Source organism: Psychrobacter sp. NG25 (assembly GCF_015234355.1).
Taxonomy (GTDB): domain Bacteria; phylum Pseudomonadota; class Gammaproteobacteria; order Pseudomonadales; family Moraxellaceae; genus Psychrobacter.
In genome coordinates this window covers 57,672-173,014 of the sequence record NZ_JADGMV010000003.1, presented here as the reverse complement: position 1 = coordinate 173,014, position 115,343 = coordinate 57,672, and the positions used below count along the sequence as shown (strand labels likewise).

Below are 115,343 nucleotides of genomic sequence, written 5' to 3'. Positions count from 1 at the left end.
TGCTGCAAGGAGCGTTAATAAAAACGTCATGATCTTTTCTCAGTATGATTTCTTAGCATCTTTTATCAACATCTTTGCTAGGGTCTGCTATAAATCGTCTTTTGACTAAAAGCTTTTTCTGCGATTATACTAATTGCGATTAATCCAACTTTGCCACAAGTTTGTCAGTAAGATGGCGTGCTATCTTATCAATCGTTAATATATCTTCTATGTCAGCTGTTTCGGTCAATGGCGGTACTTGTATGTCATTTAATGCTTGCTCATTGATATCCGCAATATCAGTCAAACGAATTTGTCCATCCAAGAAAGCAGCAACCGCAATTTCGTTCGCAGCATTGAGTACAATAGTCGCTTGCGTACCCGCTTTCATTGCTTGACGTGCCAGACGTAAACAAGCGAATTTTTGCAAGTCTGGCTTGATAAATTCTAATCCGCTGAGCGCATATAAATCCAATGGCTGCGAGCCACTCTCAATCCGGTTAGGATAGCTGAGTGCATGCGCAATAGGCGTTTTCATATCTGGACTGCCTAGCTGTGCTAAGAAGCTACCGTCGCTATATTCTACCATTGAGTGAATGATACTTTGTGGATGAATGACCACATTTATCCTATCTTCAGTCAAATCAAATAAATGACAAGCTTCTATCAACTCCAATCCTTTATTCATCATCGTTGCAGAGTCGACGGATATTTTTTGACCCATTGACCAGTTTGGATGTTTGACTGCCTGAGCCACGCTTGCCTGTTGCATCTGCTCAAATGACTGCTGCAAAAATGGCCCACCAGAGGCGGTCAACCATAACTTACGCACGCCATGTTCTGACTGATGGATTTGGGTATTGTCTTGCTGAATAGCGAGTGGTAAGCACTGAAAAATAGCATTGTGTTCTGAATCAAGCGGTAGCAAAGTGGCATTGTGCATTTTGACAGCGTTAATCATCACCTGCCCTGCCATCACCAGCGCTTCTTTGTTAGCAAGTAAAATACGCTTGCCTGCACGAGCGGCTGCTAAAGTAGAAGGCAGGCCTGCAGCACCCACAATCGCGGCGACCACGGTATCAGTTTGCGAGTCAACGGCAATATCTATCAGCCCTTGTTCGCCGCCCACGACATCGATGTCCAGACCTGCTGCACTAAGACGCTGAGCAAAATCATCAACGGCTGCTGTCGGTACACTGACACGTTTCGGTAAAAACTGTTTGCAAAGTTCGAACAACTTGTCTAAACGGTGGTAGCCAGACAAAGCATAGACCGTGTACTGTGGTTGTGCTGCTAAGATTGCTAACGTACTATCGCCAATCGAACCTGTTGCGCCTAGTACGGCGATGCGTTGCGTCATAACCATTGATGCCTATGAAGGATACTGTGAGAAATAAAAATAAATAAACGCTCTGGTTTTTGACCACTCTGACGTTGATGCCTTATACGACGATCAAGCCAAACTGTTGTATCGCCCAAAAACCAAGTGCAAATATTGGTGTGGCAGACAATAGCGAATCGATACGATCCAGTATGCCACCATGACCCGGAAGAATCGTTCCTGAGTCTTTGACATCAGCACGGCGTTTGAGCATCGACTCAAATAAATCACCAAGTACCGATGCTAAGATCGTTATCGCTGATAATGCCACAAATGCGACTAACGGCACACCAGTCAATTGTAGTTTAAAGACACTAATCCCAATAACCACTAGCAGGCCTGTGATCAAACCGCCAGCCAGCCCTTCCATGCTCTTATTAGGAGAGACATTCGGTGCCATTTTGCGACGACCGAGCTTGCGACCGACAAAATAAGCGCCACTGTCTGCACACCAGACCAACAAGAATACATAGAGCAACCACCATGCCGACAGTTGCCACAGATAAAACATAGACGTAATCGATGCAGTCAATATAACAGCACCCATCAACGCCAGTTTTTTTCCGTACCAATTGGTCTGCGTTGGAAATACTCTGACCCAAGATAGCGCCATCAACCATATAGCGAGTGACGCCACCCACCAAAACAGCCAAGTCACTTTAAGCATGAGTGAGACTAACGTCAGCACCAAGACTAATAGCACAAATACAACTGGTTGACGCCATTTGGGCATCAGCTTAGTCCATTCATGAGCCGCAATAATAACGCCAATAGCTAACAGCGGTGCAAATAAAACAGGGGTTTGGCTCGCAAACATTGCAATACCAACGATAATAACGAGAACAATTGCCGTCTTAATTCGTTGCCACATACTTATTGAGCCTTATAATAATGAATAGCGCATGATCAAAAAGTGCATTATAACAGCTAATCTACAATAGCCCGCTAATAGCAATTAACACTCCTTGAAGCGGTTTATTATTTCATAAACAACCAATATTAACTACTCATACAATAACGGCTTTGCAAAATACTAAGTAAATGCTTAAAACGGTGACTGTTTTAGCGACTGTCTTGCTCTATTACTATCTGCTCACTGGTTTTACCAAAACGGCGTTGACGTTGAGCAAACTCTGTTACCATCGTCGCCAACTCATCTGCTGCAAAATTCGGCCATAATGTTTGGGTGAAGAATAACTCGGCGTAGGCTGATTGCCACAATACGAAATTGGATATTCGGTACTCACCGCCCGTACGTACTAACATGTCTACGGCTGGTTCGTCTGCTAACTGAACATACTCACCGAGCACCTCTTTATTGATATCATCAGCACGTAACTGTCCTGACTCTACTTGCTGCGCCAACTGTTTTGCAGCATTCGCAATATCCCACTGTCCACCATAACTGATAGCGATAACCAGTGTCATGGCTTCAAAGTCTGCCGTTTTTGCTTCAGCATCTGCCATCAATGCTTGTAAGTCAGCACTCAGTTGACTGCGATCGCCAATGAAACGTAAGCGTATACGGTACTCATACATGCGTGGTATTTGCTCATGAATGGTCGAGGCCAACAGTTGCATCAGCAGTGCCACTTCACTAGGCGGACGTTGCCAGTTCTCACTAGAAAAGGCAAATACCGTCAACACCTCGATACCAGCATCCACACAATACTCAACGATGGGATCTAGCGCGTCTTTGCCAGCGACATGCCCTTGGCCTTTTCCTAAATCATTGGCTTTGCCATAGCGATTGTTACCATCCATAATTATAGCGATATGACGAGGAAGAATAGTAGGAGCCAAAACGGCTGAAGTGGACATAGGCGAGCTTGCTTATTGTTGAGGTAAGATAATGATAACGTGTACGAGGGCGATTAAAAAGCATCAGACAAATAATTCATAAATTTATCATAATGCAGTCATCAGGCGCTTAGCACTCACGCAATAATAAGCAGCCAATAGCGTTGGCACATTGGCTGCTTAATAGGGAGGAATAACTGAATCAATCTGTGCCATAAGTGACAGAGGAGTCAGTATTTAGACGTCCATCAAATCGCTTTCTTTTTTGGTCAGACTTTTATCGATGGTTTCGATATATTTGTCTGTGATTTTTTGGATATCATCACTGGCGCGGCGCTCGTCATCTTCTGATATTTCTTTTTCTTTTGCTAAGTCTTTAATATCATTCATCATGTCGCGGCGAATATTACGGATAGAGACTCGGCTGTTCTCAGCTTCCCCACGCGCAAGCTTTTGCATATCGCGACGTGTTTCTTCCGTCAATGCTGGCATCGGTACACGAATCACATCAGCAGTCATTGGGTTTAGACCCAAATCTGCTTCACGAATGGCTTTATCAATCGCTTGTACCATAGTACGGTCAAACGGCTGAACAAGCAGTGTACGTGAGTCTTCAACGTTTACACTCGCCACTTGATTGAGGGCGGTATCAGCACCGTAGTAGCTGACCATCACACCTGACAACATACCTGGGTGGGCACGGCCTGTACGAACTTTACTGAAAGTATTCTGCAGCGCTTCCAACGTTTTTTGCATGCGTGCTTCGCCGTCTTGCTTAATCTCTTTAATCATCATGTGTCCTTATTTATCGCTACCGACAAATCATTCATTGTTGTGAGTTATATCAGTAGTCGCTATTAATCATTAGTATTGATTATCAGCGACTGACGTAACTTTAATTATTTACGTTGTGATATTAATGTGGGGCTCATCAAAGCAGATTAGTGATAAACACGTGTGCCTTCATTTTCACCCATAATGACATTTAATAACGCGTTAGGCTTGGTCATATCAAAAACTTGTAGCGGTACGTTATGCTCACGGCACAAGGCAATAGCAGTTAAATCCATGACACCAAGCTTTTGCTCTAACACTTCGTCAAACGTTAAACCGTCGTATTTGACCGCATCAGCATGTAGGCTTGGGTCTTTGTCATAAACGCCATCGACTTTGGTCGCTTTTAAAATCAAGCCCGCTTCGATTTCGATACCACGCAAGCAAGCAGCCGTATCAGTGGTAAAGAATGGATTGCCTGTACCCGCCACAAAGATGCAGACATCGCCATTTTTCAGATAACGAATCGCGTTACGACTGCTATAGCTTTCGGTCACTTCGCCAATAGGAAGTGCTGACATCAGGCGCGTTTTAATGTTACGGCGCTCAAGGGCATCACGCATTGCCAAACCATTCATAACTGTCGCTAGCATACCCATTTGATCACCCGTAACGCGGCCAACCAATCCTTCTTTTTGTAATTGGGCACCGCGATATAAGTTACCACCGCCGACCACGATACCAACTTGGACACCAAGTCCACGCAAATGGGCAATAGATAAGCTCATTTTATCAAGCACTTCGGTATCAATACCCATGTCTTTGCCACCAGCTAAGGCTTCGCCAGAGAGTTTTAGCAAAATACGAGAGTAACGCGGGTTTTTGTCAGACATGAGATCACCTTGTTATCATTAAATTATAATTAAAGTTATCGGTAAAATACAAATGGAGTTTGCCTTTGGTATGGACGATACCGACATACTTGATGATAAGCATGCCAAAAGGCTAAATTGCGCTAATTGTAGCAAAAACTGCCCTTTGTGGGGCAATTTTCACTTGTCTATCGTGTTAGGATTTTAACCTTTATAGCTGCCAAACAAGTCATATTCGCTAGCATCGTCAATAGTGACGGTTAAGAACTGCCCGACTTTGACTTGTGCAGTGATGTCGTCAACGTAGACGTGACCATCAATTTCAGGTGCATCCGCATAGCTACGGCAAATCGCAATACCTTCTTCACTATCAATCTCATCGACCAATACCATCAAGGTTTTGCCGATTTTTTCTTGTAGTTTTTGCGCTGAAATATCTTGTTGTAGCGTCATTAGACGCTCGTAACGAGATTTTTTAACGTCTTCAGGTACGTGATCTGGCAAATCATTGGCCACGGCACCTTCAACTTCTGAATAGGTAAATGCGCCAACGCGATCAAGGCGCGCTTCAACCAACCAATCAAGCAAGCATTGGAAATCTTCTTCTGTCTCACCAGGGAAACCAACAACGAAGGTTGAGCGAATAACGATATCAGGGCAAATCTCACGCCATGCTTTGATACGTGCCAAAGTGTTTTCGCTATGTGCTGGACGTTTCATCGCTTTTAGGATGCGATGACTGGCATGCTGGAAAGGAATGTCCAAATAAGGCAAGAGTTTCTTTTCGCCCATTAATTCAACGACTTTGTCTACATGTGGATACGGGTAGACATAATGCAAGCGTACCCAAATACCCAAGTCATTCAGTGCTTTGCATAAGTCGTAGAACTTCGACTTCAGCGGCATACCATTCCAAAAACTGGTCCTATACTTTAGATCCAGTCCATAAGCGGAAGTGTCTTGCGAGATAATTAATAATTCTTTCACGCCAGCATTTTTCAGCGCTAGTGCTTCATTCATGACGTTATCAATTGGACGTGAGTCCAAGTCGCCACGTAAGCTTGGAATAATGCAGAAAGTACAACGATGGTTACAACCTTCAGATATTTTTAGATAGGCATAATGACTTGGGGTCAATTTGATACCCGCCTCATTGATCAAATCTATTTTAGGATCGTAGTTTGCATCCTTACTGCGATTTGGCTTGGGCACGTGCTGGGCAACTGCCGTAATAACTTCGTCATAGGCATGAGCACCCGTCACTGCGAGTACCGCTGGGTGCATTGCACGAATTTTATCCGCTTCCTTACCCAAACAACCCGTCACGATGACCTTGCCGTTTTTGCTAATGGCTTCACCGATTGCATCAAGCGACTCTTGTACCGCTGATTCAATAAAACCGCAAGTATTGACCACGACCAAATCCGCACCTTCATAGTCGCTGGCTACTTGATAACCATCACGGCTCAACTCGGTGATGATACGCTCGCTATCCACCAAAGCTTTTGGACAACCTAACGATACAAAACCAATTTTTGGCGCTGCACTAACTGGCATCGTAGCAGTCGCATTGGCAGTCATTACATCACTGCTTTGGGCTACACTACGGTTTTGGTTATGATTGGCTTTATGATGGTAAGGTTGTTTAGTATCTGTTTGACTAACATCTGCCTGACTATCTTGCGCTATATTTGGCTTGGCAGGATTAAAAATAGTGGCAGTGTCTTTTGGAGCGCTAGAAGCTGACGGTGAGGCAGTAATAGTCGGATTGACCGACTCGGTAGAAGTTTTGGGCATGGCTAACCTTGCTAGAGATAAAGTGGCTATGCGCATTGTACGTTTTTTTTGCAAAAATCGCCAGTTTTGCCGCTCTATAGTGTTGATTTATGGTTAAATATTATATTGAGTATTTTTTTGTAGGCGCCGACCCATGACAACCCATTTGACAACCGCAAAATCGACACCTGATTTGGCATTCATCTCACAGCATTTGTTCACAGCCATCTTGTGGGTCAATGAAGATCTTTGTATCACTTGGCTAAACGCTCAAGCCGAACAACTACTGGCTATCAGTAGTGGCAGACTGCTCAAGCAACCTATATTGTCATTACTCGCACCCGAAGAGTTAAAACCCAAAGACAGCACTACCATCAATAGTGACGAAGTCTATGAGCAAAACTGCTCTTTAGCTGAAAGGTTTGAGCTCGCAAGACAATATCAGCAACCATTCATTGATCATGACCACATCATAAATACGCAACTGAATGGTAATTTATCGTTTTCAGTCGATTATAGCGTGACGCCGCTCATCTACGAGCAGAAGACGTATTTTATCATCGAAATGTGGGGCAAAGATCGCCAAAGTCGCATATCAGAAGAGCAACGTCAGCAGCAGCAATATGGTGTGGCACGTCATATGCTACGCTCAGTCGCCCATGAGATAAAAAACCCGCTGGCTGGCATTCGCGGTGCTGCACAACTATTACAACGAAAATTTATCAAATTCAGCGATGACGCTACTCTTAACAGAGAGCCTTCGACTTCTATAAGCAGCAAAAACTCTGGTTCGAATCACAATGACGAACTACAAAAGACCACCGAAAAACTACGTGGCTATACCGATATCATTATTTCAGAGACGGATCGCTTAACCCATTTGGTAGGACAGTTCCTCGGATCTAATCAGCTGCCAAACTGGCAAACTCTGAACATCCATGAACCACTAGAGCATGTACTGTCATTAGTCATCAACCAGTACCCGCAATTGACGCTACAGCGAGATTATGATTTATCGTTGCCTGAGCTATGCGCTGATAAAGACCAATTAATTCAAGTATTTTTAAACCTGATTAATAATGCTTGTGAGTCCATGACTGAGTTCGAACAGACGCTGCAACAGCAAGAGCTATCGGAAGCCAAAAAGTTGCAATCTACCGATTCAGAGACTGACAGTGATGGCCATATAAATTACCAGCCAACCCTACATATCCAAACGCGGGTCGCCTTTCAGCATACCATTATTGGACACCAGCACAAACAAGTCTTACAAGTAAACATTACCGATAATGGATCAGGGATTGATCCAGAATTGATTGGACAAATATTTTTCCCAATGGTAACCAGCCGTGCTGCAGGGACTGGTCTAGGATTATCTATTGTGCAAGATATCATCAGCCATCATCGTGGTATGATTGATGTCAGCTCCACACAGGTACAAGGCCAGCAGCAGACACGCTTTACACTTTACCTGCCATTTCACTAACCAATGATTGCAGTGTAAACAATAGGTATTACTAAAAATGATTAAATCACAAATACGATATTACAATCCTGAACTAACTCATTGCTCATTAGGCCTAATACATGACTGAATATAGCGAAAAACACAAACCTAAAAGCGATAATCAAACGGTAGCCGAGCCACTGCCAAGTGAACCAAGCATAAAAGTAACAGTCAATAATAATCCCAATGTTGACCCAGCAACGTTATGGCTGATCGATGATGATGCCGCATTAAGAATGGTGTTAGCAGATACTTTTGAGGATGCAGGGCTTACGGTTATTAGCTTTACCCAAGCGCAAGCAGCATGGGGACGCCTTAATGATATCTTGCAAGAAACTGAGTCGGTCACGCAGTTACCCGATGTGATATTGACTGATATTCGTATGCCGATGATGGATGGGCTGTCCTTTAGCGACTGGGTACATCAGCACTTTCCTAAGCTGCCTATTGTCATCATGACTGCTCACTCTGACCTCACCTCTGCTATCAATAGTTATCAAACAGGTGCATTTGAATATCTACCCAAACCATTCGATCTAGATGATGCCGTTGCCACAATCTATAAAGCGATTAACTACCAACCTAATTTGGTGATCGAGAGTAAGGCAACTAAATCTAATACATCTGAAGCGAAAGTAACGGCTGATATAACAGCGAATATTAAGACAAAGTCTGACAATAAACCCAAACCTATTAATCAGGCTAATACGGTCAGCAAAGTCAGTAAAAACCCCAAACTTAAAGCTGATGTCAAAGTAGACACTAGCGCGAATGACAATCCTAGTGGCATTATTGGTCAATCACAAGCCATGCAAACAGTATTTCGTGCTATTGGCAGATTGGCACACTCACCTATTACTGTTTTAATCACAGGTGAATCAGGGACAGGAAAAGAATTGGTCGCCAGTGCCTTACATCAGAATTCTCCGCGTCACCAGCAGCCTTTTATTGCACTCAATATGGCAGCCATTCCGCACGATCTAATTGAGTCTGAGTTATTCGGTCATGCAAAAGGCGCCTTCACTGGTGCGACGACAACACGACCAGGACGTTTCGAGCAGGCTGATGGCGGAACCTTATTCTTAGACGAAATCGGTGACATGCCGTTTAGTACTCAAACACGACTGCTACGTGTGCTCGCCAATGGCGAGTTTTATCGTGTAGGTGGTCAGCAACCCATCAAAGTAAATGTGCGCATCATTGCTGCTACTCACCAAAATTTAGAAGAGCTGGTTAAGCAAGGTAAATTCCGCGAGGATTTATTTTATCGCCTTAACGTGATTCGTCTACCGCTACCCCCGCTACGGACACGACGCGAAGACATCCCTGCACTAGCAACTTACTTTATGAAGCGTGCTGCCGAACAAATGGATACTGCACCCAAGCAGCTACATCCGATGGCCGTGCAGATCATGCAGTCTTTTGAGTGGCGCGGTAATGTGCGTCAGCTTGAAAACGTCTGCCTCTGGTTGACCGTGATGGCGACTGGTGACACGGTCATGGCGGAGGACTTGCCACCTGAGCTGCTCGAAAACATCCCTTCTAATCTAGAGCCACATCTAGAACAAGACTTGTATAGTGAAGATACGAATAGCCAAAACCATATTCCACAAAGTCAGCTGACCTCTAACACGACAAGTTGGCAGCAAGCACTGGCTGTTTGGGCCACACAGTCTTTGCAAACCGGAGAAACGGATATTTTGCAGACAGCCACACCTGAGTTTGAGCGTGTTCTACTGACAGCTGCACTTAACCATAGCGGTGGCAAAAAGATAGCTGCTGCCAACTTACTCGGTTGGGGACGCAATACATTGACCCGTAAATTGCAGCAATTAGATATCACAGCATCAGAAGTGCAAAGAAATCTTGAATAAAGACGTAAAAAACCCAATAAAAAATAATATTAATATCAATTACTTATAATATTTAGACAAAAAAAACGTTAATTAATTAAAAATAATTGCAAATAGGGGTTGCCAAACTATTCAAACTCTATATAATAGCCAACCACTGAGACGCACTACCGAATCAGTTAACTGTCTATATTGTGTTTGAGTTTAAACACTAATAATGATAGAGTAACGGAAAATGGGGCTGTGGCGGAATTGGTAGACGCACCAGATTTAGGTTCTGGCGCCGCAAGGTGTGAGAGTTCGAGTCTCTCCAGCCCCACCATTTTCGGATAGTACATCTTAGACCAAATATCAAAACCTGCTTTTAGCAGGTTTTTTTACGTCTGGAATTTGTATAAAAAACCCCCGCTAATTAGCGGGAATCATATCAAAGGTATAGTACTGACTCACTGGCGATATACAACGATTATAGATTTGGATTGACGATGATTTTTACTGCTGATTCATTGTTATGAATCAGTGTCTCAAAGCCTTTGGATATCAGATCATCTAAAGCGATGCGCTGAGTAATAAATGGCTCAAGATTGACCAAACCATCTTCAACCAGTTGGATTGTATCTTTATGATTGTTCACGTAGCCAATCGTGCCACGTACATCAAGCTCTTTCATCACCACACTATGTACGTTTACAGTAGCTGGATGGCTCCAAATAGAAACAATCACGACCACACCAGTCGGTTTACTCAGCTCAACCAACGAATCCAATACCTTATTCACACTAGTACATTCAAAGGCCACATCCACACCGCGATTATCAGTGATGCTCATAACTTCTTTTTTTAAATCAACTTCTGTAGGGTCTAATATATAATCAGCAACCCCGCTTTCTTTGGCTTTCTCTTTACGCTTAGCACTTAGCTCCGTCAGAACTACAGTGATACCTTTGGCTTTTAGCACCGCAGATAATAATAGACCAATAGGGCCACCGCCACCAACCAATGCCACATCACCTGCTTTAGCACCACTACGCATATACGCGTGATAGCCAACAGCTAACGGCTCAATCAAAGCAGCTTGATCTAATGGAATATTATTGGCGATAGGATGTACCCAGCGGCGTTTCACAGCAATTTTTTCAGACAAACCACCACCACGGCCACCCAAACCAATAAAGTTCATATCTTTTGATAAGTGATAATCGTCACCAAGGCCTGTTGGTACATCATCAGAGATAATATATGGTTCGACCACTACATGTTGACCGACTTCAATATCATCAATACCCTCACCAACGGCATACACAACCCCTGAGAACTCATGCCCCATCGTAATTGGTGCCGACTCGCCTGAAATAGGATGAGGATGACCACAAGGCGGAATAAAGATAGGACCTTCCATAAACTCATGCAAATCAGTACCACAAATACCACACCATGCCACATCAATACCAACTGTGCCTGGTTCTACTGTAGGCTCTGGAATATCTTCAATACGAATATCACCTTTATCGTAAAAACGTGCTGCTTTCATATAAAACTCCTTTGTTTATAATCAACATACTCTTAATTGGTATAGTCAATTCTAAACAAAATAGATGCATTTTATATGACACGCGACCGAGTTAAGTTTCTATTTCAGGCTGTGCCTATGCAGACAGAAGTGACAAAAAACTCACTCCAATCTTGCTAACTACTTTTTGTATTGAACTGACTATATAATTAAAAAAACAGGCTAACAATGAGAGTTAATGAAAAACCTATACTTCATTATCCGACTCTGGAAAACCTTCAAAGCATCAAGACTGTTAAGTATTGTTAAATACTGTTAAAAAATAAAATATACTATCCGGCATAATATTTGAGGCAGTTAATACATCCATCATACTCTGACATTGCATCTTTACACGCTTCACCAATACTCCATTGATAATGATTATATTTTGATGGCAACTTTAGAATCGGATATTTGCAATATAGAACCCCAATCATGCATCACAAGCGTAATATTCTTTAATACAAGATTTTAAATAAGGGTTTCTTAATAAAAGCTTTTAAGTATAGATATTGGTCACCAAAACCAGTAGAAGAACTTGCTGTCTGAATATGATTATGCACTTACTATAGTGCATAACTAGGGTGTGCCCTCATTTCGGAAATGGAGAGGAAAATTAGATAAATTGCAGTCAAACGAGAAAAATAGTTTAGATAATATCGAGATATTGACTAGCTGTTTGGCAAAATTTAGCCATTTTTAGCCCAGTTGGATAACTATCGCTTGAATTGAAAATATACTCTAATGAACAGAAGGATTTTTCTCACTGTCATTGAATAATGCACTACGTTGATTTTTGCGGAGGGTTTCACGTTGAATTATATTTTTTGCATCAACTTTTTCTAAAGGTAATCTTGTTTCACGAGAAAGATCGCCATCCGCTATTAAAGACAAATAACGAGAACAACAAACTCTTAAAAAAGAGGTAAAATTGCCAATATCATGATCAGCATCGAGAGATTCAAGGTATAGCTTAGTGATCAACTGATTAACCGTCATTTGATCCCGAAATGACAACTCTTCTAATATATCCCAAAAAAACACTTCTAAACGAATTGAGGTGACAACTCCTTGAATGCGAAGTGATTTGGTTTTAGAGCTCCACAAGCTATCGTCAGCACTAATAAAAAGTTGGCACATGTATATATCCTCTCTCGATACTGGGGTCTATTGAACATTCAACAGACCCGAATTAATGCTTATAGCAAAGCAACAAACTGCTTTAGCATAGCTGGGTGGGCAGGCCATGCAGGTGCCGTTACCAGTTGGCCATCTGTAATAGCGCCATCCATAGGTAACTTGACATACTCAGCGCCAGCCATTTCTATTTCTGGCTGACACGCAGGATAAGCAGATACTTTTTTCCCCTTCAATACGCCAGCAGCCGTCAGCATTTGTGGACCATGGCAAACCGACGCAATCGGTTTATCCGTATTTGCGAAATGCTGAATCATTGCAATGACCTTAGCATTCAAACGCAGGTATTCTGGCGCACGTCCACCTGGTAAATACAGAGCATCGTAATCTGCGACATTGATATCGGCAAAAGATGCATTAAGGACAAAATTATGACCGCGTTTTTCGGTATAAGTTTGGTCACCTTCAAAGTCGTGTATTGAGGTAGCGATGCTATCACCTGCCACTTTATCTGGGCAGACCGCATCAACCTCATGTCCCATCGCTAGAAGCGCTTGGAACGGAACCATGTTTTCATAGTCTTCAACAAAATCACCGGTAATGATAAGTACTTTAGCCATGATATTCTCACTGTATTGTAATGAAATACGGGAACTCAAATTAGTTTATAGCGACTTCGCTTAAAATGAGCCTGAATATCCATTCAAACATAAAAAACAATGACTAGGTAATATGTGCATACTACAAGCAATCACTTTTTGAAAATTAAATAATAAACTTAGCTGTTGTCTAATAACCTTAAATCTATCAACACCTTATCCAAATCCTGATACCGTCCCTCTACCCACTTCGCCAATGCCTTATCGACAATACATTGATAGTGACTATATTCTAATGGCAACTCTGGAATCGGCTGTTGGCAATGCTGAATCGCCCACGCTTTCAATTTGTCATTACTGTGAGCACTTACCTGAAACGGTCGCCTGCCTGTTAGTATTTCAACCATCATTACGCCAAACGCGTAGATATCACTTTGCACAGTGGCACCCTGACTTTGCCAGCACTCAGGTGCGAGATACGCAGGTGTACCAGCAGGGCTTCCTTCTTTTAGCTCGTTAAACCGCTCTGCCAACGCAAAATCAGTCAATAATAAATTAGGCATTATACTGCTGCCACCTGCATTACTTAGCAATGCATCATCGAAAGAAGAATCTAACAAAATATTGCTAGGTTTAATATCATTGTGTAGCCAGCCAGCCTGATGCACATTGGCTATTAAACAGGCAGACTGCATGATGAAATGATGTTTTTGTAGTGCTGTCAATGAATGCTGATTTCGCTCACTCAACTGTACTGCCAAGCTACCATTAAAGTAATAAGGCATGACTAATATTACCAGCTGTTGAGACGACTCTAGTATCTGAACGTTTACACAATGATGAGCCAATAGTGGTGGTGCGATAGCATTATCTTTGACTATCAATGAAGCATTTACAGTAGCTAAAACGTCCGCTTCGTGAGTTAAATCAGGAGAGGTATGATAAGCGTCAGCACTCAACTGCCATTTAATCATGACCTGACCAAACTGTGGATGTTGGGCGCGTGTTAGACCTTGGTAGGACGTATTTTCAATATTTTGCGTTTTGATATCTTGTGTGTTGATACTTTTCTCATGATTTTGCTGAGCAATACGCTGGTGTACTATCTCACTAAAATGTTGTGCGACTAATTCTTGCGTAATAATGGGCAATAGTTTCTGAAATTGTCTTTGCAACGCTTGTATAGTAAATAAATTACTGGCACTATTTCCCATGGTATTGTTTCTCATAATATGGTGAGATCACCGCCTTCTCGTTCGTATCATTTCCAAAAATAATAATAGCGCGAATAATTTTTACCAGTACTACGCTCAGTAGGCGCCAAAAGTTTAGCCACGTTAATGATATTTTTGGGTATGGTATTAAAGACAACCTTAAATACTCGAGCCACTATGTCACAATCAACCATCACAACTACGCCTTCTAATCAGCCTACTTATGCCCTACCTCAGCCGTTATTGGACTTACTCAGTCAGTACTTACAAGAGCAGGTTACGCCGACGATTGAAATCGATCCGAACCAACTTGCTTATCGCTGGGTTGGTGGACGCACTGGCAATTTAGAGCCTTTATCAGTCAACTTGTTTTTGAGCTTAGATGACTTGCATGGTATCGATACGCAAAAGTCTAAACTGGTACAAAACACCCGTCAGTTTATTAAAGGTTATCCTGCCAATCACGTATTAATGTCGGGGACACGCGGTGCCGGTAAATCATCATTGATTCGCGCCTTGCTACAAGCCCATCATAGTGAAGGCTTGCGTATTATTGAAGTTGCTCGCGATGATCTGCAAATATTAGATAAGATTCGCGCTGCCATTAACGCCCTACCAGCAGATTCTAATTGCCGCTACATCGTATACTGTGATGATCTCGCATTTGATGGTCAAGATGAAAGCTATCGTACACTAAAGAGCGTGCTTGATGGCTCGCTAGACTCTGAGCAAGACAAACTATTGGTCTATGCCACCAGTAATCGCCGTCGCCTGCTACCGCAAATGATGAAAGATAATGTCAATATTTATAATGGACAGACGGATGAAGTCAATCCTTATGAAGCCATTGATGAGACCGTGTCATTGTCAGATAGATTCGGTTTATCACTCACTTTCCACCCCATGGATCAGCAGACTTACCTGCATATCGTTCAGCATTATCTGAATTTAGAACAGCAGAAAATCTCAGCTGATATGGATAGTGATGCTAAGAATGCTTTGGAAAGTCAGACCATGCCTGACAAGATCAAAAAGGATGCGCTACGTTGGGCCTCTGAACGTGGTGGTCGCTCAGGACGGGTTGCTTACCAGTTCAGTAGATACTGGAGCGGTATAACGCAATTGGAAATTGCAGACGGTAAGCGCTAAGTCATATTTAACGCTAAATTATATCTAAGCTCAGCCATATCTAATCACTGCGTGCAGAGCCTATATACTGCACGCGGTTTTTCTTTTGACAGCCCTCTTGATTGCTTACCAATTCAACTGCGCCATCGACCATATATTGGTCAAAATCTGCCGCCAGCCATAGATTGCCTCTGTAAACGCTCTCAGCATCTAAACGAATAGATGCCATGTTTGGCGTCTTGCTATTAGGATTATCAAAACCCTGATAGCGAGCACTAAAGTGCGTCAATATTAGATTATTTACGCCACTTTTTTCCACAAAATTCGCCACCAATTGCGCACTACTATGCATCGGATCAAACTCTGGATTTTTAGCTTGAATCTTAGTCAACACCTCATGCGTATACGTTGCTTCATGCACTAATAAATCCGTATCAACCAACGCAGCCGTGAGACACGCTGGCGTATCGTTATCGCCAGCCACCACTACTCGTGTTCGTGATAGGTCATCATTGACATAATCATCTGCACACAACTGCTGACCATCTTCAGTGATGACATCTTCCCCTTGCTGCAATTTACCCCACAGTGCGCTGGCGGGAATGCCTTCTGCCAGCAGTTTATCAGTATTAAGCGTGCGATGATGGATGGTCTGCGTGATACCAAATGCATGAGATGCGACCCGATGTGATAGCGGCGTAATATCAATATCAAGCTGATGTTGGTCACTCAAGCGGATGTTCACCTTGTTTGTATCACTTTGCTCAGACAGTATCTCTTCAATCGCTATAAAATTAACAGTAAACGGTAGATATAGCTCAGTGGTTATCATATAAGCCTCAAGCAGAGTAGCAATTGCTTGTGGCGCGATAATCGTCAGTGTCTCACGGCGTCCTGACATCGCTGCACTTGCCAATAGACCTGGTAGGCCATAGCAATGATCGCCATGCACATGGGTGATACAGATGGCGGCTAGTTGATGCAAAGAGAGCTTGGTATGTAACAGTTGCTGCTGTGTACCTTCACCGCAATCTATCAATAACCATGGACGTGACTTCTTGTTCTGATTATTGTGATTGGCAGCTCGTGACTGATTATTTGGCTGAGTACCATGCGTATTCAAACATTCAATCGCCAGTGCGGTTACATTACGCTGTTTGGTCGGCACACCGGCAGAGGTACCCAAAAAAGTCAACCTCAACATAGATTACCTCCCTTACACATGATATTTATCTGCTATGACAATTGGCACATCATAGTTTTTTGCGCTTCAACCATCTGCCCACCATTGGCCGTACACTCATTGACCATATTGGACTCATAAGATTTCCAACCACCATAAAAGCTCGCTGCGCATAGTATTACAACCAAAATTTTCTGCGACCAAGATTTGATAGAGACTTGCTGGCTATTAATAGCGGCTCTATCAATTTGTGATACAGCAGCGATATCTGTATTTGAAGCATTTGATTTATTCAGATCTGTCATTTTTTATCCTAAAAAAGGTTTTGTCTATGATAAACAAAACCTTTTATTTTACTATTAAATGAGTTATTTCTCACTGTTCAAATGTGTTTCGTCTAAAACTGCAAACGACCACCCTTTTGTTCTGCACGTTTAAAAGCATCACGCTCTTCACAACGTTTCAGCCAGTTCAAAATATTGGCATATTTGCGACTGTCCAAACCTGCACCTGCATTAGCTCCAACAAGCGCAAGGTGCATTTGAATATCAGCCGCACTAAAGTCACTACCTGCAAACCAATGGTTGTCTTGCAAGCGCTGCTCGATCATATACAGCACTTTTTCTAGACCACTGCTGATCATGTTTTTTTCGACTTGACCCTGGATTTTTTTACTGATGGGTTTGATCAGCATTGGGGACTGTTGAACCACTTTGGTGAATACCAAGCGCATTACCAGCAGTGGCATCAACGATGCTTCTGCAAAATGCAGCCAAAAGGTATATGCTTCCCATGCGTCTTCATTGTCATCGGTAGGTTTAAACTGCTGCTCCTTATCATAATGCTTGAGCAGATACTCAATGATAAATCCTGACTCAATCAGCGCGCGATCGTTCACTTCTAGTATTGGCACGTTGCCAAGTGGGTGCACTTTTTTCAGACTTTCTGGCGCGCGATACGCTTTATTACGTTCGTAGCTCGTCAAGTTATAGTCGACGTTTAACTCTTCTAACAGCCATAAAATACGAAACGAGCGTGAGTTTGCTAAATGATGAAGATGCAACATAAACCATCCTAATTATAGTGTGAATGAGCAATAATATTTTATATAGGGTGTGCTGCATTTATCTAAATATGGCAGCACTGCTCTTGATAATAGCGTAATTACCTCATCTTTAACACAGAAACCGCACTGCGTTGTACCAAAAGATACGGCCCGCTAAGCCAGATTCAACCTACGCCCACTAGCAATGTTTACCTTAAATGCAATGCTTCGATTTTGCGTGTCATCTTATCTATTTTTTGCTGATACTTTTTAATTTTGCGAAACCGATGCGCTGCTAATACACCTTTAATACGGCGATTTTTCAGACGACGGCGCGGAGGGAAGCTACCCACTTGTGGCTCATTGTAGCCATGTAGTCGGTCATCACGTTTGCGTGCCATATAACCAAGTGCACTATCCGCAATCATGATAAGCAATGCGATGAAAATCATGCTATACATCAGCATCGAGCCTTCTTCGACGTTATGATCCAAAATAGCGATGGAAAACACAAACAAGAATATCGGCTCAAGGTAGCATAAAGTACCAAACAACGAGACTGGTAATTTCTGGCTCGCTATCATCGTCAACGACATCGCAGCCGTACTGATGATGCCTAATAATGGCAACAGATACCACAGTTTATGGTTGGTTATCGCTACTTCAAAGCCGCCATTCATATACAGTGCTATTACCACGACAGGTAATAGCAACACAAGATCGGAGATAAGACCTGTGATGGGTGGCACTGCCAAATAGCGACGCAGTAGATAATATGGTGGATAGCCTAGACAAACAAATAAAGTCGCCCAAGAGATAGCGCCGTATTGGAAGATATCATAAGCAATACCAAAGCCTGCGCATACGATGGCAACCCACTGAAGTAGGCTCATGTCTTCATTATAGAAAAACCGACCAACCACAATCATAATCATTGGATATAAGAAGTAGCCTAACGTCACTTCTAGCCCTAGCCCATTGACGGGTGCCCACATGAATATCCAGATTTGCGCGCCCAAAATAGGTGTGGGTAATATAAATAAAAACCACTCTTTCGCGTTTTTTAATGTTTTTAGATAATCAAAAATATGCTGCCACTGCTTTAGTACAGTAACCAGCAGCACTAGACTAAAAAACATCGTCAGCACGCGCCACGACGCAACCTGCGTACCTGATAATGGTTGCAGTAGTAAGCCAAATAAGAACAGCAGTGAATACAAAAAATTTGCAGCCACAGCAGTGATTGTACCCTGCGAGGTTTGGTTAGTAGTCATCATGGCAGCGGCCTTTAACAATTGGTGCACATCCTTGGCAATTTTTAAAAAAAACAAAAGCCTCAGACGAGAACGTCTGAGGCTTTTGCAAATAAGGTCGTCGCGCAATCTAAGATAAACGCTTTGAATGTATGGTGCTTACATCATGGCGGGCATTATGTCAAAGTCAAAACAGATAAGCAATGCCAGTGTTCATCTACTGGCTTAACTTCTGCAATGAGTAAATTAGATACACCTAAGTAGTTATTTTATATCAAGTTGTGCTATTTTTTGTTTTATTCTCACCAGCTTTTTTTGATAGCGGCGTTTCTTGCGAAAACGATGGGCTTTGAGCACACCATCGATACGCTGATTGATAAAATGACGACGTGGCGGAAACCCACCTATCTGTGGCTCATTGTAGCCATGCAAATGATCGTCACGACGACGAACCATATAGCCTGTGACACTATCAGCCATCATGACCAGTAGCGCAAGTGTAATCATGCCGTACATAAAGAGAGAGCCACCTTCCTCGAGGCTTTGGCTAAGAACTGTGATAGACAGTACAAATAACAGCATGGGCTCTATATAGCTTAACGCCCCAAATAGTGACACAGGCAACTTACTACTAGCAATCATTGTCAGCGACATAGCTAGCGCACTAAAGGCACCCAGTAATGGCAATAGATACCAAAACTTTATATCCTGTATTGCCACACTAAAACCACCACTAAAATATAACATGGTGAGTACCACTGGCGTCAGCAGTGTCAAATCAAACAGTAGCCCTGTCACTGGTGGCACAGACAGTGTACGCCGCAGTAGATAGTATGGCGGATAACCCAAGCACACAAACAGCGTCACCCAAGATATCGACCCATATTGGAATATATCATAGCCAATACCCATCGCGGCAAATAGTGCTGCCGCCCACTGTAATACGCTCATATACTCATGATAAAAAAATCGTCCCAGTACTATCATCACTAGCGGCAATAGGAAGTAACCCAAAGTCACATCCAAACCAAAGCCGTTCACTGGTGCCCACATAAACAGCCAAATCTGTCCACCCAAAATCGGTGCGGGTAGTATAAATATGAGCCATTCTTTCAATGTCTTTAGTGTCTTTATATAGTCAAACACATGCTGCCACTGCTTGGTAAAACTGACTAGTAGCATCAGACTCAACAGCATCATCAACACACGCCATGACGCGACTTGTGTACCAGTTAACGGCAGCATAAAAAGCCCGAACAAAAACATCATCGCGAATAAAAAGCTCGACGATATCGATGCAAGGGTACCTTGAAAGGTTTGATTGGTCGTAAGCATAACAACAGCCTTAAAAATATAACTTTATGGGCGTAATTTATAAAAAATTATAGAAGCTGAGGTTTATATAACTTAAGAGCCAACAGCAGATCTCAAAATTAATAAACCTCAGAAAAACAAAAAAGCCTCCGACGATAACGTCAGAGGCTTTTCTAGAACAATCATATAAGACTAGATCAAAAAGCTAACTACTGAGACACTTACTCGCCGTCTAATTCATCACTATTTGCAATATCAATAACGTCACTGACGTCGGTCGGCACTGCGTTACCAGTCGCCGCATCGATGTCTATCTGCTCTTGACCTTCTACTTCAAATGTACCGTCTTCTCTCATAGCATCGACGAGTTCATCGTCGCTTTCTTCGTGCTCAACACGCGCCATGGCAACCAGTTTTTCATCTTTTGATAGACGAATCAGCGTGACACCTTGCGTATTACGACCAGAACTGGCCACATGCTGAACTGGCGTACGAACTAACGTGCCTTTGTCTGAGATTAGAATGATGTCGTCTTCAGGATCAACCTTAGTGGCACGAACCAGCGCACCATTACGCTCACTGGTCTTAATAGCGATAACACCGCCACCACCACGATTTTGCGTATTGAACTCATCAATCAAGGTACGTTTACCGAAGCCGTTTTCACAAGCAATTAAGATTTCGCGTACATCGTCTTCAATAACGACCAGTGACTTGATAAATTCTTCAGCAGACAGACGCATACCACGGACGCCTTTCGCAGTACGGCCCATCGCACGAGCATCGTTTTCATCAAAACGAATGGCTTTACCACTTGAAGCAAATAGCATCACTTCTTGGCTACCATTAGTAATACGAGCGCTGACCAGCTTATCGCCTTCTTCTAACCCAACTGCAATGAGACCGTTCGAGCGAATATTGGCAAACTGCTTGAGCTCAACACGTTTCACTGTACCATTAGCTGTTGCAAAGAATACAAAAGGCGCCTCTGCTTGGTTACTGCCCTCTAATGAGTCATCATCGCTATCTATTAAGATGTCTGCGTCTGATATTTCGCCTGTTACTGATACGTCTTCTACAATTTTTGGAATCGGCAATATCGTTGTAACGGTTTCATCACCATTTAAGCCGATTAGATTGACCAATGGACGGCCACGTGCACCGCGGCTAGCAATTGGCACTTCAAAGCCACGTAAGCTAAAGACACGCCCACTATCCGTGAAGCACAATACCGTCGCATGCGTTGAGGTTACAATCAGATGATCAATCACATCATCTTCTTTCATTGCCGTTGCAGACTTACCTTTACCGCCACGTTTTTGCGCGACATAATCGTCAATCGGCTGCGTTTTTGCATAACCAGTACGTGATACTGTCATCACGACCGTCTGTTCAGGAATGAGGTCTTCACGGTTAAAGTCCATACGTGAATCGATGATATCGGTACGACGCTCATCACCAAAGTTATCACGAATCTCAATCATCTCATTAGAAATAATGGCCATTAACTTATCAAAGTCGCCAAGAATAGACTCTAAATGCGCGATTTCACGCAATAGATCCTGATATTCTTCTGTCAATTTGTCTTGCTCAAGACCCGTCAGACGATGCAACTGCATATCTAAAATGGCATTGACCTGCTCAAGGGACAAGCGATAACGTTCTTCACTTTCGATCAGACCAAATGGCGCTTTAGGATCTTCGCCTTCGATAAACTCAGGACGTACAGACTGACTACCAGCAGCGGTAAGCATCGCAACGACGCTGCCTGAGCCCCACGTATTATTTAACAAGCTTTCACGTGCTAAGCCGCGGTTTGCAGAAGCTTTAATCGTCGCAATAATTTCGTCGATATTGGCTAGTGCGACCGTTAGGCCTTCAAGCAGATGACCACGAACGCGCGCTTTGTTCAATTCATAAATCGTACGACGTGTCACTACTTCTTGACGATGGCGGACGAAAGCAGCAATCAGCTGGCGCAAGGTCAATAGTTTTGGCTGGCCATTATCAAGCGCCACCATATTGATACTAAAGCTAGACTCAAGTGGTGTTTGTAAGAACAAGTTATTAACAATAACTTCAGCAGTCTCACCACGACGCAAGTCAATAGCGATACGCATACCGTCTTTATCAGACTCATCACGAATTTCGCTAATGCCTTCGATTTTTTTATCACGAACCAATTCTGCGATACGTTCAATCAACTTGGCTTTATTGGTTTGATAAGGTACTTCTGTGAACACAATGCGCTCGCGATCACGGTTAACACCAGCATTGCTCATCGGTTCGATATGATAACGGCCGCGGATGTGCAAACGGCCTTTACCAGTGCGATAAGCATCTAAGATACCGGCACGGCCATAGATGATACCGCCCGTAGGAAAATCAGGACCTGAGATATGTGACATCAGCTCTTCAGCTGAAACTTGTGGGTTTTCGGCATATGCCAAACACGCATTAATCACTTCGGTCAAGTTATGCGGCGCCATGTTGGTCGCCATACCGACAGCAATACCGGTTGCACCATTGACTAATAGGTTAGGAATACGCGCTGGCATGACGCTTGGCATGCGCTCAGAGCCGTCGTAGTTGTCTTCCCAATCGACGGTGTCTTTGTCCAAATCAGCAAGCATTTGGTGGGTCAGTTTGGTCATACGTACTTCGGTATAACGCATGGCTGCCGGAGGATCATCATCGATCGAGCCAAAGTTACCTTGACCATCAACCATCGGGTAACGCAAGCTAAAATCCTGCGCCATACGGACAATCGCATCATATACCGCGCTGTCACCATGCGGATGGTACTTACCGATGACATCACCGACCACACGTGCTGACTTCTTGTATGGCTTATTGTAGTCATTAGATAGCACATGCATGGCATACATCACGCGGCGATGGACAGGCTTGAACCCATCACGTACATCAGGTAGCGCACGCGAGACAATCACGCTCATCGCATAATCCAGATAGGACTGCTTCAGTTCATCTACAATGCCAATAGGACTGACCGACTCGCTCATATACACTCCTTCACTCATATCCACGCTATTAATTTTGCAGGCTTTATAGATAGCGTATCGACCTCATTAAGTATCGGTAACAACCAATAAATACAACAGGCATAGCAACACTATAAAGCGTGAAAAATACTGGGAAAATGATGATATTTTTGATAGTAAAATAAAGAAGCTATTTTAGCACAAATTTGCCGATTTAGGGGGTTCTGACTGCCATTAAAATCAAGCAAAACAGCCTATTAACCGCAATATTTGAAGCAATCAGTAGCCTCTGAAAATATATTACTAACAGGGACGTTTTGATTGGCTGATTTTGCTGTTTTTAGCCCACTTAGCCTATTCAAATGACTATCGAGTAAATTGAATACATGCCCTAGACAAAAAAAAATTAAACGCTACACTAACTTATCTTTTACATCACTTAAATAACGACTTAACAGGCTACTCTTATTATGGATATCATTCTTGCGATTGTTTGGATTTTAGTAATGGTGCTATATAGCTTTTCGAGCGATTATGTTTCTAAATTTCCTAACCATAACAATCGTGCTGTACCTTATGTCCGTTGGGGCGCACTTTTAGTCGCAATGGCTCTATCAGCATACTTGGCAAAAGCCTATCGAGAAAACCTACAAGGCAATGGTATGTGGGTGTTTGTTATCGTGGTATTTGTCATTATTATTTTATCGAAAATCATTTTTAAATGGGTCATTAACAGACGTTTGAAACGCTAGATTGAACTGAATACTTTTCTTATAGTCAAAGAAATCTAAAACAGCTACAAGGCAGCCGACCGCAGATTGTACATATAGTACCTCTAGGGAGGGTAACACCGTAGCGGTTTAGTAGTTCGCTGACTATACTCTAAACCTCTTAATTATTGATCTAAATACCTTATGCCAACTAAACCTCAAGACAGCCAACCTGACTCAAACCACTCCATACCAATAGAGGTCGATCGAGCAGATCGTAGCTTTGATGCTATTGCAGATCATTTTGAAAAGAAAGTGTACGGTGGTTTAAAAGGTGACATACGACTGGCAGTACTGCGCCGTGACATCTTTGAGTATTGCACACAAATGAGCAAAGATCTGAATCGACCGCTACGTATCTTAGATGTGGGTGCAGGATTGGCTCAGATTTCGATAGAACTTGCTGCTCAAGGTCACACGCTGGTTATCAATGATATCTCTGAGAATATGCTAGAAAAAGCAAAAGCAAGCGCGGAAAAGAGTGATCAAGTTTTAGATATCACATGGCATGTTTGCCCGTATCAAGATCTGGTAGGAAAGCTGCCTCAGGCAGGAACAGAAAAATTTGATTTGATACTCTGTCATGCGCTACTTGAATGGTTGGCAGAGCCATCTGCTGTCATGAGCTTTTTTGATCAGCAGCTAACAGATAATGGTGCGCTATCACTGTGCTTTTACAACCCAGCGAGCTTTGATTATCGAAACCTAATTATGGGAAATTTTAATTTACTTGATAATCCCGAATACAAAGCTGATAACAAAAAAAGCCTAACGCCTAACTATCCTGTCGCCAAAGAAGAAGTAGAGTCTTGGCTAGCCATACATCATTATAAAACGGTGCGCACCAGCGGTCTGCGCGTGTTTCATGACTATGCACCGCTCAAACGTGGGGGGCATAACGACCCAGAAGCAGTCATTCGGATGGAACTACGCTATTCGCAATTAGAGCCGTACAAGTGGTTGGGACGCTATTTGCACATACTAGCCACTCGTTAAATTAGTACGTAACCACTCATCTATCTGAGCTTTCTTACTTGTTTCTTAAGAGATAAGTATAAAAAATCGGGTCTTTTGAGCAGTGTCTGCTAACCACTACTGTGTCTCTTCTGACCTATCGTACTCTGACCACGTAGTCGCATTGATGTTCTTTTCATCAAACACGACTATATGCTCAAGCATAGGTAAAATGCCGATACGTGTACCAATGCCATGGTTGTGATGACTGGCAACTAGAGACAGTACAGTCTGCCCATCGTCGAGTTGTAAGCGATATAGATAGTTAGCACCGCGAAACACACGTCCGATAACCAATGCCGTCTGCTTACTATCATCGTCATGAATGATATCGTCAGGGCGTACCAATACTTTAATCAATGTACCATTTGGATAATCATACTCACAGTACTGCGATTGACCCGACTCATCATGAACTTCCATACGGCGATAAATATTACCCAATGCTGTCTCAACATGACCTTCTTTGATGATGCCATCTATCATCGCGCCCTCGCCGACGAACTCAGCAACGAAAGGACTGACTGGCTCATGATAGAGCTCGCTCGGCGTCGCCCACTGCACCAACTTACCTGCTTGCATTACCCCAACTTTATCCGCTAATGCAAAGGCTTCATTTTGATCATGAGTGACAAGAATAGCCGTGGTATTGGTGCGTTTTAGAATATCACGGACATTCATTGCCAATGATTCGCGTAGTACAACATCCAAATTCGAAAACGGCTCATCAAGTAGCAATAGTTTGGGCTTCGGCGCTAATGCACGGGCTAAGGCTACTCGCTGCTGCTGTCCACCTGAAAGCTCATTTGGGCGTTTATCCGCGTGCTCGGTCAACTCAACAAGGCTTAGCATTTCAGCCACTCGTGCTTTTTTGTCAGCGGCAGACCATTTGTTGAGACCAAAAGCGATGTTCTTTGCCACGCTAAGGTGACCGAATAATGCATAGTCCTGAAACACCATCCCCATGCCACGCTTGGCAGGCGCTACTGCATAGGACTTACGATCGGTGATATCTGTTAAACACTGATTACTCAGATGAATATTACCGCCGCGACTTTGCTCTAGCCCTGCAATGGCGCGTAATGCGGTGGTCTTGCCGCAACCGCTGTAACCCAAAAAGCAACCAATCTCGCCTTGCTGTAGTACTAGCGACAGTCCATTAACGATAATCGTATCGTCATAACCGACGATTAAATCTTGCACACTAAAATAAGGGCTGGTACTAGTACTTGCTTCAGTATCCATTGATTGAGAGCCTGATGAGCCTTTGATTGAATCAGTGTGCATAGACGGTACCAGTTAGCGATTAGTAAATAAAATCCATAGATAAAGCAGTAGAACGATAGAGAGGGCGCGACAAAAGACTATAATATTTGAGGTGAATGTTAACACCACTTTTAGCTTTGTTTGTCGCTTTGACGCAATAGTATCCAGACAGGCAACAGACCAACCAGCACAATCAATAAGCTTGGCAACGCGGCTCGTCCCCACATGCCTTCACTGGTCATCTCAAATACCCGTACTGCCAATGTATCCCAACCTTGACGTCTGGTCATTAGCGTAATCGGCATCTCTTTCATCACTTCGACAAAACCCATCAATAACGCAGTCAGTACACCAGGACTGAGTACTGGTAACATCACATGTCGCCATCGTTGATAAGCGCTATCACTCAGTAATTTAGCAGCCGCCTCTTGATTGACGGTCAGCCGTTGTAATTGACGATCGACGGGTTGGAAACTAACGGTCATAAAGCGCGTTGATAGTGCCAATAGCATAACAATAACACTGCCTGATAGTACTTGCTGTGACGTAATGCCAAAGGCAATCATTTGATTGTCTAGCCATGCAATTGGAATAAATATTCCGACAGCCAATACCGTACCGGGTACCACATAACCCAAATTGGCCAAAGTGGTCATTAGCTTGGTTGACCTATCAGGATATTGACGTTTTATCCACGCAATAATAATGGCCAAAAAGCCGATGAAAATCGTGGTCATACTTGCAATCATAAGGCTATTGGTCACAAAACCAATATAACGTGCATCAAAATCTTGCCTAAAGTTTAATGCGGTCCAATAGATAAGCTGAAGAAACGGTATGAAAAAAGCCACTGAAAACACGACCGTACACAGTAATGTCATGGCCCATTTAGCTGATTTACTAACTTCAAAACGCTGGCTACTGCCTTGAGTGATAGACTGACCGCGCTTTGCCTGCCAATACTGCTCAAACAAGACAACGATAAATATCATGCCGATTAATAATGCCGCCAATTGTGCCGCGGTCGTTAGACTGAAGAAGCCAAACCAAGCTTTGTAAATAGCCGTTGTAAATGTATCAACATTAAAGACAGATACTGCGCCAAAGTCTGCAAGTGTCTCCATGCTGGCCAATAATAGACCACCAATAATCCACGGTAGTGCTTGCGGTAATGCCAAACGAAAAAATACGCGGCCACGGCTTAAGCCTAGCATCTGCCCCGCCTCTATCGCCCGCCTGCCCTGCGATAAAAACGCTTGGCGTGCCAACAGATAAACGTAGGGATAAAATGCTAGGGATAATACCAAACCTGCACCCCAGACATTGCGTACCGAAGGAATTGCAGTGCCGATACCCATATCACGTAGACCTGTCTGTAACGGCCCACTAAAATCTACAATACCGAGGGTAACAAACGCCAATACATAGGCAGGTATCGCAAGCGGCAACATCAACGCCCACGAAAAAAACCGCTGCCCAGGGAATCGGTACATGCTCGTCACCCAAGCAAGCGCGGTGCCAACCGTTCCAGAAATAGCCACTACCATTAACAATAAAATCGCGGTGTTTTTTAGGACTTGCGGTAGTACATACTCCGCCATGTGACCCCAAATATCCGCGACAGGCTGTGTCCACGACAGCAGTACGATTAAAATTGGCACAAGCATAAACAACGAAATCAGTCCTAAGACTGATTTTGAGAGGATACGTTTACGGAGGGTATGGTCTTGGCTGACAATCTGATGCTTATCAATAATAGTATTATCAATTACCGTGTCATTGACTGTATCATTCTGACGTACAGACGCGCCTGGCATTGTGCTCATAAATTATTACCGTGTCATACGCATAGAGACCTTACATCATACCAACCTCAAAAACACGATGAGCCGTATCAAACTTAGCCAGCTAGCTTATTCTCGTTTTTAAGATTGGTATTATTGGTCATGACGCCTATTTATAACCTGCTTTGTCCATCAACTGGATGGCTTGGGTTTGTAATTCACCAAACTTCTGCACGCTGATGTCATCTTTGTTGAATGGGCCCCATGATCTGAGTAGGTCTGACTCATCAATACCTTCTTTGACTGGGAACTCTTTATCTGAACTGGCATACAGGCCTTGCGCCTCATCAGATGACAACCACTCTATTAGTTTAAGCGTACCGTCTGGATTATCAGATCCAGCTACCACACCAGCGCCTGAGATGTTCACATGCGTACCAGTCGTGTCTTGGTTTGCCCAAAATATACTGACAGGGAAGTCTGGTCTTTCATCTAGCAGACGACCGTAATAGTAACTATTGGCAACACCCACTTCACACTGACCAGCGGCGATGGCTTCTAGCATAGCAACGTCATCACTGAATACATCGGTAGCTAAGTTATCAACCCAACCACGAACGATTTCTTCTGTTTTTTCTTCGCCCAAATGCTCCATCATACTAGCCACAAGCGATTGGTTGTATACCTTCTTAGATGTACGCAAGCATAATTTGCCTTTCCATTTTGGATCGGCTAAATCTGCATAAGTAGATAACTGGTCGGCACTGACTTTGCTTGGGTCATAAAAGATAGTACGGGCGCGTAATGACAAACCCGTCCACTGACCTTTTGGATCGCGATATTTTGCAGGGACATTTGCCTCTAGCACAGACGATGATACTGGCTGTAATAGGCCCTGCTCTGCCGCTTGCCATAAGTTACCAGCATCCACTGTCAACAGCATATCGGCTGGCGTGTTCTGACCTTCCGCTTTTAGACGCGCCATCAGCGGGCCTGTACTGTCCGTCACCAACTCAACCTTCACACCTGTTTGTTCGGTATAACGATCTAGCAATGGCTTAATTAACTGCTCATTACGTGAAGAATAAATAGTAATCGTTTGCTCATCTGAACCGGTAGCACCATCGTTAGCAGCTTGTTCTTCAGTACCCGCTTCTCCAGTCTCTTCTGTCGTAGATGAATTGCTACAGCCTGCCAATCCCAACATCATGCCAAATACGGCAACAGGCAAGATAAGCTTGGTAGAAGTTAGGTTAGCGCTAATGGCACTTAATAACATGGTTTTCCCCATAATAATGCTAAAAAAGATAAGACAGCAACGGTATAGAATGGCAATAAAACCCTAACTATTACGAGGGGCAATACTGCGACAGACGAACACGATATACTAATCGAAATGAGAGTAATTATCAATCCATTTATTTCATTCAAAGATAGGCTAACTTTTTGAATCAGCAATTATTATTGAAATACCTGTTTATCAACTTTGACGGCCAAATGACTCAAAGAACTTTTGCGTATTTTCAGGTATTTTCGATATAGTTAAAGAGGTCTGAAATGGGTATAAGGCAGCCGACTGAAGATTATACAAGTAGTGCATTTAAGGAAGGTAACTAGTTCATCTAAGCAAGGTAATGCCATAGACGTTTAGTCGTTTTCTGACTATTCTACTGTAGCAGCCACTGTCCTAAGACAGCATTCACAGCGGCTTCGGTACGTAAGATGCGTGGGCCTATATTTACGGCTGTGCAACCTTGTCGGGTAAGTAGCTCTATCTCGTAATCTATCCAGCCACCTTCAGCACCGATACAGGCCAAACTTGGGAGCGTTAGTATTTGCTGTGGTGATTGCTGTAGTAAGTACTGTGCAAATGACAATTCACTATACGGATGCGCGACGATAGCACGATTGGTAATTAGACTTGCCAGCTCATCTTCGACAAATGGCTTAAAGCGCTTTACTAGCCTGATACGAGGCGCAGTCGTATCAACACCTTGTTGCAGTCCTTCTAATACAAACTCATCGAGCCGCTCAAGCATCGGGCTTTGCCAATAGCTTTTTTGCGTGCGATAACTATTGATAAGGACAATATCACGTACACCCAATGCGGTCATGTCCATTATCAAGCGTCGCAATACTTTGGGGCGTGGCAGCGCTAATACGACCGTAAGATTTAACTTAGGCGGCGGTACAATACTAAGCTGAATATCACACAACTGAATACTGTCGGCGTTGATACTTTTTATGATGGCAGTGCCTAAATGACCTTCTAACTGGCCAATTTTGAGCGTGTCACCGACTTTTGCACCCAGTACTTTATTGACATGGCTGATTTGCGATGACTCATTGATTACTGCTGAGTCGTTCGAGAAGTTCGTAGCGGGCAATAATATACAGTTCATAGCAGCTCTTGATTTGAGTATTGCTCAATCACGTCTTCAATCATGGTGAATTGACGCACCAATACGGCCTGCTTCTGCACAGTCAATTGCGCGCCTGCTTGTCCTGCCTGCTTTGCGACATCGAGATGACTCAACCAAGATAATAACTGCTGATAAATAAGCGCCACATCATTGTTTTTACCTGCCTTAGGTAAAGTGGTTGTACTCGCCATATCTAGGGAAACTGGACGATAAAACGTATTACTTGGTTGATACAATGCCCCAACTTCTGACAATCTATCAACCACCGTTTGGCAAGACTGAGTATGGCATCCCATCAGTACAGGCGTTGCGATACTTGCTGGCTCAACGGGATTATGCCCGCCTACATCGACCAAAGAACCACCAACTAATGCCACATCTGCCAACTGATACCACGTCATCAGCTCACCCATACTATCAGCCAGATAAACATGCGTATCTGCGCTAATAGATTCCTCCGCACTACGCCGTGCCATGGTTAATTCTGTACTTTGAATGAGTGCTGCGACTTCGTCAAAACGCTCAGGATGCCTAGGTACTATAATAAGTAGCGCATCAGTGAGTGCGGGGTTGGACAGTAGCTGTTTGTGCAATGACAATGCGATTTCTTCTTCGCCACCATGCGTGCTTGCCGCCACCCAAATCGGTCGACCTACAACACCAAACTCTGTTGCCAACTCAATTTTTTGGTGTTGTATATGCTGATACTCGTCCTCTATACCGACTGTCTGCGCATCAGTAACAGCCGTATTACTATGAGCGGTGCTATAAGCAGTATTGTTTTTTGGCGTATTAATCACCCATTTCAACGAGCCAGCCACGCGAATTTGCGCACTGTCAGCACCTAATTGTCGAAATCTTTTGGCTGATTCATTATCTTGCGCAATAATTAACGCAAGGTTTTTCATCATGCTACGGCTGACAGCACCAATCTTTTGATAACGTATAAAAGATGACGCGGATAGCCGACCATTGACTAAGATACTAGGAATACGATGTTCAGACAGCTTGGTTAAGATATTCGCCCACAGCTCTGTTTCTACAAACAATGCAATATTAGGCTTTACATGAGCTAAAAAACGTTCGATCACGGCAGGGCTATCGACAGGTACGTAACTGTGGCTCATTCGACCTTGAGCAATCTCATCGGCGAAACGACTTGCACCACGAGCAAAGCCAGTTTGAGTGGTGTTGGTTAACCATATCTGATACCCACTAGCCAATAGCATATCGAGTAACGGTGCGACCGTATTGGTCTCACCCAATGAGACCGCATGGCACCAAATGATACCTTTATCAGTGCTCGGCTGAGCTACTGGTGCGAAGCTCGCATCCTCTGTATTTACTCTTGGAACTGATGGATAGTTTTTACCAAAACGCTGCTCAACTTCTTGCTGATAGTTGTCACGCTTATGTGAGCGTCGCCATACTTGCAGTCGATACGCGGGCTTAAGTAAGCTGATGGCAAACTGGTAATAAGACGGCGGCTGATAGACAGTTTGGCTAGTCAACGATTCAGAATCAATCGCGGATGAAGGACAATCGGATGAGGTATGAGACGATGGCATGAAGTAGCCCAGATTAGTAATGGATCGAATAGTAGAAGGTAGCGGTAAAAATTGCGCCAATTCTACCTGAATTTAGCGCGTAACAATAAACTTTTATCGCATACATAAGTCAGGAATTAAACACCTAACTTAGTAAAAAAGCTTTAAACAATAATCAGTATCAATAACGCGACTACTATAACGGCTGCAAATAATAGCTGATAACGTTTAATGCTATGCTGTTCTTGCTTCTGTGTCGTTATCAGGGCTTGTGCTTGCTGCCATTGCTCCACGATTTTTGCGGCTTCCATATGGCCATTTTCTGCCGCTTGTTCTAGCCAATATTTGCCATTATCGATATCTTGAGCCACACCTAGACCTTGGTAAAACATCTTACTTAATAAGCGCTGAGCACGACTGTCATTTTTGCTAGCCGCTTGCTTGACCCAAGCTGTACCCGATTCTGTAGCAGCGTTTTTATCAGCCGCTATACCCTCATCAAGTAACTCATATATCGCCAATCGTAACATGGCGGCGGTGTTACCAGCTCTTGCCACCTCTTGTAGCTTTAATAGCGCTTGTTTTTTTGCAGCCAAATGATTCTCTGAAAATACAATTTGCGAGCGCGGCTTGTTTTGCTTGGCAATGTGCTGCTCAAACTGCTCCAATACATCACTGGCTTGCTGATATTCAGTCTGACCAGATGTCTGGACCACCTCAATGGTCTCTAACTCTATGCGCAGTTGCGTAAACATTTCTGGCATCGATAAGTCTTTCGAAGACGGCGCAGGCGATTCTGAAGATGTTAGGGGCTGATTTGATAACGGCTTTGACAGTTGACTAGAGATAGCCTGCTCTGAGGCAGCACTTTCTACTGGTTTAACCTGTTCTATTGGCGGCTCTTCTTTAGATAGTACAAGCTGACTTTGACTATTTGGCTGAGATAGTATTTTAGGTTTTGGGATAGCAGCTGGCGTATCATTTACCCACTGCTTTTCCAATGGTGTATGCATATCAACTGCTTTGACATTCTCTATGTTAGAGCCTATATTTATATCTGTATCTGCATGCTTTAAGTGGCTTGGAGTAATTTGAGCAACTGTAGCTGGTATGCCTAATTCAACTGCTTGGCTATCATTTAGTTTTGGCAATCTTGCGCTAACCGCTTGATATAGACCGCTAGCTACTTGACCGCCTTGTACCGCCTCGAACTGTCTATCGATATGACCAAATAGACGTAACCCAATTGGCTCTAAGGCAAAAAATAATGACGTATCGGCACTAGCTCCAGCGTCATCACAATAAATGACTGCCATATGCTGATAAAAATCATCTGCTATGAGTGACAATTCTGGATAACGCTTATGTAGCTCAAATTGCCCGTACCAATGCGATGTGCTTTGCCATTGCTGCGCTAAGACTCGCCCAGCATAAAATGCCAAAAACATCATAAAATTACGATAGCGCTCATCAATCAATAGTGAGGCTTCATCCCATTGACCAACTTTAATCATTTCACGGCGTATCTTCGACAATAACGTATCTATGCGCTGTAAACTTGCCAGCGACTCATCCAACAGGCAATCACGAAGCTCGGTTTCATAAGCAATGCCACCAGCGATGGCTCGTCCGGCTAAGAAATCTTGCCAATAGCCTGCTGCAATATAGTCAAAAGGCGTTAGGGGTGATGCAGACGATGCATACATAGACAAGCGCGTCCTTTATATGGATAAATGAATACTACAAATAATGATATTATCACGCCACCAAAACAAGATCGGCGGTTTACCTTAACCTAAAATTGAAAACGCTACAATAAAGGACTAAACAAACGGACGACGTTGTCAAACAGCCGCTCTGATCCTCGGCGCTGCTGCCAATCCTCTAAACTCAAAAACCGGCAGCTTTCTAAGTAAGCCGCTTGGCAATCTGCCACTTGGGCAACCATCTCTGGTGTATAAATAGCCAAGCTGACCTCCATGTTTAAATAAAAGCTGCGCATGTCGATATTCACAGTACCAAACAAACAGTAATCATCATCGATTACCACCGTTTTGGTATGCAACAGCCCACCTTTAAACAAAGCAATGGTCACACCCGCATCCAGCAACTCTTGATAGTAGGCTTGTGATGCATGCTGCACAAGAAATGAGTCGACTTTTTCAGGCACAATCAGCGTGACATCTACCCCTCGCTTAGCAGCGGTCGTCAATGCGCCTGACAGTGCTTCATCAGGTACAAAATACGGAGTGGTAATACGAATGCGTTTATTGGCGCGATGAATCACCGTTACTAACGTGTTGTAAATCACATGTTCCGTCACTTGCGGTGCTGAAGGGATAAGCTGAGCAATCACATCTTCTACGATAGGCATCTTCGGTATCACAATGGATGTCGAGCCAATATCTGGCTGTTTATGATAGTCGATACTATTTCCTAGTACTTTTACCCGACTGTTTAGGTCATTAATAGTTGGGTTCATCACATATAGCTTACGTGTATAGCCATTTACTCGCTTATTAAGTGCGTGTAGATTGTCATTATTTTCAGCACCGATATCCGTAGCCACCACGATTGCCATCGCTGTCGTAATACTAATAGAGTGTTGGCTAGTCGTGCGTATTGCCACATCAATCCACTGTCCCACATTTTTATTTTGTTTAAAAAACCTCGGATCGACCAAGTTAAAGCTACCGATATAACCAATATATTCATCAATAGCGACGAGCTTACGATGATTGCGCAAATCAGAACGCTTAAACAGCGTCTTAAACAGACCCACTGGCAGCGACTGATGGACAAAAACGCCTGCTTTTTCTAATGTCTGGTGCGCATCACTATTAAAGAAGCTGAAACTGCCCACGCTATCCGCCAATATATGACACTCGACCCCGCGCTGCGCTGCCGCTGACAACGCTTCTATTACTTCTAACACCTGCCCCTTGGGATAAACAATATAAAATTCCATCAGGATAATGCTCTGTGCAGCATTGATATCTTCGATTAGACTCTGAAAAATAGTATTGGGATCAGTCAATAACTGCATTTTATGATTAGGAAACACCCCAAGCCCTGTCCAGCGCGTGCCTATTTGACTGACACCGCGATAATTGGCTGGCAATAAGTCTTTTCCTTGATCAAAAACCAAATGCTCACGCTGTGCCATATCATTCATCAATATGCCCGCTTGGTCTACCCGCTCGCGATAACGCCGCCCAATCATTGGCTCACCTAGCAGTATATAAGCGATAAATCCAAAAACAGGCACTGTATAGAGCACAGCGACCCAAGCAATCGACACGCCTATATTTCGCTGTACCGACACAACACGTAGCGTCATGACTATCATGAGAACAATGTGCAATACCAACCCTAACCCTGCAAAATCACCCCAAGACCAGGTCGTAGCAGTTTGTTCAACAATGGAATTATCTATGCCAGCCTCCAACGATTAAAATAAATAAAGCATGAGTCGTAAAATATTATCAATAGTATAGTAGTTTTTAGCCATCAAACAATAGCTAGCCATAATAAGTGCTTTTATGCCCACCTCATTAAACACGGGGCTTGCGCGCCTATCGATAACGCTATACAGAAATTATTTTAAATTATTTACGGAAATTTTAAAAAACTGTTTGACAGGCAACTATAAATCTATATAATACACATCCACAGCAACGGAGCTTAGTGACAAACTTAAGAGCTCAGTTGATGTTGAATAAATTGCATAGCAATTGTTCGCGGGTGATTAGCTCAGTTGGTAGAGCGTCTGCCTTACACGCAGAATGTCGGCGGTTCGAATCCGTCATCACCCACCACTACTTTAGCGAAGTGGACCTCTTCATAAAGGTAAAATGCTAAAGAGACCTAAGCAGCGGTAGTTCAGTTGGTTAGAATACCGGCCTGTCACGCCGGGGGTCGCGGGTTCGAGTCCCGTCCGCTGCGCCATATTTAAAACGAATTTAGACTTTCGAGTTTAAGCAAGTTTCGCCTCAAACATTAGATTGTTTGAGGTTTTTTTGTGTCTAAAAATCATGAAATACTACTACTTAATTTGAAAATTAGAATCTATTACTTAGCCCTCTATTCTCTTTCCCCCCTCTATTTATCACTATCCTTCCTATAAATCACGTTTACTCTTGCCTCAGGCAATACCATTTTTCGTCATTAATCAGATGTCATAGCTATCTCTGTACTAATTTTTCCTTACAAAATAAATTTAACTGACCAAATGGTCAGTTAAATCAATAAAATCATAATCTTACAAAATATCAAGTACCTAAGATGATTCTCGAACAGTTTATTACCCATTGATTTATAGTTGTTAAAGAATAGAAAAAATGCTTAACTGTTTCAAAGTGTTAAATAATGTTGCTAAAAGTCACAGTAAAATAAGCAGATTCTTACAATGTAAATAGCACTTAGAGTTAGAGTTTTCATTTCTCTCTATTTCTACTGAAAATTAACTTTATTTTGTTCTTAGTAGTATGGGTATGTCGTAATAAATCAAAGTGTCATCCCGGACACTCATGCCGATTTTACTAAGATAATGACTGTATCTAAAGGAGTACCACTGTGCATTACAATCCCTCTGCAAGCCTACCCCTAACGCTCAACAGTAAAATTAAAGATAAAAATCTCGTTAAAAAAAATCTATCCTTCATCAAACCATTAGCTACCGCTTTGGTCGCTACTATGGCCCTAGGGGTTATGAGCAGCAGTCATGCCGAGATGCTCTTTAGCGATACCAGTGTATCTCTTCTTTATGGTGACGATTACGAGCTGGTAGAAGATGGCGAATTAACGACCATCACATTAGAACATGTCTCAGCCCACACTTGGGGCGGCGTGTTTTTCTTTGTAGATCGTCTTCAAGGTGCTAGTGATAGTGAAAACAACAAATTTAAAGAGACTTATGGTGAGTTCTCTCCTAAGCTTAAGTTGCAAACCTTCGATGACAGTTTTATCAAACAGGTTAATCTAGAAGCACAGTATGAATTTGGCTCGAACAGTTCAGGCTTTAGTCAAGACAACTATTTGGTCGGTATTGGTGCAGACTTAAATGTGCCTATTTCGGGTATGAAATATGCATCAGCATCTTTACTTCACGCTTTCAATGATAATACTGCTGACGACCAACAAATCACTTTAGTCTATGGTTGGGAGAAAAATAATTTTGTTATTGATGGTTTCGTGGACTACTCCTTTAACAACGATGACACAAAAGACCAACTTCATATCAATCCTCAGATAAAATATAACTTACAAGATGTTCTGGGCATTGATAACCGCCTAGAAGTCGGTATGGAATATAGCTACTGGAAAAATAAATACGGTACTGATGAGACTCAAAACTCACCTAGTGCTTTAGTTAAATTGCACTTTTAAACCGCTGATCGTTTAAACAAGCCTCATGCTAATATTAAGTATTGCATGAGGCTTTTTTGTTCATCGACAGGATTTTTAAACCAAGAAAATTTAGTACAGCTCACCGTAGAATTACAGTAAACTGATCCATCATCTCTTTTATTATAAAATGGATAAAATATGGAATATAGTCACATCGCTAGAGAGTCTTTAGGGTTTTTCCCAACACCTTTAGTAGCGCTTAGCAAGTTGAGCCAAAAGCTTGATGGGCCCACCATTTTTATGAAAAGAGACGACAATACTGGGCTCGCATTGGGTGGTAATAAAACGCGCAAGCTTGAGTTTATTATCGGCGATGCACTGGCTAAAGGTGCTGATACGATTATCACTGCGGGTGCTGCGCAATCAAACCATTGTCGCCAGACTGCCGCTGCTGCTGCAAGTTTGGGATTAGAGTGCCATTTAGTCTTAGGTGGCAAAGAGCCTGAGCAAGCCAGTGGCAACCTGTTGCTAGATAAGATATTTGGTTGTCATATCCACTGGGCAGGCGCCAATCGCAAAGGAGAGGATATTCCTGACATTGTCGAACAATTAATAACCCAAGGTAAAAAACCTTACGTTGTGCCTTATGGTGGCTCAAATGAGCTAGGTGCTTTAGCATTTGTAGAAGCCTATAAAGAGCTAGAGTCGCAACGCAAAAGTATGAACCTATCCTTTACTCATATTATTTTTGCTTCGAGCTCTGGAGGAACACAAGCTGGCTTAATGCTTGGTAAAAAATCGTTCAACTCACACTCACCTTGCCAAATAGTAGGCATCAATATTGATAAAGGTGAAACGGACAAAGTTCCGTTTAATCAATACACGCTTTCTCTTGCTAACCGTACGGCAAAGTTAATCGGTGCAGATTATGAGTTTTCAGAGTCGGACTTAATACTAAACGCTGACTATGTCGGAGAAGGTTATGGTGTGATTGGTGCATTAGAAAACGAAGCGATTGCCCTGACAGCACAAACTGAGGGCATACTGTTAGATCCTGTCTATACAGGCAGAGCGATGGGCGGGCTAATAGATATGATTCGCACAGGTGTAATCAAAAAGACGGACAGCGTTTTATTTTGGCATACAGGAGGCGCACCCGCTCTATTTTCATATTCAAATGATTTGGATATTGCTCAGAAATTCTAATGGCAATTGCTAGCATCTTTACTCTGATAAGTTTCCTCAAACTGACCGATGCCTCTACTAGTGAGAAAATAAGGGCTCGCTAGTTCGTTTAAGTTTTATGGACGCTGGTTCATTCGGCTCAGACTCGCAATCAAAACTACCATGACTACACCGATGATAATAAGAAAGCCTGACATCATGTGCGCTGCCTCATAGTTAAGCGCTTCGACTTGCTCATATATCGCAATTGATATCACCTTAGTCTCACCAGAGATGCTACCACCTATCATCAGCACGACACCAAACTCACCAATCGTATGGGCAAAGCTGATCAAACTACCTAGCACGATACCAATGCGCGCTTGTGGTAACGCGATGGTTATAAAACGCCTGAGACGGCTCGGCTCTAATAAGCTTGCGACTTCCGTTACGCTTTGCGGGATACGCAAGAACTGCGCATAGACAGGTTGGATATAAAAAGGTAATGAGTAAATAATAGAGCCAATCACCAGCCCTTCAAAGGTAAATATCAATGGGCTGATATTATGCTCACTCAGCCATCGCCCAATACTCATACTAGGACTAAGCAGCAATAATAAATAAAAACCAATCACGGTAGGTGGCAAAACAAGGGGCATAGCGATAATGCCTATAAGCAAGACTTTAAGTCGTGCTATATATTTGTTATTGCTAGGCTTTGCAAGCCAGTAGGCTACGGGCGTAGCAAATAATAATAAGCATAAGGTAGTGACACCAGCAAGCTTAATACTCACCCACAATGGACTTAGCATATCTGACATAAGCGACTGATCTATCATAATGTCACTGCTCGTCCCTACTGGTCATGAAGATAAAATTGGTGTTGTATGTAATTACTGCACAGGCAGATAACCAGCTTGTAAGAAATGCTGTTGCCCTGCTGTTGAGCGTAAATAGTCAGTGAAATCTACTGCCATATCTGAGTCACTGATTACGATGCCATCTTGCAATATAGCAGGATAGCTGTCTGGGTTTAGCGTCATAAACTGCTCAGGCTTAGCCTTTATCGCGATAAGCTGTGACTGTGCCACAAAGCCATAATCAACACTAGCGGTATGTGCATACTGAAAGGCTTGGCTGATATTTTCTGCCTGTATGACTCGTTTTTGCTTACTTAAAGACTCATAGAGACTTTGTGATTCTAAGAACGTTCTAGCCGACGCGCCATAAGGGGCAAGCTCAGGATTAGCGATGGTAATTTTAGCGTTTGCGTCATTCGTAAAGGCATCAGCCAGTGACTCTATATTGAGCTCATTTAATGATTTAGTGACACTATATAGCGCCAATTGACCTTGCGCATAAGTAAACGGAGGGTATGTTATCTCGTTTGGATGACTACCCTCTTTCTCTTTCGCAAGCTTAGCAGGAAATTCTTGATTGGCTGACAAAAATATATCATAAGGCGCGCCAGAAATTATTTGAGCATATAACTTACCTGATGAGCTGTAAGTCACTTCAATATCAGATTCAGTTAAATTGTTATCTGCTTGATACGCATCAATAATACTCGGTAGTACATCAGACAAATTAGCAGCCGCAGCGATACGTAGCGGCTGGGTAGTCTCAGATGCGTTGGCAGCAGACCCTATATTAATGCTGCTCTCCTGCGTACAAGCGCTCAATAATACTAGCAACCCAGTAGATGCTGATAACGCTAACTTACCCATTATTGCTCAGCCACTTAGAGGAGTCATCCTCGTAATACTCTTGTTTCCACACAGGAATATCTGCCTTTACCGTGTCTAGTATCCAGCGGCATGCATCAAAAGCAGGGTAACGATGGGCAGAAACCACGCCTACCCATATGGCCACATCGCCGACCTCTAGAGCACCGATACGGTGTATGGCAATAGCATGTGTAATCTCAAAACGCTTCTTGGCTTCTTCTATAATGGCTCGGCCTTGATTAATCGCCAAATCCTCATAGCCATAATAGGTCAAACGATCAACGCTAGTGGCATTATTATGATTGCGTACTCTTCCTTCGAAGCATACAAACGCGCCGCAGCTATCGTCATCAAGCGTTTTTTTGAGTCGGTCTTCATCAATCGCTACATCTAATAAAGCAAAACCATCACGTTCAGCGATTGTATATACTTCATCCACACTACGCTTGATCGTCATCGAATGGCTATGAACATTATCTGTCATGTATTTTCTCTGTTTATTCTACAGTCTGTTGAATAGTTATGAACGTCTCTCTAGCCACCAGCAACTGGCGTGATAAACACCACATTATCACCATCAGAAATGAGGTCTGTCCACTTAGCAAAATAATCGTTCACCGCCACTCGCAGCTCTGATTGTGGACGACTAAAGCGATGTGTTTGACTCAACTGTGTATATAAGTCGATAAGTGACATTGACGAATCAATGCTTACCTTTTCCTCATGACAGCCCGCTTCATCAGCTAAACTGGCGAAGTATAGAATATTGATAGTAATCAATGATTCATTGTTTTTTTTTACGTCAATATTATCCATCACATCAGTAGTATTCATAAAACTTTCCATTTATTACAAGCTGTCGAGCTTCATATTTATCATACGGCTAAGTGTTCAAACAAAATCTGATGATGCTATTTGTGCTGATAATCGGATTTACCACCTGTTTTCTTAATCAGACGAACACCATCAATAACAATGTCATGTGACAGTGCTTTGGTCATATCATAAATGGTTAAACAAGCCACACTGACTGCCGTTAGCGCTTCCATCTCAACCCCTGTTTTGTGGGTGACTTTGACAGTCGCGCTCACACTGATACTATGGCTGGCATCGTCATACTCAAAGCTCAAGCCGATTTTATCTAATGGTAATGGATGACACAGTGGAATGAGGTCATGCGTACGCTTGGCCGCCATGATACCTGCGATATGTGCCGTCTGCGTGATACTACCCTTTTTAGTCATGCCATCAGCGGCTTTAATTTGGGTATAAATCTCGCTTGGAAAACGCACTTGCCCAACAGCATGAGCCTCACGTGTCGTGGCGGTCTTGCCACTGACATCAACCATAGTGATATCACCGTCACTGTCTAGATGAGATAAGGTAGATTGGTTGTTTTCTTGGCTACTGATATTCATTTACGATTTCTCTCGATAGACTTTTTATAAATTATTTAAAGCCGTACATGCCTGTTCAAAATCTTCAGGCGTATTAAAATTGGTCAAGTGCTGCCAGCTCTTTGCAAAGGGTACAGACTGCACCATAGGCTTAATAAATGGCATCACTCGGCGCTGACCACTATCAATATAGGCTTTTAAATCAGGCTCAATGCCCAATTGATAGAGTCCTAATAGTGGGTACAAGTGACTGTGATCTGTTAAGCAAATTATTCTTTTATCAGCGGCTTGAGCACTCGCCCGTTGCAATTCGTGCCACAAATCAGTCGCCGGTATCAAACTATCGCAACTAATGACCATTAGCCATGATGGCTTGTTCTTATCTATGGTCGCTGAACCAGCCGCTGAATCATTTATATTCGTCAATGTTTGCATAGCAGCCTCAATAGCGGCCAAGGCACCAGCCGTATCGATCTGTTCATCACTCTCATTAGCAGTATAATCAGAGATATGAAAAACCGCTGAGTGCGGTCGGTTTCGCATTAAATCTGCATCAATATCAAACCCGCGACCATTGTCTGCAATCATAATAGGCAGATGGGTATCAGCCACATTTAGCTCAAGCGCATGACGGACATGATAATCGAGCAGACGTTCCCCTGTCCGCAGAATGAGCTCTGCTTTGGGCGTACCCATACGTTTAGAGGCACCGCCCGCTAAAATAACAATGCCTGCCAAGCCATCCACACGATTTAAGATAGTAGTCATTGATAATATCAGTCGTGACTTGGGTTTTGTGCCATAAAATGCGGTACAAAATTACAGGGACGCGTACGACTATCAAACTGCTCTTTTAAGATATTTTCCCAACCAGTACGGCACGCACCAGATGAACCAGGCAAGCAAAATATGCCCGTGCCATTTGCCATGCCAGCCACTGCTCGCGACTGTACCGTTGACATACCAATCTCATCTTTCGAGATGAGACGGAACATCTCACCAAAGCCATCGATAGACTTATCGAACAGTATATTTACCGCTTCTGGCATACTGTCCCTAATAAAAAAACCTGTGCCACCAGTCGTAATCACAGCATGGACTTTCGGGTCTGCAATCCAACCACTAATCACGGCTCTAATCTGATAAATATCATCGGTAATCAGCTGACGGTCTGCCAGATGGTGGCCTGCTGCTTCTAGACTATCGGCTAAGTACTGCCCTGATGTGTCTTGTGCTAGCGTACGACTGTCCGAGACGGTCAAGATAGCAATATTAAGTGGGATAAACTCTGCAGCAGGTTTACTCATAAAAATTCCTTTATACATATAATTTTATAGTATGTTTAAAAATATCATTGGCACTCTAGTTATTCAATGTCGTGTGTCATGCTTAATGGTTGTACACCTTAACCACCAATGATTGATAGATTGTGCATGATGCCACTGTTAGAATCGTGCAGATGATGGTGCTCAGGCTTGATCGGCATAAACTCATGTAAGGTATTCACCAGTCCTTGCACATTGTTTTGCTGCAGATGCGGACGAATATCATAATTGCCTTGATCGAACAGACATAAATGCACTTTACCCTGACTGCTGACTCGCAAGCGGTTACAGGTATCACAGAAATGCGCGGCATAAGGCGCGATCATACCGATACGGCCTACATGTTCAGGATGACTGTACTCTACCGCTGGGCCATCGCTACTCCCACGCTCATGTGGTTGCCAGCCGTGATCCAATAGATAGTCAGTGATGATATCAGACTGCGCATGCTGGGCAAAAAACAAATCGCTATTGTCACTGGTCTGCATAAACTCGATAAAACGATACGTGACTTTTCTGTCTTTTACATAGTCGATGGCATCCATGAGGTTTTCAAAGGCCGTCTCTGCCATCAAAACACCGTTTATTTTGAGCTTAATATCTGTTGTTTCTAATAGCGTATCCATATCGATGAGCAGCTGCGGCAAACTATTAAAGCCCGTCATCTTATGAAAGGTCGCAGCATCAAAGCTATCCATACTGATATTAAGCTGATCCAATCCTGCGGCTTGCCAACTGGCCAAATGCTTGCCGAGCTTATAACCATTACTAGTCATCGCCACTGTCTCGATGCCATCAGTTTGTTTAATCGTTTTTATAATCTCAACAACATCGCGGCGGATAGAAGGCTCACCACCAGTAATCCTGACTTTTTTAGTCCCTACTTGGGCAAAGCCGCGTATCAATGTGGCAATCTCAGGCACACTCAATTCGTCATCAGGGCGTTTACCTTGATAGCCATTTGGTAAACAGTATTCACAGCTAAAATTACAAAAATCAGTGATAGATAGACGCAAATAAGTCAGACGACGTGAAAATCCATCCGTCAGGGGTTCATAGTTTTCCAGTGGCGAGTACTGTTGAGCACTGCCTATGTTGCCGTTATTATCACTCATATTTTACTACCGTCAGTATTGCTTACTATCTATAAGCATTACTTTATTGTTTGCGTTTAGCATACCATTTTAGAAGTCACTATCAGTGGTTTGATACTCACCTTATAGTAAGTTAACACGTTGTGAATTAATTATATAACCAAGGAAAAGGCTGTACCGTGACCGTACTATTTGCAGAGACATTGCCGCTGTCCTTATCCAATACAATAAAACAATTGGCACGGCTAAGCTGCTTTATTCTATGAGATTGCTGACTGGTGAAGCTCTCGACTTCATAACTGCCTACTGCATTCTGTGACAGCACACCGCGCTGAAAATCTTTACGACCTGCTGACTTTCTGATGTCATTGGTGAGTGTGGCTTGAATGCTCAGCTGCATAGGCTGCTCTAACCGGTCCGCGCCTGACATCTGCCACAGCGCTAGTATCACAAACTGTAGCGCGCCAACGACTGTGGATAATGGATTACCCGGTAGACCAAAGTACAGCACTGGCTTATCAATGTCTTTATTTAATTCACCAAACACGAAAGGCTTGCCTGGCTTCATCGCCACTTTATAGTGATTGATTTGACCTAACTGCTCAATCACAGTGGTCAAAAAGTCATAATCACCAACAGATACGCCCGCTGTCGAGATAATGACATCACAGTCTTGCATAGCATCATGGACAGCAGCGGTCGTCTGCTCTAAGTTATCAGGAACAATGCCGTAGTCACGAATGGTAATAGGTAGATCTGATAGGAGGCTTTTAAGCGTTGGGGTATTGGAGTTATATATTTGTGCTAGGCTGGTCAGCTCATCACCAATCGCCACAAGCTCATCGCCAGTGGCTAAAATACCTACCGTCAGCGGCTCAAATATACGGACTTGACTAATACCTAAGTTTGCTAGCAAGCTGATATCGGCAGGGTTAATACGCTTGCCTATCTTTAGGACAACTTCGCCAGACTCAATTTCTTCGCCCTGTTTACGGATATGTTTATCAACCTGAGCCGCTTGCGATAGCGTTATGGCATAAGGCCGCGACTTGTCTACAGTAGCCTTGATATCTGCAAAATTGGTGTTCTCTTGCATGATAACCGTATTACAACTGTCTGGCACTACTGCACCCGTAAAGATACGGACACCTTGCCCTGCTATCAACTCACCTATATAAGCGCAGCCAGCTTGAGACTCTCCGATAATGTCGATAGTGCTGCCTATTGCTAGCTCGCTACCTTGAGCAATCGCATATCCATCCATAGCAGATAGATTCTGTCTGGGCACATCAAATGGTGAGGTGATGTCTTTCGCCAAGATATGGTTGCGACTATCTAATAAATCACATGTCTGCAGATCTCTATGTTGTAATGGAAAGTCGGTATCGTTGTAGTTATTTATACGCTGCTTTATCGCAGCTTGTAGTTCTTCCATGGTAATCATATCGCACACTCTTTGGGTCGTTCTATTTATTATTTGAAAACTGCTATTAAAAAACGTGGTTTAAAAAACCCATTTTCTAGGGCGTGTCCTCATTTTAAAAATGGTGATAAAAATGAGATAAATTGCCGTCAAACAAGGAAAATAGCCTAGATAATATCGAGATATTAGTCAGCTATTTGACGCCGTTTGGCAAGATTTAGCCATTTTTAACCCATTTAGATAACTATCGATTGAATTGAGGACACGCCCTAGAGTCTAGCACTCACAATCATAATTTTCTTGTATTAACCTTGTCCTGATAAGTTTTGACAAAAGCACAGTATATTCAGCTTGAGTGCTCCATACCTATTGTCTCGACAGCTATCAGCAAAATCACCCATAGACTGAGGCAAAAAAAGCACCTTGGCAAGGTGCTTTTTTTAGAACAAAGTAACGCAATCATTGAAACATTAGCAGTCAAAAACAGTGGCACTTATACCACGTATTAACAGCAATAGCTTCTCTCACCATGATGCCAATGAAGACGCACTACGCTGGGTAATAAAGCCATCTGGAGTCTGACCATTATCTCCCTGCCAGCGTTGGAATGCCGTACGAGTATTAGTACCAACGATACCATCTGCGCCTTTTGTGTCGTAACCTGCACTGGTCAAACGCTGTTGTAAATTGCGTACCTGAGTAGTCGATAACGGACGCTCATAGCGCGGCCATGATTTTTGTAAGCCGCCTTGACCCGTAATTGCTTTACCCAATAAGCTCACCCCTAGCGCGTAGCTTGATGAGTTGTTATAGACTTTGATTACATCAAAGTTTGGGCTTAACAATAGTACTGGGCCATCCTTGCCAGCTGGCAGCCATAACTCCATTTCTGTATTAGCATCCAACGACACATCCGCTATTGTGTCAACACCCATTGCAGCCCATCTAGCCGCAGACTGCTTGCTACCAACAGTTGAATAATCGAATGAGGTCGGAACCGTTGCTTCGTAAAACGGTGCCAAGCCACGAACCCAGCCTGAGTTGCTTAGGTAATTAGCCGTAGAGGCCAAAGCATCGCCAGTCGCCCATGGGTTGCGATGTCCATCACCATCACCATCGACTCCATGCTTAAGCCATGTAGCAGGGATAAATTGAGTCTGACCCATACCACCAGCCCAAGAGCCTTCAAGCTGCGACCATGACACATCACCACGCTGTAATAGCGTCGCTAATGACAGTAGCTGAGTTTCTGCAAACTCTTGGCGACGACCGTCATAAGCCAAACTACCCAATGAACTTGGTAGACTGCTATTACCAGTCACAACGCCATATGAAGACTCCATACCCCAGATAGCAGCGACAGTTTCTGCACTTACACCATACTGTGACTCTAACTGTGACAGATACGCACGTTGCTCGGAAAACTTACGCTTACCCGTACTCACGCGTCCATCAGATACGGCAGAATCTACATATTCCCATGGCATCTTGGAGAACTCTGGCTGTCCTGAGTCTAGCGAAATCACTTGCTGATTTAAGTAAGCTGAGTCAAGCAGACGACGAACGGTTGCCGCATCATTGCCTGATGCAATCGCACGCATGGAAAAATCCGACTTCCAATCATAGAAACTGTTATAGCTTGGCTTTGCCACTGGTGGCGGCGTAACTACTGGCTTTGGTGTTGGTTTCACTTGTATTGTTTGAGTCTGGGTAATCTCAACATTGCCTTGACGCACGGGCTTGTTAGACTCTTGCATGGCCTGTTGGCTCGTACACCCAACCATTACTAAGGCTGGGAAAAAAGCAATGTACTGTTTTTTTAACATCATAAAAATTCTCAGGTATGAATAAGTAAAGTGACTCAAACAACATAACTTTATTCAAATCGCGTTCATAAAGCAATGTCAGTAACGCCACTAAATTCGCCAAGCAATTAAAAACACGGTGTCAAACTTAACGTCCCAATACCGCACGTGGGTCGATAGGATTACCATTTAAACGTACTTGGAACTCCAATCCCACTTGGTTGGTTGTACCACTATTGCCCATATTTGCAATACGTTGACCCAACTGTACCGTATCGCCTTCTTTGACAAGTAGTTCACTATTGTGTGCATAGGCGGTGATGTAGTTATCACTATGACGAATCATAATAAGGTTGCCATATTCTGTCAGACCATTACCTGAGTAAAGCACTGTTCCAGACTGACTGGCAAGCACTGGATCACCAACGTTACCAGCAAACCACATACCCATCGTGCCAGCTGCCACATCGAAGTTACGAGTGACTTGATTGCGACTTGGATATTCATAACCTGACGTTGCGTTTGCCGTCACTGCATAGACAGGGTTTTGCGAGTTATTCTGAGGCGCACTAGTTACAGGAGGTGTATAGGTTTGCTTAGGCTGTGTATACGTGTTATTCGCTGTCGTCTCTTGGCTGCCTTGCCATAGCTTGAGCCACTGACCACTATAAATCGTATACTTGCTATCTAAGTTATTAAGTGCGCCGATTTGACGGTAACTGACACGATAGCGCTCGGCGATTTGACTGACCGTATCGCCGCGTTGCACGCGATGATAGTTAGGAATGCCTTGTGCATTGGTGACAATCGTAGGACCAGCTTGATTAGCTGATTGGTAAGTAGGTTTGGTGGCACAACCGACTATCGTTAAGGTTGCGACTGTTAAAGTGCCAATCAATGCCGCTGTTGTAAAGCGTGATCCAGCAATAAGCTTCTTCATACAAGGTTTCCTATTTTTTACGTTATTCACAAACGTCTTGTGTGACTCACAAGCATGTTGCTAACTTTTATACTACTTAAATATTTGACAATAACCATTATCCATCATTTGATAATCAATGCATTCTTTTACCTTTCACCACTTACCTAGCGCCATTCATCGTTTTATACAGCGCATTTATAAGACTAACGCAGATAAACTGTCTAGCGCAGCGGCTGGCGTATGATGGAGTCGCACTGGTGATAGGCTAATATAACCCGCTGCCACTGCTTGGTCATCTGTTAATTGTATGGCAGATGACGGCATATCTTCCGTTTTTTCTGGCAACTCATGTTTACATTTGCGTAGCGACAGCCAATAGGCATCTCGCCCGCGTGGATCAACCACATGGTGCACAGGACGGGCAACCTGACGATGCCCCAACGAGGTTATCTTGCGACCTTTGATCTCATCGGCATGATTAACATCCGGAATATTAACGTTTAATACGTGATAGGGCAAATTTTTGCAGGCATCTAATAGTGACGTTTCAGCTAATAACTTAACTATCTCATTTGCCGCCAGCTGATAATCACTGACTTGCTCTTGCCCATCCCTTTTGGCACCGCCGCCTACTAAAGAAGTTGCGATGGCTGGTACACCAAAAAGCTGCGCGGTTAAGGCTGCCCCAAAGGTGCCAGAAAACATTACATCCTGCCCTAAATTAGCACCTGAATTAATGCCTGTAATCACAAAATCAAAGCGCGTATGACGATACAACTCATGTAATGCTAAATAAATACAGTCCGCAGGCGAGCCATTCACAGCGATAAAACCAGATGGCAGTTCATGAGTATGCAATGGCGTGGTCACACTCAATGCACTCGCGTAACCACTCTGCTCACTATTTGGCGCAACTACCATCACTTCCCCGATGGAAGACAATGCCTGATACAGTGCCAACAACCCTGGCGCATAAACCCCATCATCATTACTAATCAAAAATTTCATTGCTACTCAATATATTTATAAATGACCGCCTGTCCACTTATGAACTTTATCGGCATAAAATTGCTATAATTAGAACCGGAAACATCACAGCCATGAAAAAACTTCACGATATTAGTTCAGTATATCAAGGCTATGGTGCAATCATAATGATGAAAGATTATACCCTACATAGTATCCTGACACGAACCCTGTCTTTGCTCAGAATCTAGCTGATTTGTTATTTTACTAACGACTTTATCCGTATAGTCGCTGAATCGGCAGAGGCAAAAACATTGCTCTCTACGTTACAATAGGCAACAACGGACAACAATATAAACTTATATTTTTATGCTGACGTAACTTACAAGTATATGCTGCTGATATGTTGCTAAGAAATGCCTTTGGCTCACAAGACATCTACACATAAGTCAATATTTTATGTGACTTTTGTTTTTTTAGCCATTAACATATGACCATCAAATAAAGATAAGCGAGTGTAATGCTAAATGAAAAATCAATCGATATTATCTATAGCTTCTGTCATAGTGAAAACTGGACCAAAATTTGGTCTTGCAGGACTAATAACGTCTGCTGCTATGCTATCTCAAGCATCTTTTGCGGCGAATAACCCTGATACAACCATACCTTTAGATATGGCTGGCGTAAACATAACCAAGCATGAAATTGCGGTAATGCAAGTGTTGTCAGAGATATGTCCACCGATGCTGAATGGCAACCAAAAACAGCGTTTTTATAAATCCTATGGTGTGCAGCTGCACGAACTTATGCCATCTCTAGAAGATCCGAAAGCGGCTATTCAATATCTATCAACTCAACAAGACTACCGTCAAATCCTACAAGGTATTCGTAGTTGGACAATGGGCTTCTCAAAGCAAGAAAACAAAGCACTATGTGAAGATTTAGCGAATGCTGAATATTAGTCGCTAGATATTAATAACTGGTTTACTAAACAGTCGCTTGATAAAACCCGCTACCATTAACGATAATAAAATAGCGGTATTGGCTCTATAGAATAGATTATGTCATCTCTATATAGAAATAGACTTAAAAACTGTGTGATTTAATTTGTACAATAAAAGCTTGCTGTAGCCCCGCTCAAAATAATAGACGGTGCAGCAGGCTTTTTTGTGGCTATAACCAAATCTTCCATAAATATTCTTCTTTGTTTTTAGTCGCGCCTTATTTTTTGTATTTATCGATTCCCCATCGGTTGTCATTTTGCTAAGATAAGGCGTTAATTTTATGTCTATTGCGCAGTGATTCATATTTTCGTCGATACATTATTTTAAACATTGCATTTAAGATATGCTGCTTAAAATAATGTATGAAAATTAATACAGGATACAAGCAATAGATACATTTGGTTCCATGATGCGGTGTAACGATATATGACAGTAAAGCGTGTAAAAAATCAGCTTGTACAGCTGGTAGTTGGTGTAAGTATCTCAATGAGTGCAGTGATGGCAAGTGCTGCCATACAGCCACCCGAGATGGACAATACCGCCTATGTATTAATGGACTACAACACTGGTGAAATCTTGGCACAAAAAAATGCCAATGAATCACTACCACCAGCGTCTCTCACCAAGATGATGACCAGTTATATCATTGAGCAACGCTTAGCATCGGGCGATCTCAAAGAAGACGAGCAAGTGTTAATGAGCCCAAATTCTTGGTGCCGTGGCAGTAGCAGTCAGTCTTGTATGTATGTGCCAGTAAACAAAACAGCCAGCGTCATTGACATGCTACGCGGTATTATCATTCAATCAGGTAATGATGCGTCAAAAGCGATGGCTGAGCACATTGCTGGTAGCGAAGCATCATTTGCTATCTTAATGAATGAACAAGCAGAAAAAATTGGCATGGAGAACTCTAATTTTGTCAATGCTACCGGTATGCCTGATGAAGGCCACTTAGCATCTGCTTTAGATTTATCTAAACTCGCTCGCGCTATCATCAAAAACAGTGGCGACTATTACAACATTTATTCAGAAAAAGAATTTACCTATAATGGTATTACCCAAGGTAACCGTAATGCTTTGCTCATTACTGACCCCACCGTTGATGGCCTAAAAACTGGCCACACTGATGCGGCGGGCTATTGCTTAGTTGCTTCAAGCAATCGCGATGGTATGCGTCTGATTTCTGTCATCATGGGCACCAAGAGCCAACAAGCCCGTGCTGATCAATCACGTGAACTTCTCAATTGGGGCTTTGGCCACTTCACTACCGTTACCAAAGCACCTGCTGGACAATTCGTCAGCAAAGTCCCAGTATGGTTCGGTGAAGCGGACGAAGTTGAGCTGACTACTGGTGATAATTTACAGATTTTGACCAGCAAAACTCAAAAGAATAAAATCACGACTGTGGTTGATATCCCTGAAAGCCTAGAAGCACCTATCAAAAAAGGTCAAGAAATTGGTAAAATGATGGCTGTCATTGATGGTAAGGCCGTAGCATCAGTGCCTATCATTGCCACTAGCGATATTGAAGAATCAGGCTTTATGAGCCGTACTTGGCAGCGTCTTGCACGTTGGGTACAGAACCTCTTTTAAGCATCAGATGAGATATGAACAACCTGCCTGATAAGCAGGTTGTTCAATAAAAAAGACGCCCTGATATAGGGCGTCTTTTTTATTGGTTGTGATAAGGGATAAGAGATAAAGGCAGCTTAGCTTATTTCCATAGCAACCAACGTTGCAGCAAATCACTCAAAGCCTTACCCTTATAAGTAGCACTACGACAGTAATCGATACCTGCAACCTTCAAACCATGCTCAAAACTGTCTAAATACTGGGCTCGATGCGGTGAGTACCAATACACTAATAACGCACGGTGCTCGCTTTCAGATCGACGGATGAGATCGGCTAAGGATTCGGCTTTATTTACCACGATATCCTCTGCAAACATAACCATATTTATTTTTTTGACGCTCATCTCATCCATAACCAGCTGTTCATGCTGATGATAGATGACTGTCGCGCCCAAACGCTCCAATTCATTCCCTAAAAAACCCACCTCATGATAGTAATAATAAATGACCGTCAACCCAGCCAATAGCTGTTGCTGCTGAGACTGATGCTGGTTAGGCATTATGACCGTCAGCGTAAACTCTGTACCTAGTCCTAGCGTACTATCTACTTCGATAGTGGCACCCATAAGCTGCGCTATCTGCTTAACGACAGGCAACCCAACACCTGACCCTTCATACTGCCGAGTTTGTGATGAATCTACCTGAAAAAATGGATTAAAGATATCCTCTATATGATTGCGATCGATACCAATACCGGTATCTTTCACACTGATTTGCCAACGATTACTTTTATCAAAATGGGTCAATTGCGACGTAATAATCACTTGTCCAGCAGGCGTAAACTTGATTGCATTACTGAGTAACATCGATAGAATTTGTTGTATCTTTTCAGCATCGCCCGTAAGACTATAGTCGATATGATGAATACGGCTGGTTAATACTAAGCCTTTTTTCTGAGCAACTGGTTCAAAATCTGCCAAGATATCTGCAATCAATTGTAATGGATTGAATTCGATAGAATCGATAGTTACCTGACCTTTTTGTATTTGATTCAACTGGATAATATGGTCAAGCGACGATACCAATTTATCACTACCACTACTAATGATTTCAATAGCATCTTTTTGCTCTCTATTGAGTAGGTCGTGATCCAATAACTGCAAACCGCCCACGATAGCATTTAGCGAGGTTTTCAACTCATGGGTTATCATACTTTGAAAATTATGCAGCTGCACATCGAGAGACAAATCTTTGCTATGCAACTGCTTTTCAAAAGTCGCAAGCGATTCATAATCTAGCCTAACTTTTTGTAAACGATTAAACAAAGCTATAAAGGCTTCTTTGATTAGCATCAGCTCTTGAAAATTAAAATGTTGCGGAATAACTGGTAACTGCTCAAGCTCTGTGTTTTTTAACACGATGTCACAGGCTTCGGTCAGAGATTCAATATCTCTGACTGGCCATTTGAGTTTACGTAAAAGATATAAAGCCCAAAGCACTGCCAGTATGGTAGTAAAGAGCCATAGCAGCAAGTTGCTACGATACCAATGCGACCGAAGTTGTTGCACATCTAAAGTGATATTAATATAGCCAACTAGTGCACTGTCTTTATCGGCTGCTGACGGTTCATTTTTATTGCCTAATAAAGTGGTAGCCGATTGCTGTTTAGGCTTTAATGCATTGACGTCACTATCGATATTAATATAGTTGCTAGTTACCGGATAGTTAAAGCTGACGGTATCTGCAAACAATGCCGTTCTCCAATCATTCTTTGATTGGCTGACATCATCATCAAAAGGCTGAGGTGTTGAATAAAACAAGATACTTCTGATACTTGGTTCATTCTCTAACAGGAATTTCACTTGCTCAGACACAACATCAGCGCTATCAGCCGTCGATGCACTAGTCGTTAATAATGTGGCTAGCTGTTGCACATGCCTATATTTTTCTGTGTAGTGATAGACTAAACCATAAATAAAAGACAATAAAAAGCCTACTAACACAGCTAGTATAAGGGCCTGTGCGACAGAACGCCGGATTAGCACAGAGATGGTTCGCGGTGAACGGCTGTTCATATCACTCAACTAAGTTAAGATAACATTGATTTATACTACAGCTACTAGGAAGGTGTGATAGGTGAAACTGATAGATACTCACTCTTCATGACAGCTAAAGCAACCACAGATACAGTAGCGTACAGCTTACTTTATCGTGCTCTATGGCACGATAAAGCAGTAGTGAATGAGTCAACTATCTTATCTATTTACGAGGTTTTTTATCTTTGGTAGTGAATTTTTGTGCTCGGTTGCGCTCACGTTGACGCAACTGCTGTTCTTTCGCTTTGGTAGGAGTATCGCTCTTGTTCGCATATGGATTGTCATTTTGTTTAAGAATGACATTAAGTGGCGTACCTTCGAGCTTGAATACCTGACGGAACTGGTTTTCAAGATAGCGCTGATAGCTCTTAGGTAATGAGCTGGTCTGGTTACCATGAATAACAATGACTGGTGGGTTGTGACCACCAATATGCGCATAACGTAATTTAATGCGGCGACCAGACACGGTTGGTGGCGGGTTCGCAGTCACAGCATCCTGTAGAATCTGAGTCAAACGGTTGGTTGACACTTCAAACATAGATGATTTATAAGCACGTAAGATAGACGGATATAAATTACCCACACCAGTACCATGCAGCGCCGATATCAAATGAATTTTCACATAAGGGATAAAATTGAAACGACGATCCATCTCAATTTTAATGTAATCTCTTTGATCTTGAGTCAGACCATCCCATTTATTAATCGCCACTACCAATGCACGGCCCGCATCCAGTGCATAGCCAATCATATGCAAATCTTGGTCGACGATACCTTCGTGGGCATCAATTACAATGACGGTCACGTTAGAATCTTCGATTGCTTGCAAGGTTTTGATGACAGAGAACTTCTCTACTTTTTCATCGATTTTACCGCGGCGACGTACACCAGCGGTGTCAATCAATACGTAGTCTTTACCTTCACGCTTATAAGGAATGTAAATACTGTCGCGTGTGGTACCAGGCATATCGAAAACCACGACTCGATCTTCACCTAATAAACGGTTCACTAGCGTTGATTTACCAACATTTGGACGACCAATAATAGCAAGCTTCAAACCTCTTGGCTCTACAATATTATCTTGCTCAGGCATATCCGCTGTCAACACTTCAAGCAAATTACCAACACCGCGACCATGACTGGCAGCCATTGGGTACGGCTCGCCCAATCCTAATGCATAGAATTCTGCAGGCGCAGCATCATGGACGCCATCGACTTTGTTGGCGACGACATATACTGGCTTGCCAAGTGTGTGCAAAAACTTACCAATCTCAGCGTCGGCACCAATCATACCAGCACGAGCATCAACGACGAATACAATGATATCGGCTTCGTGAATCGCAGTATGCGACTGTTCAGACATATAATCATCGATATTACCGCTACCATCATCCGCCTCACCGATACCACCAGTGTCTACAACAATGAAAGACTTGTCTTCATAAGTAGCATCACCGTATTGACGGTCACGAGTCAGTCCTGATAAATCAGCAACCAATGCCTGCCGACTTTTTGTGAACTGATTAAATAAGGTGGATTTACCGACGTTTGGACGACCAATTAAGGCGACCACAGGCTTGATACTCATGGATTACTCTCAGTGAAAGGCAAAATGACGGACAGTACAGTTATTCTGATAACCAAAACATAACAGCGAACTTACCGCACTTGACCGTAAATTAAAATAAATAATAAAACGATAGCAAAAACAATAATCACCTATTTTGCAATTAATGCATACTATATAAGGGGGACTACATGTCGTATAAATAATATATAGATAACGCCTATGGCGTATCGGTCGCATAGAGTACGCGAAAGCCTGTGTTTAAACAAGTCATTTACACAAGGCACTAAACGCTGACTAAGCAGCGTTTGTATTTTACAATATCATGATCAATCAAATCTCATAATAACACTATAGTCAATCCTCTATAAAAGAGTAATAGCGTTAGCCTCGCTTGACGTATCAGATATACATCTGCACTCGGTTGCCTTATCTCTCTTTTAAACTGAGTCAACTACATTAAAACATATTATTCAATTTAATACTTATCAATCAATACCTTAGCGTGCCAACTGCCAGATTGCGACTTGTCCTGAAGTACTTTGAGTCATCAAACGACTGCCTTGTACCTGCAAGCTGCTTAACGCACCTTTGGTTTCTACGCGGCTGACGATTTTACCACTAGCAGGGTCAAATAAATGTACCACACCGTCTAAGTCACCAACTGCAATATAGTTGCCAATCATCACAGGATTGGTCAAATGACGATAAGCCAACTCTTCACTTTCCCACAATACTGCACCAGTGTTGCGATCGTAAGCCACAACTTTACCATCTAAACCAGTCGCAATGACTTGCTGAGTGTTGACGGCAAGCGCTTCTAAGCTGGCTTGTTCATTGACGAACATCACTTGACGCGATGCCAAATCAATACCTAATAATTGACCACTATAACTAATGGCGAACATCTGATTTTTATCAACGATAGGCGCGCCATCAACATCACTCATGCGCTCAACTTCACTGCTGCCAGCACCAACGCCAACACGTCTTGACCACTGTGGTAAGCCATTATCCGCTGTCACTGCATGTAGACGTCCATCGGCAGTGGCCAATAGTGCCGTCTTGCTATCTAATAATGTCGGTGCAGCACTACCACGCACGCTGATAGCGGGTACTTGTGTGGCAAACTGCCATACAGACTGTCCAGTTTGTAGTGATAAGCCATGTAAAAAGCCGTTGTTTGCTGATAAAACGACACGATTATTGGTAATGAGCGCTGGTGTCAACACTGAACCTGATAGCTGTTGTTGCCAGCGTTTTTCACCAGTGGCACTATCAAACGCCATTATTTTACCACTGCGCGTGCTAATAATTGCGGTTTGGCTCAATGCATCTAAAGCGACACCACCGGTGATTTGTTCGTCAACATTCACTGACCATAGACGCTCACCTGTATTATTAAAACCAGTCAATTCACCACCGCGTGATGCAGTAACGATTTGTTCATTGGTATAACCAACCTGCAAATCTAGTGGATCTTTTTTACTGGCTTTTTTATTACCGACGTCCGTACTAAAAACAGATTGTAGTACACTAATAGGCTGAGCAATCTGTACTAGCTTTACCGGATCATTGACAACGGGTTTGATACCGCGATTACACCCAATCACTGCAGTGCTCATTACTGCCAGTACGGCCACATGCATAACCGTCGTTTTGATGGTTTTAGCTTTTGAGGTTTTGCTAGAGTGAATAGATTGAGTCATTATAAGTTCTCACTACAAATAAATTATTATTAATAAGCAAATTAGCTATCGATAAATAACTAGTCAACGAATAGTATTAGCAAAGCACGTCAAATCAGCGCCCTGTGTCGTAATGTGCTGCTGATTTACTGCGCCATTTAGTATATGGAACTGGTATATGGAACAATGTTAGGTACTGACTATCAGTTAGCTATTATCAAGTGCTAAGTAGAATACAAGTGCCATTATTAGTCAATAATATTTACGACGATACGACTATTGCGTAACCTCAGCAGCAGGAGCTTCTATAGAAGAATCAGCCGCTACTGGTAGTTGGACAGCAGTGTTTGCTGTTTGAATAAGACTGGCTTGGTCTTCGATAGGCTCAGGTACCGTGCCCAAACTTTCCATCTTTAACGCCAATACTGCACGCGTTTCCTGACGGCTACGTAACAGCTCCCAAGCATTGTTGTACGATTTGACTGCTGATTCTTTATTGTCTTGTGCTAAGTAGATATCACCTAGTAGTTCTTGCTGACTGGCTTCAAAAGAGCTTGGCATGTCATTTTTAGCTTCTGCCAATGCAGCATCTGTATCACCTGTCGCCAACAACGTCTTCGCATAACGTAAACGAGTAATAGCCTCTAAGCCTGCATCACCCAAATCGATTGCCAGTGCTTTCTTAAAAGTCTCTGTAGCAGCAGCGAAATCGTCATTATCAACTTCATGACGAGCTTTAATCATCAATGCTTGCCATGCGTAGACTGACTCACCATGCGTACTCACCAGCGTATCAATATCGCTGCTCAATTGTGTACGGCTCTGTTCTAGCGCTGCTTGTGCCTCTGCTTCTAAATCAGGGTTTTGTGAGGACAGACTGACTTCTTCATTCAACCGCTGAATATCGGCATAACTATCAGCCGCCACAGTATCTACCCGTGCATGATTGTCCTGCCAGTACGTCCAACCAAAATAGGCTGCCAATGCCAATAAAATCGCAGTGACAATGTAGCTGCCATATTGCTTTAACGCTTGCATTGAGTTGTCTGCATTCGGCGAATTGGGTGTCAGAGCCATATCTATTTACCTGATAAATTTATATTAAATTGCTGATACTAAAACTAAGGAAACCGAAACCGATCAGTTACGAGAAAAATTGTCTTTATTCGACAACCAATCTGTCGCAACCGTCTGTTGCTCACCCGTCTGCATATCTTTCACACTAATAGTATTATCGTCCAATTCTTGCTGAGCAATAATAACCGTCAATGCAGCACCTGACTTATCCGCTTTTTTCATTTGCGCTTTTAGGCTGGTTGCACTAGCCATCTTGACTCGTACATCTGGACGACTGTAACGCAAGTTCTGTGCATAGCCGATACCAGCACTATAGACCTCTGGATGAGCAACTACAAATACATCACAAGCAGGTATATCAGAAATCGGTGCTACCGCTTCCATCAATAATAATAGACGCTCAAGCCCCATCGCAAAGCCAACACCGGGCTCAGATTTGACTGGCTTATTGGCATCTGTACCGATTGATTTTAGCTGTCCAATCAGACCATCATAACGGCCGCCAGCACACACAGTGGCTTGGCTACCAAGCTTGTCTGTCACCCATTCAAAAACAGTTTTATTATAATAATCAAGTCCACGTACCAGATGCGGATTAATCTCAAATTTGATACCGAGTGTCGTCAGATACGCTTGTACTTGCTCGAAGTGCGCCATACTTTCTGCACCCAAAAACTCAGCCAACTTTGGCGCGTCTGCCAATACGGCTTGGGTGCTCGCTTCTTTGCTATCTAGAATGCGTAGCGGATTGGTCGTCAAGCGGCGCTTGCTGTCTTCATCAAGCTGATCTTTTTTATCCGTCAAATAAGCCACGAGTGCTTCGCGATAAGCGTAACGCTCATCCAGCTCCCCTAGACTATTCAGCTGCAAATGCATCTCGTCTTTTAGACCCAATTCTTGCCACATTAAATGGGTCATCGCAATCAATTCAGCATCAGCATCTGGCAATGCGCTACCGAAGCTTTCGACACCCAGCTGATGAAACTGACGATAACGGCCTTTTTGTGGACGCTCGTAGCGGAACATCGGACCGATATACCATAATTTTGGTGTATCACCGCGCAGTAGGTTGTGCTCAATCACTGCACGTACTGCACCAGCGGTACCTTCAGGACGTAGCGCCAATGGCGTTGGTGGATCAGATTTATCAGTAAAGCTATACATCTCTTTTTCGACGATGTCTGTTGCACCGCCGATAGCACGTGCAAATAAATCGGTCTGCTCAACGATTGGCAAACGAATGTGCTCATAGCCGTATCTGCCCAAAACGTCAGCCAGTATTGCCTCTAAATGTAACCATTTTGCGGACTGGTCAGGCAAAATATCATTGAACCCTTTGATAGCTTTAATCATGGTACGGTCGTATCCTTAAAATTTTTAACAAGTATATCTATAGTTTTTTTACTAACAGTAGCGTGTTATTTTACTCGAATGATCTCATTTTCACGCTGTTTGGCGAGGTCTGCGGCGTGAGCGCGTACCATACCTTCTATTTCGTCAACCAAGTTATTGGTGTCTATAAGATGACTTTTTTCACCCATACGATAGACTAGTGATTTACGTGCAGCGCCAACGATACCTATATCAGATTCCTTCGCCTCACCTGGGCCATTCACTTTACAGCCAATCACTGACAAATTCATCGGTTCGCGTACATCTTCTAAGCGTGACTCTAAAGCCGTCATCACTCTAATCACGTCAAACTCTTGGCGTGAGCAACTTGGACAAGCGATAAAGTTAACGCCATTAGAACGAATATTTAACGATTTTAAAATATCAAAACCGATTTTGATTTCTTCTTCAGGCTCTGCAGCTAAAGAGATACGAATGGTGTCGCCGATACCATCTAACAGTAGGCCACCTAACGCAATCGCAGACTTCACGGCACCCGTACGATAGACGCCAGCTTCGGTCACGCCCAAATGTAATGGATTGTCGATTTGAGCCGATATAAGACGATAAGCGTCCAATGTTAAAAACACATTACTGGCTTTGACCGATACTTTATATTGATCAAAATTGAGACGCTCTAATATATCAATATGACGCATCGCAGATTCGAGCATGGCAGCGCCAGTTGGCTCAGTATATTTACGCTGAATGTCTTTTTCTAAAGAGCCAGCATTCACACCAATGCGAATAGGAATATTATAATGTTTGGCACAAGCGACGACTTCACGTACTTTGGCATCGCTGCCAATGTTACCTGGGTTGATACGTAGACAGTCCGCTCCTGCTTCGGCCACTGCCAATGCAATCTTATGATCAAAATGCACGTCGGCAATCAATGGAACACTGACCAATTTACGAATTTCACCAAACGCTTTGACGGTATCCATCGTGGGCGTCGAGACACGCATCAGGTCAGCGCCTGCTTCAACACAGCGTTCGATCTGCGCGACAGTTGCTGCAACATCACAAGTATCAGTGTTTGTCATACTTTGCACACTGATCGGCGCATCACCACCAATCGCGACATCACCGACATATATTTTTTTGGTAAGGCGGCGGTTAATAGGCGCTGACGTTGACATAGACAAACCCTTTCATTAGAGCAAAAAAATATAGAAGACACATGTTTATAATAACTATGAACAGCTATTGGCTTTAAACAGCTGTTAGTTTTGACAATTAAGGTGCTAACTCAAAACTGGCTTGCTTATCAGTTGCTGCATAAGTGTCTAGCGCAACCGCTTCTTGATTTAGCATTAAGCTAACATTATCGACGTTATCGATTTTCACACTGAACGGCGGCGTGCCTGACAACTGATAATCACCCGAAGTTTGCGAACCCTCTATTAAAGTGCTACCAGAGGCATCAATGATACTAATGACCGCAGTATCAGTCAGTTTGACTTCTAACGCAGCTGGGCCTACTTCAGCGCCGCCTAAATTTAATGCGGAGCCAGACGCACCAACACCAGTCGTGCTATCAATCGAAGCGCCTTGGGCTTGTTCTATCTCAGATACGTCGTCTACTGTAGGTACTGATTCTGCATTGTTTTCTTTGCTGGCATTGCTTACCATACGGAATAAGAAAATTGCCAAAACAATAACGCCAATAACCGCCAAAATCAGTAATGGGTTAAAGCGAATACGGTTGCGAGTATCGCGCTGCAATGTGCCCATTGGACGCAGTGGTGTATTGGTATTATTAACTGATTTAGCTTTAAGCTCACTGGGATAAGCCGCATCAAAACTACTAGCGACTTTGGTTGCATCCAATCCCAAAAATTTGGCATAGTTTATTGCAAAACCACGAGCAAACGTTGCTTGTGGTAAATCAGCAAAATTCTCATTTTCTAGCGCTTGTAAATGACGCTTTAAAATAAATAACTCGGCGGCCGCCTCTTCTAAACTGACTTGCTTAGATTTTCGGGCTTGCTGCAACATGGCACCAAATGATCCCTGAGCGTTAGATTGAGTGTTTAATGATGGGGTGGTCATTTCCATGGTGCCTCTGGATTGTTAAGCCAAGTCTTAAGTTTTTTTGCTTCATCACTTAATGGATAAGCGGATAAAAGTTGCTGTGCTAATCTTTGACGTGTCGGTATATTGTTTTGCGCAGCAGCAAGTTTGATACCTTGTAATAGTACGCGCGGGCTAACACCCTGTCTTTGTACTATCACCAATGTTTCATCATAGAGCCTTTGAGCCTGAGGAATACGCTGTTGCTCAAGCAACAAATCTACCAATTCGATATGAGCAATAATACTATTACGATTGCCATCAAGCGCACGTAAAAATGCTTTGGAAGCCGCACTGCGGTCACCTAGCTGTAAATAAGTACGTCCTAAGTTCTCTAACGCACCAATCCGCCCTTCGTAACCCAATGCTGAACCTGCAATCTGAAACTGCTCAGCCGCTTCACTATAGCGCTTCATCTGTGACAGATAAACGCCGTAGTTATTATTTGCTTGCTCAAAATCTTTATCGAGTGAGATCGCTTTTTTGAAATACTCATCGGCTTTTTCGAGATTGCGCTGACTGCCCTCTTGCTGCAGCAAAACGCCCATCATATCATAGGCTGGCGCGTAACGGCTATCAGCAATAAAGGCTTTTTCGAGTTGGCGTTGGGCAGTGTCGAGGTCTTTTTCGCGAATATATTGTGCAGCAAGTGAGGTGCGCACACGAGCGACTTCTTGTTGATCCGACTTGCGGTTATCGCTGGACCGTGTGGATGTCTGATAAGCCGTATTATTAATCAACTCATTGGTCGATGTGCTTTGACAACCAGTCAGTAGAACCCCCGCAAATGCCGTTGCCAGCATCATATGCTTCGACGTCGCCATTTGGGAAGTTGCTGTCATCAACTGCTTACCATCTTTAGAAAATAATGTTTGATATTTGAACTGACAAGAATTTTTAGAAGTCATCATAGCCGCCATCATAAAACTGTGATTCAATGCGTTCGATCAAAGAAACATCAGTTTAATAGATTTAACCCCCATAAGTACAATTTAGTTGTGATTAATTGCTGTACTCATCAATACTTATTGTTATCGCTACATTTCTATTACCATTGTGACAGATAAAAGACAGCTTATCTTCGAAGACAATTAAACACTAAACCTACCTGTTTAAGACCATATTAAACATTTTCACGGTCTTTAATACTTTGCTGCCAAGCGGCTGAGCGTCTAGTACGATCTGCCACTTGTCCAACCAATTGACCACAGGCCGCATCAATATCATCACCGCGGGTTTGACGAATGGTACAAACAAAACCTGCTTCGCTTAGTATGTTGCTAAAAGCGTGAATGCGGTTGTTGCTTGATTTGTCATAGTTTGCATGCGGGAACGGATTGAACGGAATCAAGTTAATCTTACTTGGTAGCCCTTCTAATAATGCGACTAACTGATGAGCATGCTCGTTGCTGTCATTGACGCCATCAAGCATCACATACTCAATCGTGACGTGTTTTTTGTGACGTGGATTGACATCAAACACATAGTTTTTTGCCGCAGCGATAAGCTCTGCTAACGGGTACTTTTTATTGATTGGCACTAGCTCATTGCGTAGCTCATCATTGGGTGCATGTAATGAAATGGCCAATGCTACATCGATATCTTGCGCAAGCTGATACATCTTAGGTACGACGCCTGAAGTTGACAATGTGACGCGACGCTTTGACAAACCGTAAGCATGATCGCTGAGCATCAGCTCCATTGAGCCAACCACTGGCTTATAATTCAATAGCGGTTCGCCCATACCCATCATCACGACGTTGGTGACGTTATTTTCCCATAGACTATGATCGACGTTTTCTAAGCTGTCATTCTCGTCAGTCATATAAGAAGCATTGGCCACCCACAGCTGTCCAATAATCTCAGCAGCGGTTAAGTCACGCTCAAACCCTTGCTTGCCCGTACTACAAAAACTACAGTCTAGCGCACAGCCCACTTGCGAAGACACACACAATGTCTTACGGCCATTCAATTTGCTGTCATCTGCAGGAATAAGAACGGTCTCAACCAATGAGCCACCCGTGACTTCAAACACCCATTTACGCGTGCCATCATCACTATATTGACGATGAATCACTTTTGGCGGAATGACACAAGCATTGAGTGATAATTTATCACGCAATGATTTGCTAAGATTGGTCATTTGCTCAAAGTCTGTCACGCCCTGCTGATATATCCATCTAACTACCTGCGTTGAGCGAAAAGGCTTTTCGCCAATGCTCTTAAAATACTCTGCAAGTTGGGCCTGCGTCATTCCTAATAGATTGGTTTTTGCCTGAGCTTCATCAACTAGCTTGATGCTATCTGTCAGCTTAGCAGGGACATGTTGGATCGGTGATTGAACAGTGGACATAATAGATAACCTTTTTGCATAAGCTTAGATAAGCGGTGCAATTGTTTATATGAATGTTGTCATACATGATATATGAATGCATGAGCAATCCGTTATGAGCGCATTCGATAAAAACATGCTGATAAAGGATTGATAACGCTCAGTAAAATTAATAATGAGGCAAGCCATTAAAAATTTCAATGAATAATATGGTTAAAGAACTCTAAAGCGGATACAAGGCAGCCGACTGCAGATTGTACAAGTAGTACATCTAAGGAGGGTAACGCCGTAGCAGTTTAATAATTCTTTGACTATAAGATTATTATAATAGCTAAAACGGCTTATACCCATAAGATATAAGCCGTCTCGCGATACGACTGATTGACAGCTAATTTGCTACGTCAGTCGTATACAGTGAATCAAATATAAAACCAGTACGAATAAGACCAGGATAAATCGTAACTAGCTAATTATAGCAGTTACAGCAAACAAGTCTAATGCCGTCATCGTTTATAGTTGGTTTACTATATTAGCGCGTACGTGCACAAACGTCTTCTTCATTGAAGAAGTAGCTGATTTCACGTGCTGCTGACTCTGCAGAATCTGAACCATGAACGGCGTTTTCATCGATGCTATTAGCAAAATCAGCACGGATAGTACCTTCAGCAGCGTCTTTAGGGTTAGTTGCGCCCATGATTTCACGATGCTTAGCGATAGCGTTTTCGCCTTCTAATACTGATACCAATACTGGGCCTGACATCATGAAAGATTTTAGGTCATTGTAAAATGGACGCTCAGCGTGCTCAGCGTAGAAACCGCCTGCTTTTTCATCATCAAGTTGCATCATTTTAGCAGCAACAATTTTTAGACCAGCTTGCTCAAAGCGGCTGTAGATAGCACCGATGTGGTTGCCAGCAACTGCGTCAGGTTTGATGATAGATAAAGTACGTTCGTTAGCCATGAAAAGCTCCTAATAAATGATAAATTGGATAAAAATAAAATGGTAAATGCTTTGTTTTATCTTTGGCCACAATGTTGACTTGGGCTGACTTAACTAACTTATTGTTAGTCAAATCTAAAACCTGAGCGCCAACATAGGATTGCTGCCTATTATAATGATTGAGACCATAAATGATAGGGTTAATTTATGACCGCACCTTGCATAACTATAAATTTGATAGATGCTATTTAATATGTATAAATTATTCATAAACCATAAAACATGCTAAAAGCAAAAACCCCAATGCTTAGCACTAGGGTTTTGTCATTCGGTTATTTAGTCTGTTGAGAGTGTAACAAATATAAAGCTGATACAATGAAGACGAGTGCGAATTGTACAATTAGTACATTAAGCGAGTCTGACACAGTAACAGCTTCATAGTTGGTTCACTATCCTTACGCGTCGTATGGGTCACGCAATACGATAGTCTCTTCACGATCAGGACCAGTTGAGATGATATCAACAGGGCAACCAATCAATGCTTCGATACGTTTGATGTATTTTTTCGCATTTTCTGGTAGGTCGTCATAGTTGGTTACACCAACGGTTGACTCACTCCAACCTTGCATAGTTTCGTACTTAGGCGTAACTGACTCATAGAACTCAGCATCATGTGCGCCTGCACACTCAGTCTCAGGTAGGTTGTAACCCACACCGATTAGTAACTCTTCAAGACCATCTAATACGTCAAGCTTAGTCAAGCAAATACCTGACATAGAGTTCAGTACCACTGCACGGCGTAATGCTTCAGCATCGAACCAACCACAGCGACGCGCACGACCAGTGGTCGCACCAAATTCATGACCGACTTTGGCCAAATGAGCACCAACATCGTCAAACAATTCAGTTGGGAATGGGCCACTACCAACACGCGTGGTGTAAGCTTTGGTGATACCAAGTACGTAATCTAAGTATAATGGACCGATACCAGTACCAGTAGACACGCCACCAGCGGTTACACTTGAGCTGGTTACAAACGGATAAGTACCATGATCGATATCAAGTAGCGTACCTTGAGCACCTTCAAACATCAGGTTTTCGCCAGCAAGACGCAATTGATTTAGGTCTTCAGTTACATCAGTAACCATACCCTTAATCTCTTCTTTCCATTCTTTACAAAGCTTAAGTGTTTCATCAAAATCAATCGCTTCAACTTTATAATACTGAGTCAGTTGGAAGTTGTGATATTCGATCAAGTTGCGTAGTTTTTCTTCTAAGTCTTCACGGAATAAATCAGCAAGCTTGATGGCACGGCGTGCAACTTTATCTTCATACGCAGGACCGATACCACGACCCGTTGTACCGATTTTACCGCTACCACGTTTGGCTTCACGTGCTTGGTCAAGCGCTACGTGATATGGCATGATTAGTGGGCAATTCGGTGAGATGCGCAGACGCTCACGTACAGGTACGTTGTTGTCTTCTAGCTCTTTCATTTCTTTTAGCAGTGCGTCTGGGGCTAATACGACACCGTTACCGATGAAGCAAGTAACGCCTTCACGTAAGATACCTGATGGGATTAAATGCAGGACGGTGGTTTTGCCATCGACAACTAACGTGTGACCAGCATTATGGCCGCCTTGAAAGCGCGCGACTGCTGAGGCTTTTTCGGTTAGTAAATCAACGATTTTACCTTTACCTTCATCGCCCCATTGGCTACCCAAAACTACGACATTCTTACCCATGATCAATCCTTACCTTTATGTATTGAGGTGTGTGCAATAACGGTTTAAAACGGTGATATAGTCAATCTTATATAAAAGAGTGACAGCGTTAACCTCGCTTGAAGTATACATATACCTCTGCGCTTGGTTGACTCGACTCTCTTTTAAACTGAATCAACTATAACTTTCGTTACCTTGATTTTAAAAACGTTAAAAAATGATAATACTATTAAAATTAATGCTTAAATATTCTGTAACTGCCAATGATTATCGACAAAGCTCAAGCGATGCGTCATGCCAACTGGGCAATCTGCTATATCCAATGGCATGGTGACTCGATAGCCTTGCTGGCGTAAACTCTCAACTTGCTGCAACAGCGTCTGCATTTGCTCTTGGCTAGCACTGCTCAATGCTTCATAGTCGACCAATACGATAATTGGCGCCTCGAGCTGCGTGTGTGCTAGCAAACGACTGACATCCATACTAAAGCCAGTGGCTTCACGTGGCTGATTGAGTGCTAACTGATTGCCGCTTTGCATACCGTCGAAACGACCGCCACGTACCAGTGGCTGAGTCTCACTATTGATATAGCCGTTGAATATGATACCAGTGTGATAATGATAGCCTGATAGTTCCGTCACATCGATACTCACAGGGCACTGCCACTGCTCTTGTAGATGTGTTTTTAGACGTTGTAATTCATTGATAGCAGTCGCGACTTGCGTGTCTTGCTGTGCACTCTCTGACAACCTTGCCAACAGGTTGGTAATGTCATGGCCAAAGCGTGCCAATGCATAAAAATCATCACCCAATGGCAATGACTGACAGACACGCTTCAGCTCTGGCAAGTTTTTATTGGCATATAAATGCATCAGTTGCTCAGTGTCATTATCAGACAATTGAGCCAACGCTGCTAAACGCTTAAATATGGCGACGTGGCCCAAGTCTATATGTAGCGCAGCACTCATATTCAGTGTATTCACCATCGTGAATAACACATCTATCAGCTCAATATCTGCGGCAAGCGAGGCACAACCAAATATCTCAGCACCGAGCTGCAAAGGTGTACGTGAGCCAAATAGGCCTGATGGCAAAGTATGAATGACATCGCCTGCATAGCAATAACGCGCAATACCTGTACCACCATGATGTGCATCGATACGCAAAATCTGTGGTGTGATATCAGCACGCAACCCCATCAATCGACCTGTTAGTTGATCGATAATTTTAAAGGTTTGACGTTTTAAATCTTCTGAGGCGCCACTTAGCAATGACTCAGTGAACTCAATCATTGGTGGGCTTACGAGCTGATAGCCATGAGAGATAAGCTGCTTAGTCAATTGATGCCTAAGCACTTCTTGCTTATGCGCATCTTCAAACAACACATCGACCACACCATCAGGCAATAGCCAGCTGTTGGCAACATCGCTAGAAAAATGGCTGAGATACGGCGTGCTATTAGATGCAGCAGCATCGTTGGCATGCTGAGTCGCTGCTTGATTGGTAGTATTTGACGGGGCAGGTTTTGCAAAATCAGGACTGACAGACACAATAAATCCTTGTTTGGCGTATCGCTTACCAAAAACGCGGTACTGATGCGGTACTTAAAGGTTATATTTACAATTGCATTGACGTCACGCATTTTTTATTTTTAACGCACAACATCATTGACCCAATTATTTATAAACAAACTAGGTAACCGCAAAAGGGTGAGTAATAAGTATTATTTAGAATGATAAGACGAGTATCTTTATACGCTAATAAACGGCGATAAATAATCAAGGCGCTTTACGGTTTTAGTTTAGCATAGCAGTTAAGGTTCGCCTAGTGACAATTGGCCACAATCACTATCTAATTACGCCTTATCAACACTAAAACGATGAAGATTATCTATACCCTATATAAGTAATAGTTCGATTCAGAAATGTCACAATCATTCTATACAATAAAGACAATCATGAGCATGGTTAGAACAACGCCTTTGCGGCAGACTCATGATACACTAACGCATACTTTTATCTCGGAAGCCTTATGTCATCTGATTATCACCCAAACCCAGCCATCAATCAAACCAATGTTTTAGGTACAGCGCTTGCCAGCTGCTGCTTTGATCCTATCACTGGCTACTACCGCAATGGCTTTTGTCATACTGGCAATCACGACGTCGGTCAGCATACTGTTTGCGTCAAGATGACCAGCGAGTTTTTAAACTTTTCTGCCAGTCGTGGCAATGACCTTATTACGCCGCTCCCTGAATATAATTTTGCGGGCCTCAAACCTGGTGACTACTGGTGTATCTGTGCCCTACGCTGGGTTGAAGCGCTAGACTTCGATATTGCACCGCAAATCAAACTCGAAGCGTGTCATGAGAGTTTATTGAGCTTAGTGGATATTGAGACGTTAAAGCGCTATGCCCTTTAGAGCGTGGCATAAGTTGTGACATTAGTTATGACATGAATTGCGGTATCGATATATTTTTTTATACCATTTACAAAAATTATAGTCGCAAGGAAAACGAGTGCAAGTACTACGCATTGTAGACTAAACAAGTTTGACACAGCTAATCGTATTTTTTGGGATTGGTACTACTTATTAAAGGAGGGTGTATGGAAAACAATAATGATCAGTTGATTCAGAAAACAGCGCGTATTGCACCCGACTCCAATATCAGCCGTCTTTATGCCGATATGAATGACTCACATTTATATTTAGACAATAACGGCAGTTATATCTACGGCGATACTGACGCAACGAACGAAGATACCATCGAGACCATGACGGTCTACGATCCTGATTCTGAGCGCTATGAAGATATTGACTTGTCGAGTGAGGATGAGGTTGTCAATTGCTATGCTTATTCGCGTAAGACGGGCGAAAAACTTAATAAAGTCGCCCTGAACGATGTGAGTCGCGCTTTGAGTAACAACGGTCAGTTTGTTTGGCTGGGTTTATACGATCCTAGCCTAGAGACCATGGTCAAAGTCAAAGAAGCATTTGGTCTGCATGAACTGGCGATTGAAGATGCTTTCGCTGATCATCAACGCGCCAAAGTCGAGAATTATGACAACGACATGGTCTTCGTCGTATTGCGTACGGCCAAGCTGGAAGACAAAGTTATTCGTTATGGTACGACAGCGATATTTATGGGTAAAAACTACCTAATCACTATTCGCAATGGCCCATCAAACTCCTACGCACCTGTCCGTGAGCATTGTAATCGTCGACCTGAAAAGCTGCGTATGGGACCCATATTTGTGCTGCATGCCATCCTCGATTTTATCGTTGATAACTATATGCCAGTCACCGATCGCTTGGGCCGATACCTACGTGAGCAAGAGCGCTACGTTTTTACCTCTGAGTTTGACAAGAGCACGCTAAAAAACCTTTATGAGCTAAAATCGCAATTGGTACATATGCGTGCCATTATTTTACCGGTACAAGACATCTGTAGTTTTTTTATCAATCATAAAAAAAGCGAACTGGTCTCTGGCTTCTCTCAAGCGGCAAAGCCCTACTTTCGTGACGTTAATGACCATCTATTACACTCTCTAGATGCGATCAACGGGCTTAATGAAATGCTCAGCGTGGTCATGAACACTTATATGGCCATGGTCAATATGGGACAGAATGAAGTGGTGCGTAAGTTGGCAGCTTGGGCAGGTATTTTAGCTGTACCGACGGCCATCGCTGGTATCTATGGGATGAATTTTGACTTTATGCCTGAGCTACACTGGCAGTATTCTTACCTTGTGATTATGCTCATTATTGGTTCGTTATGTGGCTATCTATTTTATAACTTCAAAAGACTCAAATGGTTATAGCATGCGTTTCATAATAGATACGTGATGTTTTATCAATCGTTAAGTGAGAAGGCCGTATTGCTGATAATGATATTGCTAATAATGATACTGCCTTCTCATTTATTTATTGATAATATTTCCTATTTGCAATATTATTATTAAGCTTGTCTCATGATTGATGTAACCTCAATTGTAAAAATGTGATGAGCCACGTCAAACGTGCTAAGCCTATCAAATATAGTGATTGCACCTCTACTGCTCGCTATCTTGATGCTTTGACATGATACTACTGTGAATTTATTAAGGTTTTTTATGCGCTTATCTCACCTTATTCCAACCATGACTTTCGTTGCCACTGCTTTGGTAGTTGCAGCTTGTGGCGATGATGGTTCTGACATGGCCGTCGCTATCATTGATGGAACGCCGCCTTTATTAACCACCGATAGTAACTTTACGGATGGCTATAGCACGACTGCAGACTTATTTGTCTCAGGCCAAGTACAAGACAGCAATGGTGTTAAATCGCTAACTTATACGCTTAACGAAGAGTCAGCACATACCTTGGAAGTGGATACTGAAGGTCATTTTAAGGATCGTATCTTATTGGCTTTAGGTAGCAATACTATTCTCTTAGAAGCCACAGACAATGCCGGTAATATCATGCGCTCAACCAAAACGATTTATGTAGAAAATAATTATTTAGAAAGTGCTTAATTATGAGGTGTTTATTTAAAAAGTACTGTCGCCGCAGATGGCTTACATAGTACTGCTTTATATAATGGTTAGTTGCGTAATAATAGTCAGGTGTATGATTAGAATATTAATAATTATGCCTAAGTTAATGCGCTTGACCTAAGTTGACACCCTCGGAAGATATTTAAATTCTTAAAGGTAAAACATAGAGTTTGAGCAGGCAATAAAAAAGGGCTATCCGTTGGTAGCCCTTTTTTTGTCACATCAGCCAGTCAAAGTATCATTCGCGACGATGCTTGGTATGGCTATCGGGCGCTTGCGCATTATCAGGCAACAGTGCTTTAACCGTTAAGTTTGCATGCTGTTTATCAAGATTGTCCTCTGGGCGGCCAAAGGTTTTTGCTGTCCATGTCAGTATTACGATAGAAGCACTTAATAGCATAATAGCCACAGAAATTGTCGCCAGCAGCCACAAATGAAAATAATCTGAGACGGCCTGTACATCGACCACCAAATGCCGTGACAACGCCGTTATCGCAATGAATATCAAAAACTGTACTGGCAGACGGTGAGTTTTAAAATAAATCCCTATCATGGCTAGTAGCTCAAGATAAATAAATAACATCAAGATATCTTTTAAGTCCGCTGAGCCTTTTTGGACGATCTCAATAAACTCCTTGCCTGCCGTCCACACCACCACCACACTGATTAGAAATAAGATAACGTAGTGGCAAATATCGACAAACTCTCTACCGATACTCTGTAGTCGCTCATGAATACCTACGTTTTTTTTAGCCATGTTTAGGTCCTATCAACTGAAATGTGGTTGATTTAGCCTGAGTTATTATTACCTCAGGCCCCTTATATATCGGCAATCAGTATTCCTATCGCACTCTTTTTAATCGAACTACAAACCTGCTGACTTTTCAGCGGCATCAACAGTCTGACGAATCAAGGTATTGATGGTCATTGGTCCAACACCGCCCGGCACTGGCGTATAAGCACTAGCGATATTCTCTACACCTTCTAGCTCGATATCACCCACGCCGCCATTATCAGTAGGATGGAACCCTGCATCGATGACGACCGCGCCCGCTTTGATCCATTCTGCTTTAATCAATTCTGGTACACCTACAGCGCCAACCACGATATCAGCGCGCTTAATATGCGCCGCCAAATCCTGAGTTCTAGAATGGCAAATGGTCACGGTACAGTTGGCGTTCAATAGCATCATCGCCATTGGTTTGCCCAAGATGGCACTGCGACCGACGACGACTGCTTCTTTACCTGAGAGCTCAATATTGTGATGCTCTAGCAAATGCATGATACCTTGCGGCGTACATGAACCATAGGCTGACTGCTGCATACCCATGCGACCAAAGCCAAGGCAGGTGACGCCATCGACGTCTTTTGCCAAATCGATCTGCTCAAAACAAGCACGTTCATCGATATGCGCAGGGACAGGATGCTGTAGCAAAATACCATGTACGTCTGGATTATTATTCAGCTCGTCTATCTTTGCCATAAGCTGCTCAGTGGTTGTCTCACTTGGCATCTCAACTTTTATAGAGTCCATGCCGACACGCTTACAGGCATTGCCTTTCATACGCACATAAGTCGCAGATGCGGGGTCTGCACCAACTAATATAGTCGCCAAGCTCGGCGTACGTCCTGTCTTTTCTTTGATAGCATCTACGCGCGTGCGTAGTTGTTGTTCTATTTGTTTGGCAAGTGCTTTGCCGTCCAAAATGGTGGCTGACTCTTGGGTAGTAGACGCAATAGACATAGGAACTCCAATAGAGGGTATGACAAAAAAATAAAGACAGCGCCGCAATTGCTTGCATGCCTGTCTTATCCTTAATCAAGGTATGATTGATAGTGATATTGTACCTGCCTGCGTCTAAAAATCCTAGCATGGCATAAGGTTAGATACTCATAAATTTCTATAAAGACTCTATTAAGCAGTGTCGCATTATGATTAATAAAACGCTAATAATCTTTAATTAACAACTCAATAAACCATAAAACTGATATTAGACTGGCGTTTTGGCATGAAATACTAGGGTATGTCCCCATTTCATCTGGCTATTGAACCAAACACACTATCGATAGCTTGAACGGTTTGCTCTATCTCTGCGGTGGTCAGTGTAGGATGAACCAAAAACATTAAGCTGGTCTCACCCAACTGTTTTGCGACTGGCAATCTAGTCTCTGGGCGTAACCCTGTATCATCAAACGCTTTTTCCAAATAAACCTCTGAAGCAGATCCAGAAAAACAAGGTACGCCTTGCTCATTTATCATTTGAATAATACGATCTCTGGACCAATCATTAGGTAGATTATCCGGTTGCACATATACATACAGTTTATAGTACGCATGTGTAGAACCTGAAAACTGAGCAGACGCCTCTAGCCTTGGCACCGAAAGATAGCCTTGTTCTTCCCAATCAGCACACGCATCTAGTATCGCTTGTGCATTGGCAGTACGCTTGGCCGTCCAATCACTCATCCTCTCCAATTGAATCCGCCCTATGACACCTTGCATCTCCGTCATGCGCCAATTGGTGCCAAAGCTCTCATGCAGCCAATTATAACCAGGTTCATGCTCAGTCTCATAGACCGCTGCATAGCTTTTACCATGATCTTTATACGCCCACATTTTACGCCATAGCTGCTCGTCATTGGTCGTGACCATACCGCCTTCACCACCTGTCGTCATGATTTTATCCTGACAAAAGCTCCATGCACCAATATGACCGATGCTGCCAACACTGCGGCCTTTGTACTGTGCACCATGCGCCTGTGCACAATCCTCAATAACATACAAACCATACTCATCTGCGAGTGCCATGATGTCGTCCATATCACACGGCCAACCAGACAGATGCACGCACACGATACCTTTGGTTTTATCAGTCAATACAGCAGCGATGGTATCGGCTGTGATATTACCTGTCGCATTATCAACATCTGCAAAAATAGGTGTCGCACCCACATTGACTACCGATGAAATACTGGCAATGAAAGTGCGCGATGTAACAATTACTTCATCACCTGCTCCTATTCCAAGGGCTTGCAAGGCCACATCTAGGGCTAAGGTACCATTACCCATTGCAATCGCGTACTTGCTGCCTGACCAATCAGCGAACTCCTGCTCAAACTGACGACATTCTTGCCCTGTCCAATAATTAACCTTGTTGGATAACAATACTTGGCTAACGGCATCGGCCTCTTGTTGCGTAAAACTTGGCCAAGGTGAAAAAGGGGTATTTAGCATATGTTCCTCTATGGTACTTATGTCTAATGGTTTATTGCTTCTTACACAACACTTTTAATACTCAAAGACTTGATTGAATAGCTAGAGCGTGTTCTCAATCTATTAAAGCATATTTTTGCTAGGACACGCCCTAGTGCTATTACCCGTAAACTTGCTCATGGTCGCCTCACCTTCTGCGCTAATACCATCCTTTACGATGACTTTTTTTACTGTTTTGAGTAAGATTTTTATATCTAACCATAGCGATTGATTGTCCACATACCAGTTATCAAGCTCAAATCGCTCTTGCCAACCAATAGCATTACGACCGTTAATTTGTGCGTACCCTGTAATACCTGGTCGTACCTTATGACGGCGAGCTTGCTCCTCGCTATATAATGGCAGATACTCCATCAATAACGGGCGCGGACCAACCAAGCTCATGTCACCTTTAACCACATTCCATAACTCAGGCAGCTCATCCAGACTGGTATTACGCAATGCTTTACCAAATCCCGTGAGACGCTCAGCGTCTTCTAACAGATTACCGTCTGTATCTACACTGTCTTTCATTGAGCGAAATTTTATCATCTCGAACGGCTGACCATGCAGGCCCGGGCGAGTCTGACGGAACAAGACAGGGGTACCAAGATTTTTGCTAACTTTGTAGGCAGTTGCAACATAGACAGGAGACAGCACTACTAGAGCAGTTGTTGCACCTACGATATCGAATAGTCGTTTTATCATTGTTCCACCCGCTTTCTTCCATCTACGCTAGTATCTATAACGTCATCGACACTTCGCAAATAAAAACTTAAAAAACTTTGCCACAACTTTTTTTGTTCGAAATGTGCAGTGGCCCAGTCTCTTGCGTCAGGGTATCTATTTTTGAAACTCTCATCAGTAGCGGCATTACTAATTGCAGTTGCCACCGCTTGCACATCTTTAAATGTAAATTTCTGACCGCTAACACCTTCTTTTACACTGTCCTTTACACCAACGACATCATAGGCAAATGTAGGAATACCGCAACTTGCCGCTTCAATCGCCACACTGCCAAATCCTTCTCGATAGCTCAAAAATAAATGCAGATCAGCACACTGAAAAATTTCTTGCACATTGGGATTAGCGGGTATATATACAGCTCTATTGTCTTTAACCATTTTTTCTACGACGGCTTGCCCCACATCATCTTCAAAACCTCCAATAAAAATAAAGTGGACGTTTTCTTCTTTGAGTGTTTCAGATATATAACCAATGTCTGTCAGACCTTTATCTTCACATACTCGTCCTACCACACAAATTAAAAAACAGTCTAAAGGCACTTTATATTTTTCTCTTAACGCATTTTTTTGCTGCTGATCTATAGGACTAAGCAAATCAATATCTATCCCATTAAATGAGCCATTATCGATGACGGTTGCTTTACTATTTTTTAAAATCCTTTCTTCCAAACACACAGCCAATAGTGACTCAGACACAAATAAAACGTCATGAGACAAGGCAAAACTTAATGTATCAAAACCCTGAAATACTCGCTTTTTAAAACCTGAAAAATTCTCATAAGCTCTACCCACACTAAAAGCAATCCGCCTCTTTTGCAAAGTAAATGCACTTGCAATACTTCCTAATAATAGAGCTTTGGGGGTTAGATAAACCACCACATCAAAACGATTCAATAGAAAGTAACGAGTTAGCAGCGCCAGTGATTTAGTATCTTTAAATAAAGAAGGTTTGCGTTGAAAGTTTAAATTGACCACGTTACCTATATTACGCGCACGTAAAGTATCTAGCTGCTCGTCATTACCCCCACAGATTAGCGTAATATCAAAATCTGAGTTGTCTCTCATATACTCAAGCTGATTGCGGTATAGAGCATTAAATGAAACGGCATCTGTCACAAGAAAGCATATTTTGAAACTCATTTAAGCACCTCATTGTTTCTCATTAGTGAACTCACTCAGCACAGATGCTATCAACGACAGCTTGATGCTGCGTTTTAAGTTCATTAGACATCATTAATTTATTTCTTTTATTGGCTATTCGTTGCAACAAACCCATCGAGTCCAATAACCTAACCGTTGCTATTTTTGCGTTGAGTTTCAAAGATCCTAATGCACTACTTCCTTTATATTCACGGTAGGTCTTGAAGCTGTCTTTGTATGATCGAATGATTTTTGCTAAGGATAAGTTGCCCTCTTCTCGATAGTAATATAGTAAGTCTGGCAATACCGCCAATCTTAAATCTCGACTGGCTACGGCTCTACACCATAGGTCGTAATCTTCAGATCTTGGATAATTCTCATCATATCTGTTGCGTTCATACCAAGTCTTTCTTGCCAAAATAGAGGCATGTACAATAGGATATGCTGGCGCGATTTCGTCGAACTTCGTATAAATACGGTCTACATGACGACAGCCATATACCTTATTATGATTATCAATAGATACCACACCCGTGGACACTAGGTCACAATCTGTATTACTTGCTAAGAATGCCATTTGAATGGTCAATCTGTCTGGGTGAATGAGATCATCTGCATCCATGCGGGCAATATAATCATATTGCGATTCATCAATAAGCTGATTTAAGCGAGTTGGCAATTTTTTGTTTTTCCCATCCGAGATGACTTTTATTCTATTATCCGCTTTCTGGAAACGTCGAGCGATGGCCAATGAACCATCCGTAGAACCATCATCAATTAATATCAACTCCCATAGCTCATACGTTTGAGCCAATACCGACTTTATAGCATCTTCCAAGTATGCTTCAGCGTTATAAATAGGGATGCCAATGGATATGTACGGCTTATTTTTCATTAGAAAACCTCAAATATCGGATTGAGAATATACGGACTCAAGTTGCTAAATCTCGATGTCGTCAACATAAAGTAAGTGAGAAACAACAGCACACTAGCGATATAAAGGTAAACATTATTTATTTTTTTCAACATCACAGGAAGTATTAGAACTAATGTCCATGTAAAGTACGCCAGTAACCTTTGCGGCCCTGAAGGACTCGTACCCAACATCGCTAGCGGTATGATAAAAACTACGCCTGATGCATAAAACGTTATTAGCTTCTGGTAGTTTTCATCTTTAATTTTATATATGTAACTCACAAACATAATTAAAATCATGATAGCGGTATAAAATCCGAGCGTTAAAAACCCACCTGCCTCTTCAGAAGCTTTTGCATAACCCTCGTACCTATCATTGGTAGAAGCAATATAAGAGACCAGTACCCCACTTACCAATAACGACCCTAAAAATGTTGCCAAAATTTTATATAAAGGCCTTACCCTTAAGTTGACGATAAAATAAAATGGGATCATGAATAAGGCGGTAACGTGAAATAATGAGGCGACCCCACACACTAGTAGGTATGGGATAAGTCTTTTTTCTAATAAATAGGGAACGGCCAAGGCAAATAGTGCCATCGCTAACCCTTGACGCAATCCGTTGAAAAAAAACGTATAAACACCTAATGTGATGAATAAAAATACTGAAAACCAATAGTTGACGCTGTATCTTTTAATAATCTTAAGATAGCAGTACACAATGATTAAGCTGGTAATCGTCAGAAGCCAAAAGTAGCTGCTTGTCACATTTAACAACGCATACTCTAAAGCTTGATAACCAAACTCAATGTCTTCGTTAAATCTAAAATACTCGACATTCAATTGACTGTTAAAATTTCTTGTATAGTTTCCTGTATCTGTACCAACACGATAACTTCGAGCGCCTGCAAATAATGTCAAAATAATTAACGGCAACCAAAAAGACGTACGATTGAGAGATTTTTTCTCCAGTACGATCCAAAAGATAACAAGGCTAAGAACCAATAGGTATGGAAGCATTTAACCCTCGATAAGGTAGATATAATCAACTCTATATCAATCAGATATGGTTGCAGGCTCGCTCAGCCTATTATATGTGTCGCACTTTTACTCTCGTTCCTTGTACTTAAATAACGCTGAACCTGCTATAGATGAACAGCAAAAGCTGTCATTTCATATTCAAATACATTTGCGTTAATTTTTGCGCGTTTGTCACAGCACTGAATCCATATAGATTTAGTGCTTCTGTTATTTCTTTTTCATTAGGCCGTATGTCTTTAGGTTTCAATAAACAATCGACCCACTCCTTGACCGAATGAATCGGTAAAAACTTCACCAGTCCAAGCCCCAAATCCACTTCAGGTGATACTTGATCAGAGACCAGCGTTGTTAACCCAACGGTTTGACTCTCTACCAATACAACTGGAAAGCCCTCATGCAAAGAAGGCATGATCATATAATCTGCGCTGGCCATCAGTTCTGTGATATCCGTACGCAGCCCCAAAAACTTGACCGTATCCAGTAGTGACTTATCAGTTACTTGCTGCCTGAGCATCACATCCAATGGACCTTGTCCGACAATATATAAGGTAAAGTCAACATGACGTTTTTTTAACTCCTCAGCGACTTCTAAAGAAAACTGATGGTTTTTAACCTCATTGAGACGACCGACTTGGATAATTTTTAATCCTTTATATCCAAGTCCTTTAGCACCCAACTCATGATCGATATAATGTCGTGATTGGTTGGCGACTGTCATCATCTTCTGTATATCAACAGCATTGGGCAGTAGCCACACATCTTTTGTAGTACCAAATAGGTAATTTGCAGCATGGTCACCGCAGCTAATTCTCTTAGTGGCTAATGTACGATTGGTAATTAATGCCCATTGCTCATATATTTTTTTGACGATGTTAGTTTTACCATTACTGGTACTATGAGAGTGTGAAATGCGATGCCGCACGCCAGCACTTTTAGCAGCTAATAGATGAAAAGCATTGTTTAATAGCATATGAGCATGAACGATTTGATAGTCAGGGTGCTGTTTAAAAAATCGTTTAAGCTTTAGCATACGCTTAATTGGATTGCTGGCTAAAATGGGTATAATTTTACCGCCCAACGCTCTTATCTCAGCATCGTAGTCACAGACCTCATCGGTAAAGGTAATAAAATCAAATTGAATCTGACTATGATCTATATGGCGATATAGATTCATGAGCATGGTCTCTGCCCCAGCACGATCCATTTTACCCACTATGTGCAGTACCCTCTGAATAGCCATCTCTTTACCTATTAAGAAACATAAAGCCAAACGTATTTTTCCAAACTATTTTTAACCTGTCTTCTCTTAAGCTTTCATTCTTGCTTTTTTATCTAGTGCTTGACGAAGTACCTGCAACATAGCCAAAGCGGCTTGGCTTGGCAGACGTACTATATTGCTGATCACTAGATGTCTTAATGTTAAATCGCTCTCATAGCCTTTTAATCGTAGCGTCTTATCTGCTTTTTTGGCTTGTGCTAATGCAGCTGTTAAATATTCATTGTCTATACGAGTAAGAATACTCCAATGACTTTGTCTGATTTTATTGGCGAGTATTTCTTTAACTGTATCCGCTTGATAACTCTCTACTAGACTGATGACTTCTGAGTGAATAACGAAGAGGTCTAATAGTTTTTTATCTGTTGAACCTGTGATCGACGTACCTCGCTGTCTATACAGATAAAAATCAATAGGCAGTTGATACCTAACCTGAGCAGATAAACCAAGATACCAATGAAACGGCCAATCCTCGTAATACAGACCTACTGGGAAATGTAACGAGGCAGAGTGCACGATACTAGATCGAATAAATTTGAGCCATGCAAAATGCGGTAGGCTAAAATACAAATCGTCTATTTTAGTAGCATTGAATGTCAAATTAGCAACTGGGTACGGCAGTTCTGTTTCTGCTATGCCCTCTTTAAACGGTACAAAGCCATACGTCACCACTTCTGCGTTCGTAGTGAGGGCACAATCTACACAAGCTGCCACCAAGCGAATATCTACGATATCATCGGAATCAACGAACATCATATACTCGCCTATCGCAGATTTAATGCCGGTATTACGAGCAGCAGAAAGGCCACTGTTTTCATTATGTTGAATGACTTTTATGCGCTTATCTGTGAGATGTGGGGTTAGTGCTTGTTTTGAGTCATCAGTGGAGCAATCTTCAACGACAATAATTTCAATATTTTTATAAGTCTGCTGCTTGATAGATGCTAAGCAGGCGTCAATATATGACGCGACGTTATATACTGGCACGATAATGCTCACTAATGGCTCGGCTGCAATGGTCATATTCTGGCCACCGATTTTTTTAAATCATTGTACTCATTGATGTGAACGGGAGACTCAGTCATCGTACCGTGAGTCAGGGAAAGAAGCCTATCGATGAATTTTGGAATCTCCATAATCTCATCTAATTCTAAAAAAACGAGTCTTGGATGATTACGTAGCCAGTCCAACTGCGTCTGTCTTATCTTATGATTGGAGTTCGGCAATACCAAGCATGGCGTGCCCGATAGCAAACATAAAATCATGCCATGCAGACGGTCAGTCACCACCAATTGTGCAGCACGAAACTGGCTGAGCTTATCAGTCAGCAACTTTAAACAATGTGCCTCGTCTAATTGAGAGCCACCAGCATGGGTGTCTGTTTTTTCAATCTGATAGCCAGTATCTGCCAAGGCTTTGTCTATCATTGCATATTGCTCAGTCGATAGTGCAGCTTCTTTGTCATCTCGTAAGCATCGTAAAATACCTGAAGGTACTAAGCCATCTCTCGCTCCAAGTATTGCTGCGTTGGCACTCATAACGATATCTGGCACAAGACCAATATGGACATTGCTATGCTCAGTAAAAAGCTTAATAAGCTTGGCCGCTGTCATCGACTCTCTGGCAAAAATATGTATATCTGGATGCTTGGCATAGACGTTTACGATACGATGCAATACACGCTTAGACTTAGCAGAATTACTCCAATCTAATGTCTGAGGAAAACAAACAATGCGATTCGCAGGAAACGCCTTAATGACTACTTGGCGCAGCTCCTCAATATCAGGATATGTGCCACCCATATTACCGCCGCCGATAATAGTGACGATATCATTCTCTTTGATTTGCTGTTTAATTGAATTCAGCACCAATCTGGTTTGACTAATAGGAATACTAACCACCTCATAATCGGTCATCACATGTTGCAAGTATTGCTTTTGAGCATGAGAGATAGCAATATCACCAATATTGCCATAGTCAGCAGCCAGAAAAATGAAGCATCGATTACTGCTCGGAAGTGGTAATTCGCGTGTGCCCATATAGGTTGCTAAATGTTTTTTTAGTCTGAGTGGTATGAGTTTTTTTATAGCGGTAGTATTCATTTTCGACACTCCCTTATTTGTTTCTCATTAACATTTTTTTCACCCACATACGACGTCTTGAACCAAAAGGAAACAATCTATTCAAGTTAGGAAGCGGTTTACGTTTGAGTGCTTTTTCAATGTATGGCAGCCATTCAAGGCCTCTGCCCGTTTTAATCATCTCATGACGAATAAAATTCCAATCTATACGTACTATTTCGTTTTTTAAAATCATAGATTTAAAGAGTGATGAGTCAATGGGCTCACTAAAACATTGAGGGTTATCTATACCTGCAACCAAAAAATTGAGACGCGTTCTAACACATTTCTCACAGTGGCCACAGTTGCTATCATTCTGGTCACCCGCCCAGCAAAAACGTAGGTTTTCAATACCCAAGGGCCATGCTGAAAGAGCTTGAAGCTTCTCTGAACGACTAAACCCTGCCCCATCATGAATTACTCTAAAGTCGCCAGAACTCAGCAGCGGATCAGTAATTGGATGTGAGCCCCAAGGGCTAATTAATACATCATAAGAGTCACCGCTACCGATGAGCCCAATTCCTGCATATCGTTTCAAGCCGCATAATACTGAAGCGATAGCAGCAGCATGATAGTCCTCCCAATTGATAGACCAAAGCGTGCGAATATTCGTTTCAACTGGCAGTAGCTCGATATTGATATCTGCAAGTGCTTTTGCCGCTATTTTTGCCGCACTGCTAAAACCTTCTGTATCATCTAAAGGTATATCAAAGCCGTGGACAAAAACCCCTGCTTTGATATCTCGTGTGGCATATCCTGCTCTGCCTGTCGCATGACGATAAGCGGTAAACTGAGCATCCACACCACCAGAAAATGCAGCAATCGTACCATCAACTTGTACGTCGCTCTCTCTAATACGATCAACTTGTATATTAATCAAAAAATAACGCTCTGGTAACCATTTATTCCAGACATACTGTAGTTCTGTCAGGTTGGCTAATAGCTCGTGGGACACGCTACCATGGACACGAATAGCCGCACGCAACTGCATCGCAGGCAACAATGTGGCTAACAAATAAGAGTCGCAATCATCGTCTTCCGGCATGGGTAGATCAATAGGATACGCAAACCACAATTCTTGCTCGGTGACACTTTCGCTCGCAGCAGTTTGTTTCAGCAAACAATAACGAGTCTGTCTGCTTTCGTCACTCTTTAATGCCTGAGGAAACAAATCAATATTAAACATGTCTTTTTACCTTTGCTTTAGTCCAAGACAGTTGAAGAAAAACCAATGTCATAACATACCAATGTCGTGAAAAACATGAAATCAAGATACGAATGCCGCGCGATGGGTGTTGTTGATAGTAATGTGGCAAACAGTTCTGATAAACGAAAGACTGACGTATTCTCATCAACTCTGTACGACGTTTCCAAACCTCAATATGAGCCAAATTATTGAGTAAATATGGCAGCATATGCTCGATATAACTACGAGCAAAATCTGATAGTAGCACTTGCTTCTCAGTAGCACTGATAGACCAGTCATGTATCTTAATTCTGGCTTTATAGTCTGCTTCAATAGACTCCAACAGCCCTGGCTTATATCGCAAACTCGTCATCGAAGTAGCATTTTCATAGTAGTTATATGGACAGTCGGGTACGACAGATAGATGGCTCGCTTTATCCAAGCACTCAATATTAAAAATACCATCTTCACCAAGCTTTACGTCACAATTAAACCGTAAATCCGCTATCAGGCTTTTACTATAAACTTTGGTAGTTACATACCAATATATATTTCTATTCTCTGTCACTCTCAGTTGCAAACTCTCAATATCTTGCCGTGAATATTCTGCCGAAATGTTATGGCGCTCGATTACATCACCATTTAGCATGATTCGCTTATGACCAAACGCCAACATCTCGATATCCCGATCAACAGCCTGTTCAACGACAAAGTCAAAATACCAATCGTCGATACTGTCGTCCGCATCTATAAAGACGATGTAGTTACCAGTCGCGATATCAAGCCCAGTATTACGAGCGTCTGCCACACCACTATTTCTTTGATATTTCACCGTAATCCAGACCTTAGCACTTTCCCAGCTATGCAATAATCTAGCAGTCTCATCTTTAGAACCATCGTCAATGACTATCAACTCAATCTCATGGCTTTTTTTCGCAACGTCAATACTACTAATACAACGATCAATAGTAGCAGCGGCATTAAATGCGGCGATAATAACTGAAATCATAGTGAGCCTCTTGAGTTGAGACTTCTAATGCATATCCTTTGTGCCATCCAACGCAGTCAAGATATTTACCTACTGCTGCACTTCATGGATATGAACAAGACGCCGAAAAGCGACATAAACGATAGATAAACTAAGCAAGACCCCAACAAATGAGAACAGGGCAATAGCGACCATATCTGACTCAAAAACGTAAAAACCTATATACAGCGCTGCAGCACGAAATATCACTGCAAACACTTCTCTAATTAAAAGAAAACGCTGCAAACGTAATGCTGGCAATGCCGCAGTACTCGCACCCGATACCAAGCTGGTCAAAAGCCAAATAGAAAGCCACTGCGAATAACTACCTGCTAATGCCCACTCTGCTCCAAACACTAAAGAAAAAAGATAATCGCCAAAAACGAACACTGTACCGAATGGAACAATACCAACCACCAATAGAATTACCGTCACTTTTAATAAAAATTGATAAGCCTCTGGTGAGTTTGATGTGATCGCACGCGTAATCTTAGGATAGAAAACCTCTCCAACAGCTTGGCCTAACAACATCGCTGGTGCGCCGAGCACAAGAACAGCCAGTGAATACTGCCCTGCAGAAGAAGCACTAAATAACGATGCTAACAGGATAGTGGGCAACCCTACTGAAGCAGCATTAAGCATACTCTGTGGCATGCGGTATATGGCAAAGTCACGCTGCGATATAGCAGCGTTACGAATACCAACCGTGCCAAACCAGTTTCGGACATTTAATACACCAATCCTAGGCACACGGAGCATTTGCATTATAAAATTCGTGAGCTGCCCTGCTATCGTTAATAAAATAAGCAACATACCAGAAGGTGCCAATACACCACCTATCAACTTACTGGTATCTGTCACAAGCTTGCTCTCTACATATGCACGAGCTTTGGCTTTAAACAAACCTACTCTGATAGCAGATTGATCAGCAACAGATAGAAACGCGCCTGCCAATAGCGTCAACGGTATGAGATACAACATGTATGGTGTACTTTCCATACCCGTCCATCGTGCCAAATAAACATTACCAAAATAGACAACGATGAACGATATAGCAGCGACAAACAAACTGAGTAACACAGACAACCTGATAATGGCTGCAGCATCCTCGTCACTATCAGGCATCACAATGGCATTGGCATAACCCATGGTCGCAATCGGAGTAATAATACTGATGATTGCGGCAAAGGTGGCAGCAATACCAAAATCTTCAGGGCTATATAATCTGGTGAGAAACGGCATAAAGACCATAGCGATTGCCTGACCAGCCGCAATACCGCCGCCAACCATGGCCACATCTCGTACAAAGTGACTGGTTTTCAATCGACTGATTACGCTCTGTATCGATAACAACACTTCAGAGGCCATTGCTCATCATCCAATTTGATACTTCATAGAACTTATAAAGAATTAACAGTCTCGCGGTTAGCTACCTACTGTATTAACCAATTTCATCCACCAGCGGTGATGTCAGTTTTTCAACCTTAATCCTGACATCATCACCTTCACGATAGCCTTCCACAAACGCTCTAAATTGTGTTTTTAGCCATGCCACATCCTGTTGTTTGGCTTTTTCTATAAATTCAAACAAAATATTTTCGATATCTTCTAAGGGAAAGCTGTGCTCCATTGCTTGCATGATTAACGGATGAAAGGTGGTTTCGATATTATCCTCACCTATAATCAATTCCTCGTAGAGCTTTTCGCCCGGCCTCAATCCAGTAAACACAATTTCGATATCTCCGTTAGGGTTACTCGCATCTTTTAGCTCGCAGCCAGTCAAACGAATCATACGCTTGGCAAGGTCTACAATTTTGACAGGTGCACCCATATCAAGTACAAACACTTCCCCACCAAATGCCATAGCACCTGCCTGAATCACCAAACTGGCCGCTTCGGGAATCGTCATAAAGTAGCGTGTTATGTCTGGATGGGTGATGGTAATCGGACCACCCTGCTCAATCTGTTTAGTAAATAATGGTACGACAGAGCCTGAAGACCCCAATACATTGCCAAAACGCACCATGCTAAAACAAGTATGACTACTATGCTGGCTCAATCCTTGACAAACCAACTCAGCCAAGCGTTTGGATGCTCCCATGATATTAGTAGGTCGCACTGCTTTGTCCGTAGAGATCAATACAAAGGTGTCTGCTTTAGCCTGTATCGCCGCACGAGCACAGTGATAGGTACCTTTGGTATTGTTAATCGTGCCTTCAAAGGGATTGGACTCAACAATCGGGACATGCTTGTAGGCTGCTGCATGGTAAATTGTATTTATATGGTTAATTTTGAATATATTAATTAATTTTTTTTCATTGCTCACGCTTCCGATGATACTAATAATCTCAATATCTTGATAATCGATATTTTCTATCTTTTTATTTCTGAGCTCTTGATCTATCGTATATAGAGCATATTCAGACTGCTCATACAACACCAAGCATTTAGGCTTATTCTTAATAATTTGCCGACACAATTCACTACCGATAGAGCCACCAGCACCTGTCACGAGGACGTTTTTGCCAGTAATATTTTTTTGCAGCAACTCAGCAACTGGCTCGACTGTATCGCGTTCAAGGACATCCAAAATATCAACGGGTCGTATATGACTGACTGTCACTCGCTCGTCTGCCAACTCTCGTAAGCTCGGTAAGTCTTTTATCTTGACAGAAATACCTGATAGGCTATCCATAATCTGCTTTTTGCGGGCACGGCTCATAGAAGGCATCGCCAAAATCACCTGTGCCACATCAAACTTCTCTATTAACGAGGGCAGCGCATGACCGGCATAGATTTTTCTACCATGTAAGTAAGCACCTCTCAGCTGTTGATCATCATCGATGTATGCCACCACGTTATATTTATGGGAATGTCTCAAGCTTTCTAGCAGCTCTCTACCCGCTTCTCCTGCGCCATAAATAATCACGTTATCACAGCAATCATTTGAACGACGTTCTTCGTCTGTTTTCTGCAGCCTTTTCAAAAAGGTACGTATTATCAGCCTACTGTTCCATAACCAGATAAAAAAAGAAAATAGAAATATGATGGGTACTGAGCGCGGTATCATTGATAGGGGATTTACATAGATAAGCACTTGGTAAACGATAATAAGCAACAAAAACAACTGCAATACACGACCCATTACCGCATCAAAAAAACCTCTAGAAGCCCCTCTATAAAACCCTATAAGGTACAAGCTCGCCACAGGAATAAAGGCATACGAAACTAATATTATAGGGCTGACATGATGCGCCATATATCCTTGTCGTAATGCCAACGCTAAAAATAAGCAAGAAATCGATACAGCATAATCTATGCTAAATAAAATAGAGCATTTGACAAACCGTGGTAATGACAATAAAAGCAGAGCCGCACGCTTCGACCATTGATGCAACTCACCAGTCGACCGATAAGCATTGTCAGACTCTGTTTTTATAAACATAAGATCCACCCACTTAAGTTGTATTGATGATAATGAACAACCACAAAATACTAATTAGCGGTTATTTCCATAGGCATAATGGTAATGATAGCTGTATTTATTCATACGGCTTTGCTGTACATCATTGAGAATAATGCCATCTACTTGCACATTGGCTTTACTCATCTGCTTGACCGCATACATCAGCTGACCTTCTACTGAGCGATTAAATTTAGTAACGATAAGCACTTTGTCTGCATGTTGCGCCAACACCATCGCATCTGAAGCTGCCAATATCGGTGGCGAGTCAATGACAATATAGTCATATTGCGTCTTCAGCACTGCTATTAGCTGGTTGAACTTTTGACCTATTAATAGTGAAGTAGGATTGTTTGATGACTGTCCTCGCGATAGAAAGTCAATATTCTCCATACCAGTAGGATGAATAAAACCTTCAATCCTTGGAGCAGATATCTCGCTAGTGGCTTGAGTACCGTTAATGGGAGATGCGCTCTTTTTATCCTGCAACAGATAATCTGCAAGACCCTCCTGCGGGCCCAGTTTAAACATCTTATGCAGCGCACCTAAACGCATGTCGCCATCAATGACCAAAATCTTTTTATCGAGCTGTGCAAACACTTCAGATAAATTGGCTGCGATAAAGGACTTACCGACACCTGGGCTTTCTCCAGTAATCAATATGACTTGTGCGGACTCTCCGACCCCTGCGCCTGTTGGCATGCCAAACATCAGGTTTGTTCTCAAACTTTTAATGGCTTCATAGCTCAAACTACTGTGGTCAACATGAGCAAGCATTCGATCGGTGGTCTTTTTATTTTTACTCAGTCTGAATAATAAAGGTGAGCGCAGAATCGTGGCAATGACAGGAATACCTGTCTTAGACTCTAAACGCTCTGGATCTTTTACAACCGTCCCCATTAAGTTTCTGAGTAAAACCAATATCACCCCAAGCATCGCACCTGCCATTATGGCTAGTATCATGATTTGTGGCTTATTAGGGGCAATGGCATTAAAGGTACTGGTGGGTGTATCGATGACACGGGCATAGCCGATTTGGCCCGCTTTGACGATTTTTAGTTGTTCATAATTCTTGAGTAGCGTCAGATAGATTTCTCTATTAATGGCGGTGTCTTCTGATAGCCTTAAAAACTCTCGCTGGATTTCAGGTAGGCCTGATACCGTATTTTCGATTTGTCTCGTTCTATTACTCAGCACTTTGAGCTGCTCATTAATTTGAACGACCAAGGGATGTTCTTCAGTATAATAAGTGGTCAAATCTGCTTTTCTGAGCTTAAGATCGTTGAGCTGCCCATCGATTCGGGATTTTTCGTTCAATAGCAACTCAGCCTCTTGAGCCACATCGATAGTGCCGTGTTTTTTACGAAAGTCATTAAATAGTGCTTCAGACGCTTCTAGCTTCCCTTTTAATAGCGGTATCTGCGTTTCCATAAAGGTGAGCGTTTTAGTGGTTTCTTCAGAGCCGCGTGACTGGTTTTGATCCACATAAGATCGAACTATTTGATTGAGTATAGTCGTGATTTGCTCTTGGTTTGTACCCGTCATCGATAGCTGAATAATGCCCGTGCTTTGACCTTTTTCTTCAACCGTTAGTGCGCTATTGATACCATCTGTCGTGGCTTTTAATGTCTGTTTACTAATACTAATCGGGTAATTACCCGTCGGTAATCCGGTAACGGTAATCTTAATCTGACCTTTTGATCCTTTAAACTGATACGGCTGACCAAGCTGACCTTTAAAGTTATCCAAACCATTGCTCAAAACAAATCCGGTGGCAGATCTACTCAAAGTAAAATATTGGTTCAAATAAGCTTTCGACACATCAAACTGACTGATTTCCACTACGCCATTTTCGGTATTCAGTGACACTTCATCAGTTGTATTAACTTGAGTCTCTATATAGTTTCTTTTGATCGTATCAATATATCCAATATTAGGATCCGTGAGCCTAATACGCAGATTCAGTAGATCGACTACAGGCTCTAGTATCATGCGTGATCTTATAAGCTCTGCCTCTGTTTCTGCTTTGCTTGTTTCTGCACCGACCAACTCTGAGATGCTCGCGCCAAGTGCTTCCACCCCTTGCGCATTTTCTTCAATCTGTATCAGCGCATCAGATTTAAACGTTGGATTGACATGGCGGGTATACAAAAAACCTATCAACAAACCCAATAAAACCATGAGTGCTATTATTTTCCAACCGCGCAGCAATGCTAAAGCCAGCGCCATTAAGTCGATGTCGTCAGTGTCTTTTTTGCCCGTAGGCATTGATAGGTTTTTTGAATCTGTTTTATTCATAACCATATACTCACTACTCAATGTTTACCGCTTAATAGCACTCACTAACCTTCAATTCTTTTATGACAATCGCCTCACTCATCTTGATAGCCCATTGCTCAAGACTGTCGTCAATATCTTGTCTACTCGTCTCAAACACCGAGTTATCCTGCTGATAAGGATCTGCAATATCTTTATCAATCCAATGTCCAATTCGAAAAGTTCTACCACGGCAATGCGGCCACCGATTCTCAATCCACTTGGTTTGACTCACTGACATAGTCAAAATTAAATCTGCATGACTGACTAATGCTTCGCTGATGGGTTTGGCGATATGTGAGCTGATGTCGATATCGTGCATGGCCATCAATTCTATGGCTTTAGTATCCGCAGAATGACCTACTAACGCTGACAGACCTGCAGAGTCTACGTGCTTGTCTGGATAGCGCTCTCTCAAAATAGCAGCGGCCATCGGGCTACGGCATATATTGCCAACGCAGACGACTAAGATACTGTCAAACGTATTCATGATTGACTCCTATATCCCTGAAATCAGATTGATTGCTGATGTTGAGGGAAGAATGGCGCTGATAATACGATTCCAGCGTGCTAAACCTGTTGGATCTACATAAAGTATGTCGTTGGCCTGCATGTCAAAACGGCTAGCCAATGCCAAACTTGTGATGCTCTGCATATCGACATAATAAATATGTGTATATTGTGATTGCGGGTTATCACGAACGATGTATACTTTTGCAGCATTGGCGGTATTGGAATTTAACCCGTTCGACTCGCCTAACACATGTGCCAAGCTCAGCCCTTGCTCAGGAATAGAAACTGGTTCAATTTTGCCAAACTCACCCAATACATAGACTCTATTACGACTTTGGCTGTTGACATGAATGGCGTCACCATCTTGTAAATATATTTGATTGGCAGACAGTCCCATTTGCTGTAATGATTGGATACCTAGCTTGTAACTCTTGCCTTGGCGATTTAATACAATATGGTTTGAATCACCAGCATCAGTGGTACCACCTGCCATAGAGATTGCCCCATATACGGAGATTGGCACATCAGCAATCGTAAACTCACCAGACTCTTTGACTTCACCATCAACGAAAAACTTGCTGCCACGATAGTTGATAATTTTGACCTGAGGATCTGAGTATTTTAGATAGCGTTGTAGTTTACTTTGTAAGGTTGCGGTAAATTGCGGAACACTCATTCCGCTGGCTTGAATGCGTCCTATCAATGGGAACTGTATAAAGCCTTGCTGATCAACGGTTAGGCTAGATGTCGATGCATTAATATCTGGATAACTGGTGAGTATGATATTGAGAATGTCGCCTTTAGCAATTCCATAACTGACTCGACCAGACGTTTTAATTAAATGATACAAATCCTGATCTGGGGTAATGGCTTCTGTACGTGGCAAGGTCGCCAAATTCAAAGGTTGAATATAAAACTGTAGGCCATTTTCTGCAGTAAACGCACCTGATTCCGGCACATCTCCAGACTGAAGTCCTGAATTGACTGTGCAACTCGCAAGTGAGAGTGCTAATAACAAGCCAACAATGCTCGTCATTAAAAAGCGCTTGCGTACAGAAATGATGTATTTATAAACCATAACAGTTACTCATATTTATAATATTGCATAAAATCGAAGCCGCTCACTATGATAAATATATTCACTAAAAAGAATTTATATATCAAATATACACTCAAACTATACACAACGCAATATTTATAAATTCTCATATAACAATGTGTGATCATTTACCATTTTCAATACAGCCCTTTTACAACAATGCCTAACCAATTTCTTTAGAAGTAGACACAACTGGAACGATAAAATAGTGAGCAGATAGCAAAGAATATAAGTAATAATTCTGTAACTTTTAAAAATTGATGTCGCACTTTATATTTCAACCGATAATTTAGTATCAATTAAACAAGGCTATCTGTTATCAAAATACAACTCTCGATATAATTGAGCCGACATCTAGTTGAAATAGCTGTATATAACTAATGAACTTTTATTCAATTTTATTTTCATAACAACAACTTATATAATTAGTAACAACAGGTTTGCGTGCTAAAGCCATCAAAATAGCGTAGAATAGTCAATCCAAATTTTTTTACATTGAGAAATGTAAACCCACCGACTCAAGGTTATGATTATGAAAGACGAAAAATTACAGAAAGCCCTCGCCCGCATGGGTCTTGGTTCACGCCGTCAGATGGAAGAAGTCATCAAAGCTGGTCGCGTCACTGTCAATAACGGCCCAGCAACTATTGGTGATCGTGTTGAACAAGGCGATGAGATTCGCGTTGATGGCCGTCAGATCAAATACACTTCTGAAAATGAGAAGCGTCGCCGTGTTATCGCTTACTACAAGCCTGAAGGCGAAGTCTGCTCTGCTAAAGACCCAGAAGGTCGTCCAACCGTTTTTGAGCGTTTGCCAAAGCTGACTCATGACCGTTGGGTAATGGTCGGACGCTTGGATATCAACTCAACGGGTCTGTTATTGTTTACCAATGATGGTGAAATGGCGCATCGCTTGATGCATCCATCTGGTGAAGTCACTCGTGAATATGCGGTACGTGTATTGGGTGAAGTGACGCCTGAGATTGCCCGTGCATTAACGGCTGGCGTCATGCTAGAAGATGGCCTTGCAAAGTTTGAAGATATCAAAGACGGTGGCGGTGAAGGCGTCAATAAGTGGTATCATGTCCAGCTAAAAGAAGGTCGTAACCGTGAAGTACGTCGCTTGTTTGAGTCGCAAGGCCTAAAAGTTAGCCGTCTACTACGCACGCGCTATGGCACGATTGCTCTACCAAAAGAGTTGCGTACTGGTCGCTTCTTAGAACTCGACAGAAAAGACATCAATACGTTGACCGATTTAGTAAGCTTGCGTCCTCGTTATGGTACGGGTCTGCATGGCGCAGCGAAAGAGAAGCAAGAACGTATCAGAAGCAAGCCGCTTAAAGCGCGTCGCGCTACTGACAGTCGTGGCGATAGCCGCAGTGGTAGCGACAATCGCAACAGCAGTGCAAAACCTAAGAGCAGTGCTAGCCCTGCCAGCCGTGGTACGCGTAACACTCGTGACCGCAACGATAAGCGCTAAGTGATACCAAACCCAAAAAATACGATTAGCTGTGTTAAACTCGTTTAGTCTACCCTTCGTAGTACTTGCACTTGTTTTCCCTGCTACTCTAATTTTTGTGAATGGTATCGTTTTAAAGTGACGCATAAAAAAAGCTGCCATTGATTATTCATCACTGGCAGCTTTTTTGTGGGTCGTTTATAGCAAGTCGTGATAAATATGACAATCTAGGCTTAGCTATCGTGACTGTTGATATAGTTTTTCATGACTCGTAATTCCTGCAACTGCTGCGTATCCAACTGCGCCAGTAACTTATCTAAACGCTGCTCAATATTATTTAACACGCTCTGTAATAATTCATTGGCTTCTATTTTCTTTTCGTCGTTCCTATTATTAGCGCCTATGTTTGTTAAATGGTAATGACTGGCTAAAATTTCTGGAAGCCGAGTATGCAGCATCTTATTCAATACAAACTGCTGCTCTGTTACCTCAGGCGTCTTATGCTGAGCTTTTAGTGATTTCTGATACGCTTGATAGTGATTCACTTTTTCATCAATACGTTTTAATTGGTGCAGTTGCTGCTCTGGCAGATTTTTTAGATGTTTCTTATTTAAATTTAATTGTTGCCAACTGAGCTTGGATAATGACAATTGTTCATTATCATTCTGATAGACGAGCACACCTGGCGTAATACCAACAGCTTTATGGAAAGCTTGCCAGCCTTTTTTACCCAGATAAAAGGTAGTAACTGTCGTTACAATGCCAATGCCTATTAAAATACTCATATACGCTTACTCTTCATTCTGCCCTTTAATCATAAAATTCTGCATTTATAGTTTAATATCTTCAGCACTCACATTTGTACCCGTTGGACTTTCAATCGCTTGAATATTTGTATCACCGCTCACATCATTACTGGCACTACTCACACTGCTATCGAGCTTTTGAAACTCTGTATTACCAGCAGGATTATCAAAGCGCTTTTGTAGATAGCGATTGGTCGCGAGTAGCTTTTGTCCATCTTGATGATAGGAGGCATTGAGTAAATCATCAAACTGCGTATTAATCGTACTTAATACATCTAATAGCGCCTCTTTACCAGTGACATTAGAATACTTAATCTTGGTTGTATCAGCGAGTGCACCATCCCTACCATCTAAATCATGCAAGCGGCGATAGTCCGTCACGGCAAGTGGCACATGCCTGTCCATTAGGTTTTGAATCATAATATACGTTTCGGTGACAGTATCCTTATCATCAATTCTTCCATCATTATTAGTATCACCATAAATGACACGCAGCTTCTCACCTTTTTTATTGATTTGCTCAAGAGCTGTTTTAACTTCCATAGGTAGACTCTTTTCAGGAATATAACCCAACTGCGGCATCGCTTTATATTCAAGCATTTTGGGCGCGGTGAATTTTTTGATACCACGATACCCTAGGTATAATCCAGCGACCGGCAACAGCCCATATAAAACAAACATGACAAACATCGCAGTAACTTGGGTCATTAGACTGTCCTTATTATTTAGCAGAATTTTATGGCAAGCTTATTATTATTTTTGATACATCTTGATGCTTAGGCCTTTCATATTTTTATGAATTGCTATTATTAAACAAAAAAATAAGGCTTTGTTAAAGCCCTATATTATTATGCATCATAGTGAGTCGATTGGATTTAATGGTACTTAGCTGTCTTAAATTGACAATGATCATTTAAGCCATTACTAACTAACTTTTCGTGCGGCTTTTAACATAACGATGCGTGGAGGCCAAACGGTTCATCACCGTTTGATGCAACTCATCTAGCAACTCATCAAGCTCATAATCAATCTCAAGAAACAAATCGGTCAGCATATCCCCTGCCGTCATCTTGCCTTGTACCATATTGTTTTTGGTACGATGCGGGCTGAACCGCTGTAGTTGCTCATAATGATGTAGCGCTTCTGGAATACTCTCGGACACCAGCTTATCTATGACAAACTGACGCTCATTATGTTGCTGCTGTTGCTGCTCGTTGAGCTCGCTGCTCCATTCACGGTAACGCTTTAACTTACCATTGATTCGGTCTAGGATTGCCACAGCCTCAATGGGCATGGCGTTTAGCGTGGCCTCATCGACCACATCAATAAGCTCAGTCATAATCGGACAGCATCCATGTTTGAGATACCATAAAGTATCTGGGTCGAAAGGAGGTCTATTGGTCGGGCGCATCTGAGCACGATTGGACAAATAGCGATCAGTCAAAGGCGTGGGCGTTCGAATATCACTCACTTGTGCCAATGCATCACAAATACGGTTGGCACGTTCGGGCGGTGTCAATACAGAAGGCGTTCTATCAGCTTGCTCGCTGTCATCATTTATACTGTCATGATTCATACTAATATCAGTCGAGCTAATATCCGTCGAATCTGTCACTTGACTGGCACCCATTTCCTGAGCGTGCTTGGCCGCTTGTGTTGGCAAGTCATCTGGCGCTTGTCCAAATGATTGTAGTATTCTCGTCAAACTTACCACCATGACCTACCTTGCCTCTCATTCCGTGCACTCAAATTGAGCTCGTATTGCATATATTAATTCAATAACGTATCTTAACAGCTTTTTTTGGCACTGCCAGTAAGCAAAGTGTCAATATTCCTACTCTTCAAAAGAATAAGTACATTACTATGAATGCGACTGACTATACTTCTGGCTTTTTACTTGGTCTATCGCTCATCTTAGCGATTGGATCACAAAACGCCTTTGTACTTAAACAGGGTATCAAACGTGAACACGTCTTTTTCATCTGCTTATTCTGTGCCGTTAGTGATGCGTTATTGATCTCGGCAGGCGTTGCTGGATTTGGTGCTGTAACCGCTCGCTATCCACAAGCGGTAAATATAGCCCGACTAGCAGGCGCGCTGTTTTTGCTGGTCTACGGACTACAAAGCTTATATGCCAGCGTCCGACGCTCACATGCAATGACTGTCGATGGTCAAGTTGTCACCAGCTTAAAAAAAGCACTATTGCTATGCTTTGGCTTTACGTGGCTCAACCCACACGTCTATTTAGATACCTTGGTACTCGTTGGCATGGTTTCAACGGGTGCTAGTAGCAAATTGGCCTTTGGTGTGGGTGCCGTTAGTGCTTCATTCTTTTTCTTTTTTGCATTGGGTTATGCGGCACGACTACTCAGACCTTTGTTTGCAAAGCCAAAATCATGGAATATCCTCGATGCTCTAGTCGGCATACTGATGCTGTATTTGGCTTGGCACTTATATAATAGTTAATATATAGTCAATCCTCTATAAACTGGATACTGTGTCAGTCTCGCTTATTCTACTACTTGTAGTACTTTCGCTCTCCTTCCTTGTATCCAAATAATATTAAACCGACTATAGTAGCTGAATGTACCGTGCACAAAAAAACCAAACACGCTGAAACGTATTTGGTTTTTTATCTTTTTAGACAATACTAACTGTTAGCGATGCCAATTATTTACGATGCTTTTTTGCATTTTTTAGGCTTCACAAGCGACATATTCAAAAAATGCTCAAGCGAATCATCAAGAACATCTAACCAAGGCTCCGGTAACTCAGGAGATAATATACCTGTCAAAGTCGAACGATAGCCCTTTTCTCTAAAGGTCATGATATTGTCGGTTTTATCTTCTTGCCACTCTTTTAGGATTTCACCCTGCTTTTCTACCGCGAATTCTGGATAGTCTGTCGCATTGGTCAAATCACGGATATAAGCCGCCTGAAAGTCAATCGAATCGCTAACTGTGACACATTTAGCATAGGTTGCCACCCACTCTTGCTCATCGGCTGTCCGTGTCGCCAAGTCAGGCAGCTCGATATCATCCATGATGACGTCACGTGCATACCATGCTTGGGCATCAAACATATTGAAGGTGAAATACTGATCCTGCATACCTAAATAAATAAGCTTTGGATTGGGCTGCCAAAAGACACCTTTGTATAGATTTTCTGGATACAAGCAGTTATGCGTCTGCAAGCGCAATTCGTCTGGCATAAACGGAAAGTGGAACAAATAACCAGTACACATGATAATAGCGTCAAACTTTTGACTCGTACCGTCAGCAAAATGCGCCACGTCATCTTCAAAATGAGTGACTAAAGGAACCTCTTTGATACCCTCTGGCCAGTCATAACCCAGTGCTTGTGTGCGATAGCTAATGGTTACTGATTTGGTGCCATACTTATAACACTGCGTGCCAATATCTTCGGCTGAATAACTACTACCAATCAGTAGAATGTCTTCATCTTTGAACTCTAATGCATCACGGAAATCATGAGCATGTAGGATACGACCTGGGAACGTTTCCAGTCCTTCAAAATATGGCATATTTGGCGTTGAAAAGTGACCAGTCGCTACCACCACATAATCAAACTCTTCAACTTCTTGCTCATTGGTTTTATGATTCATCACCGTCACGGTGAATTTTTGTGTGTCATCGTCAAATGATACCCAACGTACAGGGCATTCAAAACGGATGTATTTTTGGATATCTTGTTTATCGATACGCCCCATGATGTAGTCTTTTAAGACTTCACGTGGCGGGTATGAAGGGATGGCTTCTCCAAAGTGTTCATCAAACGAATAGTCGGCAAACTCTAAGCACTCTTTTGGACCATTGGACCACAAATAACGGTACATACTACCGTGGACGGGTTCACCGTTTCTATCTAAACCAGTACGCCAACTATAGTTCCACATACCGCCAATAGCATTTTGCTTTTCATAACAAACTATCTCAGGTAAGTCGGTTGCACCAGCCAATCGTGCCGCCTCAAAAGCGCGTAATTGTGCTAAACCACTTGGACCTGCCCCTAAAATAGCAATTCTTTTGTTACTCAAAATTAACTCCTATGATATTAGTTGTTCCTCCACTGTAACATATTTTTATGGGTTGTGTTTTTTCGCATACTTTTGGTGATTGATACCGTTATTTTAGACATAGCTATTCTATAAAAATCGCTTTTAGCCACTTTTATAGAATATTCAAAAGTTTTGAAGAGTTTTAGAGGTTTTTAGCTGATAGTAGGAGTAAGCGGTAAGCTTTTTTTACAACCTAAAAATTGAGGGGGTAATTCTAAATATTTTAGGCAAGCGTATAGGGAACCAATCTTTTCGTTAGACCAAAGCAGGAAACAGCGTGCGTAGGCCATTAACGATGATTTCAATAGAAACTGCCGCCAATAACATACCCATGATTCTACTCATAATGTTGAGTCCTGTATCACCCAATAAACGGCTAATACGACCTGCTGCCATCAATGCCAAATAACAAAACAAACTGATCAACAACCCAGCTATTAATATGGCCGATACTTGTAGTACACCAGAAACTTGTGAAGAATAAATAATCACCGTTGAGATACCGCCCGGCCCAATCATCATTGGAATAGCGAGTGGAACGACGGCTGCTGCCATTGAGACTGGGGAGTCCTGTACATGATCGACATCGAAATTTTCTTGGTCAGGTTTAACTGGATTACCTTCACCATTCATCATATTCAGGGCAATCAAGAACACTAAAATACCGCCCGCCAGCTGGAACGAACCAATAGAGATTCCCAATATCTTGAGTAATGACTCACCTGCTACGGTAAAAAAGCTAATCGTAATAAAAATCGTTAAACAAGCCACACGCGCGACTTTACGTCGGTTATTCATTGAATAACCGCGGGTCAAATCCAAAAATAACGTCAAAGCGCTAAAGGGATTAATCAGTACCAAAAAGGCTAAGATTATCTTGATGATTTCAGTATTCACTGAGCGCTCGCTTGTTTATTGATACAACTGCTGAAAAAAGTAAGGCCATCGTGCGAGTGCAACGATGACCCAGTATCTGACTAAAACTATATCTGATTAAAAATAGCATTGTAGCTTGTATTGTAACATAGGCAGATAAGCTAATAAAATCATTAACTTTGCTTAACGCGTGTCCTCAATTCGAATCATAACTGTTAAATGGGTTAAAAATGAAGACACGCCCTAATTCCTCTGTACCATCTCATTAAAAAAGTTAAGTGCAGAGCAACGCTTCTAATCAGCTTTATACATAAGATAAATAGATTTTTTACCATGAAAATTCAGTCACTTACCTATGCGCTAAAATCCAAGCCAATATCCAATGCAGTGGTACTGTGCGTTAGATAACCCATCGCGATAAAATCAACGCCTGTCTGTGCTGCTGCTTCCACGGTTGCAGGGGTAATACCACCTGATGCTTCCGTTTTGGCTCGCCCTTTACACATTGCTACTGCCTTTGATAGTACCTCAGGTGACATATTGTCCAAAAGCACCAAACTCACACCAGCATCTAACGCTTGCTCAAGTTGCTCTAAAGTATCTACTTCCACTTCCACAGGAATTAGATGACCAGCAAAATTTTGGGCTTGTTGAATGGCCGTTTTTATATCGCCAGCGATGGCAATATGATTGTCTTTGATTAAAATAGCATCATCCAACCCTAGACGATGATTGCGCCCACCACCGCAGCGTACCGCGTATTTTTGTACAATTCGTAAGCCTGGTATGGTTTTACGTGTACAAGTGATTCGCGCAGGATATTTCGCCACACTGTCTACGATTTTTCGGGTATCTGTAGCAATGCCACTGAGATGCGTCAAGAAATTGAGCGCGGTACGTTCGGCTGTCAATAGATGACGGGCGTTCCCACTAACACTGGCCAATACTGTGCCAGCATCCACCAATTCACCATCATCTACTTGAGCGATAAACTCAATCTGAGCATCAACCAAAGCGAATGATAAACGCGCTAAGTCCATACCGCATATCACGCCTGCTTGCCGCGCCTTAATCTCTAGTTTTGCTTGCAAATCAGCAGGGATAGTCGCTTGCGATGTTATATCACCACGTCTACCCAAGTCTTCAGTCAAGGCCGCTTCAATCAGTGGTTTAAGTAATACCTCATCCAATGCAGGTTCTTTTTTAACAGTCATTTGTCACCCCTATATACGCATTATATTGATATCGGTTCAATTTAATTAAACTCAAAATGAGCATAAATATAGCGTAAAGTTGACAGTACTGCAAGGAAATGAAGTATTTCATGCAGCTGCTAAAAGCGAATAGTCATAAAAACATGAGAGCACTTACCGCTTATTTAAACCTACTTACGTTTAGGCAACTTGCTGTCCATCAATAAACTTTGCAGTTCGATATCATGGCAAAATCGATAAAGCTTGGCAGGACGACCACGTTGGGCACTGCTACTCTGACCGGTTTCTGTCACTAAGTTTTGTGAATCTAGCAGACGGCGGAAATTTTGCTTGTGCAAGCGCACTCCTGAGAGCGCTTCGACACTCTGCTGCAGTTGCGACAACGTAAAGACATCTGGAATGAGACCAAAAATAAGTGGTCGGTATTCAATCTTGGCACGTAGCCTTGAGATGGCAGTTGCAATGACGCGGCGATGATCATAGTACATCGGTGTACCTATGATTTGTGCCCAATTCTTTGGCAGTTTTTGCGGCTGATAGTTAGATGATTCTGGAATTAAGCCTGCTTCATAAAGCATCTCATAGCGCAGTAATACATGCTCTGAGACCCAATCATAACCGTTAATGGTACTTGATTGATGATAGGTATTTTTATCTTGAGCTGAGTCTAAGAGCTCAGTATCCACACCCCAACATAAATGAATACGCTGACGACGGCGCTGCTGAGCAATTGAGTCTGGTGCACTATTTGCCCAGTCCAATAATGCCGGCACAATAAAATCCATAATGATATTTGGCATACCATCTAGGTGATTTTCCCATGGAAAATAATCATACCAATCTCGCCATAGGGCTTTGCTTTGGAGCGCCTGCATTTGCGTCTCTTGCACCAAGCCCAAGTAGCTTACGTAAACCAATGCATGGCCGTCAATATTACGCCTATTGGTATCAACAAAGGTATATAACTGTTCCAAATAGCCAAGCGGTTGCTGCGTCTGTTCCTCAACCCATTGGCGCACACCAGCTTGCAGTGAGCGATGTAATGGCATGAGTGGTCCATTGGGCAATAACTTGCCTTGATCAACTGTTAAAACTCGGGCGGTATGATCCGTAATCGCAACCAAAACCGCAACAACCTCAGTAGTACCGCTACCCTGCTGATGCGCATGTGAATAAGACAACGTCATGATGTTAGTAATTACCTTTTAACTTTGAGCGTGCAATAAGAAATCCATTACACTTGTTATTTATAGTACGAATCAGTATAGCTTGAATCTGAAAATATCATAGTCTACCGATGTAAATATAAGCGGCTGAAGGCAAAAGTGATAGAGCATATTTTTCATAAATACCTACTGTACAGAAAGCAGAATATAAAAAACCACTTGTATTTATGCTCAAAATGAGCATAATAAAAGCTTGTTTACTTTAAAGCTGTATTTAGGCGACTTTTATTACTCCTTAAAATAACAATAGTAAGCAGAACGATCGTCAGCACTACGCCTAGTAGACTGAACGAGTTTAATACGGCTAATCATATTTTTGAGGTTGGTATCATTTTTAGCGGCATATAACGTGTCGTTATCGCACACAAGGTTTGCACTTATGAAAACTTATCCCTATGACGCACCCATCATGAGCAATGACAACCGCATTGCGACTAAAATGAATATCGAGTATGCCAAAGCTAAGATGCCAGCAGATCTGCCGCGTTCAGAGCGTATCGTGGTTGAAGAAAATATTAAGCAATTATTAAAAGACAATAACGCCGTACTGGTCGCACATTATTATGTCGATCCTTTTATTCAGGATTTGGCATTGGCGACTGGTGGCTGTGTCGGTGATTCGCTTGAGATGGCACGCTTTGGTCAAGCGCACAGTGCACAGACATTGGTAGTCGCAGGTGTGCGCTTTATGGGTGAGTCGGCAAAAATTTTAAGTATGGAAAAGACCGTACTGATGCCAGATTTGGAAGCCGAGTGTTCGCTTGATTTGGGCTGCCCTGCTGATGAGTTTTCAGCCTTTTGTGATGCGCATCCTGAGCGTATTGTGGTGGTGTATGCCAATACCAGCGCCGCGGTCAAAGCACGTGCAGACTGGGTAGTGACCTCGTCTGTTGGTATCGACATCGTCCGTCACTTACATGCTCAAGGTGAAGCTATCATTTGGGGACCTGACCGTCATTTGGGTAAATACATCGCGCGTGAGACTGGTGCAGATATGTTGCTTTGGCAAGGGTCTTGCCTCGTACATAATGAGTTTAAGGCAACCGAACTCCTGCAATTAAAAGAGGAGTATCCAAACGCCAAAGTCTTGGTACATCCTGAGTCGCCTGATAGCGTTGTTGAGTTGGCAGATGTGGTCGGCTCTACCAGCAAACTATTACAGTCAACCTATGAGATGGATGCAGATACCTTTATCGTCGCTACCGATTTGGGCATATTACACGAAATGCAAAAGCGCTCGCCCACTAAGCGATTTTTGGCGGCGCCTACTGCTGGTGAAAGTGCCAATTGCAAAAGCTGTGCGTTTTGCCCTTGGATGGCAATGAACGGATTAAAAGGTATCGAGCAGTGCTTGACCAATCAAAGCGGTGAGGTTCTAATGACACATGAGCTAGCAGTAGCAGCCAAAAAACCTTTACAGCGCATGCTTGATTTTGCCGAATCACAGAAACAACGTGTGGCCGCTAGTGGTGATATTGTCAAAGACCGTACACTGTTCGCCAACGTTGGAGCTGCCTAGTATGAGCGCGGATCATGTCAGGCAAACAGACGTACTTATTATCGGTGCAGGATTGGCCGGTCTAAGTACTGCATTATCACTACCAAAATCGCTGAGTATCATGGTACTGAGTAAAGCCGCTTTGGAGGTTTGCTCAAGCCATTACGCACAAGGTGGTATCGCTGCAAGTTTGGACCAAAATGACTCCGTGACTGACCATGTCGCTGATACCTTGATCGCAGGCGCAGGGTTATGCGATGCTACTAATACGACTGAGATACTAAGTGAAGGACAGCAAGCGATACAGTGGCTGTGCGAACAAGGTGTCCCTTTTACTCAGAATCCACAACAAGATGTCACGCAAAAAACCTTAACTGATTTAAATAGTACTGACTTAGAAATTAACAACTTACATCTAACCAAGGAAGGTGGTCATGGCTGCAGACGAGTGGCCCATGCGGATGATGCAACAGGTCGGCACGTTATGGAAGCCCTAACCATAAGGGCCCATGCTGCAAGTAATATCACGATATTACCGTATCATGAAGCATTAAGCCTTTTGAAGGATCCTATTACTAACAGCCACTGCAAAGGTGCACGCATTTTTGATCACAATAACCATTGTCAGCTGACCATTTATAGTCGCGCAGTCGTACTGGCCAGTGGCGGTTTGGGGCAGCTGTTTCAACGTGCCAGTGCACCGAATGTCTGTGTCGGTGATGGCGTGATGATGGCGTGGCAAGCGGGCTGCCGTCTGGCAAACTTGGAGTTTGTGCAATTCCATCCGACTGGTCTCGCATTAGGCGACAGCAGTTTTTTAATCTCTGAAGCGCTACGCGGAGAAGGTGGATGCCTATACTGTCCGCAGACAGGTCGACGATTTATGCTAGACGTTGATGAGCGTGCTGAATTGGCTCCAAGAGATATCGTCGCACGAGCAATCGCTGAGCAGATTAGTGTAAATGGACTTGGCTATGTACATCTTGATGTCAGTCATCTACCAGCGCCATTTTTACAGGAGCATTTCCCACAAATTTATCAGACGTTGATAACGCTTGGCATTGATATCACGACGGATCCGATACCAGTCGCCCCTACCGCACATTATAGTTGCGGTGGCGTTGTCACATCGGTAAACGGTATGACCGATGTGGCAGGTCTCTATGCAGCAGGCGAAGTTGCTCATACAGGCTTGCATGGTGCCAACCGTTTGGCGAGCAACTCGCTATTAGAGTGCGTGGTAGTAGGACGTAATATCGCTACCGACTTGCCTCGTTACTTGGCAGAAATGGAAGCACTAGATGCAAAGCTAGATATCAATCTACATACTACGGCATATCATCTTAATTTGAATGCAAGTGCCGATGACATTTGGAAAACACCCGTACTGAAGAACACCCAATCGATTAATCTTCCCTATTTTACATCGTCGACATCAACGTTATATGAGCATAACGAGGCTATTAAGCACTGCCATAATGATGCCGATATGACAGAAGTCATCGTAAAACTAAAAGCGCTAATGACTACCAATATGGGTATCACACGTAGTGCCAGAGAGTTAGAGGAAGCGCTTGAACAGATACAACAATGGCAGCAATGGTTGAAACAACCTGAGTTAAGTTCATTTAATGGCAGTGATAGTAATAGCAATATCAATCGCAAAAATAGCACGGTCAGCATTGATGACCTTACATATTTACAGTTGGCAAGACAGTTACAATTAGCGACATTAATTATTCAATCAGCTTCTCAACGTCTTGAAAGTCGCGGTGGGCATTATAGAAAAGACTATCCAAATCTAGCCGCCACAACTCGAACAAGTGTGATTAATCCATTAATAGACCCAAGAGAAGGTAGTATTGACTGGCTTATTCAGCCTATAATTGTTCACTCAGGAGCTAGAAAAATAAAAGTGACTACTGCCACCTAAAAGCAGTAGTCAACTGGCATTCTAGTCATTACTAAAGTGGTTGATGACTGCTTTTTATCTCTCAAAGTGTTAAAAACATGTCTACTGATACGCTGTTTGTTATCGGACTTATGATGGTAGTAAGTTTGGTTTGGGGCATACTGGCTATCCCTCGTCTACGTACTCGCTTGCCTAAGATTTATCTGATTGCACGCTCTTGGTGGCTCATGCTAGTGGCTCTGTGCGTGTGCTATGTCATCGCCAAAATAAATAATAGTCAGGATGATTATCCCTATCAATGGGTTCTCGTTACGTTTTTTATGTTAATTGGTCTACGCGGCTGCTATGAGATTAAGCGCGTATGGTGCATATACGACAAAGCGGGGCTGATTAGCAAACTCCAAGCACGCGGGCTACAACCACAAATAATATCTGACGAAAAAAACTCAGCACTGACACAGTCTTATACGCGTCTCAATCTACTGGATATCGTGTTTAGCAGTGCCTTTATTTCACTAATTTTAAGCCTTATTGTATTGCAGCAATTGACGTGGCAACGTGAGCAATATGGCGTCTTACTTTTTGTCTTCTTCGCCAGTCAGTTCAACGATATTGCCCAATACTTATGCGGACGATTACTGGGACGCAAACTGTTTAAGCGAGGTCTCGCTCCTACCGTTAGCCCAAATAAAAGCATTGAAGGCGCGGTCTTTGGTAGTTTGTGTGCCGCTGTATTGGCGTCGTTACTGGGACTATGGCTCACGCCTTTTAGCGGGTGGCTTTGTTTATTAGCCGCCTATGGTTTGGCAGTAAGTGGTATCGCAGGAGATTTATTGGAGTCAGCATTTAAACGCCAACACGGGGTAAAAGATACCGGAACGATGCTCGCTGGACATGGCGGCGTATTAGATCGGATAGATAGCTTGCTGATTGGTGTGCCAGTATTCACTCTGCTCTATTGGCTATTTGGCTGAGCTGCCCATTTTTGATTAAGGCAGTATTCGTTTAAGAAGGCTTATCCAATTTACTGCGCAATATTAAGTTGAGTAATGGCTTGGGTAAGTGATTTAACACCCGAGTAATATAGCGCATAGATCGTGGAAACACGGCTAACTCAACATCATTATCAATCGCCTGCATAACCTCTACCACAGCAGTCTGCAAACTCATGATAAATGGTTTATGACTGGCATCACCATTATTCAAATCACGCAATGCTTGGGTATCGATATAGCCTGATGCAATACAATTCACTTGGATATTATAAGGCGCAAGTGCCGCTCGATAAGCGCTAGCAGTCGCTATCATTGCTCGCTTGCTTTTTGCATAAAAACTGGCGTAAGGATAATCCATCGTGCCAGCGATAGAGGCGATACAGATAAGGCTTGATCTACAGTCTTTAGCAAAGTCCAATGACTGATGTTGCTGCTTTGACTTCACGCTTGCCCACCTAAAAACCTGCTCAAATGCCTGCAAGTTAATCGCTAGCATTTGGTCGCTCTCTGCTTGATTTAGATGATGAACACGCTCATTGGTGTAACTACCTGCACTATAGATAAGTCTGTGAAAGCTTGTAGCTGACAATTTATCTAATAGACTCTGTGTTTGGACACTATCAGTCAAATCACAAGCATAAGTCTTGATAGTCGGATACTGACCGTTGATATGTTCTATCTTTGCAACGTTACTACCAACAACGCTCACCTGCCAACCAAGCTGTAGATGATACACAGCCAGTGCCAAACCAAGACCACTCGTGCCACCGACGATAATAATATGCGGCGTATGATTTTCGGCGGTATCTTCTACGAGGGTTTTCACAAATTATGCTGCTGTATATAGTCAGCTGTACGCTGGTAACCGTACTTCCATTGCGCCTGCATTTGCTGCACAAAACCGTCATAGTCAGCGTGTATCAGCTCAATAGTCATTTGCTTTATATTAAAACGCTTCTGCACATTCTGACCTACTAACTGCTGTTCATTATCGGCAAACGGTAACCAATGTAGCTGATGGTTGTTGCTAGCGGTATTAGTGTGCGACGTTACTTCCATCGGTTGATAACCGTGTACTGCTGCCAATCGCTCATTAGGGTCAAAACCAAAAACCCGCTGAATCGCGGGAACAGCCAGCCACGAGTCGTAACCTGCCTTAGTCTCTGCAAATACGCTATCACCCAACTGACAGGCTAGCTCAATCGGTGTGAGATTGATGACCCCACCTAAGCACCAACCAAGCTCTGTAATATGTATAGGCGGTAGATAATACATGTCGGCCATAGAAGCACGAACCACTGACGCAAAATCCCATTGAGTCCGTATCTCTACCGCCTGATGTATACGACCATTTGCAAATGTATGCGCAGGTGATATCAGTTGCTCGTCAGCCAGATCTGATACAGAACTTGGCAAATTTGCTAAGCGCGACGGCGCAAATAACAATTCTTGCAGCATTAGCTTTTCATCAGATGAACCATCGATAGGCGCTTGATACAGTCGGCTGGCAATGATGGCTATTTCAGGGGTACTAGCATTAGGCTGGCTACTGCCATTTTCGATAGATGCAAAGCTAGACAACTCATCAAGCCACTGCACTTCATTATCAATACGAAACATCGCTAACTGCTGCAGCTCATCTAAGAGTCGCGCATAGCTGTCTGCTTGTCGTTGCTTTTGCCCATTAGATGTACGCTGTGACAGATGCCAACGTTTGAGTGCATGAGTCATATAACGCATTTTTGCACGCCTGTTAGCTTCATCAGGGCTAACATGGCGAATCGCTTTGATGACTGAGTATAGCTCGCGGCTGTACATCAGCGCTTGCAAATCCTTGGGGTCAGGAGCTAGGTTGACCAGATAAGCTGATAAGCTCCCACCGCAAGTACCAACGATAATATCCGGCTTTAGGTCATGCTCGACCAACGCCGCATAGCTACCTAAATAATAGCCAAAACGCGAGCCTCCTCCGGAAAAAAGTTGGACACGCTCATAGGGCTTGATGGGTTTATTATTCATTTATTACTTATCATCGATTGGTGCCGTTTTAATCGCCAATGACACGGTAAAGATACCAAAGCGGTCGATACGCATGGCAACCTTTTTAAAGCCTGCACGCTCAACCAATTGATCCATCTCGGCTTGTGATCGACAACGCATCACCCAACTGCTGCCACGGTGGTTGTTTAAGGTTTTACTGATGAACTCTTGCTCAGGATGCCACGGCTGATTGGTATAAATTAAATAACCGCCCGCTTTTAAACTGTCATAAATACCTGCCAATGCTGCCGCTGGTAACACATTATCAGAAAACAGCTCAAACACGCCTGAGCTGATGGCCACATCAAATTTTGTGTTATCAGAATCAGGATAACTTGCTACGTCAAAAGCATCTTTTTGACACGCAATGACTCGATCAGAAATCGCTAACTGCTCCGCCTTTGCTTGCAATGCTTGAATATTATGCATCTCATAATCTCGTAGCTCCGCATGCAAGTCTGTAAACTCTGTTAGCAGATCAAAGGCATAAAAACCATGGCCACTAGCGATATCTAATAATTTTGGTTGGTATGGCTTGGCGTTACTCTGATTTTTATCTTCAATATCTGCGAATGCTAAGCGTGCCAGCTCTAAGATATGTGCGCGGCGTATACGAATGCCTTGCCAGCCAATATTACTTAAATAAAATTTATCGATTGCTTGCCCAAATTTATTCTGACCGCTGGGCTGATTGTAATAGACGTGATCAAGCGAGTGACCAGAATCAAACCCATGTTCAAGCCCTGTCGCAATCGCATCGCTAACATGACCGAACTTCTGCATCGCAAAACGGGTAATCGCGAAGCTTGGATTGAATGGCTTAATCGCTAAGCGGTCTACCTTGTCTTTACTGGCGCTATTCAAATGAGCGGTACTCAAATCAGGTGCTTGGACTTGTGTGCTAAATACGTGCTCAGCGAAATCAATACAGTCGGCAAAGACATCGGCTTTATTGGTCTCATGAAAGATTGCATGATAACTGTCTGGATACAATTGCCAGCGTTTCGTAGGTGTATTGATCGCTTCATAAAACGCGCGTTCAGCCTGCTTATCCACCACGTAGTCCTTACCTGCACATAAGACAAACGTCGGTACAGTGATAGCCCCAGCATCGTCGAGCAAGCGCTGACCCGTCGCATGGGTATCGATGAGTAAGTCAGTTGAAATACTATTCGATATCAATGGATCGGCATTATAGGCTTGCTGCGCGTCTTTATCATGCGTCAATACTTGCGCTTTGACATAGCTACTAACACGTGACATCAGACCCAGTGTCCGTGCTACCTTTAATGACGGTATCGCAAAAGGCATATACAAGCGAATGCTTAGCGCAGGCGTACCGAGTATCATCCCGCGAATATTGGGCGCATAGTCATGCACCCATGCTGCTGCCAATACCGCGCCGATACTACTGGCGACGATTAAGGTATCTTCAATAGCAATGCCTGTCTGCCCAATAACCAATTGCACAAAGCCATCTAAATCTCGTTCAAGCTCGGTAACACTCTCAGCATGATCTTTGATACCCCCTGAGCGCCCATTACCGCGTGCATCCCAAGCAAAGACTTGATAACCAGCTTTTGCAAACTGCTCTCCTAACTCTGCCAATCGACCCGAATGCTCATGCCCACGATGTAATAAGATCACTTGACGTAATGGCTGAGTCGGTTTTTCAATGGCTGATTTTTTCATATCTGTTAAAGGCATCGTTAACCAATAGCGATAATAAATAGCCGTGCCATCATAAGCGTTGTAGCAACTTTCACCATTAATGATTTTTGGTGATGACTGCTCAAAACTAACACTAGCCTGTTCTTTTAATTTTTGACTATTAACAGTGGTTGGCATTTCTTTGAACTCCAATGGGCGCGCGTTATCAGTAAGATTATTTGGTAAAACAGTATTGAGAGATAGCGAGTTGTTTATTGACTCACACGTTACTGCTCGAAGTGCTGGTGGCTGATGCATCAGATATAGATTTGCCATATAGCGTAAACGGTTCAGGCACGTTTTTAGTAATAGCGTCTCTACCAACAGGGACAACTGCACGATTCTTTTAGGAGAAAGTGATAACGGTATCTTGCTACCCATAACGGTACCAAGTATACCTAGCACTAGAGCACGGTCGCTTTTCCCTAAAGGCCCTTGGTTTGCTCTTACCCCTAGCATCGTATTGCTAGCGATACCAAGTAGCTCACTACTAATACTCAACGCTACAATACTGCTGATATGCCGCTGAGTGGTTGGCGACTTACTCGTGCGAATTTGTCGTTCAGAATTAATTCGTAAATCATGTTTAGCTATATGCGGAACCAAACTGGCAATGAGTGCCGTATCAGCAAAAATATCGCCCGCCTCATTTAGTACTGCACCCAGTTTAGTAGCTTGACCATGCTCGCGTGCCATCATGCCGTCAATGGCGTTCAGTGCCATCCGTACGAACAATGATGAAGGCAATAAAAGCCATAACGCTTGCTGCTCGGTTGCAGGCTTCGCAATAACATAAGCCGTGCCCACACTTAATAGTACCGCAGACACAGTGACTTGATTGGCAGTAAAATTGTGCGCGACCAACGAATTACTGACTGGTCGCAGCTGATCTTGAAATTTAGGCTTGAGCTGATATAGCGACATAATGCCAACCACGTATCTTCGGTGTCTTAATTTAGCAACAAAAGTTTATTAAGTAAATACTTAACCATAGCTATAAATCTAATTATAGTCCATAAAATTGGGCTTTATAAAGAATATGGTTTGCCGATACCAGCATTTGTAACTTGATATGATACAATCTTCAGCTTCTTAAAAATGCCTTATTAAAATCCACGAGTCTGCCGTTATGCAAAGCATAGTTACCCTTATTTTGGTCTTAATGCCAATGTTTATTGGCTTTGCCATTCCTTCTAATCCCACTATGACAAGGCTTGCGGATAAGGGCTTATCTTATTTAGTGTTTGTCATTTTAGCCCTAATTGGCATTGAGCTATCGCAAGTCGAGGGCTTAGGCGGTCAAGTAGGTGAGATTGCGCTTTATGTTGCTGTGCTTTCAATCCTCACTATCGGCTCTGGTCTACTAGCTTTGATGATTTTCGATAACATGCGACCATGGCAGGCCAAAAAACCCAGCGTAAAATCTAAAGAACACCGCGTCAGTATTCGCGGTAGCCTCGCCCAAGTCGTTTGCGTATTGATTGGCATGGTAATTGGCTATTTCCTACCAGCGAACTATATGCCGCCTGAAAATACCATGACCGTCCTACTGATGATTTTGATTTTACTGGTTGGTATTGGTTTAAAGGGTTCAGGCATTACGCTCAAAGAAGTGCTACTCAATAAACGTGGCGTTGAGATGAGTGTTGTCTTTACGATAGCAGTATTGGCAGGTGGCTTAATATTTGCGCTGATGTTCAGTGATGTATCGTGGACGAAAGGCTTAGCGCTTTCATCAGGATTTGGTTGGTATTCCCTATCCGCCATCGTGATGACCGATGCTTATGGTGCAGTCTGGGGCAGTGTCGCACTATTCAACGATTTAATACGTGAATTCTTTGCCTTGATATTTATTCCCGTATTTATGCGAAAATATCCATCAGCAGCGGTAGGACTTGGTGGCGCAACCAGTCTAGATTTTACCTTGCCAATCATTCAACAATCAGGCGGTCTAAAGGTCGTACCATTGGCAATTAGTTTTGGCTTTATTATTAATATTGTCTCACCCGTATTGATGGTGTTGTTTTCGGCGTTAGGGTGATAACGTCTTTATAAGTGTAAAGTGACATACTTTTATAGCAAATAGGAGAGCGGCATGTCTATGTGGGAAGTAGAATACATTATTGAGCAGACCGTAAGGATCATTGCTAGCGCTCAAATCACAAACAGCGAAAAACGCAATTTAATATACAATGCTTATCACCTACAAGCCGCTTTCGATACAAGCCATACTCACTTTAGAGTAAAAGGCATTTTGCTCAGTATTCAGTATATGCAAGCCTACGCTCTCGAAGACTTCCCAACCTATAACCGTCATCCAAAGTATTTCAATAGCCTAATAGAGGCAGGTGATTCCTGGGTTTATGACAACCCTGAAGGTACTCGGTCAGCTGACAATTCTGAGGTCGCATTATGGGATAGTGAGTCACAGCGCTTATATGTAGACTTTGGCAGTCCCTACTATAGCCTCAATACTGACGAAACTGTAACACTCTATGAGCCGCTAGACTTTGCGTTACTTATCATTAGAGAAGCTAGTAAACAACAGAACAAAGGCATGGTCTATGATTGGACTGGTTTCGTTCTCTTTTATTTACTGACAATATTGCCAAGTAATAAGACAGTATCTGAGCTAAAACAGGCATACTTTACGGAAATAAGAAGCATATTTGCATCGTTCGACTTTACTGATTACGAGCCTATCGATGATCGTCTAGATTTGTATAGTGACTTTCACAAAGAATGGTTGTCAGAGCAGCAGCTTAAATGTTTGCTGTATGTGACTGCAACATAAATACTTCTGTCTTAATTCAAGCCTCTATCAACCTAATAACAAGTCCTCATCTACCTGACAAGCCCTATCATGCCAGTCAATAAATGCTTGTATGGATTTGTGCTCTAACTGATGGCTAGCTTCTTTACCAATAAAACTCTCAACATAACGGCACGCTCTATAGTTTTTAGCATACTTATCGTAATTGTTAATCCATTGTTTACGAGCTTTTAACTCATTTTGACGTTTCTCAATACTACTATCTGCATCCATGCTCTCGGCATCAAACCAAAAGTTTTTAGCAGGGATATCTTTAGTCAGTTTTTTATCCTCAACCTCATTCATACGCCACGGTTTGGCAGTTAGCCGCGCTCGAAAGCACTGCTGCGCCTGACAAAGACGCACGTAATTAGTGTCTGCATAGAAATATTCAAACCAGTCCGCGACTAACGCATCACTTGGCGAGATAGTATCGTGGGTAGCGATAATACGAAAGCCTGCAGGTGTCTCATACAAACGAAAGGACTCATTGGGATAATTGGCGATACGCTTTTGAATCAGATCAGTTATAAAAGATGGCAGCGAAGCAGAGTCATCGGCATATTTTTGTATACGCACTTTTTCTCTTTGGCTGGCTTGCTGCCATAAGTAGGCCGTCGCACCTATCATAACCACCAACAGCCATAACCATGACAATCCCAACCAAGAAATAACACTAGCGATAAGTATAAAAGTAAGAACAAAAACCCAAACTTTTATTTTAGCTGAAGGCTGATTTTGGTTGTCGGTTAGCAAAGTTATATAACCATTGCTGTCATAATCATCAGGATATTTATAATGCAATAATTGATCGTTATCAACATCTACAATCGCAACATTATTGACATTGGCAACCTGTGCACCGTAACTGTTACGCGTGACAACCAGCTGCGTATCCGATGCCTTACTCTCTAAGCCAGTTTTAGTTAAGCCATTCTCTAAAAAATTCTGCTTAGAAATAATCTGCTCACGAATGGGAATGCCATTACTTTCGTTATACTCCTCCCTACGCTCACGTCTGACAATATCCTCACCCTCTAGCCAGCGTTGATGAGCTTCTTTCACTCGTTCCTTAGCATGAGCCAAAGCCTCTATTTGACTAACATCCGACCAACCATAACGCTTAATAGTTGCTTGCTTAGAATCAAAGTCATCGGATGCGTTATCAGCCATTTTTGACAATTCAAAGCGCTGTTTATATTGCGCCCAGTATTTAGGGATGAGCATAAGGGATTACCTTAAGGTATTTGATTTAAGATAGATGGTGGTTGAGCTTTAAGCGCTTAAACCCCACTCGCCTGCTTAGCAAACAAACGCATGAGCGGCTTCATCTTGCCAACACGGTACATGCCCTCATTACGTATCTGCTGTACGGGACGTAATTGCGCAAGCGACCCTGCGAATAGCCAGTTAAGGGCAGAAAAGCTGTGCATCATCAGGCTATTATGCGGACGACGCAGACGCTCGTAACTACGCAACGTTTGATTACTGCCCCAAATCGTACCGCCACTACGAGTAAAGTCGTGTGCTAGTTGCTCGCTCAATACTTGTACATCAAGCATACCTAGATTCAGCCCTTGACCTGCCAGCGGATGCACACCATGTGCCGCATCACCGATTAATACCAAGTTATCAGCCACGTAGCTTTTCGCCTGTTGCGCGGTCAGTGGAAAACTAGCAATGGATTCAATCTGACTGATAGCACCCAACTCATAATGACAGGCAGCAGCCAGCTTATCAGCGATAACACGGTCATCTTCCTCTATCAATGCCAATGCTTGATTGCGCGGCAACGTCCATACGATTGACTGCCAATGTTGCGGATCAGCTTTGTCTTCATCAGTAATATCTGCTAATGGCAATAACGCCAGCGTACCCGTGGGCAACATCGCTTGACGTGCGGTTGCCTGATGTGGTTTTTCGGTATGAATCGCACAGCAAATGGCGGTTTGATTATAATCGAGCGTGTCTAGTCCAATCGCTGCCTGTTTACGTACAAATGAGCCTCGACCATCAGCACCGACCAGTAGTGCTGCGTCAATAGTCGTATGATTGTCTAAAGTCACACGATAGCCTTGCTGCGCACCCAGCCAATCCATGTTTGTGACTTTTTGCCCAGCGATAATGGTCAGATAATCACTGACATCATCCTCACACAAGCGTTGCCACAATGCATGCTCAATGACGGCTGGCTCGACCATGCTGCCGAGCATCTGCGGTATAACAGAATTAGACGGATCAGCGCTACTCTCACCAAATAACAGCTCACCCCTACCGTTCAGTTGCCATACCTGCATTTGTGAGTAGTCAGCCTTACGCTCAGAGCTAGTTATCTTTTGCCAGGCACCCACGTCTTTAAGCAAATTAATACTGGCCAAGCTCAGCGCATACACTCGAGCATCACGTTTGCTCAGTACGCCTTGCCAAGCTAATTCATCTCGTGCGGGACGAGCATCAACCAACGTTACAGGCATTTTGGCTTGTGCCAGTTTTAGCGCAAGCGTTGCACCAACGATACCACTACCGATAATCAGCGTATGGTTGTTTTTCATAAGGTGTCTCTCAATACTGGTCAATATTAGAATACTTATTATAAATCTTACTTATATATAGTTGGTTCAGTTTAAAAGAGAGCCAAGGCAACCGAGTGTAGATGTATATTGAATACTTCAATCGAGGTTAACGCTGTCACTTTTTTAAAGAGGATTAACTATAGCGCTATGATTTTAAGCCCATCGCATAGGTCGCAACTAACGGCTTAATGTTCGGCAGTTTATCAAAGGCGACTAGAGCCACATTACGAGCTAGCTTTATCACTGGATTGGGATGTGTAAAGCCATGTACCACAGCATCACAGAAACGAATGACTCGTTTTTGGTCGCTTAGACGTGCCTTCTCATAGCGCTTGAGGAGCGTTGGATCACCAATATCTGCGCCCTTCAGTACTTGCGAATTCATCATCTGCGCCAATACATGCGCGTCACGCATACAGAGATTAAAGCCTTGCCCTGCTACAGGATGCAGGGTATGAGCCGCATTGCCCATGACCACGCAACGACCGTCTACTTGCTTGTCTGCTAGCACGCGTGTCAGTGGATAAGCACCGCGACGACCAGCAGCGATAAACGTGCCAGCGCGTTGACCAAAGGCTTGCTGCAACGTCTGTAAAAAATGTGCGTCATCTTCTAGATAGCGTTTTTCTTCGCCCTTTGGACAGACCCAAACAACTGAACGTCTATAGCCACTCTGATACTCATCATTGCCGTCTCCATCTG

The 115,343-nt window shown here is 42.7% G+C and carries 97 protein-coding genes and 3 tRNA genes (2 of these 100 cut by a window edge); 22 read left to right on the top strand and 78 right to left on the bottom strand.

The annotated features are described in order from the left end of the window. The 7 genes from rseP to rimO form a co-directional block, all read right to left on the bottom strand. Positions 1-30, bottom strand: partial view of an RIP metalloprotease RseP gene (gene rseP, locus IPZ60_RS06105; RefSeq protein WP_194196965.1) — the 5' portion only. 1,347 nt of this gene lie to the left of the window's left edge; the window shows 30 of its 1,377 coding nt (coding positions 1-30); its start codon is at positions 28-30; its stop codon lies off the left edge, out of view. A 109-nt stretch (positions 31-139) separates the two neighbouring features. Next, positions 140-1,345: a 1-deoxy-D-xylulose-5-phosphate reductoisomerase gene (gene ispC / locus IPZ60_RS06100; RefSeq protein WP_194196964.1), complete on the bottom strand. Its 1,206-nt coding sequence runs from the start codon at positions 1,343-1,345 to the stop codon at positions 140-142. A 76-nt stretch (positions 1,346-1,421) separates the two neighbouring features. After that, complete coding sequence (locus IPZ60_RS06095; RefSeq protein ID WP_194196963.1) at positions 1,422-2,231, bottom strand: phosphatidate cytidylyltransferase; 810 nt, start codon at positions 2,229-2,231, stop codon at positions 1,422-1,424. Positions 2,232-2,422: 191 nt separating this feature from the next. Continuing rightward, positions 2,423-3,181, bottom strand: a complete 759-nt coding sequence (uppS, locus tag IPZ60_RS06090) for a polyprenyl diphosphate synthase (protein ID WP_194196962.1) — start codon at positions 3,179-3,181, stop codon at positions 2,423-2,425. Between the two features lie 216 nt (positions 3,182-3,397). Next, positions 3,398-3,952, bottom strand: a complete 555-nt coding sequence (frr, locus tag IPZ60_RS06085) for a ribosome recycling factor (protein WP_194196961.1) — start codon at positions 3,950-3,952, stop codon at positions 3,398-3,400. 149 nt (positions 3,953-4,101) lie between these two features. Then, positions 4,102-4,827, bottom strand: coding sequence for a UMP kinase (gene pyrH / locus IPZ60_RS06080; protein WP_110922359.1), 726 nt, complete (start codon positions 4,825-4,827; stop codon positions 4,102-4,104). 183 nt (positions 4,828-5,010) lie between these two features. Then, positions 5,011-6,603, bottom strand: coding sequence for a 30S ribosomal protein S12 methylthiotransferase RimO (gene rimO, locus IPZ60_RS06075; protein WP_194196960.1), 1,593 nt, complete (start codon positions 6,601-6,603; stop codon positions 5,011-5,013). A gap of 133 nt (positions 6,604-6,736) precedes the next feature. Here rimO and IPZ60_RS06070 point away from each other — a divergent pair, with 133 nt between their 5' ends. The 3 genes from IPZ60_RS06070 (at position 6,737) to IPZ60_RS06060 (ending at position 10,264) form a co-directional block, all read left to right on the top strand. Further along, positions 6,737-8,068 (top strand): nitrogen regulation protein NR(II), encoded by a 1,332-nt coding sequence (locus IPZ60_RS06070; protein WP_194196959.1) that lies wholly within the window; start codon positions 6,737-6,739, stop codon positions 8,066-8,068. A gap of 101 nt (positions 8,069-8,169) precedes the next feature. Further along, a complete protein-coding gene (locus IPZ60_RS06065) occupies positions 8,170-9,963 on the top strand; it encodes a sigma 54-interacting transcriptional regulator (protein WP_194196958.1) in 1,794 nt (597 codons plus the stop codon). A gap of 216 nt (positions 9,964-10,179) precedes the next feature. Then, a tRNA-Leu gene (locus IPZ60_RS06060) sits at positions 10,180-10,264 on the top strand. A 144-nt stretch (positions 10,265-10,408) separates the two neighbouring features. Here IPZ60_RS06060 and IPZ60_RS06055 read toward each other — a convergent pair. The 4 genes from IPZ60_RS06055 to IPZ60_RS06040 all read right to left on the bottom strand — a co-directional run bounded on the left by IPZ60_RS06055 (position 10,409) and on the right by IPZ60_RS06040 (position 14,459). Then, the gene (locus IPZ60_RS06055) at positions 10,409-11,473 is read right to left on the bottom strand and encodes a 2,3-butanediol dehydrogenase (protein ID WP_194196957.1); all 1,065 of its coding nucleotides are present in this window, start codon (positions 11,471-11,473) and stop codon (positions 10,409-10,411) included. A gap of 762 nt (positions 11,474-12,235) precedes the next feature. After that, the gene (locus IPZ60_RS06050) at positions 12,236-12,634 is read right to left on the bottom strand and encodes a ribbon-helix-helix domain-containing protein (protein WP_194196956.1); all 399 of its coding nucleotides are present in this window, start codon (positions 12,632-12,634) and stop codon (positions 12,236-12,238) included. A gap of 59 nt (positions 12,635-12,693) precedes the next feature. After that, positions 12,694-13,254, bottom strand: a complete 561-nt coding sequence (locus IPZ60_RS06045) for a DJ-1/PfpI family protein (RefSeq protein WP_281269538.1) — start codon at positions 13,252-13,254, stop codon at positions 12,694-12,696. A 155-nt stretch (positions 13,255-13,409) separates the two neighbouring features. Then, the gene (locus IPZ60_RS06040) at positions 13,410-14,459 is read right to left on the bottom strand and encodes a protein kinase (protein ID WP_194196955.1); all 1,050 of its coding nucleotides are present in this window, start codon (positions 14,457-14,459) and stop codon (positions 13,410-13,412) included. Between the two features lie 162 nt (positions 14,460-14,621). Here IPZ60_RS06040 and IPZ60_RS06035 point away from each other — a divergent pair, with 162 nt between their 5' ends. Then, positions 14,622-15,593, top strand: coding sequence for an ATP-binding protein (locus IPZ60_RS06035; protein ID WP_194196954.1), 972 nt, complete (start codon positions 14,622-14,624; stop codon positions 15,591-15,593). Positions 15,594-15,633: 40 nt separating this feature from the next. Here the strand turns inward: IPZ60_RS06035 and IPZ60_RS06030 are convergent, their stop codons facing one another. From IPZ60_RS06030 to gyrA, 6 genes are all read right to left on the bottom strand, one after another. Next, the gene (locus IPZ60_RS06030) at positions 15,634-16,776 is read right to left on the bottom strand and encodes a ribonuclease Z (RefSeq protein WP_194196953.1); all 1,143 of its coding nucleotides are present in this window, start codon (positions 16,774-16,776) and stop codon (positions 15,634-15,636) included. Positions 16,777-16,808: 32 nt separating this feature from the next. Beyond that, a complete protein-coding gene (locus IPZ60_RS06025) occupies positions 16,809-17,060 on the bottom strand; it encodes a hypothetical protein (protein ID WP_194196952.1) in 252 nt (83 codons plus the stop codon). Positions 17,061-17,152: 92 nt separating this feature from the next. Then, complete coding sequence (locus IPZ60_RS06020) at positions 17,153-17,821, bottom strand: glutathione S-transferase (protein ID WP_194196951.1); 669 nt, start codon at positions 17,819-17,821, stop codon at positions 17,153-17,155. Between the two features lie 188 nt (positions 17,822-18,009). Continuing rightward, positions 18,010-19,077 carry an EamA family transporter RarD gene (rarD, locus tag IPZ60_RS06015; protein ID WP_194196950.1) on the bottom strand — a complete coding sequence of 356 codons (1,068 nt, stop codon included), beginning with the start codon at positions 19,075-19,077 and terminating at the stop codon, positions 18,010-18,012. Positions 19,078-19,317: 240 nt separating this feature from the next. Continuing rightward, positions 19,318-20,388, bottom strand: coding sequence for an EamA family transporter RarD (gene rarD, locus IPZ60_RS06010; protein WP_194196949.1), 1,071 nt, complete (start codon positions 20,386-20,388; stop codon positions 19,318-19,320). A gap of 200 nt (positions 20,389-20,588) precedes the next feature. Further along, complete coding sequence (gene gyrA / locus IPZ60_RS06005) at positions 20,589-23,390, bottom strand: DNA gyrase subunit A (protein ID WP_194196948.1); 2,802 nt, start codon at positions 23,388-23,390, stop codon at positions 20,589-20,591. 449 nt (positions 23,391-23,839) lie between these two features. Here gyrA and IPZ60_RS06000 point away from each other — a divergent pair, with 449 nt between their 5' ends. Both IPZ60_RS06000 and IPZ60_RS05995 read left to right on the top strand, forming a co-directional pair. Next, positions 23,840-24,121 carry a hypothetical protein gene (locus tag IPZ60_RS06000; RefSeq protein WP_194196947.1) on the top strand — a complete coding sequence of 94 codons (282 nt, stop codon included), beginning with the start codon at positions 23,840-23,842 and terminating at the stop codon, positions 24,119-24,121. A 162-nt stretch (positions 24,122-24,283) separates the two neighbouring features. Next, entirely contained in the window at positions 24,284-25,135 is an 852-nt protein-coding gene (locus IPZ60_RS05995) for a methyltransferase domain-containing protein (protein ID WP_194196946.1), read from the top strand. A gap of 96 nt (positions 25,136-25,231) precedes the next feature. Here the strand turns inward: IPZ60_RS05995 and IPZ60_RS05990 are convergent, their stop codons facing one another. The 7 genes from IPZ60_RS05990 to IPZ60_RS05960 all read right to left on the bottom strand — a co-directional run bounded on the left by IPZ60_RS05990 (position 25,232) and on the right by IPZ60_RS05960 (position 35,621). After that, positions 25,232-26,398 carry an ABC transporter ATP-binding protein gene (locus IPZ60_RS05990; RefSeq protein ID WP_194197133.1) on the bottom strand — a complete coding sequence of 389 codons (1,167 nt, stop codon included), beginning with the start codon at positions 26,396-26,398 and terminating at the stop codon, positions 25,232-25,234. 152 nt (positions 26,399-26,550) lie between these two features. After that, positions 26,551-28,245 carry an iron ABC transporter permease gene (locus IPZ60_RS05985; RefSeq protein WP_194196945.1) on the bottom strand — a complete coding sequence of 565 codons (1,695 nt, stop codon included), beginning with the start codon at positions 28,243-28,245 and terminating at the stop codon, positions 26,551-26,553. A 127-nt stretch (positions 28,246-28,372) separates the two neighbouring features. Continuing rightward, positions 28,373-29,482, bottom strand: a complete 1,110-nt coding sequence (locus IPZ60_RS05980; protein ID WP_194196944.1) for an extracellular solute-binding protein — start codon at positions 29,480-29,482, stop codon at positions 28,373-28,375. Positions 29,483-29,870: 388 nt separating this feature from the next. After that, positions 29,871-30,605, bottom strand: a complete 735-nt coding sequence (locus IPZ60_RS05975) for a 16S rRNA (uracil(1498)-N(3))-methyltransferase (protein ID WP_194196943.1) — start codon at positions 30,603-30,605, stop codon at positions 29,871-29,873. Next, entirely contained in the window at positions 30,602-32,194 is a 1,593-nt protein-coding gene (locus IPZ60_RS05970; RefSeq protein ID WP_194196942.1) for a 3-deoxy-D-manno-octulosonic acid transferase, read from the bottom strand. The genes IPZ60_RS05975 and IPZ60_RS05970 overlap by 4 nt, the downstream gene beginning before the upstream one ends. A gap of 143 nt (positions 32,195-32,337) precedes the next feature. Continuing rightward, positions 32,338-33,879: a tetratricopeptide repeat protein gene (locus IPZ60_RS05965; RefSeq protein WP_194196941.1), complete on the bottom strand. Its 1,542-nt coding sequence runs from the start codon at positions 33,877-33,879 to the stop codon at positions 32,338-32,340. Between the two features lie 104 nt (positions 33,880-33,983). Continuing rightward, on the bottom strand, positions 33,984-35,621 hold the full coding sequence (locus IPZ60_RS05960) for a cardiolipin synthase (RefSeq protein ID WP_265087445.1): 1,638 nt from the start codon (positions 35,619-35,621) through the stop codon (positions 33,984-33,986). Positions 35,622-35,915: 294 nt separating this feature from the next. Between IPZ60_RS05960 and IPZ60_RS05955 the strand changes: the two genes are divergently transcribed. The 4 genes from IPZ60_RS05955 to IPZ60_RS05940 all read left to right on the top strand — a co-directional run bounded on the left by IPZ60_RS05955 (position 35,916) and on the right by IPZ60_RS05940 (position 38,728). Beyond that, a tRNA-Val gene (locus IPZ60_RS05955) sits at positions 35,916-35,991 on the top strand. A 53-nt stretch (positions 35,992-36,044) separates the two neighbouring features. Next, positions 36,045-36,121 (top strand) — tRNA-Asp (locus IPZ60_RS05950). Between the two features lie 627 nt (positions 36,122-36,748). Beyond that, a complete protein-coding gene (locus IPZ60_RS05945; protein WP_320108720.1) occupies positions 36,749-37,561 on the top strand; it encodes a DUF5020 family protein in 813 nt (270 codons plus the stop codon). Between the two features lie 159 nt (positions 37,562-37,720). Continuing rightward, positions 37,721-38,728 carry a D-cysteine desulfhydrase family protein gene (locus tag IPZ60_RS05940; RefSeq protein WP_194196939.1) on the top strand — a complete coding sequence of 336 codons (1,008 nt, stop codon included), beginning with the start codon at positions 37,721-37,723 and terminating at the stop codon, positions 38,726-38,728. A gap of 95 nt (positions 38,729-38,823) precedes the next feature. Here IPZ60_RS05940 and modB read toward each other — a convergent pair whose 3' ends face one another. From modB to surE, 12 genes are all read right to left on the bottom strand, one after another. Further along, positions 38,824-39,525, bottom strand: coding sequence for a molybdate ABC transporter permease subunit (modB, locus tag IPZ60_RS05935; RefSeq protein ID WP_194196938.1), 702 nt, complete (start codon positions 39,523-39,525; stop codon positions 38,824-38,826). Positions 39,526-39,579: 54 nt separating this feature from the next. Then, positions 39,580-40,413, bottom strand: a complete 834-nt coding sequence (modA, locus tag IPZ60_RS05930) for a molybdate ABC transporter substrate-binding protein (RefSeq protein WP_194196937.1) — start codon at positions 40,411-40,413, stop codon at positions 39,580-39,582. Next, a complete protein-coding gene (locus tag IPZ60_RS05925; protein WP_194196936.1) occupies positions 40,406-40,897 on the bottom strand; it encodes a molybdenum cofactor biosynthesis protein MoaE in 492 nt (163 codons plus the stop codon). The genes modA and IPZ60_RS05925 overlap by 8 nt, the downstream gene beginning before the upstream one ends. Positions 40,898-40,947: 50 nt before the next feature. Beyond that, positions 40,948-41,247, bottom strand: a complete 300-nt coding sequence (locus IPZ60_RS05920) for a MoaD/ThiS family protein (RefSeq protein WP_227669254.1) — start codon at positions 41,245-41,247, stop codon at positions 40,948-40,950. Between the two features lie 77 nt (positions 41,248-41,324). After that, entirely contained in the window at positions 41,325-41,831 is a 507-nt protein-coding gene (gene moaC, locus IPZ60_RS05915; protein WP_110922335.1) for a cyclic pyranopterin monophosphate synthase MoaC, read from the bottom strand. A 24-nt stretch (positions 41,832-41,855) separates the two neighbouring features. After that, positions 41,856-42,578 carry a molybdenum cofactor guanylyltransferase gene (locus tag IPZ60_RS05910; RefSeq protein WP_194196935.1) on the bottom strand — a complete coding sequence of 241 codons (723 nt, stop codon included), beginning with the start codon at positions 42,576-42,578 and terminating at the stop codon, positions 41,856-41,858. Positions 42,579-42,586: 8 nt separating this feature from the next. Then, positions 42,587-43,117, bottom strand: coding sequence for a molybdenum cofactor biosynthesis protein B (gene moaB / locus IPZ60_RS05905; protein WP_194196934.1), 531 nt, complete (start codon positions 43,115-43,117; stop codon positions 42,587-42,589). A gap of 98 nt (positions 43,118-43,215) precedes the next feature. Further along, the gene (gene moaA, locus IPZ60_RS05900; protein ID WP_194196933.1) at positions 43,216-44,250 is read right to left on the bottom strand and encodes a GTP 3',8-cyclase MoaA; all 1,035 of its coding nucleotides are present in this window, start codon (positions 44,248-44,250) and stop codon (positions 43,216-43,218) included. A 127-nt stretch (positions 44,251-44,377) separates the two neighbouring features. Continuing rightward, positions 44,378-45,673: a gephyrin-like molybdotransferase Glp gene (gene glp / locus IPZ60_RS05895; RefSeq protein ID WP_194196932.1), complete on the bottom strand. Its 1,296-nt coding sequence runs from the start codon at positions 45,671-45,673 to the stop codon at positions 44,378-44,380. A 503-nt stretch (positions 45,674-46,176) separates the two neighbouring features. Next, the gene (locus IPZ60_RS05890; RefSeq protein ID WP_194196931.1) at positions 46,177-47,481 is read right to left on the bottom strand and encodes a lytic murein transglycosylase; all 1,305 of its coding nucleotides are present in this window, start codon (positions 47,479-47,481) and stop codon (positions 46,177-46,179) included. Positions 47,482-47,605: 124 nt separating this feature from the next. Next, positions 47,606-48,397, bottom strand: a complete 792-nt coding sequence (locus tag IPZ60_RS05885; protein WP_194196930.1) for a peptidoglycan DD-metalloendopeptidase family protein — start codon at positions 48,395-48,397, stop codon at positions 47,606-47,608. 177 nt (positions 48,398-48,574) lie between these two features. Then, entirely contained in the window at positions 48,575-49,387 is an 813-nt protein-coding gene (surE, locus tag IPZ60_RS05880) for a 5'/3'-nucleotidase SurE (protein WP_194196929.1), read from the bottom strand. A gap of 575 nt (positions 49,388-49,962) precedes the next feature. Here surE and IPZ60_RS05875 point away from each other — a divergent pair. Next, complete coding sequence (locus IPZ60_RS05875) at positions 49,963-50,307, top strand: MCR_0457 family protein (protein ID WP_227669253.1); 345 nt, start codon at positions 49,963-49,965, stop codon at positions 50,305-50,307. 468 nt (positions 50,308-50,775) lie between these two features. After that, positions 50,776-51,942: a D-alanyl-D-alanine carboxypeptidase family protein gene (locus tag IPZ60_RS05870; protein ID WP_194196927.1), complete on the top strand. Its 1,167-nt coding sequence runs from the start codon at positions 50,776-50,778 to the stop codon at positions 51,940-51,942. A 121-nt stretch (positions 51,943-52,063) separates the two neighbouring features. Here IPZ60_RS05870 and IPZ60_RS05865 read toward each other — a convergent pair whose 3' ends face one another. The 12 genes from IPZ60_RS05865 to IPZ60_RS05810 form a co-directional block, all read right to left on the bottom strand. Then, positions 52,064-53,995, bottom strand: coding sequence for a HAMP domain-containing sensor histidine kinase (locus IPZ60_RS05865; RefSeq protein WP_194196926.1), 1,932 nt, complete (start codon positions 53,993-53,995; stop codon positions 52,064-52,066). A 184-nt stretch (positions 53,996-54,179) separates the two neighbouring features. After that, positions 54,180-55,604, bottom strand: coding sequence for a ribosome biogenesis GTPase Der (gene der, locus IPZ60_RS05860; protein ID WP_110922324.1), 1,425 nt, complete (start codon positions 55,602-55,604; stop codon positions 54,180-54,182). Between the two features lie 479 nt (positions 55,605-56,083). Continuing rightward, the gene (bamB, locus tag IPZ60_RS05855) at positions 56,084-57,292 is read right to left on the bottom strand and encodes an outer membrane protein assembly factor BamB (protein WP_194196925.1); all 1,209 of its coding nucleotides are present in this window, start codon (positions 57,290-57,292) and stop codon (positions 56,084-56,086) included. A gap of 255 nt (positions 57,293-57,547) precedes the next feature. Continuing rightward, positions 57,548-58,348 (bottom strand): tetratricopeptide repeat protein, encoded by an 801-nt coding sequence (locus tag IPZ60_RS05850; RefSeq protein ID WP_194196924.1) that lies wholly within the window; start codon positions 58,346-58,348, stop codon positions 57,548-57,550. A gap of 63 nt (positions 58,349-58,411) precedes the next feature. Then, complete coding sequence (gene hisS / locus IPZ60_RS05845; RefSeq protein WP_194196923.1) at positions 58,412-59,701, bottom strand: histidine--tRNA ligase; 1,290 nt, start codon at positions 59,699-59,701, stop codon at positions 58,412-58,414. Between the two features lie 65 nt (positions 59,702-59,766). Beyond that, the gene (gene ispG, locus IPZ60_RS05840) at positions 59,767-60,882 is read right to left on the bottom strand and encodes a flavodoxin-dependent (E)-4-hydroxy-3-methylbut-2-enyl-diphosphate synthase (RefSeq protein WP_194196922.1); all 1,116 of its coding nucleotides are present in this window, start codon (positions 60,880-60,882) and stop codon (positions 59,767-59,769) included. 97 nt (positions 60,883-60,979) lie between these two features. After that, the gene (locus IPZ60_RS05835) at positions 60,980-61,795 is read right to left on the bottom strand and encodes a RodZ family helix-turn-helix domain-containing protein (RefSeq protein ID WP_194196921.1); all 816 of its coding nucleotides are present in this window, start codon (positions 61,793-61,795) and stop codon (positions 60,980-60,982) included. Then, positions 61,792-62,727 (bottom strand): type IV pilus biogenesis/stability protein PilW, encoded by a 936-nt coding sequence (pilW, locus tag IPZ60_RS05830; RefSeq protein ID WP_227669252.1) that lies wholly within the window; start codon positions 62,725-62,727, stop codon positions 61,792-61,794. Before pilW ends, IPZ60_RS05835 begins: the two co-directional genes overlap by 4 nt. Positions 62,728-62,939: 212 nt before the next feature. Further along, positions 62,940-64,169, bottom strand: coding sequence for a 23S rRNA (adenine(2503)-C(2))-methyltransferase RlmN (gene rlmN, locus IPZ60_RS05825; protein WP_194196920.1), 1,230 nt, complete (start codon positions 64,167-64,169; stop codon positions 62,940-62,942). A gap of 508 nt (positions 64,170-64,677) precedes the next feature. Beyond that, positions 64,678-65,109, bottom strand: coding sequence for a nucleoside-diphosphate kinase (gene ndk, locus IPZ60_RS05820; RefSeq protein ID WP_110922317.1), 432 nt, complete (start codon positions 65,107-65,109; stop codon positions 64,678-64,680). A gap of 434 nt (positions 65,110-65,543) precedes the next feature. Continuing rightward, on the bottom strand, positions 65,544-66,833 hold the full coding sequence (locus IPZ60_RS05815) for an adenylosuccinate synthase (RefSeq protein ID WP_110922316.1): 1,290 nt from the start codon (positions 66,831-66,833) through the stop codon (positions 65,544-65,546). Between the two features lie 221 nt (positions 66,834-67,054). Further along, complete coding sequence (locus IPZ60_RS05810; RefSeq protein ID WP_194196919.1) at positions 67,055-68,362, bottom strand: ATP phosphoribosyltransferase regulatory subunit; 1,308 nt, start codon at positions 68,360-68,362, stop codon at positions 67,055-67,057. A 481-nt stretch (positions 68,363-68,843) separates the two neighbouring features. On the opposite strand from IPZ60_RS05810, the gene IPZ60_RS05805 reads away from it, so the two are divergent. From IPZ60_RS05805 to IPZ60_RS05795, 3 genes are all read left to right on the top strand, one after another. After that, positions 68,844-69,233 (top strand): DUF2237 family protein, encoded by a 390-nt coding sequence (locus IPZ60_RS05805; RefSeq protein WP_194196918.1) that lies wholly within the window; start codon positions 68,844-68,846, stop codon positions 69,231-69,233. A 185-nt stretch (positions 69,234-69,418) separates the two neighbouring features. Beyond that, positions 69,419-70,633, top strand: a complete 1,215-nt coding sequence (gene corA, locus IPZ60_RS05800) for a magnesium/cobalt transporter CorA (RefSeq protein ID WP_194196917.1) — start codon at positions 69,419-69,421, stop codon at positions 70,631-70,633. 291 nt (positions 70,634-70,924) lie between these two features. Further along, on the top strand, positions 70,925-71,326 hold the full coding sequence (locus tag IPZ60_RS05795) for a hypothetical protein (RefSeq protein ID WP_194196916.1): 402 nt from the start codon (positions 70,925-70,927) through the stop codon (positions 71,324-71,326). A gap of 259 nt (positions 71,327-71,585) precedes the next feature. Here IPZ60_RS05795 and IPZ60_RS05790 read toward each other — a convergent pair whose 3' ends face one another. The 17 genes from IPZ60_RS05790 to IPZ60_RS05710 form a co-directional block, all read right to left on the bottom strand. Beyond that, positions 71,586-72,104 (bottom strand): phosphate-starvation-inducible protein PsiE, encoded by a 519-nt coding sequence (locus tag IPZ60_RS05790; protein ID WP_194196915.1) that lies wholly within the window; start codon positions 72,102-72,104, stop codon positions 71,586-71,588. Between the two features lie 108 nt (positions 72,105-72,212). Then, positions 72,213-73,091, bottom strand: coding sequence for a bifunctional methylenetetrahydrofolate dehydrogenase/methenyltetrahydrofolate cyclohydrolase FolD (folD, locus tag IPZ60_RS05785; RefSeq protein WP_194196914.1), 879 nt, complete (start codon positions 73,089-73,091; stop codon positions 72,213-72,215). A gap of 291 nt (positions 73,092-73,382) precedes the next feature. Further along, positions 73,383-74,582, bottom strand: coding sequence for a DegT/DnrJ/EryC1/StrS aminotransferase family protein (locus IPZ60_RS05780; protein WP_194196913.1), 1,200 nt, complete (start codon positions 74,580-74,582; stop codon positions 73,383-73,385). Positions 74,583-74,684: 102 nt separating this feature from the next. After that, the gene (locus tag IPZ60_RS05775) at positions 74,685-75,308 is read right to left on the bottom strand and encodes a sugar transferase (RefSeq protein WP_194196912.1); all 624 of its coding nucleotides are present in this window, start codon (positions 75,306-75,308) and stop codon (positions 74,685-74,687) included. Continuing rightward, positions 75,305-76,486, bottom strand: a complete 1,182-nt coding sequence (locus IPZ60_RS05770) for a glycosyltransferase (RefSeq protein WP_194196911.1) — start codon at positions 76,484-76,486, stop codon at positions 75,305-75,307. The genes IPZ60_RS05775 and IPZ60_RS05770 overlap by 4 nt, the downstream gene beginning before the upstream one ends. Positions 76,487-76,517: 31 nt before the next feature. Next, complete coding sequence (locus IPZ60_RS05765; protein WP_194196910.1) at positions 76,518-77,381, bottom strand: glycosyltransferase family 2 protein; 864 nt, start codon at positions 77,379-77,381, stop codon at positions 76,518-76,520. Continuing rightward, on the bottom strand, positions 77,381-78,421 hold the full coding sequence (locus tag IPZ60_RS05760) for an EpsG family protein (RefSeq protein ID WP_194196909.1): 1,041 nt from the start codon (positions 78,419-78,421) through the stop codon (positions 77,381-77,383). The genes IPZ60_RS05765 and IPZ60_RS05760 overlap by 1 nt, the downstream gene beginning before the upstream one ends. A 148-nt stretch (positions 78,422-78,569) precedes the next feature. After that, complete coding sequence (locus IPZ60_RS05755; RefSeq protein ID WP_227669251.1) at positions 78,570-79,682, bottom strand: glycosyltransferase; 1,113 nt, start codon at positions 79,680-79,682, stop codon at positions 78,570-78,572. A gap of 66 nt (positions 79,683-79,748) precedes the next feature. Next, positions 79,749-80,741 carry a glycosyltransferase family 2 protein gene (locus IPZ60_RS05750; RefSeq protein ID WP_194196908.1) on the bottom strand — a complete coding sequence of 331 codons (993 nt, stop codon included), beginning with the start codon at positions 80,739-80,741 and terminating at the stop codon, positions 79,749-79,751. Next, positions 80,738-81,820, bottom strand: a complete 1,083-nt coding sequence (locus IPZ60_RS05745; RefSeq protein WP_194196907.1) for a polysaccharide pyruvyl transferase family protein — start codon at positions 81,818-81,820, stop codon at positions 80,738-80,740. The genes IPZ60_RS05750 and IPZ60_RS05745 overlap by 4 nt, the downstream gene beginning before the upstream one ends. Before the next feature lie 13 nt (positions 81,821-81,833). After that, a complete protein-coding gene (locus IPZ60_RS05740; protein ID WP_194196906.1) occupies positions 81,834-83,024 on the bottom strand; it encodes a hypothetical protein in 1,191 nt (396 codons plus the stop codon). After that, on the bottom strand, positions 83,017-84,033 hold the full coding sequence (locus tag IPZ60_RS05735) for a glycosyltransferase family A protein (protein ID WP_194196905.1): 1,017 nt from the start codon (positions 84,031-84,033) through the stop codon (positions 83,017-83,019). Before IPZ60_RS05735 ends, IPZ60_RS05740 begins: the two co-directional genes overlap by 8 nt. 69 nt (positions 84,034-84,102) lie before the next feature. Beyond that, entirely contained in the window at positions 84,103-85,419 is a 1,317-nt protein-coding gene (locus IPZ60_RS05730) for an oligosaccharide flippase family protein (RefSeq protein WP_194196904.1), read from the bottom strand. Positions 85,420-85,492: 73 nt separating this feature from the next. Continuing rightward, a complete protein-coding gene (locus IPZ60_RS05725; protein ID WP_194196903.1) occupies positions 85,493-87,496 on the bottom strand; it encodes a nucleoside-diphosphate sugar epimerase/dehydratase in 2,004 nt (667 codons plus the stop codon). 54 nt (positions 87,497-87,550) lie between these two features. Then, positions 87,551-89,812: a polysaccharide biosynthesis tyrosine autokinase gene (locus IPZ60_RS05720; protein WP_194196902.1), complete on the bottom strand. Its 2,262-nt coding sequence runs from the start codon at positions 89,810-89,812 to the stop codon at positions 87,551-87,553. Positions 89,813-89,843: 31 nt separating this feature from the next. Beyond that, positions 89,844-90,320: a low molecular weight protein-tyrosine-phosphatase gene (locus IPZ60_RS05715; protein WP_194196901.1), complete on the bottom strand. Its 477-nt coding sequence runs from the start codon at positions 90,318-90,320 to the stop codon at positions 89,844-89,846. Positions 90,321-90,329: 9 nt separating this feature from the next. Continuing rightward, complete coding sequence (locus IPZ60_RS05710) at positions 90,330-91,379, bottom strand: polysaccharide biosynthesis/export family protein (RefSeq protein WP_194196900.1); 1,050 nt, start codon at positions 91,377-91,379, stop codon at positions 90,330-90,332. Positions 91,380-91,974: 595 nt separating this feature from the next. On the opposite strand from IPZ60_RS05710, the gene rluB reads away from it, so the two are divergent. Next, the gene (rluB, locus tag IPZ60_RS05705; RefSeq protein ID WP_194196899.1) at positions 91,975-92,922 is read left to right on the top strand and encodes a 23S rRNA pseudouridine(2605) synthase RluB; all 948 of its coding nucleotides are present in this window, start codon (positions 91,975-91,977) and stop codon (positions 92,920-92,922) included. Between the two features lie 212 nt (positions 92,923-93,134). On the opposite strand, the gene IPZ60_RS05700 is transcribed toward rluB, so the two are convergent. The 3 genes from IPZ60_RS05700 to IPZ60_RS05690 all read right to left on the bottom strand — a co-directional run bounded on the left by IPZ60_RS05700 (position 93,135) and on the right by IPZ60_RS05690 (position 95,421). Next, positions 93,135-93,686: a hypothetical protein gene (locus IPZ60_RS05700; RefSeq protein ID WP_194196898.1), complete on the bottom strand. Its 552-nt coding sequence runs from the start codon at positions 93,684-93,686 to the stop codon at positions 93,135-93,137. A gap of 45 nt (positions 93,687-93,731) precedes the next feature. Continuing rightward, positions 93,732-94,415 (bottom strand): hypothetical protein, encoded by a 684-nt coding sequence (locus tag IPZ60_RS05695; protein WP_194196897.1) that lies wholly within the window; start codon positions 94,413-94,415, stop codon positions 93,732-93,734. A 220-nt stretch (positions 94,416-94,635) separates the two neighbouring features. Further along, entirely contained in the window at positions 94,636-95,421 is a 786-nt protein-coding gene (locus IPZ60_RS05690) for a hypothetical protein (protein WP_320108719.1), read from the bottom strand. Positions 95,422-95,570: 149 nt separating this feature from the next. Here IPZ60_RS05690 and IPZ60_RS05685 point away from each other — a divergent pair, with 149 nt between their 5' ends. Continuing rightward, entirely contained in the window at positions 95,571-96,173 is a 603-nt protein-coding gene (locus tag IPZ60_RS05685) for a LysE/ArgO family amino acid transporter (RefSeq protein WP_194196896.1), read from the top strand. Positions 96,174-96,381: 208 nt separating this feature from the next. On the opposite strand, the gene IPZ60_RS05680 is transcribed toward IPZ60_RS05685, so the two are convergent. The 4 genes from IPZ60_RS05680 to IPZ60_RS05665 form a co-directional block, all read right to left on the bottom strand. Next, positions 96,382-97,764 carry an NAD(P)-binding domain-containing protein gene (locus IPZ60_RS05680; RefSeq protein ID WP_194196895.1) on the bottom strand — a complete coding sequence of 461 codons (1,383 nt, stop codon included), beginning with the start codon at positions 97,762-97,764 and terminating at the stop codon, positions 96,382-96,384. Between the two features lie 276 nt (positions 97,765-98,040). Further along, positions 98,041-98,682 carry a MarC family protein gene (locus tag IPZ60_RS05675; RefSeq protein WP_194196894.1) on the bottom strand — a complete coding sequence of 214 codons (642 nt, stop codon included), beginning with the start codon at positions 98,680-98,682 and terminating at the stop codon, positions 98,041-98,043. Positions 98,683-99,014: 332 nt separating this feature from the next. Then, positions 99,015-99,875: a carboxylating nicotinate-nucleotide diphosphorylase gene (gene nadC / locus IPZ60_RS05670; protein WP_194196893.1), complete on the bottom strand. Its 861-nt coding sequence runs from the start codon at positions 99,873-99,875 to the stop codon at positions 99,015-99,017. A gap of 170 nt (positions 99,876-100,045) precedes the next feature. After that, positions 100,046-101,062, bottom strand: a complete 1,017-nt coding sequence (locus IPZ60_RS05665; RefSeq protein ID WP_194196892.1) for a hypothetical protein — start codon at positions 101,060-101,062, stop codon at positions 100,046-100,048. A gap of 418 nt (positions 101,063-101,480) precedes the next feature. Here IPZ60_RS05665 and nadA point away from each other — a divergent pair, with 418 nt between their 5' ends. The 3 genes from nadA to IPZ60_RS05650 all read left to right on the top strand — a co-directional run bounded on the left by nadA (position 101,481) and on the right by IPZ60_RS05650 (position 105,485). Then, positions 101,481-102,620, top strand: a complete 1,140-nt coding sequence (gene nadA / locus IPZ60_RS05660; protein WP_194196891.1) for a quinolinate synthase NadA — start codon at positions 101,481-101,483, stop codon at positions 102,618-102,620. A 1-nt stretch (position 102,621) separates the two neighbouring features. Continuing rightward, on the top strand, positions 102,622-104,532 hold the full coding sequence (gene nadB, locus IPZ60_RS05655; protein WP_194196890.1) for an L-aspartate oxidase: 1,911 nt from the start codon (positions 102,622-102,624) through the stop codon (positions 104,530-104,532). Positions 104,533-104,609: 77 nt separating this feature from the next. Beyond that, on the top strand, positions 104,610-105,485 hold the full coding sequence (locus tag IPZ60_RS05650; protein ID WP_194196889.1) for a phosphatidate cytidylyltransferase: 876 nt from the start codon (positions 104,610-104,612) through the stop codon (positions 105,483-105,485). Between the two features lie 31 nt (positions 105,486-105,516). Here the strand turns inward: IPZ60_RS05650 and IPZ60_RS05645 are convergent, their stop codons facing one another. Genes IPZ60_RS05645 through IPZ60_RS05635 form a run of 3 tightly spaced genes read right to left on the bottom strand, consistent with a single transcriptional unit; the run spans position 105,517 to position 110,180 of the window. Continuing rightward, a complete protein-coding gene (locus IPZ60_RS05645) occupies positions 105,517-106,332 on the bottom strand; it encodes an SDR family oxidoreductase (RefSeq protein ID WP_194196888.1) in 816 nt (271 codons plus the stop codon). Then, complete coding sequence (locus IPZ60_RS05640; protein ID WP_194196887.1) at positions 106,329-107,525, bottom strand: patatin-like phospholipase family protein; 1,197 nt, start codon at positions 107,523-107,525, stop codon at positions 106,329-106,331. The genes IPZ60_RS05645 and IPZ60_RS05640 overlap by 4 nt, the downstream gene beginning before the upstream one ends. Positions 107,526-107,528: 3 nt before the next feature. Beyond that, positions 107,529-110,180, bottom strand: a complete 2,652-nt coding sequence (locus IPZ60_RS05635; protein ID WP_194196886.1) for an alpha/beta fold hydrolase — start codon at positions 110,178-110,180, stop codon at positions 107,529-107,531. 205 nt (positions 110,181-110,385) lie between these two features. Between IPZ60_RS05635 and IPZ60_RS05630 the strand changes: the two genes are divergently transcribed. Both IPZ60_RS05630 and IPZ60_RS05625 read left to right on the top strand, forming a co-directional pair. Then, positions 110,386-111,297 (top strand): lysine exporter LysO family protein, encoded by a 912-nt coding sequence (locus IPZ60_RS05630; RefSeq protein ID WP_194196885.1) that lies wholly within the window; start codon positions 110,386-110,388, stop codon positions 111,295-111,297. A gap of 54 nt (positions 111,298-111,351) precedes the next feature. Continuing rightward, positions 111,352-112,050: a hypothetical protein gene (locus IPZ60_RS05625; protein WP_194196884.1), complete on the top strand. Its 699-nt coding sequence runs from the start codon at positions 111,352-111,354 to the stop codon at positions 112,048-112,050. Between the two features lie 27 nt (positions 112,051-112,077). Here IPZ60_RS05625 and IPZ60_RS05620 read toward each other — a convergent pair whose 3' ends face one another. The 3 genes from IPZ60_RS05620 to IPZ60_RS05610 form a co-directional block, all read right to left on the bottom strand. Beyond that, entirely contained in the window at positions 112,078-113,295 is a 1,218-nt protein-coding gene (locus IPZ60_RS05620) for a hypothetical protein (RefSeq protein ID WP_194196883.1), read from the bottom strand. Positions 113,296-113,351: 56 nt separating this feature from the next. Further along, the gene (locus tag IPZ60_RS05615) at positions 113,352-114,620 is read right to left on the bottom strand and encodes an FAD-dependent monooxygenase (protein ID WP_194196882.1); all 1,269 of its coding nucleotides are present in this window, start codon (positions 114,618-114,620) and stop codon (positions 113,352-113,354) included. Between the two features lie 166 nt (positions 114,621-114,786). Next, positions 114,787-115,343, bottom strand: partial view of an FAD-dependent monooxygenase gene (locus IPZ60_RS05610; protein WP_194196881.1) — the end only. 793 nt of this gene lie beyond the right edge of the window; the window shows 557 of its 1,350 coding nt (coding positions 794-1,350); its start codon lies off the right edge, out of view; its stop codon occupies positions 114,787-114,789.

What these genes read in the sequence shown, in the direction of transcription:
- ispC (WP_194196964.1), bottom strand. Translation starts at nt 1,345, where the DNA reads ATGGTTATGACGCAACGCATCGCCGTACTAGGCGCAACAGGTTCGATT.
- IPZ60_RS06095 (WP_194196963.1), bottom strand. Translation starts at nt 2,231, where the DNA reads ATGTGGCAACGAATTAAGACGGCAATTGTTCTCGTTATTATCGTTGGT.
- uppS (WP_194196962.1), bottom strand. Translation starts at nt 3,181, where the DNA reads ATGTCCACTTCAGCCGTTTTGGCTCCTACTATTCTTCCTCGTCATATC.
- frr (WP_194196961.1), bottom strand. Translation starts at nt 3,952, where the DNA reads ATGATTAAAGAGATTAAGCAAGACGGCGAAGCACGCATGCAAAAAACG.
- pyrH (WP_110922359.1), bottom strand. Translation starts at nt 4,827, where the DNA reads ATGTCTGACAAAAACCCGCGTTACTCTCGTATTTTGCTAAAACTCTCT.
- rimO (WP_194196960.1), bottom strand. Translation starts at nt 6,603, where the DNA reads ATGCCCAAAACTTCTACCGAGTCGGTCAATCCGACTATTACTGCCTCA.
- IPZ60_RS06070 (WP_194196959.1), top strand. Translation starts at nt 6,737, where the DNA reads ATGACAACCCATTTGACAACCGCAAAATCGACACCTGATTTGGCATTC.
- IPZ60_RS06065 (WP_194196958.1), top strand. Translation starts at nt 8,170, where the DNA reads ATGACTGAATATAGCGAAAAACACAAACCTAAAAGCGATAATCAAACG.
- IPZ60_RS06055 (WP_194196957.1), bottom strand. Translation starts at nt 11,473, where the DNA reads ATGAAAGCAGCACGTTTTTACGATAAAGGTGATATTCGTATTGAAGAT.
- IPZ60_RS06050 (WP_194196956.1), bottom strand. Translation starts at nt 12,634, where the DNA reads ATGTGCCAACTTTTTATTAGTGCTGACGATAGCTTGTGGAGCTCTAAA.
- IPZ60_RS06040 (WP_194196955.1), bottom strand. Translation starts at nt 14,459, where the DNA reads ATGAGAAACAATACCATGGGAAATAGTGCCAGTAATTTATTTACTATA.
- IPZ60_RS06035 (WP_194196954.1), top strand. Translation starts at nt 14,622, where the DNA reads ATGTCACAATCAACCATCACAACTACGCCTTCTAATCAGCCTACTTAT.
- IPZ60_RS06030 (WP_194196953.1), bottom strand. Translation starts at nt 16,776, where the DNA reads ATGTTGAGGTTGACTTTTTTGGGTACCTCTGCCGGTGTGCCGACCAAA.
- IPZ60_RS06025 (WP_194196952.1), bottom strand. Translation starts at nt 17,060, where the DNA reads ATGACAGATCTGAATAAATCAAATGCTTCAAATACAGATATCGCTGCT.
- IPZ60_RS06020 (WP_194196951.1), bottom strand. Translation starts at nt 17,821, where the DNA reads ATGTTGCATCTTCATCATTTAGCAAACTCACGCTCGTTTCGTATTTTA.
- rarD (WP_194196950.1), bottom strand. Translation starts at nt 19,077, where the DNA reads ATGATGACTACTAACCAAACCTCGCAGGGTACAATCACTGCTGTGGCT.
- rarD (WP_194196949.1), bottom strand. Translation starts at nt 20,388, where the DNA reads ATGCTTACGACCAATCAAACCTTTCAAGGTACCCTTGCATCGATATCG.
- gyrA (WP_194196948.1), bottom strand. Translation starts at nt 23,390, where the DNA reads ATGAGCGAGTCGGTCAGTCCTATTGGCATTGTAGATGAACTGAAGCAG.
- IPZ60_RS06000 (WP_194196947.1), top strand. Translation starts at nt 23,840, where the DNA reads ATGGATATCATTCTTGCGATTGTTTGGATTTTAGTAATGGTGCTATAT.
- IPZ60_RS05995 (WP_194196946.1), top strand. Translation starts at nt 24,284, where the DNA reads ATGCCAACTAAACCTCAAGACAGCCAACCTGACTCAAACCACTCCATA.
- IPZ60_RS05990 (WP_194197133.1), bottom strand. Translation starts at nt 26,398, where the DNA reads ATGGATACTGAAGCAAGTACTAGTACCAGCCCTTATTTTAGTGTGCAA.
- IPZ60_RS05985 (WP_194196945.1), bottom strand. Translation starts at nt 28,245, where the DNA reads ATGAGCACAATGCCAGGCGCGTCTGTACGTCAGAATGATACAGTCAAT.
- IPZ60_RS05980 (WP_194196944.1), bottom strand. Translation starts at nt 29,482, where the DNA reads ATGTTATTAAGTGCCATTAGCGCTAACCTAACTTCTACCAAGCTTATC.
- IPZ60_RS05975 (WP_194196943.1), bottom strand. Translation starts at nt 30,605, where the DNA reads ATGAACTGTATATTATTGCCCGCTACGAACTTCTCGAACGACTCAGCA.
- IPZ60_RS05970 (WP_194196942.1), bottom strand. Translation starts at nt 32,194, where the DNA reads ATGCCATCGTCTCATACCTCATCCGATTGTCCTTCATCCGCGATTGAT.
- IPZ60_RS05965 (WP_194196941.1), bottom strand. Translation starts at nt 33,879, where the DNA reads ATGTATGCATCGTCTGCATCACCCCTAACGCCTTTTGACTATATTGCA.
- IPZ60_RS05940 (WP_194196939.1), top strand. Translation starts at nt 37,721, where the DNA reads ATGGAATATAGTCACATCGCTAGAGAGTCTTTAGGGTTTTTCCCAACA.
- modB (WP_194196938.1), bottom strand. Translation starts at nt 39,525, where the DNA reads ATGATAGATCAGTCGCTTATGTCAGATATGCTAAGTCCATTGTGGGTG.
- modA (WP_194196937.1), bottom strand. Translation starts at nt 40,413, where the DNA reads ATGGGTAAGTTAGCGTTATCAGCATCTACTGGGTTGCTAGTATTATTG.
- IPZ60_RS05925 (WP_194196936.1), bottom strand. Translation starts at nt 40,897, where the DNA reads ATGACAGATAATGTTCATAGCCATTCGATGACGATCAAGCGTAGTGTG.
- IPZ60_RS05920 (WP_227669254.1), bottom strand. Translation starts at nt 41,247, where the DNA reads ATGAATACTACTGATGTGATGGATAATATTGACGTAAAAAAAAACAAT.
- moaC (WP_110922335.1), bottom strand. Translation starts at nt 41,831, where the DNA reads ATGAATATCAGTAGCCAAGAAAACAACCAATCTACCTTATCTCATCTA.
- IPZ60_RS05910 (WP_194196935.1), bottom strand. Translation starts at nt 42,578, where the DNA reads ATGACTACTATCTTAAATCGTGTGGATGGCTTGGCAGGCATTGTTATT.
- moaB (WP_194196934.1), bottom strand. Translation starts at nt 43,117, where the DNA reads ATGAGTAAACCTGCTGCAGAGTTTATCCCACTTAATATTGCTATCTTG.
- moaA (WP_194196933.1), bottom strand. Translation starts at nt 44,250, where the DNA reads ATGAGTGATAATAACGGCAACATAGGCAGTGCTCAACAGTACTCGCCA.
- glp (WP_194196932.1), bottom strand. Translation starts at nt 45,673, where the DNA reads ATGATTACCATGGAAGAACTACAAGCTGCGATAAAGCAGCGTATAAAT.
- IPZ60_RS05890 (WP_194196931.1), bottom strand. Translation starts at nt 47,481, where the DNA reads ATGATGTTAAAAAAACAGTACATTGCTTTTTTCCCAGCCTTAGTAATG.
- IPZ60_RS05885 (WP_194196930.1), bottom strand. Translation starts at nt 48,397, where the DNA reads ATGAAGAAGCTTATTGCTGGATCACGCTTTACAACAGCGGCATTGATT.
- surE (WP_194196929.1), bottom strand. Translation starts at nt 49,387, where the DNA reads ATGAAATTTTTGATTAGTAATGATGATGGGGTTTATGCGCCAGGGTTG.
- IPZ60_RS05875 (WP_227669253.1), top strand. Translation starts at nt 49,963, where the DNA reads ATGCTATCTCAAGCATCTTTTGCGGCGAATAACCCTGATACAACCATA.
- IPZ60_RS05870 (WP_194196927.1), top strand. Translation starts at nt 50,776, where the DNA reads ATGACAGTAAAGCGTGTAAAAAATCAGCTTGTACAGCTGGTAGTTGGT.
- IPZ60_RS05865 (WP_194196926.1), bottom strand. Translation starts at nt 53,995, where the DNA reads ATGAACAGCCGTTCACCGCGAACCATCTCTGTGCTAATCCGGCGTTCT.
- der (WP_110922324.1), bottom strand. Translation starts at nt 55,604, where the DNA reads ATGAGTATCAAGCCTGTGGTCGCCTTAATTGGTCGTCCAAACGTCGGT.
- bamB (WP_194196925.1), bottom strand. Translation starts at nt 57,292, where the DNA reads ATGACTCAATCTATTCACTCTAGCAAAACCTCAAAAGCTAAAACCATC.
- IPZ60_RS05850 (WP_194196924.1), bottom strand. Translation starts at nt 58,348, where the DNA reads ATGGCTCTGACACCCAATTCGCCGAATGCAGACAACTCAATGCAAGCG.
- hisS (WP_194196923.1), bottom strand. Translation starts at nt 59,701, where the DNA reads ATGATTAAAGCTATCAAAGGGTTCAATGATATTTTGCCTGACCAGTCC.
- ispG (WP_194196922.1), bottom strand. Translation starts at nt 60,882, where the DNA reads ATGTCAACGTCAGCGCCTATTAACCGCCGCCTTACCAAAAAAATATAT.
- IPZ60_RS05835 (WP_194196921.1), bottom strand. Translation starts at nt 61,795, where the DNA reads ATGACCACCCCATCATTAAACACTCAATCTAACGCTCAGGGATCATTT.
- pilW (WP_227669252.1), bottom strand. Translation starts at nt 62,727, where the DNA reads ATGATGACTTCTAAAAATTCTTGTCAGTTCAAATATCAAACATTATTT.
- rlmN (WP_194196920.1), bottom strand. Translation starts at nt 64,169, where the DNA reads ATGTCCACTGTTCAATCACCGATCCAACATGTCCCTGCTAAGCTGACA.
- ndk (WP_110922317.1), bottom strand. Translation starts at nt 65,109, where the DNA reads ATGGCTAACGAACGTACTTTATCTATCATCAAACCTGACGCAGTTGCT.
- IPZ60_RS05815 (WP_110922316.1), bottom strand. Translation starts at nt 66,833, where the DNA reads ATGGGTAAGAATGTCGTAGTTTTGGGTAGCCAATGGGGCGATGAAGGT.
- IPZ60_RS05805 (WP_194196918.1), top strand. Translation starts at nt 68,844, where the DNA reads ATGTCATCTGATTATCACCCAAACCCAGCCATCAATCAAACCAATGTT.
- corA (WP_194196917.1), top strand. Translation starts at nt 69,419, where the DNA reads ATGGAAAACAATAATGATCAGTTGATTCAGAAAACAGCGCGTATTGCA.
- IPZ60_RS05795 (WP_194196916.1), top strand. Translation starts at nt 70,925, where the DNA reads ATGCGCTTATCTCACCTTATTCCAACCATGACTTTCGTTGCCACTGCT.
- IPZ60_RS05790 (WP_194196915.1), bottom strand. Translation starts at nt 72,104, where the DNA reads ATGGCTAAAAAAAACGTAGGTATTCATGAGCGACTACAGAGTATCGGT.
- folD (WP_194196914.1), bottom strand. Translation starts at nt 73,091, where the DNA reads ATGTCTATTGCGTCTACTACCCAAGAGTCAGCCACCATTTTGGACGGC.
- IPZ60_RS05780 (WP_194196913.1), bottom strand. Translation starts at nt 74,582, where the DNA reads ATGCTAAATACCCCTTTTTCACCTTGGCCAAGTTTTACGCAACAAGAG.
- IPZ60_RS05775 (WP_194196912.1), bottom strand. Translation starts at nt 75,308, where the DNA reads ATGATAAAACGACTATTCGATATCGTAGGTGCAACAACTGCTCTAGTA.
- IPZ60_RS05770 (WP_194196911.1), bottom strand. Translation starts at nt 76,486, where the DNA reads ATGAGTTTCAAAATATGCTTTCTTGTGACAGATGCCGTTTCATTTAAT.
- IPZ60_RS05765 (WP_194196910.1), bottom strand. Translation starts at nt 77,381, where the DNA reads ATGAAAAATAAGCCGTACATATCCATTGGCATCCCTATTTATAACGCT.
- IPZ60_RS05760 (WP_194196909.1), bottom strand. Translation starts at nt 78,421, where the DNA reads ATGCTTCCATACCTATTGGTTCTTAGCCTTGTTATCTTTTGGATCGTA.
- IPZ60_RS05755 (WP_227669251.1), bottom strand. Translation starts at nt 79,682, where the DNA reads ATGGCTATTCAGAGGGTACTGCACATAGTGGGTAAAATGGATCGTGCT.
- IPZ60_RS05750 (WP_194196908.1), bottom strand. Translation starts at nt 80,741, where the DNA reads ATGACCATTGCAGCCGAGCCATTAGTGAGCATTATCGTGCCAGTATAT.
- IPZ60_RS05745 (WP_194196907.1), bottom strand. Translation starts at nt 81,820, where the DNA reads ATGAATACTACCGCTATAAAAAAACTCATACCACTCAGACTAAAAAAA.
- IPZ60_RS05740 (WP_194196906.1), bottom strand. Translation starts at nt 83,024, where the DNA reads ATGTTTAATATTGATTTGTTTCCTCAGGCATTAAAGAGTGACGAAAGC.
- IPZ60_RS05735 (WP_194196905.1), bottom strand. Translation starts at nt 84,033, where the DNA reads ATGATTTCAGTTATTATCGCCGCATTTAATGCCGCTGCTACTATTGAT.
- IPZ60_RS05730 (WP_194196904.1), bottom strand. Translation starts at nt 85,419, where the DNA reads ATGGCCTCTGAAGTGTTGTTATCGATACAGAGCGTAATCAGTCGATTG.
- IPZ60_RS05725 (WP_194196903.1), bottom strand. Translation starts at nt 87,496, where the DNA reads ATGTTTATAAAAACAGAGTCTGACAATGCTTATCGGTCGACTGGTGAG.
- IPZ60_RS05720 (WP_194196902.1), bottom strand. Translation starts at nt 89,812, where the DNA reads ATGAATAAAACAGATTCAAAAAACCTATCAATGCCTACGGGCAAAAAA.
- IPZ60_RS05715 (WP_194196901.1), bottom strand. Translation starts at nt 90,320, where the DNA reads ATGAATACGTTTGACAGTATCTTAGTCGTCTGCGTTGGCAATATATGC.
- IPZ60_RS05710 (WP_194196900.1), bottom strand. Translation starts at nt 91,379, where the DNA reads ATGACGAGCATTGTTGGCTTGTTATTAGCACTCTCACTTGCGAGTTGC.
- rluB (WP_194196899.1), top strand. Translation starts at nt 91,975, where the DNA reads ATGAAAGACGAAAAATTACAGAAAGCCCTCGCCCGCATGGGTCTTGGT.
- IPZ60_RS05700 (WP_194196898.1), bottom strand. Translation starts at nt 93,686, where the DNA reads ATGAGTATTTTAATAGGCATTGGCATTGTAACGACAGTTACTACCTTT.
- IPZ60_RS05695 (WP_194196897.1), bottom strand. Translation starts at nt 94,415, where the DNA reads ATGACCCAAGTTACTGCGATGTTTGTCATGTTTGTTTTATATGGGCTG.
- IPZ60_RS05685 (WP_194196896.1), top strand. Translation starts at nt 95,571, where the DNA reads ATGAATGCGACTGACTATACTTCTGGCTTTTTACTTGGTCTATCGCTC.
- nadC (WP_194196893.1), bottom strand. Translation starts at nt 99,875, where the DNA reads ATGACTGTTAAAAAAGAACCTGCATTGGATGAGGTATTACTTAAACCA.
- IPZ60_RS05665 (WP_194196892.1), bottom strand. Translation starts at nt 101,062, where the DNA reads ATGACGTTGTCTTATTCACATGCGCATCAGCAGGGTAGCGGTACTACT.
- nadA (WP_194196891.1), top strand. Translation starts at nt 101,481, where the DNA reads ATGAAAACTTATCCCTATGACGCACCCATCATGAGCAATGACAACCGC.
- nadB (WP_194196890.1), top strand. Translation starts at nt 102,622, where the DNA reads ATGAGCGCGGATCATGTCAGGCAAACAGACGTACTTATTATCGGTGCA.
- IPZ60_RS05650 (WP_194196889.1), top strand. Translation starts at nt 104,610, where the DNA reads ATGTCTACTGATACGCTGTTTGTTATCGGACTTATGATGGTAGTAAGT.
- IPZ60_RS05640 (WP_194196887.1), bottom strand. Translation starts at nt 107,525, where the DNA reads ATGAATAATAAACCCATCAAGCCCTATGAGCGTGTCCAACTTTTTTCC.
- IPZ60_RS05635 (WP_194196886.1), bottom strand. Translation starts at nt 110,180, where the DNA reads ATGTCGCTATATCAGCTCAAGCCTAAATTTCAAGATCAGCTGCGACCA.
- IPZ60_RS05630 (WP_194196885.1), top strand. Translation starts at nt 110,386, where the DNA reads ATGCAAAGCATAGTTACCCTTATTTTGGTCTTAATGCCAATGTTTATT.
- IPZ60_RS05625 (WP_194196884.1), top strand. Translation starts at nt 111,352, where the DNA reads ATGTCTATGTGGGAAGTAGAATACATTATTGAGCAGACCGTAAGGATC.
- IPZ60_RS05620 (WP_194196883.1), bottom strand. Translation starts at nt 113,295, where the DNA reads ATGCTCATCCCTAAATACTGGGCGCAATATAAACAGCGCTTTGAATTG.
- IPZ60_RS05615 (WP_194196882.1), bottom strand. Translation starts at nt 114,620, where the DNA reads ATGAAAAACAACCATACGCTGATTATCGGTAGTGGTATCGTTGGTGCA.